Source organism: Rhodococcus sp. 06-235-1A (genome assembly GCF_002258785.1).
Taxonomy (GTDB): domain Bacteria; phylum Actinomycetota; class Actinomycetes; order Mycobacteriales; family Mycobacteriaceae; genus Rhodococcoides.
In genome coordinates this window covers 1-115,343 of sequence record NZ_NOYI01000024.1, presented here as the reverse complement: position 1 = coordinate 115,343, position 115,343 = coordinate 1, and the positions used below count along the sequence as shown (strand labels likewise).

Annotated in this window: 96 protein-coding genes and 1 pseudogene (1 of these 97 running past the window's edge); 68 read left to right on the top strand and 29 right to left on the bottom strand. The window is 64.3% G+C overall.

The features are described 5' to 3' along the window. On the bottom strand, positions 1-638 hold the 5' portion of the coding sequence (locus CH275_RS22730) for a GntR family transcriptional regulator (RefSeq protein ID WP_094680487.1). Its footprint begins 79 nt before the window's first position; 638 of the gene's 717 nt are visible here — the first part of the coding sequence; the start codon lies at positions 636-638; the stop codon falls past the left edge of the window. Between the two features lie 70 nt (positions 639-708). Here CH275_RS22730 and mftE point away from each other — a divergent pair, with 70 nt between their 5' ends. The 13 genes from mftE to CH275_RS22665 all read left to right on the top strand — a co-directional run bounded on the left by mftE (position 709) and on the right by CH275_RS22665 (position 16,777). Beyond that, positions 709-1,395 carry a mycofactocin biosynthesis peptidyl-dipeptidase MftE gene (gene mftE / locus CH275_RS22725; protein WP_094680486.1) on the top strand — a complete coding sequence of 229 codons (687 nt, stop codon included), beginning with the start codon at positions 709-711 and terminating at the stop codon, positions 1,393-1,395. Positions 1,396-1,520: 125 nt separating this feature from the next. Then, a complete protein-coding gene (mftF, locus tag CH275_RS22720) occupies positions 1,521-2,918 on the top strand; it encodes a mycofactocin biosynthesis glycosyltransferase MftF (RefSeq protein WP_094680485.1) in 1,398 nt (465 codons plus the stop codon). A 33-nt stretch (positions 2,919-2,951) separates the two neighbouring features. Beyond that, positions 2,952-4,445: a mycofactocin dehydrogenase MftG gene (mftG, locus tag CH275_RS22715; protein WP_094680484.1), complete on the top strand. Its 1,494-nt coding sequence runs from the start codon at positions 2,952-2,954 to the stop codon at positions 4,443-4,445. 50 nt (positions 4,446-4,495) lie between these two features. Further along, a complete protein-coding gene (locus tag CH275_RS29630; RefSeq protein ID WP_167326762.1) occupies positions 4,496-4,633 on the top strand; it encodes a hypothetical protein in 138 nt (45 codons plus the stop codon). A 108-nt stretch (positions 4,634-4,741) separates the two neighbouring features. Then, positions 4,742-6,037 (top strand): transcriptional regulator, encoded by a 1,296-nt coding sequence (locus CH275_RS22710; protein WP_094680483.1) that lies wholly within the window; start codon positions 4,742-4,744, stop codon positions 6,035-6,037. Between the two features lie 122 nt (positions 6,038-6,159). After that, complete coding sequence (gene exaC, locus CH275_RS22705) at positions 6,160-7,683, top strand: acetaldehyde dehydrogenase ExaC (protein WP_094680482.1); 1,524 nt, start codon at positions 6,160-6,162, stop codon at positions 7,681-7,683. Further along, on the top strand, positions 7,683-8,222 hold the full coding sequence (locus CH275_RS22700; RefSeq protein ID WP_179276294.1) for a DUF779 domain-containing protein: 540 nt from the start codon (positions 7,683-7,685) through the stop codon (positions 8,220-8,222). The genes exaC and CH275_RS22700 overlap by 1 nt, the downstream gene beginning before the upstream one ends. A gap of 26 nt (positions 8,223-8,248) precedes the next feature. After that, a complete protein-coding gene (locus tag CH275_RS22695) occupies positions 8,249-9,232 on the top strand; it encodes a cation diffusion facilitator family transporter (RefSeq protein WP_094680481.1) in 984 nt (327 codons plus the stop codon). Between the two features lie 135 nt (positions 9,233-9,367). Further along, a complete protein-coding gene (eat, locus tag CH275_RS22690) occupies positions 9,368-10,822 on the top strand; it encodes an ethanolamine permease (protein WP_094680480.1) in 1,455 nt (484 codons plus the stop codon). Further along, positions 10,819-12,231: an ethanolamine ammonia-lyase subunit EutB gene (locus tag CH275_RS22685; protein WP_094680479.1), complete on the top strand. Its 1,413-nt coding sequence runs from the start codon at positions 10,819-10,821 to the stop codon at positions 12,229-12,231. Before eat ends, CH275_RS22685 begins: the two co-directional genes overlap by 4 nt. 122 nt (positions 12,232-12,353) lie before the next feature. After that, entirely contained in the window at positions 12,354-13,127 is a 774-nt protein-coding gene (gene eutC / locus CH275_RS22675; protein ID WP_094680478.1) for an ethanolamine ammonia-lyase subunit EutC, read from the top strand. A 55-nt stretch (positions 13,128-13,182) separates the two neighbouring features. Then, entirely contained in the window at positions 13,183-14,817 is a 1,635-nt protein-coding gene (locus CH275_RS22670; RefSeq protein ID WP_094680582.1) for an AMP-binding protein, read from the top strand. Positions 14,818-14,830: 13 nt separating this feature from the next. Then, positions 14,831-16,777 carry an acetoacetate--CoA ligase gene (locus CH275_RS22665; RefSeq protein WP_094680477.1) on the top strand — a complete coding sequence of 649 codons (1,947 nt, stop codon included), beginning with the start codon at positions 14,831-14,833 and terminating at the stop codon, positions 16,775-16,777. Here CH275_RS22665 and CH275_RS22660 read toward each other — a convergent pair. Further along, complete coding sequence (locus CH275_RS22660) at positions 16,753-17,187, bottom strand: acyl-CoA thioesterase (RefSeq protein ID WP_094680476.1); 435 nt, start codon at positions 17,185-17,187, stop codon at positions 16,753-16,755. The two genes, CH275_RS22665 and CH275_RS22660, sit on opposite strands and share 25 nt — an antisense overlap. Positions 17,188-17,260: 73 nt before the next feature. On the opposite strand from CH275_RS22660, the gene CH275_RS22655 reads away from it, so the two are divergent. The 4 genes from CH275_RS22655 (at position 17,261) to CH275_RS22640 (ending at position 46,665) form a co-directional block, all read left to right on the top strand. After that, positions 17,261-18,718, top strand: coding sequence for an amidohydrolase (locus CH275_RS22655; protein ID WP_094680475.1), 1,458 nt, complete (start codon positions 17,261-17,263; stop codon positions 18,716-18,718). Between the two features lie 98 nt (positions 18,719-18,816). Further along, entirely contained in the window at positions 18,817-19,242 is a 426-nt protein-coding gene (locus tag CH275_RS22650; RefSeq protein ID WP_094680474.1) for a PPOX class F420-dependent oxidoreductase, read from the top strand. A 268-nt stretch (positions 19,243-19,510) separates the two neighbouring features. Next, positions 19,511-34,018 carry an amino acid adenylation domain-containing protein gene (locus tag CH275_RS22645; protein WP_218828817.1) on the top strand — a complete coding sequence of 4,836 codons (14,508 nt, stop codon included), beginning with the start codon at positions 19,511-19,513 and terminating at the stop codon, positions 34,016-34,018. 170 nt (positions 34,019-34,188) lie between these two features. Beyond that, positions 34,189-46,665 (top strand): non-ribosomal peptide synthetase, encoded by a 12,477-nt coding sequence (locus CH275_RS22640; protein ID WP_256991176.1) that lies wholly within the window; start codon positions 34,189-34,191, stop codon positions 46,663-46,665. A gap of 85 nt (positions 46,666-46,750) precedes the next feature. Here CH275_RS22640 and CH275_RS22635 read toward each other — a convergent pair whose 3' ends face one another. The 9 genes from CH275_RS22635 to CH275_RS22595 all read right to left on the bottom strand — a co-directional run bounded on the left by CH275_RS22635 (position 46,751) and on the right by CH275_RS22595 (position 55,166). Then, complete coding sequence (locus CH275_RS22635) at positions 46,751-47,680, bottom strand: esterase/lipase family protein (protein ID WP_094680472.1); 930 nt, start codon at positions 47,678-47,680, stop codon at positions 46,751-46,753. 172 nt (positions 47,681-47,852) lie between these two features. Next, positions 47,853-48,770 (bottom strand): glycosyltransferase family 2 protein, encoded by a 918-nt coding sequence (locus CH275_RS22630; RefSeq protein ID WP_094680471.1) that lies wholly within the window; start codon positions 48,768-48,770, stop codon positions 47,853-47,855. Between the two features lie 218 nt (positions 48,771-48,988). After that, positions 48,989-49,870: a glycosyltransferase gene (locus tag CH275_RS22625; RefSeq protein WP_179276293.1), complete on the bottom strand. Its 882-nt coding sequence runs from the start codon at positions 49,868-49,870 to the stop codon at positions 48,989-48,991. A gap of 87 nt (positions 49,871-49,957) precedes the next feature. Further along, on the bottom strand, positions 49,958-50,812 hold the full coding sequence (locus CH275_RS22620; protein WP_094680469.1) for an ABC transporter permease: 855 nt from the start codon (positions 50,810-50,812) through the stop codon (positions 49,958-49,960). A 10-nt stretch (positions 50,813-50,822) separates the two neighbouring features. Further along, a complete protein-coding gene (locus CH275_RS22615; RefSeq protein ID WP_094680468.1) occupies positions 50,823-51,680 on the bottom strand; it encodes an ABC transporter permease in 858 nt (285 codons plus the stop codon). Continuing rightward, positions 51,677-52,648: an ATP-binding cassette domain-containing protein gene (locus CH275_RS22610; RefSeq protein WP_094680467.1), complete on the bottom strand. Its 972-nt coding sequence runs from the start codon at positions 52,646-52,648 to the stop codon at positions 51,677-51,679. The genes CH275_RS22615 and CH275_RS22610 overlap by 4 nt, the downstream gene beginning before the upstream one ends. A 119-nt stretch (positions 52,649-52,767) precedes the next feature. After that, complete coding sequence (locus tag CH275_RS22605) at positions 52,768-53,721, bottom strand: AurF N-oxygenase family protein (protein WP_094680580.1); 954 nt, start codon at positions 53,719-53,721, stop codon at positions 52,768-52,770. A gap of 32 nt (positions 53,722-53,753) precedes the next feature. Then, on the bottom strand, positions 53,754-54,659 hold the full coding sequence (locus CH275_RS22600) for a prephenate dehydrogenase dimerization domain-containing protein (RefSeq protein WP_094680466.1): 906 nt from the start codon (positions 54,657-54,659) through the stop codon (positions 53,754-53,756). Positions 54,660-54,671: 12 nt separating this feature from the next. Beyond that, on the bottom strand, positions 54,672-55,166 hold the full coding sequence (locus CH275_RS22595; RefSeq protein ID WP_094680465.1) for a hotdog fold domain-containing protein: 495 nt from the start codon (positions 55,164-55,166) through the stop codon (positions 54,672-54,674). A 490-nt stretch (positions 55,167-55,656) separates the two neighbouring features. On the opposite strand from CH275_RS22595, the gene rpsJ reads away from it, so the two are divergent. From rpsJ to rpsQ, 11 genes are read left to right on the top strand one after another with little or no spacing between them, the layout of a single operon-like run. Then, positions 55,657-55,962: a 30S ribosomal protein S10 gene (gene rpsJ, locus CH275_RS22590; protein ID WP_003938093.1), complete on the top strand. Its 306-nt coding sequence runs from the start codon at positions 55,657-55,659 to the stop codon at positions 55,960-55,962. 14 nt (positions 55,963-55,976) lie between these two features. After that, complete coding sequence (rplC, locus tag CH275_RS22585) at positions 55,977-56,642, top strand: 50S ribosomal protein L3 (RefSeq protein ID WP_027496309.1); 666 nt, start codon at positions 55,977-55,979, stop codon at positions 56,640-56,642. After that, a complete protein-coding gene (rplD, locus tag CH275_RS22580; protein WP_094680464.1) occupies positions 56,639-57,316 on the top strand; it encodes a 50S ribosomal protein L4 in 678 nt (225 codons plus the stop codon). Before rplC ends, rplD begins: the two co-directional genes overlap by 4 nt. Further along, complete coding sequence (rplW, locus tag CH275_RS22575) at positions 57,313-57,618, top strand: 50S ribosomal protein L23 (RefSeq protein WP_027496310.1); 306 nt, start codon at positions 57,313-57,315, stop codon at positions 57,616-57,618. Before rplD ends, rplW begins: the two co-directional genes overlap by 4 nt. Before the next feature lie 39 nt (positions 57,619-57,657). Then, on the top strand, positions 57,658-58,494 hold the full coding sequence (gene rplB / locus CH275_RS22570) for a 50S ribosomal protein L2 (RefSeq protein ID WP_008718311.1): 837 nt from the start codon (positions 57,658-57,660) through the stop codon (positions 58,492-58,494). A gap of 13 nt (positions 58,495-58,507) precedes the next feature. Next, a complete protein-coding gene (gene rpsS, locus CH275_RS22565; RefSeq protein ID WP_008718309.1) occupies positions 58,508-58,789 on the top strand; it encodes a 30S ribosomal protein S19 in 282 nt (93 codons plus the stop codon). Next, positions 58,786-59,208 carry a 50S ribosomal protein L22 gene (gene rplV / locus CH275_RS22560; protein WP_037188319.1) on the top strand — a complete coding sequence of 141 codons (423 nt, stop codon included), beginning with the start codon at positions 58,786-58,788 and terminating at the stop codon, positions 59,206-59,208. The genes rpsS and rplV overlap by 4 nt, the downstream gene beginning before the upstream one ends. Beyond that, positions 59,208-60,017: a 30S ribosomal protein S3 gene (gene rpsC / locus CH275_RS22555; RefSeq protein ID WP_027496312.1), complete on the top strand. Its 810-nt coding sequence runs from the start codon at positions 59,208-59,210 to the stop codon at positions 60,015-60,017. The genes rplV and rpsC overlap by 1 nt, the downstream gene beginning before the upstream one ends. 3 nt (positions 60,018-60,020) lie before the next feature. Beyond that, positions 60,021-60,437 (top strand): 50S ribosomal protein L16, encoded by a 417-nt coding sequence (rplP, locus tag CH275_RS22550; protein WP_027496313.1) that lies wholly within the window; start codon positions 60,021-60,023, stop codon positions 60,435-60,437. Continuing rightward, complete coding sequence (gene rpmC, locus CH275_RS22545; RefSeq protein WP_094680463.1) at positions 60,437-60,682, top strand: 50S ribosomal protein L29; 246 nt, start codon at positions 60,437-60,439, stop codon at positions 60,680-60,682. Before rplP ends, rpmC begins: the two co-directional genes overlap by 1 nt. Beyond that, a complete protein-coding gene (gene rpsQ / locus CH275_RS22540; RefSeq protein ID WP_032376635.1) occupies positions 60,679-60,957 on the top strand; it encodes a 30S ribosomal protein S17 in 279 nt (92 codons plus the stop codon). The genes rpmC and rpsQ overlap by 4 nt, the downstream gene beginning before the upstream one ends. Positions 60,958-61,032: 75 nt before the next feature. Here rpsQ and CH275_RS22535 read toward each other — a convergent pair whose 3' ends face one another. From CH275_RS22535 to CH275_RS22520, 4 genes are read right to left on the bottom strand one after another with little or no spacing between them, the layout of a single operon-like run. Then, complete coding sequence (locus CH275_RS22535) at positions 61,033-62,358, bottom strand: AIM24 family protein (protein WP_094680462.1); 1,326 nt, start codon at positions 62,356-62,358, stop codon at positions 61,033-61,035. Between the two features lie 33 nt (positions 62,359-62,391). Continuing rightward, positions 62,392-65,514: an ATP-binding protein gene (locus CH275_RS22530; RefSeq protein WP_094680579.1), complete on the bottom strand. Its 3,123-nt coding sequence runs from the start codon at positions 65,512-65,514 to the stop codon at positions 62,392-62,394. 17 nt (positions 65,515-65,531) lie between these two features. Then, positions 65,532-66,188 carry a hypothetical protein gene (locus CH275_RS22525; protein ID WP_094680461.1) on the bottom strand — a complete coding sequence of 219 codons (657 nt, stop codon included), beginning with the start codon at positions 66,186-66,188 and terminating at the stop codon, positions 65,532-65,534. After that, on the bottom strand, positions 66,185-67,222 hold the full coding sequence (locus CH275_RS22520; RefSeq protein WP_094680460.1) for an endonuclease domain-containing protein: 1,038 nt from the start codon (positions 67,220-67,222) through the stop codon (positions 66,185-66,187). Before CH275_RS22520 ends, CH275_RS22525 begins: the two co-directional genes overlap by 4 nt. A gap of 239 nt (positions 67,223-67,461) precedes the next feature. On the opposite strand from CH275_RS22520, the gene rplN reads away from it, so the two are divergent. From rplN to CH275_RS22490, 6 genes are all read left to right on the top strand, one after another. Then, the gene (gene rplN / locus CH275_RS22510) at positions 67,462-67,830 is read left to right on the top strand and encodes a 50S ribosomal protein L14 (protein ID WP_008718280.1); all 369 of its coding nucleotides are present in this window, start codon (positions 67,462-67,464) and stop codon (positions 67,828-67,830) included. Next, positions 67,831-68,148, top strand: coding sequence for a 50S ribosomal protein L24 (rplX, locus tag CH275_RS22505; RefSeq protein WP_008718278.1), 318 nt, complete (start codon positions 67,831-67,833; stop codon positions 68,146-68,148). It abuts the gene before it with no gap. A 1-nt stretch (position 68,149) separates the two neighbouring features. Then, on the top strand, positions 68,150-68,722 hold the full coding sequence (gene rplE / locus CH275_RS22500) for a 50S ribosomal protein L5 (RefSeq protein ID WP_008718275.1): 573 nt from the start codon (positions 68,150-68,152) through the stop codon (positions 68,720-68,722). A 4-nt stretch (positions 68,723-68,726) separates the two neighbouring features. Beyond that, entirely contained in the window at positions 68,727-68,912 is a 186-nt protein-coding gene (locus CH275_RS22495; protein ID WP_008718273.1) for a type Z 30S ribosomal protein S14, read from the top strand. A gap of 253 nt (positions 68,913-69,165) precedes the next feature. Further along, positions 69,166-70,167, top strand: coding sequence for a DUF6414 family protein (locus CH275_RS29270; protein WP_143546859.1), 1,002 nt, complete (start codon positions 69,166-69,168; stop codon positions 70,165-70,167). 53 nt (positions 70,168-70,220) lie between these two features. Further along, positions 70,221-71,009, top strand: coding sequence for a hypothetical protein (locus CH275_RS22490; RefSeq protein ID WP_094680458.1), 789 nt, complete (start codon positions 70,221-70,223; stop codon positions 71,007-71,009). Positions 71,010-71,055: 46 nt separating this feature from the next. Here CH275_RS22490 and CH275_RS22485 read toward each other — a convergent pair whose 3' ends face one another. From CH275_RS22485 to CH275_RS22470, 4 genes are read right to left on the bottom strand one after another with little or no spacing between them, the layout of a single operon-like run. Continuing rightward, positions 71,056-71,301 (bottom strand): DUF7683 domain-containing protein, encoded by a 246-nt coding sequence (locus CH275_RS22485; protein ID WP_094680457.1) that lies wholly within the window; start codon positions 71,299-71,301, stop codon positions 71,056-71,058. After that, positions 71,302-72,501 (bottom strand): colicin E3/pyocin S6 family cytotoxin, encoded by a 1,200-nt coding sequence (locus CH275_RS22480; protein WP_218828816.1) that lies wholly within the window; start codon positions 72,499-72,501, stop codon positions 71,302-71,304. Next, on the bottom strand, positions 72,501-72,791 hold the full coding sequence (locus CH275_RS22475; RefSeq protein WP_094680456.1) for a WXG100 family type VII secretion target: 291 nt from the start codon (positions 72,789-72,791) through the stop codon (positions 72,501-72,503). The genes CH275_RS22480 and CH275_RS22475 overlap by 1 nt, the downstream gene beginning before the upstream one ends. After that, positions 72,788-73,093: a WXG100 family type VII secretion target gene (locus tag CH275_RS22470; protein WP_094680455.1), complete on the bottom strand. Its 306-nt coding sequence runs from the start codon at positions 73,091-73,093 to the stop codon at positions 72,788-72,790. The genes CH275_RS22475 and CH275_RS22470 overlap by 4 nt, the downstream gene beginning before the upstream one ends. 508 nt (positions 73,094-73,601) lie before the next feature. On the opposite strand from CH275_RS22470, the gene rpsH reads away from it, so the two are divergent. From rpsH to CH275_RS22380, 18 genes are all read left to right on the top strand, one after another. Beyond that, on the top strand, positions 73,602-74,000 hold the full coding sequence (gene rpsH / locus CH275_RS22465) for a 30S ribosomal protein S8 (protein ID WP_008718266.1): 399 nt from the start codon (positions 73,602-73,604) through the stop codon (positions 73,998-74,000). A gap of 14 nt (positions 74,001-74,014) precedes the next feature. Then, the gene (gene rplF / locus CH275_RS22460) at positions 74,015-74,554 is read left to right on the top strand and encodes a 50S ribosomal protein L6 (protein WP_032376650.1); all 540 of its coding nucleotides are present in this window, start codon (positions 74,015-74,017) and stop codon (positions 74,552-74,554) included. A 1-nt stretch (position 74,555) separates the two neighbouring features. Next, entirely contained in the window at positions 74,556-74,972 is a 417-nt protein-coding gene (gene rplR / locus CH275_RS22455; protein ID WP_032365631.1) for a 50S ribosomal protein L18, read from the top strand. A 34-nt stretch (positions 74,973-75,006) separates the two neighbouring features. Further along, a complete protein-coding gene (gene rpsE, locus CH275_RS22450; protein WP_032365630.1) occupies positions 75,007-75,681 on the top strand; it encodes a 30S ribosomal protein S5 in 675 nt (224 codons plus the stop codon). After that, positions 75,681-75,860 (top strand): 50S ribosomal protein L30, encoded by a 180-nt coding sequence (gene rpmD / locus CH275_RS22445; RefSeq protein ID WP_008718256.1) that lies wholly within the window; start codon positions 75,681-75,683, stop codon positions 75,858-75,860. The genes rpsE and rpmD overlap by 1 nt, the downstream gene beginning before the upstream one ends. 2 nt (positions 75,861-75,862) lie before the next feature. Beyond that, positions 75,863-76,306, top strand: a complete 444-nt coding sequence (gene rplO, locus CH275_RS22440; protein ID WP_027496326.1) for a 50S ribosomal protein L15 — start codon at positions 75,863-75,865, stop codon at positions 76,304-76,306. Between the two features lie 314 nt (positions 76,307-76,620). Continuing rightward, positions 76,621-77,943 carry a preprotein translocase subunit SecY gene (gene secY / locus CH275_RS22435; protein WP_094680577.1) on the top strand — a complete coding sequence of 441 codons (1,323 nt, stop codon included), beginning with the start codon at positions 76,621-76,623 and terminating at the stop codon, positions 77,941-77,943. Then, positions 77,940-78,494 (top strand): adenylate kinase, encoded by a 555-nt coding sequence (locus tag CH275_RS22430; RefSeq protein WP_094680454.1) that lies wholly within the window; start codon positions 77,940-77,942, stop codon positions 78,492-78,494. The genes secY and CH275_RS22430 overlap by 4 nt, the downstream gene beginning before the upstream one ends. Continuing rightward, the gene (gene map / locus CH275_RS22425) at positions 78,494-79,288 is read left to right on the top strand and encodes a type I methionyl aminopeptidase (protein WP_094680453.1); all 795 of its coding nucleotides are present in this window, start codon (positions 78,494-78,496) and stop codon (positions 79,286-79,288) included. Before CH275_RS22430 ends, map begins: the two co-directional genes overlap by 1 nt. 264 nt (positions 79,289-79,552) lie before the next feature. Next, entirely contained in the window at positions 79,553-79,774 is a 222-nt protein-coding gene (infA, locus tag CH275_RS22420; RefSeq protein WP_005140011.1) for a translation initiation factor IF-1, read from the top strand. A gap of 88 nt (positions 79,775-79,862) precedes the next feature. Continuing rightward, positions 79,863-79,976 carry a 50S ribosomal protein L36 gene (rpmJ, locus tag CH275_RS22415; protein WP_025347279.1) on the top strand — a complete coding sequence of 38 codons (114 nt, stop codon included), beginning with the start codon at positions 79,863-79,865 and terminating at the stop codon, positions 79,974-79,976. A gap of 204 nt (positions 79,977-80,180) precedes the next feature. After that, entirely contained in the window at positions 80,181-80,555 is a 375-nt protein-coding gene (rpsM, locus tag CH275_RS22410) for a 30S ribosomal protein S13 (protein WP_008718227.1), read from the top strand. Next, complete coding sequence (gene rpsK / locus CH275_RS22405) at positions 80,555-80,968, top strand: 30S ribosomal protein S11 (RefSeq protein ID WP_027496331.1); 414 nt, start codon at positions 80,555-80,557, stop codon at positions 80,966-80,968. Before rpsM ends, rpsK begins: the two co-directional genes overlap by 1 nt. A gap of 21 nt (positions 80,969-80,989) precedes the next feature. Next, entirely contained in the window at positions 80,990-81,595 is a 606-nt protein-coding gene (rpsD, locus tag CH275_RS22400; RefSeq protein WP_008718223.1) for a 30S ribosomal protein S4, read from the top strand. 99 nt (positions 81,596-81,694) lie between these two features. Further along, on the top strand, positions 81,695-82,759 hold the full coding sequence (locus CH275_RS22395) for a DNA-directed RNA polymerase subunit alpha (protein ID WP_008718222.1): 1,065 nt from the start codon (positions 81,695-81,697) through the stop codon (positions 82,757-82,759). A gap of 34 nt (positions 82,760-82,793) precedes the next feature. Continuing rightward, positions 82,794-83,381: a 50S ribosomal protein L17 gene (gene rplQ, locus CH275_RS22390; protein WP_094680452.1), complete on the top strand. Its 588-nt coding sequence runs from the start codon at positions 82,794-82,796 to the stop codon at positions 83,379-83,381. A gap of 5 nt (positions 83,382-83,386) precedes the next feature. After that, entirely contained in the window at positions 83,387-84,283 is an 897-nt protein-coding gene (gene truA / locus CH275_RS22385; RefSeq protein WP_094680451.1) for a tRNA pseudouridine(38-40) synthase TruA, read from the top strand. A 30-nt stretch (positions 84,284-84,313) separates the two neighbouring features. Further along, complete coding sequence (locus CH275_RS22380; protein WP_094680450.1) at positions 84,314-84,871, top strand: NADPH-dependent FMN reductase; 558 nt, start codon at positions 84,314-84,316, stop codon at positions 84,869-84,871. Positions 84,872-84,877: 6 nt separating this feature from the next. On the opposite strand, the gene eccE is transcribed toward CH275_RS22380, so the two are convergent. After that, positions 84,878-86,518 carry a type VII secretion protein EccE gene (gene eccE, locus CH275_RS22375; protein ID WP_256991175.1) on the bottom strand — a complete coding sequence of 547 codons (1,641 nt, stop codon included), beginning with the start codon at positions 86,516-86,518 and terminating at the stop codon, positions 84,878-84,880. Between the two features lie 217 nt (positions 86,519-86,735). On the opposite strand from eccE, the gene eccB reads away from it, so the two are divergent. After that, positions 86,736-88,190 carry a type VII secretion protein EccB gene (gene eccB, locus CH275_RS22370; protein ID WP_094680448.1) on the top strand — a complete coding sequence of 485 codons (1,455 nt, stop codon included), beginning with the start codon at positions 86,736-86,738 and terminating at the stop codon, positions 88,188-88,190. Between the two features lie 6 nt (positions 88,191-88,196). Here eccB and mycP read toward each other — a convergent pair whose 3' ends face one another. The 3 genes from mycP to CH275_RS22355 all read right to left on the bottom strand — a co-directional run bounded on the left by mycP (position 88,197) and on the right by CH275_RS22355 (position 92,254). After that, a complete protein-coding gene (gene mycP, locus CH275_RS22365; protein WP_256991174.1) occupies positions 88,197-89,588 on the bottom strand; it encodes a type VII secretion-associated serine protease mycosin in 1,392 nt (463 codons plus the stop codon). Beyond that, positions 89,585-91,138: a type VII secretion integral membrane protein EccD gene (gene eccD, locus CH275_RS22360; RefSeq protein ID WP_094680575.1), complete on the bottom strand. Its 1,554-nt coding sequence runs from the start codon at positions 91,136-91,138 to the stop codon at positions 89,585-89,587. Before eccD ends, mycP begins: the two co-directional genes overlap by 4 nt. Before the next feature lie 126 nt (positions 91,139-91,264). After that, positions 91,265-92,254, bottom strand: a complete 990-nt coding sequence (locus CH275_RS22355) for an LLM class flavin-dependent oxidoreductase (protein WP_094680574.1) — start codon at positions 92,252-92,254, stop codon at positions 91,265-91,267. Positions 92,255-92,486: 232 nt separating this feature from the next. On the opposite strand from CH275_RS22355, the gene eccCa reads away from it, so the two are divergent. The 8 genes from eccCa (at position 92,487) to glmM (ending at position 101,876) form a co-directional block, all read left to right on the top strand. Then, positions 92,487-96,485 (top strand): type VII secretion protein EccCa, encoded by a 3,999-nt coding sequence (gene eccCa, locus CH275_RS22350; protein ID WP_094680447.1) that lies wholly within the window; start codon positions 92,487-92,489, stop codon positions 96,483-96,485. Further along, positions 96,482-97,963, top strand: a complete 1,482-nt coding sequence (locus CH275_RS22345) for a type VII secretion-associated protein (protein WP_094680446.1) — start codon at positions 96,482-96,484, stop codon at positions 97,961-97,963. Before eccCa ends, CH275_RS22345 begins: the two co-directional genes overlap by 4 nt. Positions 97,964-98,123: 160 nt before the next feature. Beyond that, entirely contained in the window at positions 98,124-98,489 is a 366-nt protein-coding gene (locus CH275_RS22340; RefSeq protein ID WP_179276292.1) for a WXG100 family type VII secretion target, read from the top strand. A gap of 66 nt (positions 98,490-98,555) precedes the next feature. Further along, positions 98,556-98,837, top strand: coding sequence for a WXG100 family type VII secretion target (locus tag CH275_RS22335; protein WP_094680444.1), 282 nt, complete (start codon positions 98,556-98,558; stop codon positions 98,835-98,837). Positions 98,838-98,938: 101 nt separating this feature from the next. Next, on the top strand, positions 98,939-99,277 hold the full coding sequence (locus CH275_RS22330) for a TraR/DksA C4-type zinc finger protein (RefSeq protein WP_094680443.1): 339 nt from the start codon (positions 98,939-98,941) through the stop codon (positions 99,275-99,277). 168 nt (positions 99,278-99,445) lie between these two features. Next, entirely contained in the window at positions 99,446-99,889 is a 444-nt protein-coding gene (rplM, locus tag CH275_RS22325) for a 50S ribosomal protein L13 (protein WP_027496344.1), read from the top strand. Next, positions 99,886-100,413 carry a 30S ribosomal protein S9 gene (gene rpsI, locus CH275_RS22320; protein ID WP_094680442.1) on the top strand — a complete coding sequence of 176 codons (528 nt, stop codon included), beginning with the start codon at positions 99,886-99,888 and terminating at the stop codon, positions 100,411-100,413. The genes rplM and rpsI overlap by 4 nt, the downstream gene beginning before the upstream one ends. A 107-nt stretch (positions 100,414-100,520) precedes the next feature. Next, complete coding sequence (gene glmM, locus CH275_RS22315; RefSeq protein WP_094680441.1) at positions 100,521-101,876, top strand: phosphoglucosamine mutase; 1,356 nt, start codon at positions 100,521-100,523, stop codon at positions 101,874-101,876. A gap of 4 nt (positions 101,877-101,880) precedes the next feature. Here glmM and CH275_RS22310 read toward each other — a convergent pair whose 3' ends face one another. Beyond that, complete coding sequence (locus CH275_RS22310; protein ID WP_094680440.1) at positions 101,881-102,921, bottom strand: LLM class F420-dependent oxidoreductase; 1,041 nt, start codon at positions 102,919-102,921, stop codon at positions 101,881-101,883. A 152-nt stretch (positions 102,922-103,073) separates the two neighbouring features. On the opposite strand from CH275_RS22310, the gene CH275_RS22305 reads away from it, so the two are divergent. Both CH275_RS22305 and CH275_RS22300 read left to right on the top strand, forming a co-directional pair. After that, positions 103,074-103,379 (top strand): type VII secretion target, encoded by a 306-nt coding sequence (locus CH275_RS22305; protein ID WP_094680439.1) that lies wholly within the window; start codon positions 103,074-103,076, stop codon positions 103,377-103,379. After that, positions 103,376-105,244: a WXG100 family type VII secretion target gene (locus CH275_RS22300; RefSeq protein WP_094680438.1), complete on the top strand. Its 1,869-nt coding sequence runs from the start codon at positions 103,376-103,378 to the stop codon at positions 105,242-105,244. Before CH275_RS22305 ends, CH275_RS22300 begins: the two co-directional genes overlap by 4 nt. A gap of 360 nt (positions 105,245-105,604) precedes the next feature. On the opposite strand, the gene CH275_RS22295 is transcribed toward CH275_RS22300, so the two are convergent. After that, positions 105,605-106,465: a dienelactone hydrolase family protein gene (locus tag CH275_RS22295; RefSeq protein WP_094680573.1), complete on the bottom strand. Its 861-nt coding sequence runs from the start codon at positions 106,463-106,465 to the stop codon at positions 105,605-105,607. A 100-nt stretch (positions 106,466-106,565) separates the two neighbouring features. Between CH275_RS22295 and glmS the strand changes: the two genes are divergently transcribed. From glmS to tsaE, 5 genes are all read left to right on the top strand, one after another. Further along, entirely contained in the window at positions 106,566-108,428 is a 1,863-nt protein-coding gene (gene glmS / locus CH275_RS22290) for a glutamine--fructose-6-phosphate transaminase (isomerizing) (protein WP_094680437.1), read from the top strand. A gap of 8 nt (positions 108,429-108,436) precedes the next feature. Continuing rightward, positions 108,437-109,870, top strand: coding sequence for an NAD(P)H-hydrate dehydratase (locus CH275_RS22285; protein ID WP_094680436.1), 1,434 nt, complete (start codon positions 108,437-108,439; stop codon positions 109,868-109,870). An 80-nt stretch (positions 109,871-109,950) separates the two neighbouring features. Then, a complete protein-coding gene (gene alr / locus CH275_RS22280; RefSeq protein ID WP_179276291.1) occupies positions 109,951-111,153 on the top strand; it encodes an alanine racemase in 1,203 nt (400 codons plus the stop codon). A gap of 3 nt (positions 111,154-111,156) precedes the next feature. After that, on the top strand, positions 111,157-112,176 hold the full coding sequence (locus CH275_RS22275) for an alpha/beta fold hydrolase (protein ID WP_094680435.1): 1,020 nt from the start codon (positions 111,157-111,159) through the stop codon (positions 112,174-112,176). Next, positions 112,169-112,678 carry a tRNA (adenosine(37)-N6)-threonylcarbamoyltransferase complex ATPase subunit type 1 TsaE gene (gene tsaE / locus CH275_RS22270; protein ID WP_094680572.1) on the top strand — a complete coding sequence of 170 codons (510 nt, stop codon included), beginning with the start codon at positions 112,169-112,171 and terminating at the stop codon, positions 112,676-112,678. Before CH275_RS22275 ends, tsaE begins: the two co-directional genes overlap by 8 nt. Here the strand turns inward: tsaE and CH275_RS22265 are convergent. From CH275_RS22265 to CH275_RS30155, 4 genes and pseudogenes are all read right to left on the bottom strand, one after another. Further along, positions 112,659-113,186 carry an RNA polymerase sigma factor gene (locus CH275_RS22265; RefSeq protein WP_094680434.1) on the bottom strand — a complete coding sequence of 176 codons (528 nt, stop codon included), beginning with the start codon at positions 113,184-113,186 and terminating at the stop codon, positions 112,659-112,661. The genes tsaE and CH275_RS22265 overlap by 20 nt on opposite strands. 110 nt (positions 113,187-113,296) lie before the next feature. Next, positions 113,297-113,698, bottom strand: a complete 402-nt coding sequence (locus CH275_RS22260) for a hypothetical protein (protein WP_094680433.1) — start codon at positions 113,696-113,698, stop codon at positions 113,297-113,299. A gap of 47 nt (positions 113,699-113,745) precedes the next feature. Next, positions 113,746-114,750 carry a C39 family peptidase gene (locus tag CH275_RS22255; RefSeq protein ID WP_256991172.1) on the bottom strand — a complete coding sequence of 335 codons (1,005 nt, stop codon included), beginning with the start codon at positions 114,748-114,750 and terminating at the stop codon, positions 113,746-113,748. A 40-nt stretch (positions 114,751-114,790) separates the two neighbouring features. Beyond that, a pseudogene (locus CH275_RS30155) lies at positions 114,791-115,343 on the bottom strand (hypothetical protein); the annotation flags it as partial.

Sequence of the window (115,343 nt, the reverse complement as noted above, 5' to 3'; positions counted from 1 at the left end):
TGTTGTGCTGCGGCGAGCAGTCCGGCGGAATCGCCGTCCAGGAATGCTGCGAGCATATCGGCATGGTCGCTGTGCAGTGACGCTCTGTCGGACCCGGCGACATGCACCATCGGTTGTACGGGTTCAGTTATGTTCCAAGCCGATTCGAGCATGTGAAGTAGTCGATGCATCCGAGAGGGGCGAGTCAGGGACAGATGGAATTCCCGCGAGAGGCGGTGATATTCCCGCGAGTCGTCCTGGGCGAGCGAGGCCTCGAGCTGGCGATTGATCTCGATGAGGTGTGCGCGGTCGGTGCCGGTGGCGAGATCGACCGCGACCGGTAGGGCGGCCGTCTCCAGAACCTCTCGTACGATGTACATTTCGCGGAGTTCGGCGGCGGTCAGCTGCGCGACCGTGTAGCCCAGGTTCGGTCGATGATCGACCAGCCCCTCGCCGATGAGGGTCTTGAGGGATTCACGCACCGGGATTCTGCTCACTCCGAACAGCTCCGCCACTTCGTTGAGCGGAATAGGGGTATTCGGTGGAGCGTCGCCGGCGAGAATTACTCGTCGCAACTCTCGTAGAATTGTCGGCTGTGGGCCACCGGGTGCCGATATCGACAATTGCGAGAGCAATATCGACCGACGGCGGGGTGGCACGAATCGAAGATTAGCGGCGCTGTGTTTCGGCGGCGTGACAACTCTGTTCCATCCGATAGCATCTGCACCCATGGTCACGGACCCCCTCGGTACGCAGTACTGGCCGGACGTCGACGGGTCGCGGACCCTCGTGGTGCCGGTCGGCTCGATCGAGCAGCACGGTCCGCACCTCCCGCTCGATACCGACACTCGCATCGCAACCGCTGTGGCGCACACCATCACGGACGCGCTCGTTGCTCCCGCGATCGCGTACGGCGCGAGTGGCGAGCACGAGGGCTTTCCTGGCACCGTCTCGATAGGAGCCGCGGCGCTCGAAGCGGTTCTGGTGGAGTACGGACGCTCCGCGTGCCGTTGGGCCGAGCGGGTGGTGTTCGTCAACGGGCACGGAGGCAACGGGCCAACCGTGCGTTCGGCAGTGCTGTTGCTGCGCTACGAGGGCCGCGACGTCGTCTGGTTCCCGTGTGCGGTGCCCGGAGCAGATGCTCACGCCGGTCGGACCGAAACGTCGTTGCTACTGCACCTTTCGCCCGAGGTGGTGGATATGAGCAAGTCGGAGGTGGGGAACGTGACCGACATCGCGGCCCTGCTGCCCGCGCTCCGCGTCGACGGCATGGCCCCGATCACTCCGAACGGGGTGCTCGGCGATCCCACCGGAGCCGATCCCGAGGAGGGGCGCCGGATGTTCGAGCAACTCCGGACCCGCGCGGGCGACGCAGTGCAGAGATGGAGTCCCTCCGAACATGGGGTGATCGCGTGACCGACCTCGGCGGAACGCCTGGTGAGGGGCTATCCGATGATCCCGTAAAAACGGGGAACAGGTATGTTCCGTCCGATTTCACGGGTGGCCGACACTTCGGCGTCCTGTCCGCTTACGATCTCCTGATGGGTGAAGGTCGGTTGCCTGACGGCTTCGGGGTGCGGGTCGATCCACGCGTACGCACATTCTCCGAAGGGCGCGTCCTGATCGGTGGTTCACCGACCCGGATGCTCAAGCTTGCGCCGACGGCTGCCGCGATGATCGGCGACGGTTTCATCCAGGTGACCGACTCGCAGTCCGCACTCGTGGCACGCAAATTGCTCGACTCGGGCGTCGGCAACCCCCGCCCGATGTCGATACCGTCACCGTCCGACGTCACCGTCGTCGTGCCGCTCAAGAACAACGAGGTTGGTCTGGAGCGACTGATCGCGGCGCTGCACGGTCTACACGTCATCATTGTCGACGACGGGTCCGACATCCCCGTCGCAGTTCCGCGAATTCACTGCAGTGTGGGAAGTGTGACGGTGCTCCGGCACGAGCGCTCACGCGGACCGGCTGCGGCACGCAATACGGGCTTGCGTTGTGCCACAACAGACTTTGTTGCCTTCCTGGACTCCGATGTCGTTCCGCGCAAGGGATGGCTGGAGGTGATGCTCGGTCACTTCTCGGATCCGGCCGTTGCCCTGGTGGCACCCCGAATCGTTGCGCTCGAGCCCGAGGGCAGCGCCTTGGCCCGGTACGAACACGCACGTTCGTCACTCGATCTCGGTCGCAGAGAAGCAGCAGTGCGCGCGGGCAGCTCGGTCTCCTATGTACCCAGCGCCGCCATGTTGCTCCGCCGGTCGGTGGCGATGGACTGCGAGGGGTTCGACGAGTCGATGCACGTGGCCGAAGACGTGGATCTGTGCTGGCGGCTGCAGGAGGCCGGTTGGCGTCTGCGCTACGAGCCCGTCGCACACGTCGCACACGAGCACCGCGTCACCTTCGTCGAATGGTTCGCACGCAAACTGTTCTACGGGACCGGTGCAACACCGTTGTCCGCGCGCCACCCGGGAATGGTGCCGCCGATCGCCATGTCTCCATGGACGCTCGTTGCCTGCCTGCTCGCCGCGAGCCTGACGCGGATCGGACTCATCGGTGCGGTCGCAACCCTCGGCGTGACGATAGTTCGGCTGCGCAAGATGTTCGTCGGTTTGGATCAGCCCACTCGAATCGCGGCCATTCTCGCCGCGGAGGGTTTCGTGGCGGGGTTGTGGCAACTGGCGTCGGCGTTGTGCCGACACTATTGGCCGATCACCCTACTTGCCGTGCTGTTGTCCAGCCGAATTCGTAAGATCGCGCTGGGACTGGCTGTGGCAGAGGCGTTCTCGGATTGGTACAAGCATCGTGAACTCGGTGGACTCGATCCGGTGCGCTACGCCTTCTTCAAGCGAGCCGACGACATCGCTTACGGCGCGGGGTTGTGGAGCGGAGCCATGTCCGCCCGAAGTATCGACGCGCTCAAGCCCCGCCTGGACGGCTGACGCGGTGCGAGCCCGTACCGCTGCGCTGACGGTGTGAACCGGATCGAGTACGCGGACGTCGTCGTCGTGGGCGGCGGCTCGTGTGGTTGTGTCATGGCCTCGCGGCTGAGCGAGAATCCCGACCGATCGGTGTTGTTGCTCGAGGCCGGACCTTCCTTCTCCAGCGTCACCGATGTCCCGGCTGCACTGCGCGATGCGTCGATGCTTCCGATCGGCCCCGGCAGCGAGTGGACAGGCACGTACTCGGCCGAACTCACCTCGGGTGTCGGTCGAACGATCGCCCGGGGCCGAGTCCTGGGTGGCTCCGGCGCAGTGAACGGCGGCTACTTCGTCCGTGCCACCCCCAGCGACTTCGATGCCTGGCCGCAGTCGGTGTGGTCTTTCGATCAGGTACTTCCGTTCTACATCGGATCCGAAACCGATCTCGACAGCGGCGTGGCGAGGAGGTGGCACGGGTCGTACGGTCCGATGCCAGTCGCGCGAACTCCCGAGCGCGCTCGTCATCTCCTGACGACAGAATTCATGAAAGCCGCAGTGAATGCGGGCTTTCCGATGCAGGACGACCTGAACTCTCCCGACGCGTCCGCTGGGGGAGTCGGAGCCGTGCCGCTGAACATCCACAACGGAATCCGCGTAAGTGCAGCTCTTGCATACCTTCTGCCGATTCTGAATCGGCAGAACCTACGGGTGCAAGGAGATTCGACGGTCACGTCGTTGATGTTCCACGGCAGCAAAGTCATCGGCGTCGAGTCGATCGTCGACGGCGTCCGCAACGTGGTGCGGTCCGACACCGTGATTCTGTCGGCAGGAGCGGTGCACACACCTGCGCTGCTGCTTCGATCCGGTATCGGACCTGCCGATGATCTTGTTGCGCTCGGTATTTCGGTCGAGGTCGACAGTCCGGGTGTCGGTCGAGGCTTCAGCGACCATCCCGAGGTCGCCGTTCCGATCACCCCGATGAACGAGACTCCGACGGCATCACCTGCGCTGGAAGCGGTTCTGCATTCCGGAGATGTGGAGATCAGGCCGTACACCAGGAGATTCGACCGCTTGATCGCCGGTCTCGCGCACGGGCCGCATGTGGTGGGCGTCGGACTCATGCGCTCGACGAGCCGCGGGAGCATTGGGCTGCGCAACACCGACCCGTTCGAAGCTCCGGACGTCGTATATCACTATCTGGAATCGGACGTCGACCGGCGCGCGATGCGAGACGGTGTCGCACTCGCGCGCGATCTGCTGGCGTCGCCGAGCATGTCGTCGAAGGTCGAGGTGCCATCGATCGACGATCCACTCGCGGCGCTCGGAACATCACTGCACCTGTCCGGCAGCGCCAGGATGGGCCCGGAATCCGATTCGACATCGGTGCTCGACGATCACTGCCGGGTGCGCGGCGTCGACGGACTGTTCGTCGTCGATACCTCGGCGTTCCCGGTAGTGCCCAGCCGCGGACCGCATGCGACGGCGATCATGTTCGCAGAACGCGTCGCCGATTTGATTGCAGACCACGATCGGCGCGCGGAGGCGTAGCGTTCGTGGTCTGGGGACCGTTCAGGTTCCCCAATAGATGGGTTACTGCTATGTCGGACAAATCGCCCCGCAACACGATGACCAAGAAATCCGGCAAATCACTCAAGGACAAGCGTGCCGACAAGCGGGCCAAGTCGAGCGGCGACACCAGCAACGACATCATCACGTCGGCAGTGAAGAAGAAGTAGGCGCTCACGGTCGGCGGGACCGGCCACCGCCGTTCCGTCGGCCCCGGCTGTATCCTTGGTTGTGAGCTGGGTTACAGCGATGTGGACAGGTCACGGAGGAAGCGTCGAATGGCAAGCCGATCGGACAGTGGCGGCAACCCCTGGGTCGCAGTGCGCCCCGGCGAGGACGTCGCTGTGCTCGCACGCCAGATGTCCAGTGCCCATCAATCTTTCGTCGACGATATCCGCACTCATGGTTCGACGGTGAGGTCCGTCGTACTCGATTCGTGGATGCGCAGTCGCACCAAGGGCGTCGATCCCGATGGCGGTAACGAGACTCCGACCCTGACCGGGCCTGATCTCGAGCGCTACCGCAACGGTCATCCGATGGCCATCATCCGCCCGGTCATTCGCAAGCTACTGGTCGAGGACGCGTCCGATACCGGACTGCTCGTCGCCATTTCCGACGCGGAGGGACGCCTGCTGTGGGTCGAGGGTGATTCTGCGGCGAAGGACCGCGCGCTCGCGATGGAGTTCGCCGAAGGGGTCGACTGGAGCGAGGAGAGCAAGGGCACCAATGCTCCGGGTACCGCATTGGCGGTCGATCACAGTGTGCAGATCTTCGCCTCCGAACACTTCTCGCGGTCGGTGCACGAGTGGAGTTGTTCCGCGGCCCCGGTGCACCACCCCACCAGCGGACACATCCTGGGAGCCATCGACATCACCGGCGGGCCGCGAGTTGCGGTGCCCGAGGTGCTCTCGCTCGTGCGTGCGACCGTCGCCGCGGCCGAGTCCGAGCTGCGCCTGCACCTGATGAACTCACCGAAATCGTTGGGCGACACGGCTCCCCGTCTCGAAGTTCTCGGATCCGGCCGACCGGGAGTGGTTCGCGCATCCGGCCGGGTGCCGCTTTCTCAGCGACACGCCGAGATCCTGCTGCTGTTGGGTGAGCATCCGGAAGGGCTCAGCTCGGACCACCTCGCGGTGCTCCTGGACGAGCAGGAACTCGACTCGGTCACCATCCGCGCCGAGATGTCCAGACTGCGCAAGACCTTCGGCACCGCGGGCCTGGCTTCGCGGCCCTACCGTCTGGTCGGCGAGTTGACCTCCGACGTCGGCGATATTCGACGCGCCTTGGACCGCGGCGACGTCGACGCTGCTCTACGGATCTACTCCGGCCCGGTGCTCCCGGGGTCGTCCGCGCCCGGCATCGAGAGCATCCGGGAGGAACTGCGGTCTCGTATGCAGGCCGCGCTGCTCCGGCTCGGAGATCCGGTGCTGCTGGCGCAGTGGACCTCGTCCATCCACGGTCGCGCGGACGTCATCGCGTGGGAGGCCTACCGGGCCACTCTGAGCAGGGATTCCGCGCTTTACGGTCAGGTCAGCGCGCGCATCGATCTACTCGATCGCGAACTCGGAATCTGACGCATCCCTCGCGCCCCGCCGGCCCGAAATACCGGCAACGTACTTGCAACGTTGCGCGGCCTAGTGTCCTGAATCACACACCGCATCAACTGTGAAGCACGTGTCGATCAGGAGGATTTTCAATGTCCGTCTACGCCCGTCCAGGTACCGCAGATTCCGTCATGTCGTTCCAGTCGCGCTACGACAACTGGATCGGCGGCGAGTGGGTACCGCCGGTCAAGGGCCAGTACTTCGAGAACCCGACTCCCGTCACCGGTGAGAACTTCTGCGAGGTCGCCCGCTCCACGTCCGAGGACATCGAGCTCGCGCTCGACGCAGCACACGCCGCAGCTCCCGCGTGGGGCAAGACGTCCGCTGCCGAGCGCGCGGTGATCCTCAACAAGATCGCCGACCGCATCGCCGAGAACCTCGAGTCCATTGCGCTCGCGGAGTCCTGGGACAACGGCAAGCCGATTCGCGAGACTCTCAACGCCGACATTCCGTTGGCGGTCGACCACTTCCGCTACTTCGCCGGCTGCATCCGTGCACAGGAAGGATCGCTGTCCGAGATCGACAGCGACACAGTGGCGTACCACTTCCACGAGCCGCTCGGAGTGGTTGGGCAGATCATCCCGTGGAACTTCCCGATCCTCATGGCCGTGTGGAAGCTCGCCCCCGCCCTCGCCGCCGGTAATGCCGTGGTGCTCAAGCCCGCCGAGCAGACCCCCGCGTCGATCCTGCATCTGATCTCGATCATCGGGGACCTTCTCCCTCCCGGCGTCGTCAACATCGTCAACGGGTTCGGAGTCGAGGCAGGCAAGCCGCTCGCGTCGAGCCCCCGCATCGCGAAGATCGCCTTCACCGGTGAGACCACCACCGGCCGACTGATCATGCAGTACGCCTCGCAGAACCTCATTCCGGTGACGCTGGAACTCGGTGGCAAGAGCCCCAACGTCTTCTTCTCCGACGTGCTCCAGGCCAACGACGACTACCAGGACAAAGCGCTCGAGGGCTTCACGATGTTCGCCCTCAACCAGGGTGAAGTGTGCACCTGCCCGTCGCGCTCGCTGATCCAGGCGGACATCTTCGACGAGTTCCTCGCCCTTGCTGCCATCCGCACCAAGGCTGTGCGACAGGGCGATCCGCTCGACACCGAGACGATGATCGGCGCTCAGGCATCGAACGATCAGCTCGAGAAGATCCTGTCGTACATCGAGATCGGCAAGGGCGAAGGCGCACAGGTCGTCACCGGCGGCGAGCGCGCACAGCTCGGCGGCGACCTCAACGGCGGCTACTACGTACAGCCGACGATCTTCACCGGCAAGAACAACATGCGCATCTTCCAGGAAGAGATCTTCGGACCGGTCGTGTCGGTGACATCGTTCAAGGACTACGACGATGCGATCGACATCGCCAACGACACCCTCTACGGACTTGGCGCCGGCGTCTGGTCGCGCGACGGCGGAGTTGCCTACCGCGCCGGACGCGACATCAAGGCCGGTCGCGTGTGGACCAACACGTACCACCAGTACCCGGCGCACGCTGCGTTCGGTGGCTACAAGCAGTCCGGTATCGGTCGCGAGAACCACAAGATGATGCTCGACCACTACCAGCAGACCAAGAACCTGTTGGTGAGCTACGCCCAGAAGGCACAGGGCTTCTTCTGATGGAGAATGCTCGGCCGCCTGCGCGGCTGAAGACCACCGTCGAGGCGATGGACCTGCTCCGTCGCCTCGGCGGTATCCACGGGGAACTGATGATGCATCAGTCCGGGGGATGCTGTGACGGGTCGTCGCCGATGTGTTATCCCGCAGGAGAATTCATCGTAGGAGACCGTGACGTCCTTCTGGGGTACATCGACCTCCGACTCGGGGTGGGCGAGGTTCCGCAGGACCTCCCCGCGGGTATCGACGGTGTGCCGGTGTGGATTTCGGGTTCTCAGTTCCAGGCCTGGAAGCACACGCAACTCGTGCTCGACGTGGTTCCCGGCCGCGGCGGCGGGTTTTCGCTCGAATCACCCGAGGGGGTCCGTTTCCTCAGCCGAGGGCGCGCGTACACCCCGGAGGAGAACGAGCTTCTCGCCGCGCATCCACCGCTCGTCGGCGTCGACTGGGAGGAAGGCAGACGACCCGAGGTTCCCGACGATCCACTGGTGGTTGCCGAGGCCGTCGACGCCTGTCCCGTCCCGGGGATGCTTCAGGGCTGAGTGCGGCAGCGCATACAGTGCGAACGATGAAGAGCTCATCGAAGTCCGACGCGGCCGAGGGCGGCGAGAGCCTGCGCACCGTGGTCATTGCGTTCGTCGCCAATCTCGGCGTCGCGATAGCCAAGACGTTCGCAGCGGTGTTCACCGGATCGGCGTCGATGGTCGCCGAAGCCGCGCATTCGTGGGCCGACACCGGTAACGAGATCTTTCTGCTCGTCGCCAATCGTCGGGGCTCACGTGGACCGGACGATCGTCGGCCGCTCGGCTACGGACGCGAGACCTACTTCTGGTCGACACTCGCAGCCATCGGGCTCTTCGTCGCCGGTGCTGCGGTATCGGTGTGGCACGGCATCACCTCGTTGCTCGCCGGTGAATCGAGCAGCGAGAACTACCTCGTCGCGTACGTGGTGCTCGCCATCGCATTTCTGCTCGAGGGAGTCTCGTTCCTGCAGTCGGTTCGGCAGATTCGCGGTGAAGCGGCCGAATACGACAAGGACTTCCTCGATTACGCACTCGAGACCTCGGATCCGACGCTGCGGGCGGTGTTCGCGGAGGACAGTGCGGCTCTGATCGGCATCGTGATCGCCGGTGCCGGAATCGGCTTGCACCAACTGACCGGTAACGCCGCCTTCGACGCCATCGGGTCCATTCTGGTGGGAGTATTGCTCGGAATCGTGGCGTTCGTACTGATCGATCGAAACCGTCGATTCCTCACCGGTGAACCGGGATCGAGAGCATTATGGAACGCGGTGGTGCAGCGAATCGAGCAACTGCCCGAGGTGGCATCGGTCCGATTCGTGCGCATCGAGTTCGTCGGTCCCAAACAGATCTACGTGGTGGCGAGTGTCGATCTCGTCGGTGATTTCGCAGAATCACGCATCGCACATACGCTCCGCCGGCTGGAGCGTGAGTTGGAAACCAACAGAGCTGTGGTGGACGCGGTACTGACAGTCGCCGAACCGGACGAGGGCGACATCGGTGACATCAACGCCGTGGGGCACCAGTCGTAATTCGCCCGTCATTCATCGATGACGCGACGCTTACACGACGGGCCTATCGTGAACCGATTCGCGCGCCACACGTGTTGTGAATCGTCCCCTCGGGCGTGAACCCGCTCCGAGCGCAACAGCTACGAGAGGCTTGCAATGTCCGTAGTAGACCCCCAGTCGTCTCATCCGAAAACTGGCTCGCACGAGAGCACACAGTCGCACGTCGAGGGCGGTGACTACCTGGCCAAACGCACCCTGAAGAAGGGTACAGCGGGCTGGGTACTGCTGGCCGGCCTCGGAGTCAGCTACGTCATCTCCGGCGACTACTCGGGGTGGAACCTCGGTCTTGCCGAGGGCGGATTCGGTGGCCTCCTGATCGCAGCGATCATCATCGCGGGTATGTACCTCGCCATGGTCCTCGGCATGGCCGAGATGTCCTCGGCGCTGCCCGCGGCAGGCGGCGGCTACACCTTCGCCCGCAGGGCCATGGGACCGTGGGGCGGATTCGCCACCGGTACAGCAATTCTCATCGAGTACGCCATCGCTCCGGCAGCGATCGCGACGTTCATCGGTGCGTACGTCGAATCGCTCGGACTGTTCGGGATCACCGACGGGTGGTGGGTATACCTGGTGGTCTACGCGGTGTTCATCGGAATCCACCTCTCCGGCGCGGGTGAAGCCCTCAAGATCATGTTCGTCATCACCGGCATCGCCTTGGTCGGTCTCGTCGTGTTCGCCATCGCAGCCATCGGCCAGTTCGATGCGAGCAACCTGACCGACATCGCACCCACCGACGCTGCCGGAGCCTCGGGGTTCCTGCCGTTCGGCTACCTCGGAATCTGGGCCGCGGTCCCGTTCGCCATCTGGTTCTTCCTCGCCATCGAGGGCGTGCCGTTGGCCGCGGAGGAGGCAAAGGATCCGACCAAGAACGTCCCGCGCGGCATCATCGCCGCCATGGGTGTTCTGCTCGTCACCGGTGCCGTCGTCCTGTTCCTGGTGACCGGAGCAGGCGGGGCCGACGGCGTCAAGGAGTCGGGAAACCCGTTGGTGGAAGCCCTCGGTGACGGAACGGCGAGCAAGATCGTCAACTACATCGGCCTGGCCGGATTGGTCGCGTCCTTCTTCTCGATCATGTACGCGTACTCGCGCCAGCTCTTTGCGCTCTCTCGCGCGGGATACCTGCCGAAGACACTGTCCATCACCAACTCTCGCAAGGCCCCGACGCTCGCTCTGATCGTGCCCGGAATCATCGGCTTCCTGCTCTCCCTGACCGGTCAGGGCGGAATGTTGCTCAACATGGCCGTCTTCGGCGCGGCACTGAGTTACGTTCTGATGATGGTCAGCCACATCGTGCTTCGCCGCAACGAGCCGAACATGGAACGGCCGTACCGAACCCCCGGGGGTGTCGTGACCACCGGATTCGCGTTGATCATCGCGGCACTCGCCGTTGTCGCCACCTTCGTCGTCGATTCCACTGCGGCACTGTGGTGCCTGGCCGTGTTCGTGGCGTTCATGGCCTACTTCGGCATCTACAGCAGGCATCACCTCGTCGCGAATTCGCCGGACGAGGAGTTCGCCGCACTGGCTCAGGCCGAGGCCGAACTGGAATGACGATCTACACCCAGCAGGTCTCGGGTACCACCTACACGTTCGACGGTCTGGTGGACCTGATGGCCAAGGCGACCCCGCTGCGGTCGGGTGACGAGTTGGCCGGTTGCGCAGCCGAATCCGATGCCGAACGGGCTGCGGCGCAGTGGGCATTGTCGGAGGTTTCGCTCGATGTCTTCCTGCACGATCTGCTCGTTCCGTACGAGAGCGACGAGGTCACTCGGCTCATCATCGATTCCCACGACCGCATCGCATTCGGGGCCGTCTCGCACCTGACCGTAGGAGGTCTACGGGATTGGCTGCTGCAGGTGACCGCAGGGCCCGACGCCGCCGCGACACTGCGATCGGTCGCGGCAGGATTGACGCCCGAGATGGTCGCTGCCGTCAGCAAGATCATGCGAAATCAGGATCTGATCGCAGTGTCTCGGGCGGTGCAGGTGACGTCGGCGTTCCGGACGACGATCGGGCTACCCGGAACCCTCACCACGCGTTTGCAACCCAATCACCCGACGGACGATCCGCGTGGAATCGCGGCAGCCACGCTCGACGGATTGCTCCTCGGATCGGGCGATGCGGTCATCGGGATCAATCCTGCAACCGACTCGCCTCAGGCCACAGCCGACCTGCTGCATCTGCTCGACGAGATTCGACAGCGCTTCGAGATTCCCACGCAATCGTGCGTGCTCTCGCACGTGACGACGACGATGGAACTGATCGACAAGGGAGTTCCCGTCGACCTGGTGTTCCAGTCCATCGCAGGCACCGAAGGAGCCAATTCGAGCTTCGGCGTGAACATTCCGCTTCTTCGGCAGGCCAACGAGGCCGGCCGATCGTTGCACCGCGGAACCGTCGGGAACAACGTCATGTACCTCGAAACCGGCCAGGGCTCGGCGTTGTCTGCGGGCGCCCACATCGGCACCGGCGATCGACCGGTAGATCAACAGACTTTGGAAACGCGCGCGTACGCGGTGGCCCGCGATCTCGAGCCATTACTGATCAACACCGTTGTCGGATTCATCGGGCCGGAGTACCTGTACGACGGCAAGCAGATCATCAGGGCAGGGCTCGAAGATCACTTCTGCGGCAAGCTGCTGGGACTGCCGATGGGCGTCGACGTCTGCTACACCAACCACGCCGAGGCCGATCAGGACGACATGGACACGTTGCTGACGTTGCTCGGCGCGGCCGGAGTCGCGTTCGTCATCGCGGTACCGGGAGCCGACGACGTCATGCTCGGATACCAGTCGCTGAGCTTTCACGACGTGCTCTACGTTCGGCAGGTTCTCGGTCTGCGAGCCGCACCGGAATTCGAGTCGTGGCTCTCCCGACTGGGCATGGTGGACGCCGACGGCCGGGTCCTCGACGTCGATGCCGCGGGATCACCGTTGCGAGCGTTGATGAGTGCGCGATGACCGGTGAATCGGAGGTGGCAGGAGTGGAGCCCGCGGAACGACCAGGGAGTGCAGGAGTGGAGCCCGCGGAACGACCAGGGAGTGCAGGAGTGGAGCCCGCGGAACGACCAGGGAGTGCAGGAGTGGAGCCCGCGGAACGACCGGAAACACAGTTCTGGGGCGAGATGCGAGCGATGACGCAGGCCCGGATCGGGTTGGGACGCATCGGTGATTCGCTGCCGACCACCCGGGTGCTGGAGTTTCGTTCGGCGCACGCTGCTGCGCGGGATGCCGTACACATGCCACTCGACGTCGAGGGGTTCGTGGGCCGGGTGGAGCAGGTGGGGCTCGGTGCGCCTGCAGTGGTGACGTCGTTGGCGACCAGTCGTGCGGAGTATCTACGACGGCCAGATCTCGGTCGGCAACCGAAGGACCTGTCGACGATCACCCTGTCCGAGGACGAGATCGGCATCGTGTTGAGTGATGGGCTGTCTCCGCGTGCGCTCGCCGACCACGGTGTGCCGATGCTCGAGGCATTGAAAGCCGAACTGGCCGATCGCTATTCGATAGCAGCACCGGTGATCGCAACCGAGGCACGGGTGGCGCTGGGCGATCACATCGCCGCGGCGATGGGTGTGCGGACGGTGTTGGTGCTGATCGGGGAGCGCCCAGGATTGTCGGTCGCGGACAGTCTCGGCATCTATCTGACGCATCTACCGAAGCCCGGCTGTACGGACGCCGATCGCAATTGCATCTCGAACATCCATCCGCCCGAAGGGCAGGGGTACGCACAGTCGGCGCGAATAGTGGGGGGTCTGCTGGCCGGGGCGAGGAAGCTCGGACGGTCAGGTGTGGCGTTGAAGGACACGTCGCGAGCCGATGTGCTCGAGGCAGCCGAGGCCCTCACCCTCGAATGATGATCCCCCTATTCGGGGGTGGCCGTGCGTGATCGGCGTCACTACCGTGGGGTTCATGGACAGTTATTCTTCCGGTGCGTCGGACACCGCAGTTCTGGACGACACGATCGGCGCGAATCTGGATCGCACGGCGGCGCACCACTCGGATCGTGATGCGTTGATCGATGTGGCGTCCGGACGTCGGTGGACGTACTCGGAGTTCGTCGCCGACGTCGATCTGTTGGCAGCAGGCTTGCTGGTCGCCGGTGTCGAGGTGGGGGACCGCGTCGGGATGTGGGCTCCGAACTGTCCGGAATGGGTTCTGGCGCAGTATGCGACGGCCAAGATCGGTGCAGTACTGGTCAACATCAATCCGGCGTATCGCTCGCACGAGCTGCAGTTCGTGCTGAAGCAGGCCGGGGTGTCGGTGTTGTTGTCGGCCACGGAGTTCAAGGGGTCGGACTACGCGGTGATGATCGACGACGTGCGCCCCGAGGTGCCGTCGCTGCGGGAGGTCCTGTTCATCGGCAGCATCCAGTGGGAAGCGATGACCGATCGCGGTCACAGAGCATTGGCCAAGACTCCACGGATGATCACCGATGTGTCCGAGCGGCTCGGTGCCGACGATGCGATCAACATCCAGTACACCTCGGGAACAACGGGTTTCCCGAAGGGCGCGACGCTGAGTCACCGAAATATCCTCAACAACGGCTTCTTCGTCGGCGAGCTCTGCCATTACACCGCCGAGGACCGCGTGTGCATTCCGGTGCCGTTCTACCACTGCTTCGGCATGGTGATGGGAAATCTCGCATGCACCTCGCACGGCGCAGCGATGGTGATTCCCGGTCCCTCGTTCGATCCGGTGGCGACACTGACAGCGGTCGCGGCGGAGAAGTGCACGTCGCTGTACGGAGTCCCGACGATGTTCATCGCCGAACTGGCACTGGAGAACTTCGACGACTTCGACCTCGGCAGTCTGCGTACCGGCATCATGGCCGGATCGCCGTGTCCCACCGAGGTGATGAAGCAGGTCATCGACCGAATGGGGATGACGGAGGTAGCGATCTGCTACGGCATGACCGAGACCTCGCCGGTGTCCCTGCAGACTCGCAGCGACGACTCCATCGAACAGCGGGTGTCCACCGTGGGACGTGTCGGCCCTCATCTGGAGGTGAAGGTCGTCGACCCGGTTCTCGGTGAGACGCTGCCACGTGGCCAGGCAGGTGAACTGTGCACTCGTGGTTACTCGGTGATGCTCGGTTACTGGGAGCAGCCCGACAAGACAGCGGAGGCGATCGACGGCGAAGGGTGGATGCACACCGGCGACATCGGGGTCATGGACGAGAACGGCTACGTGGCCATCACCGGACGGATCAAGGACATGGTGATCCGCGGCGGTGAGAACGTCTATCCCCGCGAAGTGGAGGAGTTCCTCTACACCCATCCCGACATCCTCGACGCCCAGGTGATCGGTGTGCCCGATCCGAAGTACGGCGAGGAGCTCATGGTGTGGATCAGGATGAGAGACGGTGCCGCTCCGCTCGATTCGGCTGCGGTGCGCGCCTTCTGCGACGGGCGGCTCGCGCATTACAAGATTCCGCGATACGTGCACGTCGTCGACGAGTTTCCGATGACGGTGACCGGCAAGGTGCGCAAGGTGGAGATGCGCGAACGCTCGCTCGGATTGATCCGAATATCGCCGTTCGGCTGACATACTCGCGTACATGATCAGTGCGTTGTGGACACCGACGGATGCCGACGTCGCCGAGGCCAGAGTCACCGAGTTCGCGCGATTCGTGGAGCAACGTCACGACGTCGAGCTGCCGGACTACGAGGCGCTGTGGCGGTGGTCGACGATCGAACTCGAATCGTTCTGGCGTGCCGTGTGGGATTTCTTCGAGATTCGCGCTGTCTCCGATCCGACGACGGTCCTCGAGAGTCGCACCATGCCTGGTGCGCAGTGGTTTCCGGGAACCGAGCTGAACTATGTGGACCAGGTGATCGGGCACGCTCGCCCTGATCGCGCCGCCATTGTCCATGCCCGCGAAGACGGTTCGACGCGGATCGTGACGTGGGACGACATGATCGATCAGGCCGGGGCTTTGGCAGGGACGCTCGCCGACAACGGAGTCCGGCGCGGCGATCGCGTCGTCGGGTATCTGCCGAACATCCCGGAGGCGGTGATCGCGTTCCTGGCGACCGCGAGCCTGGGTGCTGTGTGGTCCGCATGTGGGCAGGACTATTCGGCCTCGGCCGCGCGTGATCGACTGGGACAACTCGAACCCACAGCATTGATCACTGCCTCCGGATACCAGTACGGAGGGCAGTTCAGGGACAAGTCCGGTGATGTCGCTGCGCTGGTCGACGCATTGCCGACCGTGCGCGTCGTCGTGACGATCGGCGAACCGACGGGAAGCGCACGGAGTTGGTCCGATGCCACCGCCGAGAGTCGTGAACTGACGCCGGCGGCAGTACCTTTCGATCATCCCCTGTGGGTCGTGTTCTCCTCGGGTACCACGGGGCTACCCAAGGGGATCGTGCACGGTCACGGCGGTGTGGTGCTCGAACACCTCAAATCCGTTGCACTGCAGTCTGATCTAGGTCCCGAGGACGTGTTCTTCTGGTACACCAGCCCCAGCTGGATGATGTGGAACTTCCAGATCGCCGGCCTGCTGACCGGTGCCACGATCGTGTGCGCCGATGGCAATCCGGCATTCCCGATGCCGGATGCGCTGTGGGACATCGCTGGTCGGCTGGGTGTGACCTACCTCGGAACCAGTCCGGGTTATGTGCTCGCGTGCATCAAGGCAGGCACGCACCCCGGTGCCGACCACGATCTGTCGGCGCTGCGGGCCGTCGGCATCACCGGGTCCGCAATGCCTGCGTCGTCGTCGATCTGGTTGTCGGAGAACATCGGAGCCCACGTGCCGGTCTTCTCCATCTCGGGCGGCACCGATGTGGTGTCGGCGTTCGCCGGGGGAGTGCGGACCGCTCCGGTCTGGGCCGGAGAGCTGTCGGTGCCCTTTCTCGGCGTCGCGCTCGACGCCTACGACGAGGACGGCGAGCCAGTCCGAGGCACCGTCGGTGAACTGGTCGTCACCGAGCCGATGCCGTCGATGCCGCTGTACTTCTGGAACGACGCGGACGGATCTCGTTATCGGGCTGCCTACTTCGATACGTACCCGGGAATCTGGCGTCACGGCGACTGGATCACCCTGACCGATCGCGGCAGCGTGGTCGTGCACGGACGATCCGATTCGACCCTCAACCGAAACGGAATTCGGATGGGGAGCGCCGACATCTACCAGGCCGTCGAATCACTCGACGAGGTCACCGAGGCGCTCGTCCTGGGCATCGAGCTACCCGACGGGCAATATTGGATGCCGCTGTTCGTCGTGGTCCCGGATGGTCTCACCGACGAACTGCACGCACGCATCGAATCCGTCATCAGGACACAGGCGTCGCCGCGCCACGTTCCCGACGACATCGTCGCCACGCCCGCGATACCCCACACGCGCACCGGGAAGAAGCTCGAGATACCGCTCAAACGACTCTTCCAAGGTGCTGCTGCCGCAGGCACTCTCGATGCCAGTGCGGTCGACGATCCAGCCGCGCTGGCATGGTTCGTCGATCGGGCGACGGAGTTTCAGCGCGTCCAGCGCGCCAGGTAGGCCTTCTCCTCCGGCGCGATGCGGCGCAGAGTCTCGGCACCGACGTCGACCATCGCCATCCGAGTCGTCGCCACCACGGCGGGCGGCGAATCGGGTGCCGCGCCCGCGGCCCGCACCTCGTATCCGATGGTGAAATCGACAGCGCGTACCTTCTCGAACCACAGAGTGACGTCCAGCGGACCGTCCGAGTGTCGAAGCGGCTTCTTGTACGCGATGGTGACGTTGGCGATCAACGCACTCTTGATCAGAGACTCGTTGGCCTCGCCCTCGCTCAGCAGCCACTCGATTCGCGCTTCTTCGAGCAAGGTGACCATCCGGGCATGGTTGATGTGCGCGAAGGCGTCCATGTCGGACCAGCGCACCGTCACCCTCGCGTGATATCCGACGGGACCGGTCGGCTCTGTCTGCATCGCAACAGGCTCTGTTTTCATTGCTAGAGGATGGCATGCGCGACTGCGAAGACGACGCTCTAGAGTCCCAGGGGTGATTATCGCCAATGTCGCACTGGATGCCTCCGGCGTGCTCTCCGACATCGAACTCGCAGGCTCGGTCATCGCGTCGATCACCCCCGCGGGCACTCGACGCGCACCGGGCGACGAGGTGCTCGACGGTGGGGGCGGGGTGGCGCTGCCCGGTTTCGTGGACTCGCACGTGCACCTGACGCAGTGGGCTGCGGCGCGTCGGCGAATCGATGTCGGGCCGGCGATGTCGGCGGCCGATGCCGTCGCACTGGTCTACCCCTACGCTCGAACAGCAGGTGAATCGGTGGTGCGTGCCAACGGCTTCCGTGACGCGCACTGGCCCGAGGAGCCGCACAAGGATCTGCTCGAGAATGCGCTGCCCGGTGCACGCGTGGCGATGACGAGTATGGATCTGCACACGTTGTGGCTGAGCCCGGCGTTGCTCGACGATCTGGGTATCGATCACCCCACCGGAGTGCTGCGCGACGTCGACGGTCTCGAAGCGGTCATGGCACTCGAGGAGCAGGACGACCCGGCCGAGCTCGATCGGGCCGTGCTCGACGCCACCGCGGCACTGGCGGTCCGCGGAGTCACCGGCGTCGTCGATTTCGAGTTCGCGGACAACAGGACGGTCTGGGATCGACGCCTGTCGGCCGGTTCTCCTGCGGTGCGAGTCGACACGACCGTGTGGCCGCAATGGCTCGACCAAGCCCTCGAGCGCGGCGAGCGCACCGGCGACGTCTCGGCTCTGTCGGAACTGATCCGGCGCGGACCGCTCAAGGTGATGCTCGACGGTTCGCTCAACACCCGAACCGCGTGCTGCCACGATCGATATCCGGGTATCGACGGGGACGACGCGTACGGGCTGTTGCTCGAGACCCAGGACAGTCTGTTCGAGCTCGTCGCACGAGCGTCGCGCGGTGGCATCGTGCCGGCGATTCACGCGATCGGTGATCGTGCCAACAGCGTCGCGCTCGATGCGTTCGAGCGCGCCGGCTGCGGTGGTCGAATCGAGCATGCCCAGCAGATCCTGCCCGAGGACATCGCGCGTTTCGCCGAGTTGGGTGTCGCGGCATCGGTGCAGCCGCAGCATGCGATGTCGGATCGCGACATCGCCGAGGATCTGTGGGCAGGACGGCGCTCGGTGGCCTATGGCTACGGAACGTTGCACCGCAGCGGTGCGAGGCTGCTTTTCGGTTCCGACGCCCCGGTCAGTCCGCCCGAACCGTTGGCGGGAGTTGCGGCTGCAGTGTTTCGGACCGACGACGACCGACCTCCGTGGCATCCCGAGGAAGCCGTCCCTCTCGGTGTAGCGCTGCGGGCCGCCTGTGGTGGCCGCGGGGAGCTCCGAGTGGGGGATGCAGCGGACATCGTCGTTCTCGTCGAGCATCCCGAGAATCGCTCGGTGCACGATCTCGCAGAAACGGAGATCAGGGCGACCATCTGTGCAGGCGCGCTCACCCACGCAGCCGCGGTGTAGGCGCACTCGACCCTCGTGCGCGTTTTGCGTAGGCAGAGGTACGCAAAACGCGCACGAGGTGATCGATGTCGTCGGTACGGCCGCGTAGCGTAACTGCGATGACGTCGATCACCGATCCGCGCGTACGCGAGTTTCTGTCCGCTGGTACTCGTACCGGCAAGCTCGGATATCTCGCCTCGGATGGCAGACCGCTCGTGGCACCCATCTGGTTCGTCGTCGAGGGCGACGCGATCGTGTTCAACACCGGTGCCGACACTGCCAAGGGCAAGTCCATCCGGCGTGATCCGCGAGTCGTGCTGACCGTCGACCTGGAAGAGCCGCCTTACGGGTTCGTCCAGGTTCAGGGCACTGCATCGGTGGACGAGGACCCGACCGAACTGGTTCGCACCGCGACCGCAATCGGAGGTCGTTACATGGGCCGCGAGCGTGCCGAGGAGTTCGGCATCCGCAACGGCGTACCGGGCGAATTGATCGTTCGGATCACGCCCACCAGGGTCATCGCCGCTTTCGACATGACGGGATGACGACGGACGAGATCCGCGCTGTCGGGCCTGTAGATTGACCGGGTGCCGAATCGAGTCGAAGTGTGTCGGGTGAACCCGCAACGGGTACCGACTTGTAACGGTCCTGTACATACGTACGGATATGTACTGAAAGGTAACTTCGAGTTGTCGCCGGTGAGAAAATAGAGAACGAAGTAGTCAACTTGCTCGATGTGTTCGGTGCCCACGGTGCGTCGTCGGTTCGGCGGTCGGTGGGGGCGCGTGTGATTGTGGGAAAGAGAGGCTTCGATTGGACCCGCTAGGTGTGGAAGGTGCTGGACACGACGACGGAGTCGGTAGTCCTGAGCATTCGTCGTTCCCCCTGTCACCGGCCCAATTGGGAATGTGGTTCGCGCAGCATGTGGACCCCTCGGTACCCGCGAACATCGCCCAGTACATCGAGCTGCACGGCGAGCTCGACGTCGAGTTGCTCCGCCGGGCATCCTCGCAGGCTGCACTCGAGCTGCAGTCCGGATTCGTCCGCATCGTCGAGGTCGAGGCCGAGCCCCGTCAGATCGTCGACCCCACTCTCGACGACTCTCTGAACTACCTGGATCTGCGCGCCGAGGCCGACCCGCGTTCCGCGGCCCTGGCGTGGATGCACGGTGACTACAGCGCGCCGATCGACATCCTTCGAGACCGGCTGATCGCCGCGACGGTCCTGCGCCTCGCGGACGACGTGTGGTTCTGGTACGAGCGAGTCCATCACGTGGTCCTCGACGGATTCGGTGCCGTCACGTTCATGAACCGTGCCGCGGAGCTGTACACCGCTGCGGTCGAGGGCACCGAACCGAGCAAGAACCTGGCATCGGACCTGACCAAGGTCTACGACTTGGACGTGGCCTATCGGGACTCGACCCGTTTCGAGGCCGACCGCGAGTACTGGGCGTCGCGCATCGACGGCATCGACGGTGTCACCACCCTCGCCGGGCACACGGCTGCGCCCGCGGCGAAGAGCCAGATCGACAGCACAGCTCTGTCCCCGGAGACGATGGAGCGGCTGGAGGCTCTTCGGGTCGAGACCGACACGACGATGGCCACGATCGTCATCGCCGGCTTCGCCGCCTACCTCGCCCAGATGACCGGACGCGAGGACGTCGTGCTGTCGCTTCCGGTCACCGCGCGCACCACTGCAGTACTTCGCCGTTCCGGCGGCATGGTCTCCAACGTCGTGCCTCTGCGGCTCGATGTGTCGGGAGAGACCACCGTCGAGACGCTGCTCGCGCGCGTCAACGCCGAGGTCTCGGGCGCTCTGCGTCATCAGCGATACCGGCACGAGGACATCCGGCGCGATGCCGGCTCGGCCAGCGGTCAGGCTTCGTTCTTCGGCCCGTGGGTCAACATCATGCTGTTCTTCGGCGAGGTGCGCCTCGGTTCGATGGTCGGCGGCATCAACATCCTCTCGACCGGCCTCATCGAGGATTTCGGGCTCAACCTGTACACCAGCGTTGCCGGGTCCGTCACCCACATCGACTTCGAGTCGAACCCCAACCTGTACGGACCGGAGCAGTCCGGACGTAACCACGAGCGCTTCGTCGATTTCTTCGCACGCTTCGTGGCGTCGGGTCCGAAGGATGCGGTGTGGGATCTGGCACTGACGGACGGCGTCGAACGCGAACAGGTCGTGGCCGAGTGGAACGCCACCGAGCACGAGACCGAACCGCGCACGCTGCTCTCCGCTTTCGAGGCGGCTGCCGCCACACACCCGGACGCGACAGCCCTGGTGTACGAGGGCGAGGCGCTCACCTACGGCGAACTCTCGGCACGAGTGAACGTGCTCGCCCGCCACCTGATCGACATGGGCGTAGGTCCCGAGACGCTCGTCGGACTGTCGATTCGTCGTTCGTTCGACCTCGTCGTCGGCATGTACGCGATCGTGGCGGCAGGCGGTGCCTGGGTGCCGATCGACCCCGACCACCCGGCCGAGCGCACGGCGTACATCCTGGACTCCGCACAGCCGCGGTGCGTGCTGATCTCCTCGAACGACGACGTTGCGCTGCCCGAGGGAACCGAGACGGTAACGGTCGATGTCCTCGATTACGGCTCGCGGTCCTCGGCGCCGATCCGGGACGCCGAACGCACTGCGCCCCTGCGGCTTTCGAACACCGCCTACGTGATCTACACGTCCGGCTCGACCGGACGGCCGAAGGGTGTCGCCGTCGAGCACTCGGCAATCCACAATCAGATGGAGTGGATGCTCGCGGAGTATCCGATGGACGCGTCCGACGTCTATCTGCAGAAGACGGCCACCACCTTCGACGTCTCGCTCTGGGGATTCTTCCTTCCGCTGCGGGTCGGCGCGACGATGGTCCTCGCCACTCCCGACGGTCATCGCGATTCGGTCTACGTGGCGAACAAGATCGCCGAACATCGGGTCACGGTCACCGATTTCGTGCCGTCGATGCTGACGGTGTTCGTGGCCAACGCCCCGGTGAACACCTGCAGTTCGCTGCGCCACGTGTTCGTGATCGGAGAGGCGCTGCCGGTCGAGACCGCGGCGTCGTTCCGCGCGATGTGCCGAGCCGGGCTGCACAATCTCTACGGCCCCACCGAGGCTGCCGTCTCGGTGACCTATCACCCCAGTAGCGCGCAGGACACCCGCACCGTACCCATCGGCGTGCCCGAATGGAACACGAAGGCGTTCGTCCTCGACAGTCGACTGCGCCCCACCCCGATCGGCGAATCCGGCGAGCTGTATCTGGCCGGAGTTCAGCTCGCACGCGGCTATGTGGGTCGACCGGATCTGAGCTCGGACCGCTTCGTGGCCAACCCGTTCGGTGTGGGCGGGGAGCGGATGTACCGTACCGGCGACCTCGTGCGCTGGCGCAGCGACGGAGTACTGGACTACATCGGCCGGACCGATTTCCAGGTCAAGTTCCGCGGACAACGCATCGAGCTCGGCGAGATCGAGACGGTCCTGCTCTCCCACGAATCCATCTCGCAGGCAGTGGTATTGGTGGCGGCGACGGTCACCGGTGATCAACTGGTGGCGTACGTCGTCGCGGCTCCAGGACGGTCCGTCGAATCCTCCGCGGCGATCGAATTCGCCGGCCACGCTCTGCCGTCGTACATGGTGCCTGCAGCGGTCGTCGTCCTCGACGCCTTGCCGCTGAACACCAGCGGCAAGCTCGATCGAAAAGCGTTGCCGGAACCGGTGTTCAGCAGCGCGAAGAAGTATCGAGCCCCACAGAGTCGAGCGGACTACGTGGTCGCCGGGATCTACGAGGATCTGCTCGGGGCGTCCAAGGTCGGTCTGGACGAGGACTTCTTCGAGCTCGGCGGGAACTCTCTGATCGCCACGCAACTGGTGACCCGAGTCGGTAGCGCTCTCGGCGTTCGGCTCGGTGTCCGCGAACTGTTCGAGGCGCCAACCGTCGGCGCACTGGCGGCCAGGGCCGAGTCGGCGGCCCGGCTCGGATCCGACACCCCGATACTGGAATCGCGGGAACGGCCCGCGCGCATTCCGCTCTCGCCTGCGCAACAGCGCATGTGGTTCCTCAACCGCTTCGACCCCACCACCGCGGTATACAACTTGCCGTTCTCCGTCCGTCTGACCGGGCCTCTCGATGTGGTCGCCCTGTCGGCCGCATTCGCAGACGTCGTCGACCGACACGAGACGCTGCGCACGGTGTACCCGGAGGTGGACGGCTCACCCGAACAGGTGGTGCTCACAGCGGCGCGCACCCCGGCCACGATTCTGCCGATCCGCATCGACCGACACGAACTCGGCGGACGCCTGCACGAACTGGTTGCGAAGGGATTCGACGTGACGGTCGATACCCCCTTCCGAATCGCACTCTTCGAGATCTCGCCGACCGAGCACGAATTGGCCATGGTGCTGCACCACATCGCCGCCGACGGGGCGTCGTTCGGTCCATTGGCGCGTGACGTGCTCGTGGCCTACTCGAGCCGAATCAACGGTCGTGCACCCGAGTGGACGCCACTCGAGGTCCAGTACGCCGACTACGCGCTGTGGCAGCGTGCGGTGCTCGGACCCGAGACCGATCCGCTGTCGTTGGCGGCACGGGAGATCGCCTACTGGAGCGCGACTCTCGAAGATCTGCCGGACCAATTGGCGCTGCCGTCGAGCAGGCCACGCCCCGCCGTGTCCTCGAACGCAGGCAGCAAGCTGCGCGTCGACGTTCCGGCGTATCTGCACGCCTCGCTGGCGAACCTGGCCCGTGCGAACAACGCCTCGTTGTTCATGGTCATGCAGTCGGCGTACGCGCTGCTGCTCGCCCGCCTCAGCGGCACCACCGACATCGCGATCGGTGCGCCGGTGGCGGGTCGTGGCGAGCCCGCGCTCGACGACCTGGTCGGCATGTTCGTCAACACGTTGGTGCTGCGTACCGAGGTCGATCCGGCGTTGACGTTCGAGGGTCTCCTGGCGCGGGTTCGCGACACCGACCTGTCGGCGTTCGCACACGCAGATGTACCGTTCGAGCGCCTCGTCGAGGTACTGAACCCGGTGCGATCGACGTCCCGGCACCCGCTCTTCCAGGTCGCGATCTCGTTGGAATCGGCGATGTCTCGTGAACTCACCGTCGGTGGTCTGCGGGCAGTTGCAGCCGAATTCGACGTACCCATCGCAAAATTCGACATCCAGCTCTGGCTGACCGAGCATCTCGACGACGGGGTTCCCGCGGGTATCGACGCGGTGTTCGAGTACGCCACAGAACTGTTCGACGCAGATCTCGTCGAGAGTTTCGCCGGTCGGTTCCTGGCGATTCTGGACGCGATCACCACGGACGCGACCGTGCCGGTCGGCGACGTCACGATCGTGGACGCCGCAGAGCACCGGTCCGTGGTGTCGGAGTGGAACGTCTCGGGGGACGACGTCTCTCGGGACCTGACGTTGGTGGATCTGCTCGACGCTGCTGCTGCGCGTCATCCGGATGCCGTCGCCGTGCGCTTCGATGGTTCGTCGATGACGTATGCAGAGTTCGATGCACAGGCCAATCGTCTTGCCCGCGTTCTCATCTCCCACGGCGTCGGCCCCGAAAGCCTGGTGGCCGTCGCGCTGCCGAGGTCGGCCGAGCTCGTTGTCGCCCTCGTCGCGGTGATCAAAGCCGGCGGCGGATACCTCCCGGTCGACCCGAGCTACCCACTCGACCGAGTCGAGTACATGCTCGACGACGCGCGGCCGACGACCGTGCTGTTCTCCGGCGCGGAGCGGGTGGAACTGCCGTCGGACGCCGAATCCCGCACCGGGGCAGCCTTGCTCGACATGGACACCGTCGATCTGTCGTCGGTGTCGGGCGATCCCGTCACCGACGACGATCGGACGCATTCGCTGCGGCCCGACAACGTCGCCTACGTCATCTACACCTCGGGTTCGACCGGTCGTCCCAAGGGCGTGATGGTTCCACATCGCAACGTCGTTCGACTGCTCGACAACACCGATTCGGTCTACGGTTTCGGTGCCGACGACGTGTGGACGATGTTCCACTCCTACGCTTTCGACTTCTCGGTGTGGGAGCTGTGGGGCCCGTTGCTGTACGGCGGCACGTTGGTCGTCGTCGACTACTTCACCTCGCGCTCGCCGGAGGCCTTCCACCGACTTCTCGTCGACGAGCAGGTCACGGTGCTCAACCAGACGCCGTCTGCGTTCTATCAGCTGTCCGAGGCAGATCGCACCACGCCGACCGACCACGGTGAGTTGTGTCTTCGGTACGTGATCTTCGGCGGCGAAGCCCTCGAACAACGGCGGCTCACCGGGTGGCTCGAGCGCCACGGGCACCGAACGCCGCAGCTGGTGAACATGTACGGCATCACCGAGACCACCGTGCACGTGTCCTATCGTGCGCTCGATGCCGCGTCCGTCGAGACGAGCGCGTCGGTGGTCGGCAAGCCGATCGCCGGACTGCGGGTGTTCGTACTGGACACCCGACTGCACCCGGTTCCGGTCGGTGTGCCCGGCGAGATGTACGTTGCCGGTGGACAACTCGCTCGCGGTTACCTGGGGCGCCGAGAGCTGACGTCGGTTCGCTTCGTGGCGAACCCCTTCACGTCCGAAGCAGGCGAGGGATCGCTGCTGTACCGAACGGGTGACCTCGCGCAGTGGAATGCCGCAGGCGAGCTCGAGTACCTCGGTCGTTCGGACGATCAGGTCAAGGTTCGTGGATTCCGCATCGAGCTGGGCGAGGTGGAGGCGGCGGTGACGTCGCACCCGAGCGTCACCCAGGCGGCCGTCGTGGTCCGGGAGGACTCGCCCGGTGCTGCTCGTCTGGTTGCCTACGTGGTGGCGGACCGACCGATCGACGACGTCGAGGACGTCCGTGCCACGGTCTCCGGACAGGTTCCCGACTACATGGTGCCGTCGGCATTCGTTCTGCTCGACGCCATCCCTCTGACAGTGAACGGCAAGTTGGATCGGCGGGCATTACCTGCGCCGGTCCTGGAGGTCAAGGAGTTTCGAGCACCCACGACGCCGATCGAAGAGATCGTCGCCGACGTGTTCTCCGATGTGCTCGGTGTCGAACGTGTCGGTCTCGACGACGACTTCTTCGATCTGGGTGGCAACTCGCTGATAGCCACCCAGGTGGTGTCGCGACTCGGCGTCGCTCTCGACACGACCGTGCCCGTTCGCATGCTGTTCGAGGCGTCGACGGTGGCATCGTTGGCAGTGCGGGTGGAACAGCACTCCGGTAGTGGAAGTCGTCGTGCTCTGGTCGCGGGCGAACGTCCGATCCGGATACCGCTCTCCTTGGCGCAGCAGAGGATGTGGTTCCTCAACCGCTTCGAGCCCGACTCCGCGACCTACAACCTTCCCTTCGCTCTCCGGTTGTCCGGACAACTCGACGTCGCGGCGATGCAGGTGTCTATCATGGATGTCATCGATCGACACGAGTCGCTGCGAACGCTGTACCCGGACTCCATCGACGGTCCCCATCAGGTGGTGCTCGACGCTGCCCAGATCGTGCCGAGCCTACTGCCGATCAAGGTGGACGCGAACAACATTCAGCACGAAGTCGTCGCGCTGACATCGCGAGGTTTCGACGTCACGGCCGACGTCCCGATCCGTGCCACCCTGTTCGAGGTCGATTCGACCGAGCACGTTCTCGCCATTGTCGTGCACCACATTTCGGCAGACGGTTGGTCGATGGGGCCGGTGGCACGCGACATCATGACCGCGTACGCGGCGCGCACGGCCTGGGAACACCCGAACTGGATACCGCTGCCCGTGCAGTACGCCGACTACACACTGTGGCAGCGGGACGTGCTGGGCTCGGAGGACGACCCGGCTTCGCTGATCTCCTCACAGATCGAATACTGGAAGAGCAAGCTCGACGGGCTGCCGGATCAGCTGGAGCTACCGCTCGATCACCCGCGTCCCGCGCAACAGACGTTCCGCGGAGCCCGCACGAGGTTCTCGATCCCTGCCCGCACCCATCGCGCGCTGTTCGAAATCGCACGTGCGAACAATGCGACGTTGTTCATGGTGGTGCACTCGGCATTGACCGTTTTGCTGGGGCGTCTGTCAGGAACCGAGGACATCGCGATCGGAACACCGGTCGCCGGTCGCGGTGAAGTGGCGGTCGACGACCTGGTGGGGATGTTCGTCAACACCTTGGTCCTGCGAACACCGGTCGATCCGGCCCGCTCGTTCACCGAGCAGCTCGCGATTGCGCGAGACTCGGCGCTGGGTGCCTTCGCGCATGCGGACGTACCGTTCGAGCGGCTGGTCGAGGTACTGAATCCGGTCCGCTCCACGGCCAGGCACCCACTGTTCCAGGTCGTGTTGTCGTTCGAGAATCTGCGCACCACGCACGTCGACCTGCCCGGGCTCGGAATCGACACCATCGAGCTCGATGCCGCGGTGGCCAAGTTCGATCTGCAGTTGACTCTGTCCGAGTCGGTCGGAGCCGACGGCCGCGGACAGGGCATGGCTGCTGAATTCACTTACGCGACAGACCTTTTCGACGAGCATACAGTGGCCGCATTCGCGAACAGGTTGTTGCGGATCCTCGACGCCGTGGTTGCCGATCCTTCCATCACCGTCGGGGACATAGAAATACTCGACAACTTCGAGCGCGAGTTCGTGGTGTCACGCTGGAACGCGTCGGGCGACGGAGTTCCCGACAGCCCGTCGACGCTGGTGGACATCTTCGATGATCAGGTAGCGAAATTCCCGGACGCGCCTGCTGTGACGTTCGAGGATCGGACGCTGTCCTACGCAGAGTTCGACCGCCGCGTCAACCGTCTCGCGAGACACTTGATATCGGTGGGGGTCGGCCCGGAAACGCTGGTGGCCGTGGCTCTTCCACGGTCGATCGATCTCATCGTCGCACTCCTCGCCGTGGTCAAGGCCGGAGGTGGTTACTTGCCGGTCGACCCGAACTATCCACCCGAGCGCATCGACTTCATGATGGCCGATGCCGGACCGGTCTGTGTGCTCTCGACCGGAGATCTCGTCGCTCGTCCCGAGGGCGTACCTCTGGTGGATATCGTCGGCTTGGATCTGACCGATCTCGACGATTCACCGATCCGTGACGACGAGCGCACCACGACACTTCGGCCCGCGAACGTCGCGTACGTCATCTACACGTCCGGCTCCACCGGCCGGCCCAAAGGGGTCCTGGTACCGCACCGAAACGTGCTGCGCCTGTTCGCCAACACGGCGTCCTCGTACGGGTTCGACTCCTCCGACGTGTGGTCGATGTTCCACTCGTACGCCTTCGACTTCTCCGTCTGGGAACTGTGGGGGCCGCTCTTGCACGGCGGCTCGCTCGTGGTCGTCGACTTCTACACCTCACGCTCGCCCGAGGCCTTCCACGAACTCCTGGTGTCGAAGCGCATCACCGTCCTCAATCAAACTCCGTCGGCGTTCCATCAACTTGCCGAAACCGACAGGGCCAAGGGGAACACCGATTCCGAGCTGGCTCTGCGGTACGTGATCTTCGGCGGTGAAGCACTCGAGCTACGACGCCTCTCCGGTTGGTTCGATCGGCACGGTGACCGATCGCCGCGGTTGGTGAACATGTACGGCATCACCGAGACGACAGTGCACGTGTCGTATCGCGAACTCACGGCGGAACTGGCGGCATCTGCTTCGGCATCGGTGGTGGGATCGCCCATCGCGGGTCTGCGGGTCTACGTTCTCGACGGAAGACTGAACCCGGTTCCGGTCGGCGTGCCAGGTGAGATGTACGTTGCCGGAAAGCAGTTGGCGCGCGGGTACCTGGGTCGAGCAGATCTGACCGTGAGTCGATTCGTCGCGGATCCGTTCGGTGAAGCGGGGTCGATGCTGTACCGCACAGGCGATGTGGCTCGGTGGGGCGTCGGCGGCGATCTCGAATACCTGGGGCGCAGCGACGATCAGGTCAAGGTCCGCGGATTCCGGATCGAGCTGGGCGAGATCGAGGTTGCCGTCGCCGCTCAGCCGACAGTCGCACAAGCCGCCGTGATCGTCCGCGAGGACACGCCCGGGTCGGCACGGCTGGTGGCGTACTTGGTGGGACCGGGCCCGATCGACATCGACCGGGTGCGTTCGGGAGTGACCGAGATGCTGCCCGAGTACATGGTGCCCTCGGCATTCGTGGAGATCGACGCCATCCCGCTGACGGTCAACGGCAAGCTCGATCGGCGTGCCCTGCCGGAACCGGCTCCCGAGGTACGGGAATTCCGTTCTCCGACAACTCCGGTCGAGGAAATCGTTGCCGGTGCTTTCGCCGACGTCCTCGGTGTCGACCGAGTCGGTCTGGATGACGACTTCTTTGCACTCGGGGGAAATTCGCTCGTCGCGACGCAGGTGGTCTCGAGGATCGGAGTCGCACTGGACGCCCAGGTCCCGGTGCGCGCCCTGTTCGAGGCGTCGACCGTCGCCGCCCTTGCCCTGCGGGTGGAACGGCACTCCGGGTCGGGTGGCCGTACGCCGTTGACGGCCGATCGGCGGCCCGAACGCATTCCGCTGTCGCTTGCCCAGCAGCGAATGTGGTTCCTCAATCGATTCGACCCCGAGTCGACGGCGTACAACATTCCGTTCGCGCTGCGTTTGAGTGGGCCGCTCGATGTCGAGGCGTTGCGTGGTGCACTTGCGGACCTCGTCGAGCGACACGAATCGTTGCGCACCGTGTACCCCGATTCCCCGGACGGCCCCCAGCAGATAGTACTACCGGCGTCGAAGGCGGAGCGGGACTTCGAGGTTGTCGATGTCGAGGGCGACGAGGTAGTCGGTGCGGTTCACCGATTCGTCTCGCGGACTTTCGACGTCACGAGGGAAATCCCTCTCGAGATCAGGCTCTTTCGAGTCGCGCAGCACGAGTTCGTCCTGGCGATGGTTGCCCATCACATCGCAGCCGACGGTTCCTCGATGGTTCCGATGACCCGAGACCTGATGGCTGCGTACGCTGCTCGGTCCGACGGTAGCGACCCGATGTGGCCGCAGCTGCCGGTGCAGTACGCCGATTACGCGTTGTGGCAACGGCGTACTCTCGGATCCGAGGACGATCCGGAATCGCAGGCTGCGCAGCAGATTTCGTACTGGCGCGCAGCACTGAACGATCTGCCCGATCAGCTGAATCTGCCGACGGACCATGCTCGACCGAAGAATCAGTCCTTCCGCGGCGGACGGATCGAGTTCGACATCGACGGGCAGACCCATCGTTCGCTGCAGCAGTTGGCGCGTACGCACAACGCGACGGTGTTCATGGCCGTGCACACCGCCTTCGCGGTTCTGCTCGCGCGACTGACCGGAACCTCGGACATCGCCGTCGGCACTCCGATCGCCGGACGCACCGAGCAAGCGGTCGAAGATCTGATCGGCATGTTCGTCAATACGCTGGTCCTGCGCCTCGACGTCGACCACGGTGCATCGTTCGAAGACCTCCTCGCACAGGCCAGAGAGGTCGATCTGCACGCGTTCGCCCACGCCGACGTCCCGTTCGAGCGGCTCGTGGAAGTACTCAACCCCAACCGTTCCACGGCCAGGCACCCGCTGTTCCAGGTGGGATTCTCGTTCCAGAACTTCGCTCAGCGCACGCTCGAGCTCAGTGGGTTGACCGTCTCCACCCTGGAGACGGAATCCGTCAACTCCCAGTTCGACCTGCACCTGATCGTGTTCGACTCGGGCGACGACGCCGGCGGCAGCGGATTGTCCGCGATGATGACCTACGCAACGGACTTGTTCGAGGAATCGACGGCCCGGAGCTTCGTGCAGCGTTTCGAGTTGCTGCTCGCCGATATCTCGTCCGACCCGACACGTCCGGTGGCGGACCTGGACATACTTCGGTCGGACGAGCGAACGCAGGTCCTCACGGCATGGAACGACACGGCTCGCGCGACCGACACCCAGGCCACGCTGGTCGATCTGTTTCACCGCACCGCGGCCGAGAACCCGAAGCGGACCGCACTCCAATTCGGATCGGACGCACTGACATACGCGGAATTCGCTGCCCGAGTCAGTCGGCTCGCGAGGCATCTGGTGCGTCACGGCGTCGGTCCCGAGGCTCTGGTGGGTCTCGCCCTTCGCCGATCCATCGACCTCGTCGTGGCGATGTACGCAATCGTCGAGGCCGGCGGAGCCTACGTTCCGATCGACCCCGATCAACCCGCCGAGCGCAACATTCACATCCTGGACACAGCGGACCCGATCTGCATCGTCACCACGTCCGAGCACACCTCCGCGATGTCGACCACGGCGACGGTGATCGAGCTCGATGTCTGCGACCTCTCCGACTGCTCGGCAGAACCCTTGACCGACGGTGATCGACTCGCGCCTCTGCGTGCCTCGAACACCGCGTACGTGATCTTCACGTCCGGCTCCACGGGGCGCCCGAAGGGTGTCTCGGTTCCGCACCGCGCCATCGTCAATCAATTGCTGTGGAAGCGCGAGGAATTCGGTCTCGGCGTCGACGACGCCGTGCTGCTCAAGACCGTGGCGACATTCGATCTGTCGGTGTGGGAGTTCTGGTCTGCCCCCACGTCGGGTGCACGTTTGGTCGTGGCCGAACCGGACGGGCACAAGGATCCGGACTATCTGATCGAGTTGCTGCGCGAACGTGCAGTGACCACGCTGCACGTCGTTCCGTCCATGCTGTCGATGTTGATGTCCGTGGGTAACGGAACGTTGCCGCATACCCTTTCGCGAGTGTTGGCGATCGGCGAGGCACTTCCGGCCGCGCTCGCGCAGCAGTTCACCGCGCGTAACACCGCACAGCTGTTCAATCTCTACGGGCCGACGGAGGCAGCGGTGTCGGTGACCGCGCACCGCGTGACGGACTCGGATGTGGACGTCGTGCCGATCGGCGCACCGGAGTGGAACACCCAGGTGTTGGTACTGGACTCGCGTCTGCACCCCGCCCCCGTCGGCGTAGTAGGGGAGCTCTACCTCTCGGGCGTTCAGTTGGCCCGCGGCTACCACACACGCGCAGACCTCTCGGCGGAACGGTTCACCGCGAATCCGTACGGCGGTCCAGGAAGTCGGATGTACCGCACCGGCGATCTGGTGCGCTGGTCCGCGCGTTCGCACCCCGCCGGCGGGATGCTCGAGTACGTCGAGCGTGCGGACTTCCAGGTCAAGCTACGTGGATTCCGCATCGAACTCGGCGAGATCGAAGCAGTCCTTCGGCAACTCGACAGTGTCGGCGACGCCGCCGTGATCGTTCGAGAACACCACGTGGTCGGTGACCGAATCGTGGCGTACGTCGTTCCCGACGCCGATGCCACGGTCGAGGCGGACGAACTCCGAGCCGAGCTCGGTCAGGCGCTGCCGTCGTACATGGTGCCGTCGGACTTCGTCGTGCTGGACGTGTTGCCTCGCAACGTCAACGGCAAACTCGATCGTAAGGCGCTGCCCGCACCGGTTCTCGACTCCACCGAGTTCCGTGCGCCGAAGACACCGATCGAAGAGATCGTGGCGAGCGTGTACGCCGAGGTTCTCGACGTGGACCGGGTCGGGCTCGACGACGACTTCTTCGCGCTCGGCGGAAATTCGCTCGTCGCAACCCAGGTGGTCGCCCGGCTCGGTGTTGCGCTCGACGCCCAGGTTCCTGTCCGCCTCGTGTTCGAGGCATCGACCGTCGCTGCTCTGGCGGCTCGGGTTGCGCCCTTGTCGGGCGAGGGCGCGCGAGCCCCGTTGACTCGCCGCCCGCGCCCCGACGCGATTCCGCTGTCTCTCGCGCAGCAGCGCATGTGGACGATCAACAGGGTCGATCCGGATTCGGCCGCGTACAACATCCCGGTCGCCCTTCGTATCCGCGGCGCTCTCGACGTGGATTCGGTACGACTGTCGGTCGGCGATGTGGTCCGGCGACACGAGGTTCTGCGAACCGTGTACCCGGAGACTCCGCATGGGCCTGTCCAGCAGATCCTCGACGCCGACGCCGCCGAACTGCCGTTCGACGCGAGCACGCTCCATGCGACCGGAATCGAAGGTGCACTGGTCGCGTTCTTCGGCCAGGGCTTCGATGTCACCTCCGACGTTCCGATTCGTGTGGCTCTGTTCGAGGTCTCCGCCGACGATCACGTGCTGGCGATGGTGGCGCATCACATCAGTGCCGACGGCTTCTCGATGCGGCCCATGGTCCGGGACGTCATGACCGCCTACTCCGCGCGGGTGCACGGGGAAGCACCGGCCTGGCCACCGCTGGAGATCCAGTACGCGGACTTCGGTCTGTGGCAACGCGACGTTCTCGGCAGTCCGGACGATCCGTCCAGCGTCATATCCACTCAGATCAGCTACTGGATGGAGCAACTGGCGGGCGTGCCCGAACAGTTGTCCTTGCCCTTCGACTCGAGTCGTCCGAGGACACCGTCGACGGAAGGTGCGCGCGTCGAGTTCACCGTCGGGTCCACTGTTGCTCGGCAGGTGGCAGAGACAGCCAAGTCGACCAGCGCGACGGTGTTCATGGTGGTGCACAGTGCGCTCGCCGTCCTGCTTGCGAGGCTGAGCGGTTCCTCGGACATCGTGATCGGAACACCCGTTGCCGGGCGCGGAGAACGACAACTCGACGATGTCATCGGGATGTTCGTGAACACTCTGGTCCTGCGGACCCAGGTGCGTGAGAACGAAACGTTCGCCGATCTCGTCGCCCAGGCGAAGGAAACCGACCTCGCTGCCTTCGGCCATGCCGACGTCCCGTTCGAGATGCTCGTCGATGCGTTCGGCCGACCGCGGACCGGGTCCGTCAGCCCGCTGTTCCAGGTTCTACTGACGTTCGCGGACCGTGCGCCTGGTGCAGTGGAACTCCCCGGTGTGACAGTCGAACCGGTCGACATCGACACCGATCAGGCGAAGTTCGATCTTCAGCTCACGGTGTTCGAGGACGTGAACACCGATGGGGAGCTGGTGGGCCTGCGCGGAGTGTTCACCTACGCCACCGCACTGTTCCAACGCTCCACCATCGAGACCATGGCGGAACGATTCGCCACGGTCCTCGATACGGTCACCAGCGAAGCTTCCGTCGTGCTGCGCGAGATCGACATCTCGACGGAGCGAGAGAAGAAGATGTTCGCTCCGAAGAAGAAGGCGGCATCGGTCGCAGACCTACCGCGTTTGGTGGCCGAGGCGGCAGTGGAACAGCCGGATCTGACCGCCGTCGAGCACGACGGGAAGGCCGTCACGTTCGGGCAACTGCGCGACAAGTTCGACAGTGTGTCCACGACGATGGGTTCTGCGCTGAAGCCGGACGCACTTGTCACGGTCGCATTGTCGGGGTTGATTCCGGGCATCCTGCCTGCTCTCGGAGCCCAGGGATACGCTGCGAAAGTGGCGGCCCTGATCGAGCTTTCGCAGTCGGTGATCGGATCCGACGTTTGAGTGAACGACCGATCGGTATCGGTGGGTTCGAAGCGATTCGATTCGGGTACACCAGGTGTGCGAACGTAGAGAGAAGTGTGCGTTTCGCGCGTGTTCGCGCGTGCGTTTCGAGATGTGCGTCGAGAAATTCGATCACAGCGTCTCGGTTGTCGAGCGGGAGGAACAGATAGATGTCGGTCGGAGATTCGAACCGCAGTCAATACACGATCGACGATCTTCCCCGATTGATCTCTTCCGTACGAGCCGTCGATGGAGATCGAGTTGCTCTGACCGCCGCAGACGTGTCGGTGAGTTATGCGCGACTGGACGACGAAATCACCAGCCTGGATGCAGCCATGGGCGGCGTCCTCGGCGTCGATGCTCTGATCCCGGTCGTTCTCTCCTCGGTTGCACCGGGGCTCCTCGAGGCAACCCAGGGCGGTCTGGAGGCCGTGGTCGACGCGTTGATCGCAGATGCGATCTCCGTCGTCGGTGACTCCGCCCCGGCCCGAGCCATCAGTGCCGATTCCACCGACACGCTGTCGAGTCGATTCGCCGCACAGGTTCGGCGCACTCCCCATGCCGTTGCGTTGGAATTCGAAGGCTCCGAACTCACCTACGCCCAGTTCGGCGCGCGAGTCGATCGCTTGGCCCGCCATCTGATCGATCTCGGTGTCGGCCCGGACGATCGAGTGGGCTTGGCGATCAGGCGCTCGTTGGATCTGATGGTCGCGATGTACGCGATCATCGAGGCCGGCGGTGCCTATGTGCCGCTCGACCCCGATCACCCCGCCGACCGGCTGTCGTACGTCGTCGATCTGGCTGCCCCCCGAGTCGTCCTCACCGTGAGTGCGGACGATGTAGATCTTCCGGCCGGAATCGACACCGTCGACGTCGACACCGTCGACCTCTCGTCGTACTCCGACGCACCCATCGAGCGATCCGATCGACGCGGTGCCCTGACGGCCGAGAACCTGGCCTACGTGATCTTCACGTCCGGTTCGACAGGCAGGCCGAAGGGCGTCGCCGTCTCGCACGGTGCCATCGTTGCCAACCTCGATTGGCGTCAGTCCGAATACCCGATGGACAGCGCCGACACAGTGCTGCAGAAGACACCGTTCACTTTCGACGTCTCGGTGTGGGAGTTGTTCTGGCCGTTGCAGATCGGCGCCCGGTTGGTCGTCGCTCGCCCCGACGGACACCGAGACCCGGCCTATCTGGCCGCGATCATGGCCGACCGGCGAGTCACGGTCGCACACTTCGTTCCGTCGATGTTGGCGGTCTACGTCGCGGAGCCGAGTGCTGCGACGGTGACGTCTCTGCGTAACGTCTTCGCGTCCGGCGAGGCGCTTCCCGCCGCGATCTCCAACGCCTTCCACCGCGTTTCCTCTGCCGCATTGCACAACCTGTACGGGCCGACCGAGGCGGCAGTCGACGTCACCTACTTCGAGACGGAGTCGGACACAGCCGGTCCCGTGCCCATCGGCTCTGCGGTGCCCGAGACCGGCCTCTACGTGCTCGACGGTGGACTCCGCCGAGCTCCCCTCGGTACCGAGGGTGAGCTCTATCTGTCCGGGGTCCAGCTCGCCCGCGGTTACCTGGGACGCTCCGACCTCACTGCCGATCGGTTCGTGGCCGATCCGTTCGGTGCGCCGGGAGACCGGATGTACCGTACGGGCGACCTCGTCAAGTGGCGAGGTGACGACACCCTCGAGTACGTCGGTCGAACAGACTTCCAGGTGAAGCTGCGGGGACTGCGGATCGAGCTCGGTGAGATCGAAGCAGCCTTGAGCACCCACGAGTCGGTGGAGCAGGCCGCAGTGGTGGTGCACACCGACGCCGGTGAGACCGCGCTCGGCGACCATCTCGTGGCGTACGTCGTCACTCGAGCCGACATCGATTCCGACGAGTTGGCCGCGGCTGTCCGAAATCGGCTGCCCGAGTACATGGTCCCGTCCCTCTACGTTCCGTTGGCCGAGTTCCCGCTCGGATCGAGCGGAAAGCTGGACCGGAAAGCGCTACCCGAGCCGGATTTCACGTCGCTCGTCAAGGAGTATCGCGCACCGAGAACACCGACGGAGAAGGTCCTCGTCGACGCGTTCACCGATGTCCTCGGAATCGACACCATCGGAATAGACGACGACTTCTTCACCCTCGGTGGCAACTCGCTGAACGCGACTCGCGTCGTTGCGAGAATCAACGCGGCTCTCGGAACTCGCATCGAGGTCCGCGTGTTCTTCGACGCGTCGACGGTGGCCGAGCTGGCCGAGATCGCCGACGAGGCCGTCTCCGTCGGAGTCCGCGCGCGTCCGGCGTTGATCGCGGGGGAGCGGCCGGAGGAGATCCCGCTGTCGATGGCGCAGCAGCGGATGTGGTTCCTCAACAGGTTCGACCCCGAATCCGGTGTGAACAACATCCCTGTCGCGTTGCGTCTGACCGGCGAGCTGGACGTCGACGCTCTCAATCTGGCGTTGCGCGACGTCGTCGAACGCCACGAGTCTCTGCGTACCGTCTACCCGGGGATCGATGGACGCGGCCGCCAGGTTGTGCTTCCCGCACAGGAGTCGGTGACCGATCTCGTGCCGGTGGATGTGGACGAGAGCGGTATCGCTGCCGCGATCTTCGCCACGGTCTCCACCGGATTCGACGTGACGACCTCGGCTCCGCTTCGCGTGGAACTGATGCGTGTCACCGGCACCGAGCACATTCTCGTATTCGTAGTGCACCACATTGCATCCGACGGATTTTCGATGGGACCTCTCACCCGTGACGTCGTCACGGCGTACTCGGCACGGGTGCGGGGCGAAGAGCCCGGTTGGGCACCGCTGCCGATCCAGTACGCCGATTTCACTCTCTGGCAACGAGAGGTGCTGGGATCGGAAACGGACCCCAGCTCGATCATCTCCGAGCAGGAACGGTACTGGGTCGATGCTCTGGCGGACCTGCCGGACCAGATCGAACTGCCCGCCGATCGGCAACGGCCGGTCGAGGCGTCGAACAGCGGTGCGACACTGAGGTTCACGCTCGACAACAACATCCGCATGGGAATCGAGGAGCTGGCGCGCACGCACGGTGCCACCCCTTTCATGGTGATGCATGCGGCGCTGTCCGTTCTGCTGGCGCGGCTGTCGTCCAGTACCGACATCGTCATCGGCACGCCCGTGGCAGGTCGAGGTGAGCAGGAACTCGACGACGTCATCGGAATGTTCGTCAACACCCTGGTACTCCGCGCCGAGGTCGATCCCTCGATGTCGTTCGCCGACTTGGTGTCTCGGGTTCGTGGAACCGATCTGGCGGCGTTCGGACATGCAGACGTTCCCTTCGAGCGCCTCGTCGAGGTACTCGACCCGGTGCGTTCCACCAGCAGGCATCCACTGTTTCAGGTCATGCTGGCATTCCAGAACCTCGAGCACCGATCTGTGTCGTTGGACGGACTCGACGTCGGTGCAGTGGACTTCGACGCGGCCCTGGCCAAGTTCGACCTGCAGTTGACGATCTCCGACGAGGTCGACGCCGATCCCAATTCGGCAGGGTGGACAGTCGACCTGACGTACGCCACCGACATTTTCGATCGTGTCACGGTGGCCGGATTCCGGGACCGATTCCTGCGCGTACTCGAGGCCGTCACCACGGCTCCCGGTGTACCGACCGGCCGGATCGAACTGCTCGAGTCGCAGGAGTACTCGGAGCTGGCGCGGTGGAACGACACCCGGCGTGATGTCGACGGACAGCACACTCTGTTGTCCGCGTTCCGCGCTCAGGTGACACGTACCCCCGACGCCGTCGCAATCGTGTTCGAGGGTGAGCAGCTCACCTACTCCGAGCTCAGTGACAGGGCCAATGCGCTTGCCCGAGAATTGATCTCGGTCGGCGTCGGCCCCGATCGACTGGTCGGTCTTGCCATGCGTCGGTCTTTCGAGCTGATGATCGGCATGTACGCCGTGTTGGAAGCAGGCGGGGCATACCTGCCGATCGATCCGGATCAGCCCGCGGACCGAAACGACTACGTGCTCGCCACCGCGCAACCGGTGTGCATCCTCACCGCCTCGCGCGATCAGTTCGCCACCGATTCCGGTGTCCCTGTCATCTCGGTGACCGCCGACGCGCCCTCGGCGGAAGCCGGTCGAGCACTTCTCGATTCGGAACGCAGTGCGACGCCTCAGCCGAGCGACATCGCGTACGTCATCTTCACCTCGGGCTCGACGGGCAAGCCGAAGGGCGTGGCCGTGTCGCAAGAGGCCATCGTCAACCGGCTCGAGTGGATGCAGGACGAGTACGGACTGAACGTCGACGACGTCGTCATGCAGAAGACTCCGGCAACGTTCGACGTGTCGGTATGGGAGTTCTTCTGGGCGTTGCGGGTGGGTGCCCGTGTGGTCCTCGCCCGTCCCGACGGCCACCGCGACCCGTCCTACCTCGCCGACCTGGCCGCCGAACAGCGCGTGAGCACCATGCACTTCGTACCGTCGATGCTGTCGGTGTTCGCTGCGGACCTTCTGTCCGGCAACGTATCCGATCCAGCCGTCTCCGAGCGGGGAGGCGTCCGAGCTGTGTCGCTTCCGTCTCTTCGGTTGTTGTTCGCCTCCGGTGAGGCACTACCTGCGTCCACTGCGGCACGAACGCGAGACGCGTTGCCCGGGGCGGCGTTGCACAACCTGTACGGCCCGACCGAGGCCGCGGTCGACGTCACTCACCACGAGGTGGGACCGACCGACACGGCAGACGTGCCGATCGGTGCACCGGTGTGGAACACCCGCCTGCACGTTCTCGACGCCCAGTTGCGACCGGTGCCGGTGGGCGTGACGGGCGAGTTGTATCTCGCGGGTGTCCAGCTTGCGCGCGGATACGTGGCACGGCCCGACCTGACGGCCGACAGATTCGTCGCCGAACCGGGCGGTAGCGACGGTTCCCGGATGTACCGGACCGGTGACCTCGTCCGCCGTAGGCAGGATGGGTCTCTGACCTACGTCGGTCGCAGTGATTTCCAGGTCAAGCTCCGCGGCCTTCGTATCGAGCTCGGGGAAATCGAAGCCGTTCTGACGCAACAGGTGTCGGTGGACCAGGCAGTCGTCCTGGTTCGTAACGATCAGTTGATCGGCTACGTGGTGGGTCGAGCCGGTGCCGCAGTCGACACGGCCGATCTGCAGGCCGCCTCCTCTGCGGTGCTGCCGAGCTACATGGTTCCCACGGCGCTGATCGTTCTCGATTCCCTACCGGTGACCGCGAACGGCAAGCTGGATCGTCGCGCCCTCCCGGATCCGACAGTCGATGCGGGACCGTACCTCCCGCCCGCGACACCGGTGGAAGAGATCATCGCGGGGATCTTCTCGGACATCGTCGGCGTCGAACGAGTCGGCCGCAACGACGATTTCTTTGCCATCGGCGGCAATTCGCTGACCGCGACCAGAGTGGTGGCACGGGTCGGTGCGGCATTGGATACGTCGGTATCGGTACGTACCTTGTTCGAGGCACCCACTGTGCACGCGCTCGCCGACCGGGTCGAATCTGCCGTCGGATCCGGCGGTAGGACGGCGCTCGTCGCGCAGCACCGACCGGAAACCGTCCCACTGTCCCTGGCGCAGAACAGAATGTGGTTCCTGAACCGCTTCGAGCCCGACACTGCAGTCAACAACATTCCGGTCGCGTTGAGATTGACGGGCCTACTCGATGTCGAGGCGCTACGAGCAGCGGTCGTCGACGTGGTCGATCGACACGAGTCGTTGAGGACGTACTACCCGTCCGTCGACGGGACCGGTATTCAGGTGGTGGTTCCGGCTACCGCTGCGATCGGTGAGCTCGAGCCACAGGACGTCGGCGAATCCGACGTCGTTGAACGAGTGACATCGCTGATCTCCCGAGGGTTCGACGTCACGGCGTCGGTTCCGTTGCGCATCGAGCTGATGACCGTCTCGGACTCGGAGCACGTGCTGGTGTTCGTCGTGCATCACATTGCCGCGGACGGGTTCTCGATGGGGCCCCTCACCAGGGACGTCATGCAGGCATACCTGGCACGCCTGCGCGGCGAGATTCCCGCCTGGAAGCCGCTGGCCGTCCAGTACATCGACTACACCCTGTGGCAGCGTCAGGTCCTCGGCTCCGAAGGAGATCCGGACTCGTTGATCTCCGCACAGGAGGCGTATTGGGTCGCCGAACTGTCCGGACTGCCCGATCAACTGGAGTTGCCCACCGATCGCCCGCGGCCGCGAGTGCCGTCCTATCGCGGTGCCACCCATCGGTTCGTGATCGATCACGCAATGCGATCCTCGGTCGAATCGTTTGCGCGAGAACACAACTCGACGTCGTTCATGGTGGTTCATGCCGTGCTGGCGCTTCTGCTGTCGCGCCTGTCGGGCTCGAGTGACCTTGCGATCGGTACTCCGATCGCCGGTCGTGGCGAAGCCGCGTTGGACGATGTGATCGGAATGTTCGTCAACACCCTGGTCCTTCGGACCGAAATCGACAACGACGCGTCCTTCGAGGCGATGCTCGATTCGGTTCGTGAGCGAGACCTTTCGGCCTTCGGTCAAGCGGACGTCCCGTTCGAGCGTCTCGTCGAGGTCATCAACCCCACTCGGTCGGCCAGTCGCCACCCGTTGTTCCAGGTTCTGCTGACGTTCCAGAACCTCGCGCCGTCGTCGTTCGACTTGTCGGGGCTCACGGTCGCCGAAGTGGACATCGAGGCCGAGCTGGCTCGATTCGATTTGCAGGTGACGGTCTCCGACACCTACAAGACCCCGGACGACCTCGGCTGGCTGGTCGAGTTCACGTACGCCACAGATCTGTTCGATTCCGCGACGGCAGTCGCGTTCGGCGAACGTTTTGTCCGCTTGCTGTCCGGGGTGATCGCGGAGCCGTCCGTTGTGGTCGGCGACTTGGACATGTCGATCGGCGACGAACGCGAATTGGTGGTCTCCGAATGGAACCGGACATCACACCCGGTACCCGACGCGACCCTGGTCTCGTTGTTCGAGGAGCAAGTTGCTCGGACACCGGACGCTCGTGCCGTGGTCTTCGGCTCGGAGACGCTGTCCTATCGGGAGTTCGAATCCCGAGTGAACCGACTGGCGCGACGATTGATCGCCGAGGGCGTGGGTCCGGAATCGTTGGTGGGCCTCGCACTTCGACGTTCGACCGAGTTGTTGGTCGGAATGTATGCGGTGCTCGAGGCGGGCGGTGGATATCTACCGCTCGATCCGGAGCAACCGCTCGATCGCATCGACTACATCGTCTCCACTGCGCGACCGGCAGTGGTCTTGTCCACCACACGTGACGGCTTCGAGGCGACGGGCGACTTCGTTCGGATCGATCTCGACGATGTCGACGTGTCGGAGTTGTCCGCGGATCCGATTGCCGATCACGAGCGTCGTGGGCCTCTGGACGGGGCCAACACCGCGTACGTGATCTTCACCTCGGGTTCTACTGGCCGACCCAAGGGCGTGGCGATAACCCACTCGGCGATCGTCAACCGTCTCCAGTGGATGCAACACGAATACGCTCTGAGCCCCGAGGACGTGGTACTGCAGAAGACGCCGGCAACGTTCGACGTCTCGGTGTGGGAGTTCTTCTGGCCGTTGCAGATCGGTGCCACGCTGGTAGTGGCCCGGCCCGATGGACATCGTGATCCGGCGTACCTGGTCGATGTCGTCGTGACCGAGCGCGTCTCGGTTCTTCACTTCGTTCCCTCGATGCTGTCGGTTTTTCTGGCAGACCCGTCCGCAGCACAGTGCACGTCTCTGTCGCTGGTATTTGCCTCCGGTGAGGCGCTGCCCCCGCAGGTGGGAGCACACGCACTCCAGGTTCTACCGTCCGCGAGGCTGCACAACCTGTACGGGCCGACCGAAGCGGCCGTCGACGTGACCCACCACGAGGTGACCGAGTCGGACATCGACTCGGTGCCGATCGGCCGCCCGGTGTGGAATACGCGTGTGCTGGTGTTGGATTCGCGGTTGCGTCCGGTGCCGGTGGGCGTTGCAGGAGAGTTGTATCTCTCGGGTGTTCAGTTGGCCCGTGGATACCAGGGACGTGCCGATCTCACCGCGGATCGTTTTGTGGCCGACCCGCTGTCGCCGTCGGGTGGTGATCGGATGTACCGGACCGGTGACATCGTTCGGTGGGTGCACTCGGATTCGGGCACAGGCGAATTGGTGTACGTCGGTCGCTCCGATTTCCAGGTCAAGCTGCGCGGCCTGCGGATCGAGCTGGGCGAGGTGGAAGCCGCAGTCGTGGCTCACCAGTCGGTGTCGCAGGCTGTTGTGCTCGTTCGTGACGATCAGCTGGTGGCGTACGTCGTCGCTCCTGCGGGCACCGTCGATGTCGACGCGATCAAGGGTGCTGCCGCGGAGGTGCTGCCGTCGTACATGGTGCCCGATGTCGTGATGGTGCTCGAGGCTCTGCCGTTGACGTCGAACGGCAAGTTGGATCGGCGCGCTCTGCCGGATCCGGTGTTCGAGGCGCGGGAGTATCGTGCGCCGTCGACGCCGGTGGAGGAGATGGTGGCGGGGGTGTTCGCCGAGGTGTTGGGTGTGCCTCGGGTGGGGTTGGACGACGACTTCTTCGAGTTGGGCGGCAATTCGTTGGTCGCGACTCAGGTGGTGTCGCGTTTGGGTGTGGCGCTGGACGCGTCCGTATCGGTGCGGGCATTGTTCGAGTCGTCGTCGGTGGGTGCGTTGGCGGCTGTGTTGGAGTCGCAGGTCGGCAGTGGGGGACGGGTTGCGTTGGTTGCAGGACCGCGACCCGAGCGGATTCCGCTCTCGCTCGCGCAGCAGCGTTTTTGGTTCTTGAATCAGTTCGACACGTCGTCCGCGGTGGACAACATCCCGTTGGCTGTGCGGTTGTCGGGTGAGCTGGATATCGAGGCGTTGCGTCGTGCGATCGCCGATGTGGTCGAGCGTCACGAAGCTCTGCGCACGATGTACCCGGCGTACGAGGGTGTGCCCTATCAGAAGATCGTTGCGCCCGATCGAGCCGTGCCTCGAATCGAGGTGATAGACGTCGACTCGGAATCGTTGCAGGAGAACGTCGTTCGCTTCATGATGCGTGGTTTCGATGTTGCGGCCGAGATCCCGTTGGCGGGGCGGGTGTTCAGGCTCGGTGAGCAGGACTTCGTGTTGGCGTTCGTGGTGCATCATATTTCGGCGGACGGTGCGTCGATGGGTCCGTTGGCGCGAGATGTGATGGTGGCGTACGAGTCTCGATCGCAGGATCGGGTGCCGCAGTGGCGTCCGCTGGAGGTGCAGTACGCGGATTTCGCGGTCTGGCAGCGGGCGGTGCTCGGTTCGGAGGACGATTCGGGTTCGGTTGCGTCGGAGCAGGTTGCGTTCTGGCGCGATGCTCTTGCCGGGCTCCCGGATCAGTTGGATCTGCCTTCGGATCGGCCACGCCCTGCGCAGCAGAGTTTTCGGGGTCGGGCTGTTCGTTTCGAGATCGATGCGGATCTCCACAGTGGCCTGATGGCGCTGTCGCGGGCGAATCATGCGACGTTGTTCATGACGATGCATGCGGCGCTGGCGGTGCTGTTGGCTCGGTTGTCCGGTACCGGGGATATTGCGGTGGGTACTCCGATCGCGGGTCGCGGTGAGCGTGAGCTCGACGATTTGGTCGGGATGTTCGTCAATACGTTGGTGCTGCGTTCAGAGGTGAATCCGGGGGCGTCGTTCGAGGAGTTGTTGGCGGCGACTCGGATGGGGGATCTGGGTGCGTTCGCGCATTCGGATGTTCCGTTCGAGCGGTTGGTGGAGGTTCTCAATCCGGCGCGTTCGATGGGCCGAAACCCGCTGTTCCAGGTGGGGTTGACGTTCCAGAACCTTGCACAGTCGGATTTCGAGTTGGCTGGTCTACAAGTGGGTTCTCTCGACGTCGAGGTGTCCTTGGCGAAGACGGATCTGCAGTTGACGCTGCAGGATCGGTACGGGACCGCTGGGGTCGGGGCCGGCATTTCGGCCGAGTTCAGTTACGCGACCGATCTTTTCGATGAGTCATCTGTGGTGGGTTTCGCGGAGCGGTTCGTGGCGGTGCTGAAAGCTGTGGTTGCGGATTCGGGTGTTGCGGTGGGTGATATTCCTGTCGTTACCGAGTCGGAGCTGCACGAGTTGGTGGTGGGGCGTAATGCGACGGCGGTGGTCGTCGACGAGGTGTTGTTGTTGGATGGTTTCGATGCGCGGGTGGCGGCGGATCGGGATGCGGTGGCGATCTCGTTCGAGGGTGTGTCGTTGACGTACGGCGAGTTCGATGTGCGGGTCAATCGGTTGGCGCGGTATCTGGTGGGGATCGGTGTGGGGCCGGAGTCGTTGGTGGGGTTGGCGATGCGGCGGTCGTTGGATCTGGTGGTGGGGATGTATGCGATCGTGCGTGCTGGTGGTGCGTATGTTCCGTTGGATCCTGATCATCCGGTGGAGCGGATCGCGCATATCGTCGAGACGGCTGATCCGGTCGCTGTGTTGACCAGGGCGGTCGATGGGGTCGATGTCGGTGCTGGTGTTCGGGTGGTGGATGTGTCCGGGTTGGACTTGTCGGGGGTGTCGGGTTCGGCTGTGTCGGTGTCGGAGCTCGGTGGTGTGGTCAGGCCGCAGTCGCCTGCGTATGTGATTTTCACGTCGGGTTCGACGGGTCGTCCGAAGGGTGTGGCGGTCTCGCACGAGGCGATCGTGAATCAGTTGGTGTGGATGGCGGAGTTCTATGGGTTGACGGCCGAGGATGTGTATTTGCAGAAGACGGCGACGACGTTCGATGTGTCGTTGTGGGGTTATTTTCTGCCGTTGCGGTCTGGTGGTCGGTTGGTGGTGGCGACTGCTGATGGTCATCGGGATCCGGTGTATGTGGCGGAGATGATTGCTGCGGAGTCGGTGACGGTGACCGATTTCGTTCCGTCGATGTTGACGGTGTTCGCGGCGTATGCGCCGCCGGCGTCGGTGGAATCGCTTCGCCACGTGTTCGTGATCGGTGAGGCGTTGCCGGCCGAAACGGTGAGCGATTTCCAGCGAATCAGCACAGCGAGCGTGCACAACCTCTACGGACCCACGGAAGCCGCCGTGTCTGCCACATATTGGCAAGCATCGACGTCGAACACCGCACCCGTGTCGGCGGTGCCGATCGGGGTGCCGGAGGCCAACGTGCAGGTCTACGTGTTGGACAGCCGGTTGCATCCGGTGCCCACCGGAGTGCCCGGTGAGTTGTATCTGGCGGGTCCGCAGTTGGCGCGGGGGTATGTGTCACGTCCGGATTTGACGGTGGATCGTTTTGTGGCGGATCCGTTTGCGTCCTCGGTGGGGGAGCGGATGTATCGGACGGGTGATCTGGTGTTCTGGAACCAGGACGGCCTGCTGGGCTACATCGGCCGCACCGACTTCCAGGTGAAGTTTCGTGGCCAGCGCATCGAACTCGGAGAGATCGACAGCGCGTTGTTGAGCCAGCAATCGGTGTCGCAGGCCGCAACGGCGGTCGTGGCCACGGCCACCGGCGATCAGCTGGCGGCATACGTGGTTCCCACCCCCGGTGTGGTCGTCGACGGCAACGAACTGACCGACGGGATCGCTGCGATCCTGCCGTCGTACATGGTGCCCTCTGCTGTGGTGGTTCTCGATGCGTTTCCGTTGAATACCTCGGGCAAGCTCGACCGTAAGGCGTTGCCGGTGCCTACCTTCGAGGTGCGGGAGTTCCGTGCGCCGGTCACTCGCGCGGAGGAGGTTGTGGCGGGGGTGTTCGCGGAGGTGTTGGGGGTGGAGCGGGTCGGTCTCGATGACGATTTCTTCGCTCTGGGCGGCAACTCACTGATCGCCACCCAGCTGGTCACGAAGCTTGCCGAGGCCAGCGGTGTCGACGTGCGACTTCCGTGGCTCTTCACCACACCGGGTGTCGAGGCACTCGCCGACCGTCTCGAGGCGGGCAACGAGACGCACGGTGAGTCTGCGTTGCGGACCGTTCTACCGCTGCGCAGCGACGGCGATGCGTCACCGTTGTTCTGCATCCATCCGATGGACGGGTTGGCGTTCTGCTATGCGGGGCTGGTCAACTTCGTTGCGACGAACCACCCGGTCTACGGTGTCCAGTCGCCGGCTCTCACCGAGAACTCGGGTCCGCAGTCCATCGACGAGTACGCCGACCGGTACGTGCGCGAAATCCTCGCGACCCAGCCGGAGGGTCCGTATTCGTTCCTGGGATGGTCTCTGGGCGGCGTGATCGCTCATGCTGTGGCGGTGAAACTGCAGGCGGACGGACATCGGGTGGACAACCTGGTGATCGTGGACAGTGTGCTCGAGACCGACATGGACCTGTTCCGATCCGAAATCAAGCAGGGGCTCGCTGATCTGGGCGTCGATTCCCCTGTGGGCGACGAGTTCGACGACATCACGCTCGAACAGGCCGACGTCCTTCTGCGGGCGTTCCGCGCCGACCTGGTCTCGATCACGGCGGAGCAGATGGTCACCGTTGCGCAGAGTGCAGTACGTAGCCCCAGGCTGATCACCGAGTACCGGCCCGGTGTGTTCAGCGGAGACGCTCTCTACTTCAGTGCTCAGCTCGAGCATCCGAACAAATCCGATGGTGCTCAGGTGTGGGAGCCGTACGTGACCGGTCGCGTCGAAAATTATGTGGTGCCCGGTTCCCATACCGAGATGATGTCGACATCGGGACTGTCCGTGATAGGCCCGATCGTTGGCGATCGGCTGAAGTGAGACCGGTCGGGTACCGACCGATACAAGCAGAAAGACCCCGGCAACTTCTAGCCGGGGTCTTTCTGCGGAGGGCTACGCTTGCTCGTCAGCAGGGAGCAGGATTCGATTCACCGTAGGTGGGGTCCAGCGCGACCTTCACCATGTACAGAGGCGCGGGATCACGGATCAATCCGTCGTGCGTCGTCGTGGCCGCAGGGCACACATCTTGCACCCACCTGTTCTGGACGAGGGCGGTCCCGTTGTCGTTCAGGAACGCGCCCTCTGGAGGGGTGGACACCTCATCCGCGTGCGTTGCGATCGCTGTGTATTCGACACCGGGCTCGACCTCGCTGCCTGAGTTGAGGCTTGCCAGGATAGGAGAGCCGATCAATTGCTGTGCGCCCGCGGGGCCGAACCAGAACGGCGTGACGAGTCGACCGGGCAGTCCGAATGCTTCGAGGTCGACAGTCATGGCTTGCAGCCCGCCGAACGACGTGCCGTGATTGGTCGCACCGAGAGAGATCAAGGAGTGCACGACATTGCGCGCCGGATCCTCCGGGTCGCTCCCACCGTCGAACTTCATGTACTGCCTGGCCAGCATTCCTCCCTGCGAATGTCCGACCAGATCGACCTGCGGCGCTCCCGTGGCGTCCCGAACCGACTGGACGAACGTCGCGAGCTCCTTCGACGATTGAGTGATGTCACCTGCGCCCCACACCACCGTGTTGGGGTCCAACAGACGCGGGACTGCACCATAGTTGATGGCAAATACGCAGTAGCCAAGATCTTGAAGTTCGGGTGCCAGAACTGTCCACGCGGTGCTGTTCATTCCGGTTCCGTGAACCAGGACGACAGGACGAGGGTGCTCTGCTGACGGCTTGCAGTTCCAGTCGTTCGCGCCGGCCACCTGCGGCTGTACAAGATTCGCAGGCAACTGCACCTCGACGGGCTGAGCTGAGGCGGCGAACTGTGACGCCGCAGAAACGACCAATACAGCCGTGACGGTCGCGGCAGCGCGGGCGAACGTGCGAATCATGAAGCTTCAGTACTCCTGGCGTCAAGCGATCCGGCGTTACCGGAAGGAAACCCGAGCGTCATCCTCGAGAGATGTCGCCGGGCGAACGCCAATACAGTACCCGTTCGTTGTGTGTTCCTATTTGTGCCTTGTCAGATCAACTGCTGTTCTGCCGTCATCGTTGGGCGATCGACTAACTCGCTGCGGCGGAGTGTGCAGTGGATCTGCCGGCCGTCCGCGTCGCCGTGTGAGTTCGGATGGGCAAGACCCGCCGAGTGGCGGGAACCAGTAGTCGCCGAACGGAGTAGCGCCCGCGTTGCGGGTCGTATGGCAGGTGCAGCAACCACAGGAGGGCATGGAACCACCACCGAAGCTTCAGTGATTTCTGCAGGGCCTCAGTGTTGCGGCCGTGCAGTTCGTACGTGACGGAAATCGCATCCAAGTAAGAAGTGAATTCGGAGGGCGGCGTCAGAGCACGGCGCGGCGATATGTCGACCATCAGGTTGGTCAGTTGCATGATTCTGCCACCTGCTGCGTCGACACACAGAGCCAAATCCAAATCTTCGTGGATATCGTCTCTGCAGCTCACGGAATGCTCGACCGCATTCCATGCATCGCGGCGAAGAGCCATGTTCGCGCCGTGCAAATTGGGGAATTGCTGTATTCCTCCGAAATGTCCTTTTTCGACCTGCTTTCGAACCCAACGCCCTTTGAGGGTTCGGAAAGGGGAATCGTAGGAATTGTTGAGACCGGTAACTGCCGCTACGTCCGATTCCGGGTTTTCGGCGAAATACTGGACAATTTGCCGGGCCCAATCCGGTCGCACGCGAGTATCTGCATCAACCCTGCCGAGCACGTCGCCGGTGGCGACGCGAAACCCCGCGTCACGTGCGTAGACGACGCCGGGCTCGGATTCGGAGATCAGCCGAACCATGGGGTTTTCATGCTGAAAGGATTGGACGATATCTGCGGTTGCGTCGGATGAATTATTATCGACGACGATCAACTCGTGAATGTATTCGGATTGCTCGAGCAGCGCGGAGAGGCACGGTCCTATGTAATCTTCTTCGTCGAAAGCTGGAATGATCACCGATAGCGTTGGCGCTGTCATTTACCCAACGATATCCACCGAATGCATATGCGTCAAAGATTTTTTTCTGATATTTAACGGGTTCATCGACGTCTCGAGATGGGTCGAACCGGTGAATTACCTGGTTCGGTCCAGTCGAGCCGGTTCTCCGGTGGATGAGTGCCGAGTGATTCGACAACTCGCAATGGTCGCGCGTGCAGCATGCTGCATGTGTGGTGATGGCCCCTGCGCCCCGCCGGTCACCAGGTGAAGGCTCGGTGGCCGAAGCCACCGCGCAATTCTCCGGCCCGGGGCCATACCGCGCGAAGCCACAGGCCCCGCGGCAGCCTGGTGATCGCCACCGGCAACAACGGGTTGCGCACTGCGAGTTCGAGCCAGGCGAGCACGACCTTGGACAGCGGGACCGGTGGACACCCCCTGGGTCGGTACACCCCGCGCAGCATTGTGGACCCGTAACCCAGGCGGAACGATTGCGTCATGAGTGGACGCAGACGGCTGCGGAGCCGATAGTCGACTTGGGCTTCCTGGTCGAACCCGAGGGTGTACCCCTCCAACTGTGCACGCCAACTGAACTCCACGTCCTGGCTTGCCCTGAACGTGTTGTCCATTCCGTCGAGCGCCTCGTAGACCGTTTTCCAGCAACCCAAGCTGGCACCGATTGCGAACGGTAGAAACGCCGACTTTCCTTGTTCGGTCGGTGCCGGAGTCGGAGTCCAATTCAAAGCTTTCTCACAATTGATCCTCGATGCGTCGAGTGCAGTGCCCACCACATCTGCGTTCTGCGCCAGCTGAATCAGGCTCGAGATCCAACCGGGCCGGACCACGTCGTCGGCATCGCAGAATGCCAGGAAGTCGTGGGCGGCCACCCGTGCGCCCTCGTTACGGGCGTGAGCGGCACCGGAGAGTCTTGCGGAGTCGACATAACGGACCGGCGGTCCGACGGTGGCGGACATGCGCTGCACATGTTCGGCCAGCCGAGGATCACCGCGGTTGTCGGAGACGATCACCTCGACGGGGCCGGGGTAGTCCTGCACTGTCAGCGCGGCGAGTTGCTCGGCCAGATATCGGTCGAAGCCGCCTACTGGAATGATCACCGAGACGGACGGTGTGGGACGTGTCACATGGGAAGCGTACGAGTCCATCACTCCAAAAGCGAACGCGCACAGTCTTGGCCCTTGTTTGGACACCGGCCACCGGAGCTCGGCAGGTCACCCCGTAGCGGAGGCTTTCTTGTAACCGCGGATTGCGGGGATCAGAAAAACAACTGCCATTCCGAGTGACCACGCGAGAGTGTGCAACACCGGCGTCAGGACCGGACCTCCCATTGCCAGGTTTCGCATTGCATTGACCGCCACCGACATCGGCTGTGCCGCGACGACCGGTTGAAGCCATGGCGGGTAGGCGAGCACGGGGACGAACCCGGCGTTGAAGAACATCAACAGCGTGCAGAAGATCGACACCACCTCCACGAGCGGTGCATCGCCGGCGACGGTGGCCAGGAACGTGATCATGACTGCGAAACCGATACCGAACACGACCGGAATCAGGAGCAACAAGATGCCGGTTTGAAGTCCTTGCGTGAATCTGAACCCCAAGGCCACACCGGCAGTGATAATGACTGTGGTGGTCACGAGCACCCGAACTGCCTCGGCGATCATTCTGCCCAGCAGGCCGGCTGCCCGGTGAGTGGGGGTTGTCCAGAACCGCGACAACAAACCCGACTTTCGTTCGCCCTTGAGGCCGACGGCGCTGACTATGGACCCGAACATCGCGCCGACCAGAGCGATCATCGGCACCTGCCCGTAGATCGCCGGCGATCCGGTGGCCGCGGAAATCGAGTTCCCGAGCACGACACGGAACATGACCAGCATCAATGCGGGGTACAGCAGCGCTTGAATCATCGTCGACGGATCGCGCATCCATCGCATCAGAAGACGCTTGGCCTGGATCAGGCTATGGGTCCCGAGTGCACGGATGGAGCCTTCCGGCAGGGCCCTGTTGGGTTCGGGAAAGGTCAAGTTGGATACGCGCGTGGTATTCACCGACGCTTCGGACATCGTCATCTCGGACTCGTCATTCTGGTCTCGAGCTCGCCCAGATGGCGAGCGGGACGAAGAACAGGATCAGGCCGGCCACCCAGGCGAGGGATGGCCACAACACCTGGAAACTGACTCCGCCTTCGGCCATGTCCCGCATCGCGAAGGAGAACTGAGAAATCGGTTGATTGCGAACGAACGGTCGGATGAGTTCCGGGAAACCGCTCTCCGGAACGAACCCGCACGAGGCCATACCGAGGATGAGCTGGGGAAGGGTCAATACCTGGCTGGTCGCTTCCGGGCTCTTCGACAGCGTCCCGATCGCATCGGCACCGATCGACAACGTGGTGCTGATCAGCATGGCGAGTGCGCAGAACAACAGGGCCTGACCAAATCCTGCAGTGAAGCGAAAACCGATGACGTAACCGAACCCGAGGGCCGATACGAGCGAGACCACCGAGCGGACGACGCCACTCGAGATACGCGCGACCAACGGGACACCACGCACGACGGGCATCGTCTTCAGGCGAGAATTGAGTCCACTCATCGCCTCCATGGATGCCCTCTGTGCGGCGGAAATGGCGGTGAACGCCATTGCCTGCAACACGATGATCGGCATCAGGAACTGCGCGTAGTTGATGCCCTGTAGGCCCATTACGAACTTCAACGGCAGATAGAAGCCGATGGTGAAGATCAGCGGCGCGATGACCGCGATCAGCAACTCACCCTGGGTCAGCATGGTCCAGAGCGCTCGACCGGTGAGAGCTTGCCACTGCACGAAGCCGGACGGCCTGGTCCTCGAACGCCGTTTCGGCTGCTGTGTCGTCGATCCGGCTGCGGTTCGCGGTGCCGTGACCGAGTGCGTCTTCGCCAAACCTCGCGTCGTGGCCGTCATGGGGTCGTACTCGTCTGAGAGTGGCCGGTCAGGGTGAGAAACACGTCGTCGAGCGAGGGTCGCCGCAGTGCGATGTCGGCCAGCACGATGCCCTCCGCGTCGACGCGGCGCAGGATCTCGGACAGCGTTGCCGCGCCGTCGGGCGCAGGCACGGATAGCCGGTCGGAGGTAGCGGTGATCTCGGCATGTACGGCGGCAGGAACCATGTCACCCAGTGCGGCGGCGGCGGCTCGAAGCTGACCGGGATCGAGCGGAACGACCTCGCAGTAGCTACCACCGGTCATGGCCTTGAGCTGATCCGACGTGCCCTCGGCGATGACCGTGCCCTTGTCGATGACGATGATGTTGTCGCTGAGCACGTCCGCTTCTTCGAGGTACTGCGTGGTCAACAGCACGGTGATGCCCTGCGCCTTGAGTGCTTCGACGAGCGACCAGACACCTTGCCGGCTACGTGGGTCGAGTCCGGTGGTCGGCTCGTCGAGGAACACGACCTCCGGGCGCACGACCAAGCCACACGCGATGTCGATTCGGCGACGCATGCCGCCCGAGTACCCACGTACGGGCCGCTTGCCGGTGTCCGAGAGGTCGAACTCGTCGAGCAGGGCCTTGGCACGGGTCTTCGCGGCCTTCTTGTCCAGACCCATGAGACGGCCGAAGAGTTCGATGTTCTCGCGGCCCGACAGGGTGTCGTCGAGGGCTGCGTACTGCCCGGTCATCATGATCGAGCGTCGTACCGCCGGGGCATCGGCAGCCACGTCGTGGCCTGCGACGAAGGCTCTGCCGCTGTCCGGTGCGATGAGGGTCGAGAGCACCTTCACAGTAGTGGTCTTGCCGGCACCGTTGGGGCCGAGAATGCCCAGTACGGTTCCTCGCTCGGCGGAGAAGCTGATGCCGCGCAGCGCATGCACATCGCCGAAGGACTTGTGCACGTCCTCCACGTGTACGGCTGCGTGTTGAGCTGACGACATCGAATCTCCGAGCTGTTGGGACGAATGGTCGGACCGGACTCATGGGTCGAGGGCCACTACTTGATACCGGAATTCCCCGGAAATGTTACCTGCGGGTCAAGGCCGGGTGAGCTCGGCTGTCAACTCCAGTCGATTTCGATGCTGTCCTCGACGTCGAGCTTCCGACACAGAGATCGCAGCCCGCTGTAATCCTGAACGAGAGGACGGCGGCTCCTGTCCTGTTCGACGTCGGCGAGCATCTTCTCGGCACCGCGGACGCCTTCGAGTTCGAGGATGCGTCCCCAGGTGGAGAAGTCGCTGCTCGAGAACGCGTCCATGCCGTCGACGAGACCGTCCAGGAACTTTCGGCGATCGTTGGGCGCGAGTCGGTCGAACACGATCGCGGCCATGTCGTCGGCAATCGATGCATGGCAGTACTCGTCGCGGTTGTGCAGCTTGACGGTTGCTCGGTTGATGGGCTGAATCACATCGTCGTCCTCGATCAGGTCCAGATAGGACGTGATGGAGATCTCTGCGACAGTCATGAAGGCAAGCGAGCTGATCGCTGCCGACCAGGGGTCATCACTGGTTGCCTGCGCCGTACGTTGCCGGCGAACGGTGGAGCTGAAGGGCAAGGACCGCTCCGACAGAGCCCATCCGCGCCCGCGGCGAGTGGCTGCGCTCGCGTTGAGGTGCATCAGCGTGTGGTACTGCTCGTCCACCATCGCCTGGGTCACCGCGACGGCCAGGGTGTCGCCCATGCCGGTCTCGAAGACGTCCTGAGCCAGAAGAGCGAAACCGGGGTGTACGACGTGCTGCTCGACGTCCATCACATTCTTGTTGAACGCGATCCAACCCCACGCACGCAGTCGATCCTGCTGCTCGGGGGTCGCGCCGGTGAAGGTGTCGTGTTCGCCGAAGGGGATGAGGGCGTCGGGGAAGTCCTGCTTGGTCGTGTCGAACAGATCGTCCAGCTCGGGTTCCGGCTTCTTCACAGTGGCCCGCTGCGCCCAGTTCTTCGCCAACCGGGCGACGACCGCACTCTCGACGACATCGTCGGAATCGAACTCCGGCAACGACGGCTGTTCCAACATCGCGTGCCTCGCCTCCGCGCTCGTACTCGTGGTCATCGGTTACCACTGCTACCTCGAACGATACCGAACATCTCCGCGCACACCGCCCGATACCGATCCCCGCTCCCGCCCAGAGCGGCCTCTGCCTGGCTCAGCAGCCGAGCGAACTCGGCCTCGGAACCGGAGTCCACCGTCTCGCTCACCTGCCGAGCCGCCCGACGTAGGGCCGCCCTGGCCTCGGCGGCGTGGGGATTGCCGGCCTGAACATCCCAGTAGACCTCGGGTTCGCCGCCGGTGATGCGCGCAAGGACTGCGAGCATCGTCGTGTGTGGGGGAGGCGCAACGGCGTCGATCTCGACGAACGGAAGATCCAGCTCGGCCAGGGCCAGCCCGAACGCCAGAACACTCGCATGCGTCAGGGCCTGCGTCGCGGCGGCGAGGCGATCGTGGCGCGCGGCGTCGAGAACGACCACGCGACCACCCCACCGCGCGATGCTCTCCAGGAAGGCGTCCACCGGTGGTCCCCGGCGATGTACGACGGCGGCGACCGGGCGTCCGGACATTCCCAGCGACGGCGCGAACATCGGATTGATGCCCACTGCCGCACCGAGATGATCGGCGTCGTTCAGGTGGCGGGCGAACCCGGACTTCACCGACAGGGTTTCCACCAGAAGGGCGTCGGAGCGCACGGCCGACAGATCCGCTGCCAGCGCCACCGATTCGGGTACCGCCAGAATCACCGTCGCCGCACGGGCCAGTACCGAAACGAGCAGGTCGTCGGGATCGGTGATGTTTCCGACGGTGATGGGAGTGGCCGCGTCGGGACGGGCGTGCACATCGACGATCGTCACGGCGATGCCGTCCCCGCGGAGCAGCTCGACCATCAGGCTGCCGACGGCCCCCGACCCGCCGACCACCACGACCGAGTCATCACTCCTCGAATGCCTCACCGAGTTCATCGGTCGAGTATGTCAACGCGAGGCGGCAGAGACCCAGATGGTGATGTCCGCGTGCACCACCTCGACGCCCGCGGTGTCGCGGATCGAGACCGGCACGACGATGTCGAGTCCGTCGGTGACGGCTGCGAAGTCGGGGAGACCGTCGAGTTCGGCGACAGCTCGCAGCGACGTGGTGGCCTTCGTCAGATACTCGACGTTCATGGACTTGGGAATCCAGCGGTGCGACGTCGGAACCGTTGCCTCGGCGAGCATGCCCATCGCGACCTCGGCGAGATTGCATGCGGCGATGGCATGGAAGGTGCCCAGATGGTTCCGGACACCGAACCATTTGGGTGCGGTCACCTCGCAGCGACCCGGTTCGAGGGCCACCACCCGCGGCAGCACGGACGCGAAGTAGGGGACCCGAAGACACATGCCGACGGAGAACACGGCGGACCCGATAGAGTTGCTGGGAAGCTTCGACCAGGCGCGATAGGTCGCGCCCGTGGTGCTCTCGACTGTGGTCATGGCGCTACCTTACTGCTCGGTAAGGTAGCGCGGCGGACATCGACGAACCCCGAGTTGATCTGTCGCCCGGACTGCGGCATACTGGTCGGGTTGCCTGGACACGGGACGCGCATGTGTGCGGCCTGAAACAGGTGAGTCGGCCCCAGGGCCGGCTGAGCAAGACATGAGACCAGCGCTCCACGTGAGCGCGTCCGGACCACCAGCTCGATCGGTGCGGGTTTCGTTCGATTCGGATGGTTGAAGCGAAAGTTTCAGCGCAGAAGAATGAGCGGAATCACGACACGCCCGACCGCGTGGACCGGAGAACCATGACAGATGAAGAGCGGCAACGGATACAGGCCACGCCTGGTCGTCAACGTTTTTCACTGTCGTGTGTGCACGAAGGCAGTTCGAGTCGGAGGGATTCCGCCGGCTCGGGGACTGTGCAGACGAGGTGGAGCAGGCCGAACGGCCCGTTCTACGACCAAGCGGCAAGAAAAGGACACTAAGCGTGGCGGGACAAAAGATCCGCATCAGGCTCAAGGCCTACGACCATGAGGCGATCGACGCGTCAGCGCGCAAGATCGTCGAAACGGTCACCCGTACGGGTGCCCGCGTCGTCGGACCGGTGCCGTTGCCGACAGAGAAGAACGTGTACTGCGTCATCCGTTCGCCGCACAAGTACAAGGACTCGCGCGAACACTTCGAGATGCGTACTCACAAGCGGCTCATTGACATCCTCGACCCGACACCGAAGACGGTGGACGCGCTCATGCGCATCGACCTCCCGGCCAGTGTCGACGTCAACATCCAGTGAGCGCGGAGACAACGATGACTGATAACAAGAACCGGCCTGCGACAGGAATTCTGGGCACCAAGCTCGGAATGACCCAGGTCTTCGACGAGAACAACCGCGTCGTTCCGGTGACCGTGATCAAGGCAGGCCCCAATGTGGTCACCCAGATCCGCACCCAGGAACGTGACGGCTACAGCGCCGTCCAGGTCGCATTCGGTGCGATCGATCCGCGCAAGGTGAACAAGCCCACCACCGGCCAGTTCGAGAAGGCAGGTGTCACGCCGCGTCGCCACATCGTGGAGATCCGCGTTGCCGACGCCTCGCAGTTCGAGGTCGGCCAGGAGCTCACCGCTGCAGTGTTCGAGGACGGCGCATACGTCGACGTCACCGGAACCAGCAAGGGCAAGGGCTTCGCCGGAACCATGAAGCGTCACGGCTTCAAGGGTCAGGGCGCGAGCCACGGTGCACAGGCTGTCCACCGTCGCCCCGGATCCATCGGTGGCTGCGCAACGCCGGGCCGCGTATTCAAGGGAATGCGCATGTCCGGACGTATGGGCGGCGATCGCGTAACCACGCAGAACCTCTCGGTCCACAAGGTGGACAGCGAGAACGGTCTGCTGCTGATCAAGGGAGCGATCCCGGGCCGTCGCGGCAACGTCGTGATCGTCAAGTCTGCATTGAAGGGTGGTGCACGGGCATGACCAGCCTCGACAAGAAGACCGAAACCAATTTGACGCTGGACGTCAAGGAGGCCGGTGGCAAGACCAACGGAACCGTCGATCTGCCTTCGGCAATCTTCGACGCTCCCGCGAACATCGCGCTCCTCCACCAGGTCGTCATTGCGCAGCTCGCAGCGGCACGCCAGGGAACGCACTCCACGAAGACTCGTGGCGAGGTTCGCGGCGGTGGCAAGAAGCCGTACCGCCAGAAGGGAACCGGCCGCGCCCGTCAGGGCTCGACCCGCGCACCTCAGTTCGTCGGCGGTGGCACGGTCCACGGACCGCAGCCGCGTGACTACAGCCAGCGCACCCCCAAGAAGATGAAGGCTGCCGCGTTGCGCGGTGCCCTCTCCGACCGGGCACGCAGCGAGCGTATCCACGTGATCACCGAACTGGTCGCCGGACAGATTCCATCCACCAAGGGTGCGAAGTCGTTCCTCGCCGAGCTCTCGGACCGCAAGAAGGTCCTGCTCGTCGTCGGACGCGAGGACACCGCGGCCTGGAAGAGCGTCCAGAACCTGGACGGCGTGCATCCCATCGCACCCGACCAGCTCAACACGTACGACGTGCTCAACGCCGATGACGTCATCTTCAGCGTGGAAGCGCTGAACACCTTCATCGCTGGGCCTGCAAAGAACGAGGAGGCAAGCAAGTGACCACGATCGCCGATCCCCGCGACATCTTGCTGGCACCGGTCATCTCCGAGAAGTCCTACGGACTGATCGAAGAAGGCACGTACACGTTCCTGGTGCACCCGGACTCGAACAAGACGCAGATCAAGATTGCCGTCGAGAAGATCTTCGACGTCACCGTGACCAGCGTCAACACGATGAACCGTCAGGGCAAGCGTAAGCGGACCCGGTTCGGTTACGGCAAGCGCAAGGACACCAAGCGCGCGCTCGTAACGCTCTCCGCCGACAGCAAGCCCATCGAGATCTTCGGAGGTCCGGTCGCGTAAGCGACTGGGACTCTTCGGATATAGAGGACGAGAAGACTCATGGCAATCCGTAAATACAAGCCGACAACCCCGGGCCGTCGTGGCTCCAGCGTTTCCGATTTCGCTGAGATCACGCGTTCGACCCCCGAGAAGTCGCTGATCCGCCCGCTGCACGGTCGCGGTGGACGTAACGCACACGGTCGTATCACCACCCGGCACAAGGGTGGCGGTCACAAGCGTGCGTACCGTCTCATCGATTTCCGTCGCAACGACAAGGACGGCGTGCCGGCCAAGGTCGCTCACATCGAGTACGACCCCAACCGCACCGCGAACATCGCACTGCTGCACTTCGCAGACGGCGAGAAGCGCTACATCGTCGCACCCAAGGGCATCGCCCAGGGATCGCCGATCGAGCAGGGTGCCAACGCCGACATCAAGCCCGGCAACAACCTGCCCCTGCGCAACATCCCGACGGGTACGACCATTCACGCGGTCGAACTCCGTCCGGGCGGTGGCGCGAAGATGGCCCGCTCCGCTGGAGCGAGCATTCAGCTCCTCGGCAAGGAAGGCCCCTACGCCACGCTGCGTATGCCGTCCGGTGAGATCCGTCGCGTCGACGTGCGCTGCCGCGCAACCGTCGGCGAGGTCGGCAACGCCGAGCAGTCGAACATCAACTGGGGCAAGGCCGGCCGCATGCGCTGGAAGGGCAAGCGCCCGACCGTTCGTGGTGTCGTGATGAACCCGGTCGACCACCCGCACGGTGGCGGCGAGGGCAAGACCTCCGGTGGACGCCACCCGGTCAGCCCCTGGGGACAGCCGGAAGGCCGTACCCGCAAGAACAAGGCGAGCGACAAGCTGATTGTCCGTCGTCGTCGTACCGGCAAGAACAAGCGCTAGGAGGGAGTTCAGAATGCCACGCAGCCTGAAGAAAGGCCCGTTCGTAGACGATCACCTCCTCGCGAAGGTTGACGTCCAGAACGACAAGGGAACCAAGCAGGTCATCAAGACCTGGTCCCGTCGATCGACAATCCTGCCCGACTTCATCGGTCACACTTTCGCCGTCCACGACGGTCGTAAGCACGTACCGGTGTTCGTGTCCGACTCCATGGTCGGCCACAAGCTCGGGGAGTTCGCACCGACCCGCACGTTCAAGGGTCACATCAAGGACGACCGGAAGGCGAAGAGGCGATGACCAACTTCACCCCCACCGCCAATCCGACTGCCAAGGCCGTAGCGAAGCACGTTCGCGTCACGCCGATGAAGGCACGTCGCGTCGTGGATCTGGTTCGTGGGCGCTCCGTCGAGGACGCGCTCAACATCCTCAAGTTCGCGCCGCAGGCAGCGAGCGAGCCGGTCGCCAAGGTGATCGCCTCCGCAGCGGCCAACGCCGAGAACAACCTGGATCTCGATCCCAGCACGCTGATCGTCGCCACTGCTTTCGTCGACGAGGGTGCAACCCTCAAGCGATTCCAGCCGCGCGCTCAGGGCCGGGCATTCCGGATTCGTAAGCGCACCAGCCACATCACGGTGATCGTCGAAAGCCTGCCCAAGACCGGCGGAACGTCTCGTAACCGTCGTAAGGGCCAGGCGTCCAAGGAAGGGGCTCAGTAGTGGGTCAGAAAATCAACCCGCACGGCTTCCGCTTGGGTATCACCACTGACTGGAAGTCGCGCTGGTACGCAGACAAGCAGTACTCGGAGTACGTCAAGGAAGACGTCGAGATCCGCAAGCTTCTTGCCACCGGCATGGAGCGCGCAGGCATCGCGAAGGTCGAGATCGAGCGCACCCGTGATCGTGTTCGGGTGGACATCCACACGGCACGTCCCGGCATCGTCATCGGTCGTCGTGGCGCCGAGGCCGACCGCATCCGCGGAGCTCTCGAGAAGCTGACCGGCAAGCAGGTTCAGCTCAACATCCTCGAGGTCAAGAACGCCGAGTCCGAGGCTCAGCTCGTGGCTCAGGGTGTTGCCGAGCAGCTCAGCAACCGCGTCGCATTCCGTCGCGCAATGCGTAAGGCCATTCAGTCGGCCATGCGTCAGCCGAACGTCAAGGGCATTCGTGTTCAGTGCTCCGGCCGTCTCGGTGGCGCTGAAATGTCTCGCTCGGAGTTCTACCGCGAGGGACGCGTTCCCCTGCACACACTCCGTGCCGACATCGACTACGGGCTGTACGAGGCCAAGACCACCTTCGGCCGCATCGGCGTGAAGGTCTGGATCTACAAGGGCGACATCGTCGGCGGACGGCGTGAACTCGCTGCCGCTGCGGCTCCGGCCGCCGGTGCAGACCGTCCCCGTCGTGAGCGTCCCACTCGTCCGCGTCGCAGCGGTGCCTCGGGCACCACGGCGACCAGCACCGAGGCCGGCCGCGCGGCATCCGCAACCGAGGCTCCGGCCTCGACCGAGCCCACTCAGGAGGGCTGACGCATGTTGATCCCCCGCCGGGTCAAGCACCGCAAGCAGCACCACCCGAAGCGTTCGGGTGCCGCCAAGGGCGGAACTCAGGTGACATTCGGTGACTACGGCATCCAGGCTCTCGAGCCCGCCTACATCACCAACCGTCAGATCGAGTCCGCTCGTATCGCGATCACTCGCCACATCAAGCGTGGCGGCAAGGTCTGGATCAACATCTTCCCGGACCGCCCGCTCACCAAGAAGCCTGCCGAGACCCGCATGGGTTCCGGTAAGGGTTCGCCCGAGTGGTGGATCGCGAACGTCAAGCCGGGTCGCGTGCTCTTCGAGCTGTCGTACCCCGACGAGACCATCGCGCGTGAGGCATTGACTCGCGCCATCCACAAGCTGCCCATCAAGGCACGCATCATCACCAGGGAGGAGCAGTTCTGATGGCTACCGGAACCCCAGCCGCAGAGCTCCGCGAGCTCACCGGTGAAGAGCTGGTCACCAAGCTGCGTGAGTCGAAGGAAGAGCTGTTCAACCTTCGTTTCCAGATGGCTACCGGCCAGTTGGACAACAACCGTCGACTGCGCGTGGTGCGCCACGAGATCGCGCGTATCTACACGGTGCTCCGCGAACGTGAGCTCGGCTTGGCCTCTGGTCCTTCCGAGGGCACAGCAGGTGACGCAGCATGAGCGAGGAAAACACTGTGACTGAAGAGCGCAACAACCGTAAGGTCCGGATCGGCTACGTCGTATCCGACAAGATGGAAAAGACGATCGTGGTCGAGCTCGAGGACAGGGTCAAGCACCCCCTCTACAGCAAGATCATCCGTCGTACCACCAAGGTCAAGGCACATGACGAGAAGGGCGACGCCGGCGTAGGCGATCGCGTTCAGCTCATGGAGACCCGTCCGCTGTCCGCCACCAAGCACTGGCGACTGGTCGAGGTCCTCGAGAAGGCCAAGTAAGCACCCTGTGCTCGAAAAACCCACCCTCGGTTCCGGGGGTGGGTTTTTTCGTACCCGGTTCGTCGGTGCCTGTCCTTACCTGCCGAGCAGGCCGCCGAGTGCTCCGCCGACTCCGGCCTGCTCCCCGCTTCCGCTGCCGCCGATCAGTCCGCCCGGCGGTTGCTCCGACGGCTGGACCACGACGAAGCCCTGACCGGCGAATTCCAGGGTGAATCGTTCGCCGGTGCTGCGTCCGATGAGTGTGCCGAGGCCGAACGAATCGTTCTTCTTGACTCTCGTCTGCAGAGAAGACGACCAGGCCACCGCAGCTTGTGGGTCGGCGAACGTCGGCTGATCGACGTTCAGCACCACCGGTACGCCGTCGGTCGTGATGGCGATCCGCCCACGCCCGGTGAACACGCAATTGAAGAAGCCCGCGTTTCCACCTGCCGCCGCACCCTGGACTCGCTTGATGTCGTAACTCAGCGAGGACTCGAAGGCAAGGACGTTGGCACCGTTGATGGTCAGCCCATCCGTGCCGTCCAGGTCGATCAGGTGGACGTCCTGTGCGGCATTGGCGAGAAACAGATCGCCCTGGCCCGTGACCTTCATCAGTGGCACACCCTCGCCGGACAGTGCCTGCTTCAACGCCCGGCCGATACCCCCTGAGCCCTTGGCCTCGAACTGCAGGTTCCCCTGGTACGCCACCATCGAGCCCGCGCGGGCCATCAGCTCGCCGTTCATGCCGACGCGGCACATCTTGCTGCCCTGCTTCTGAATGCCCGACCCGGGAACCTCGGCGTGGGCAGGCGCGAACAGTTCGCTTCTCATGGCCAGAACTCCTCGGTGGACAGATGAATCAACGGGCGGTTCGATTTCTTGTGAGGCGGTTGCCGTCGGTACCTCGGGCGGCGGCTGCTCGTCGTAGTCGATACTGATACCGAAAGCGGTGGCCAGACCGGCCAACCCGTCCGCGTATCCCTGGCCGACAGCGCGGATCTTCCACTGCTCACCGCGCCGGTAGAACTCCAGGCACACCAGCGCGCTCTCGTTCCCGAGAGCTTCGGCCGCAAACCCGACCTGGGCCGTGCCCGACGCATCGGAGACCGTCACCGAAGTAGGGCCCGCGGCGGCAAATGTTGCGGGACCACTTCCGTCCAGCGAGGCTGCGATCGCAACGGTCTCTATGTCGGGTGGAATCGCAGACGGATCCACCCGGACCAGATGGCCGGACGGCGCGCGGCGGTAGTCCACGCCTGCGCCCGCGGGCTGGTTGTAGAACACCAGATCCGCGTCCGAACGCACACGTCCGTCCGGCCCCAACAGCAGCGCGGATACATCGACCGAGGTCGATGTATCCAATGTCACCGTCAGTGGTCCGGTCGGAGCGGGGCAGTTCTCCCCGCGAGCGAGGTTTTTCATCGAATCCAGTGTGCCAGTGTCGGTCGCTCGCCGTCAGGAACGCGCGAGTTCGATGACTTCTTCCTCGGTCGGCGGACTCTTCGGGTGGTACGACAGGCACAGAGGAGTGGCCGTGCGCCGGAACTCGGAGCCTTCCACGGCTGCGTAGAACTGACCGGCAGGCAAGCGCCCGACGTCGGGAACCGATCCGCCCTTGACTCGCGCCATCTCCTTCGCCGCATCGACCTGCGACGGGCTGTTCAACAGACCGTAGAACTGAGTCGAAGCGTTGCCTGCAATGCGGTTGTGCAGGCCCTTCGGAGCCTGGGTCGCGAACACCAGGCCGAGCCCGTACTTGCGTGCCTGCGACGCCAGAGCGAGGGTGCTGTGCGTCGCGGCGGTCGTCCTGTCCGAGGGCGCAAAGTTCTGCGCCTCGTCCATGACGAACAGTCCACCCAGCGGCCGGTCGCCTGCCGGATTCTTCTTGATCCAGGCGAACAATCCCATCTGCAGCTGATTGACGAAGCTCTGCTTCTGCTCGTCGGTGGTCAGACCGGCCAGGTTGATCACCGACACCCTGGCCTTCTTGCCCACGGCCGGCGTCAACAGAACAGCAGGATCGACAGGTGTGCCTGCCCCGGCGAACATCGGATCGTTCGCGGCGGCGGCTTTGAGATTCTCGGCCAAGCCGGCAGCAATGCGCACTGCGTCGCGCATCTCGCTGGCATCCTCGGGGAATTCCTCGAGCAGGTCGATGAAGTCGGTGAGATTGCCACCGTGCGGCCGTCGACCGAACAGATCGAGTGCCGACTTCAGCACGGCCCGACCGTGCTTGGCCTTCTGCGAGGTGCCGAGAACGCCCGCAGCCGGTTCGAGTGAAGCCAGTGCGGACTCTACGGAGGCATCGAACTCGTCAGCGTCGCCGAGGACGCTCACGAAGTCGGGAAGTGGTTGGAAGCTGAGCGGGCGACCCGCAGATTTACGCGGCGTCCAGACCACGACATCGGTGTCTCGCAAGTACGCAGTCGCCTTGGCTTCGTCACCCGGCGGCCAGGTTCGCTCGTCCTCCGGCCATGCAGTGCCGAGCCGAGCAAGGTCGTTGTTGACGTCGAGTACGATCGCCGAAACACCCTGCAGCGCACACTCTTCCACCAAGCGTCGGATCAGCACCGTCTTGCCCGAGCCGGAGCCGGCAAAGATCGCAGTGTGCTTGCGCAGCGCTTCGAGGGGAACAGCGACATCGGCACCGGTGCTCAATTCGGCACCCACCACGATGGACGGCCGACGCGATGCGGGAGGTGCTTCCGCGGTGATCGGGGTCTCGGGTTCGATGAGCGCCGTATCGTCGTCGACGACACTCACGGCAGGCAGGACCGCCCCGAACAGTTCGACATCGTGTGCCGGCTTGCGCGCGAGCAGCCAGGAGGTGAGCGCGGGGGAGTTCTCGCTCAGCAGGATCGACAGTGCTGCCAATGCCCGACGGTCCTCGTCGCTCAAGGGCACCACCACGCCTCCGGCGCGACGCAGGGCTGCAATAGTCTGCTCGGTCTTCGCTCCGTTGGGCCACGGGTCGTTCCTGACCAGAATCAGCCGCCGTTTGGGCATGTCGACGCGCAGGCCCGCTGTGGTCACCGCGCGCTCCACTCGGGCCAAGGCGGCCCGTGCGTTGCCGGACGTCACCGCACGGAAGCACCAATGCTCCTCGTCGTCCGTGTCGGTGTCGACGGTGTGGCGCAGCCGGGCGTGCAGGGCAGGTTTTCCGCTCGGGGGTGGGTCCTGGGCCAGGCTGTCGTCGGACGACTGGTGCTCGTGAATCCACGCCGTGAGACCCGCTGACAGCAGGGCGGGAACGATCGAGTCCTCGCTGTCGGGTCGCAGCGGAACGGAGACGTCCACCTGGTCGCGAAGTTGCCGGTAGCGATCGTCGAGGATGTCGAGTTCGTCGACCCGTGCTTTGGGAAGGTCCGGCGCATCTGTCGGGCCGGACCGGTCGGTGAAGCTCGTCAGCTCCGACGCGACGCCGGTGTCGAGGCAGTGCCGGATGTGGCGATCGACGGCGATGAGCAGCTGGCGCGGTGTGAAGTCGGGGGCTTGCTCGAACGCGTCGGGGGCCACCGGCCACGTCGGGTGCGGGGGAGTGAAGCCGGCGTCGAGGAAGCACGCTGCCAGGCGTCGTCCGAGCAGCAGACGACCGACGTCCGAGGATGGAATCGGCTTGAGCGACTGAGTGACTCGGAAACGGTCCCGCATGGGAGCCACTCCGCGGGCGGCGATCAGTTCCCATGCACTCGACAGAGCCGACAGCACCGAGGCGGTGCGGGGGAGCGTCTCGCGCAGCGACATCAGTCCGTGCGCGAGCTGCTCGACGACCTTGTCTTCCTGTGCGTCCGCGAACTCCTGATCGGATCCGGTGCGCGACTGCGCGACCAGAGTGTCGATCTGGTCGATGGCCAGGATGGTCGGGCCGGTGATCGCAAGCAGGCGGGAGATGTTCTCGGCGATGCCCTGGTGGCCCAGCTCTGCCCGGCGGATGCCCCACGCCGAGAACTCCTCGGGATCCACGTCGTCGATCGACTGCAGGTATGCGTCACCGAGGTCCTGCACGGCCGAGTCCGGGGCAATGGACAGCACCAGCGCGCGCAATGTGTGCTGCGACGTACGGCGATGGCGGGGGTGAACCTTGTAGACCGCAGTGACGAAGGCATCGAGGGTCTCGGCATCGATCATGTGCTCGCCCATGATCTTTGCGCGCTGCTCGTCGGAGATGTCGCCGATCTCGCAGAGGCGTCGAAGCAGCAAACCGAGCTGACTGTCGGATCCTCGCCCGGACGGGCGCATCAGGTCGTCGAGCATCCCCATCAGCGTCGACCGCCAGAAGCCGGCGGCGTCGAGGAGTCTGATCAGGAAGAAATACCCGCCCTTGAGCTGCACTTCCTCGCGGACCTGGCCGAGCAGGTGCGTCTTGCCCGAGCCGGCAGGACCGCGCACCACGACACCGAGCGGACTGGCGTCGTCGGACGCGTCGGCGTCGTCGTAGGCGTTCATCACTTCGAGGAACACCCGCTCGTGCATTCCCGGTACGTGCACGTTCGACTGGGAACGCCACACGTCGTCGGGTGTCGGTGCCCAACTCAGCCGCACCGATTCGAGAGCTCGGATCTGCTCGTTGTCCGTCATCGTCGACTCAACGCCCATCATGATTCGATCGAGAGAAGGTGGTTCTGCTGATTGCCGACGACGACGGCTGCAGCACGTTCCTCGTCCGTGAGCGTCTTCTGATTTTCCTCGGGAATCAGCGAAACGTCCGAGGCTCGCCGCAGCCGTGCGAGAGCATCGTCGAGATCGGCTCGGGGTATGTCTCGTAACTCGTTCCGAAGACGCGAGAGTCGGACAGTGCTGCCGGGTTCTCGGGCGAGCCGCGCGTAGGCCCCGCGAATCGAGGCTTCGATGTCGGTGGCCTCGGTGTTTTCTGCGGGTGCAGGGTCGGCGGGTGCGGGCTCGTCCTCGCGGGGCGAGAACACATCCGCCGGACGGCTGTCGGTGCGATCGAGCCATCGCCGCAACCCGGACAATACGGTGAACATCGCCTTGCCTGCTCCGGTCGATCGAGCCGGGGGTTCACCGCCGATGAGTTCGCCGCAGGTGCGCCATCCCTTGTCGGTCAGTTCGAGCGTCATCGGTCGCACCGAGGAGTTCACTTCGATCAGACCTGCGTTCTTCAGCTTGTCGCGAGAAGGCTTCGCCAATTCGGGACCCATCGTTTTGAGCTCGGAATTCTTGACCGGACTCGCTTCGGCCATCAGGACCAGTAGCACTGCTGCTTCGGTCCCGTTCAGGTCTTCGGTACTCATCGAGGATCCCCCTTCGATCGTCTTCTCGATACTGCCTCGCGGATGGTAGCTACAGCATGTTGCGGGTCAGCGATCACCTGAGCGTTGGTGAACCGCAACACCATGTAGCCGTGTGTCTGCAGTTGGTTGTCGCGCACGCGGTCCTCGGCGAAACGCTCGGGTGCGCGGTGCTCGCTGCCATCGATTTCCACGACAATCTTCTCGGTGCGCCACAGTACGTCGACTGTGAACGGTCGGCTGAGCTCGCCGAGCCGAATGGAACGATTGTGCTCCCGTCCGGTGGCCCACTCGTGCACGTCCAGCGCTCGGTACAAGCGCTTCTCCGGATCACTGGCCGGGTGCGGATGGCCGGCGATCGGGGGATAGCTCAGTGGGCGAAAGCGATCTAGGACCGTGCTGACGCCGGTGGGCACTGCGGGTGCACGAACCGACACCGACGGGAACCGATCCATGCCCGACGCTCCGTCTCCGATGACCCACACCGCCATCTCGGAGTGCGTGCACAGCCATTCCGCCGCAGTGGCGGTGACACCGGCATCGACGCCCGTGGGTACGACCAACACCAGCGCGGCTTCGGTGCGCCGTTGAGCGACGGCGAGTATGCGCGCCGAACCCGCTGCCCGGGTTTCGACGGTGAACGCTGCTCGACGCGGTGACCTCCCGGCGACGGCGGCGTCGGCGAGAGCGCCGACGTACGGGCCGAAGTGCACGGTGTCGGCGGCCAGCCGTACAGCTGTCGTGCGCGCCGCGCGCCGATCCAACGTGGACGTACCTGCCTGGTGGTCGAATTCCGGAAGCCAGAGCTCAGCCGAGTCCGCCGCCGCGTTCTCCAGTTCGTCGACCACGGCATCCACGAGGTCGACAGTCCGTTTCGCGGACGTAGGCTCCAGTGCGAAGAAGACGATCGCGGGCGCAGCTGTGGGCAGTGGGTTCACCGAATCGGCGAGCTCGCGGTCGGTGGCACCGTGTACTCGAACGACTCGATCCCTGGGCAGGCCGGACCACCAGCCCGCGGCAACCCCGTTCGACGTCATCGCCCCGCCTCGCCGATCCGAAGATGTTCCATCTCCGAAACCGTACCGAGAATCCCGAGTCCGCTGGCTACGGCTCGGTGAGCGGTCGATCGCGATTTGGATCCAGGGGACCCGTTCCCCTACACTTGATCGGTTGCCTGTGGCAGCGGTGTGCCTTCGTGCGCCCGTACCCGGCAGCCGACCGCGCGTGTCGGGACGGAAATCCGGCACGTACGTACATCCAGGTCAAGGAGAAGTGAGTGATTCAGCAGGAGTCGCGAGTACGCGTCGCTGATAACACGGGCGCGAAGGAAATCCTTTGCATCCGCGTTCTCGGTGGCTCGTCACGTCGCTACGCCGGAATCGGCGACATCATCGTAGCTACGGTGAAAGACGCCATCCCCGGTGGAAACATCAAGAAGGGTGAGGTCGTCAAGGCCGTCATCGTCCGCACCGTCAAGGAGCGCCGTCGTCCGGATGGCTCGTACATCCGCTTCGACGAGAACGCTGCTGTGCTGATCAAGCCGGACAACGATCCCCGTGGAACCCGTATCTTCGGCCCGGTCGGCCGCGAGCTGCGTGAGAAGAAGTTCATGAAGATCGTCTCGCTCGCCCCGGAGGTGCTGTAAATGAAGGTGCACAAGGGCGACACCGTTCTCGTGATCGCAGGCAAGGACAAGGGTGCCAAGGGCAAGGTCATTCAGGCCTACCCCGCTGACTCCAAGGTTCTGGTCGAGGGTGTGAACCGAATCAAGAAGCACACCGCGGTCTCCGCCAACCAGCGCGGCGCATCTTCGGGTGGCATCGTCACTCAGGAAGCCCCGATCCACGTATCGAACGTCGCAGTGGTCGACTCGGACGGAAACCCCACTCGCGTGGGCTACCGGACCGATGAGGAATCCGGCAAGCGCGTTCGTGTTTCCCGCAAGAACGGGAAGGACATCTGAGATGACTACCACCGAAAACATCGCGGGCGAACAGCCCCGCCTCAAGGCGCGCTACCGCGCTGAGATCAAAGACGCCCTGAACACCGAATTTGCATACGAGAACGTTATGCAGATCCCCGGCATCGTCAAGGTCGTCGTCAACATGGGTGTCGGCGACGCCGCCCGTGACGCCAAGCTGATCAACGGTGCAGTTGCCGACCTCGCTGCCATCACCGGCCAGAAGCCGGAGATCCGTAAGGCTCGCAAGTCCATCGCACAGTTCAAGCTGCGCGAAGGAATGCCCATCGGCGCTCGCGTCACCCTCCGTGGCGACCGCATGTGGGAGTTCCTCGACCGTCTGGTCTCCATTGCCCTTCCCCGAATCAGGGACTTCCGCGGCCTCTCGGGCACGCAGTTCGACGGCAACGGAAACTACACGTTCGGCCTCAACGAGCAGTCGATGTTCCACGAGATCGACGTGGACAAGATCGATCGTCCGCGCGGCATGGACATCACCGTAGTAACCACCGCAACCAACAACGAAGAAGGCCGCGCGCTGCTCAAGCACCTCGGCTTCCCGTTCAAGGAGAACTGAGTCCATGGCGAAGAAGGCATTGGTCAACAAGGCCAACAAGAAGCCGAAGTTCGCGGTGCGTGCATACACTCGCTGCAACCGCTGCGGCCGTCCCCATTCCGTGTTCCGCAAGTTCGGCCTCTGCCGTATCTGCGTGCGCGAAATGGCACACGCCGGAGAGCTTCCCGGAGTTCGCAAGAGCTCCTGGTGATCTGAGGCCTTCGGGCTTCACCACATCACGCTGATGGGCGTGGGTTCCGAAAGGAACCCACGTCCATTTCGCGTTCGAACTTGATTCAGGTCGAGTCCGATGAACGTAACTGGTCGGACCCCGCCTATTGCATTGTGACAGCATGCGAATGCTGCCGGGATGACAGATTGGCATGATGGGATCCAATTGAAAGTCTAGGCTTGTTGTACTGGAGGTTGGCACAGTCTCTGGCTCAGAGTGGAGGGAGAAGCTCGTGGTATTTCTTCGTGAATACGTTTACGTGGACGTCGATAAGGTGCGAGGACTTGTAAGCCAGATCGATGAGGGTGTGCCAGAGAAGGTTGTAAGCACTGAGGCGAAAGAGCGACACGCGGAAATCCGAAACCGTCACCTCGGCGGAGCGGGCGGAAATCGAACTAAAGAAGACACGCTAGAGCGGAGTATGGCTGACTCGCTGTTCAAAATTCTTGAGGAGGATCTTGAAGCGCTCCAGTTGCTGACAGATCTATCTGAGCCACTTTCCTCGTTGTCCGAATGGAAATCTTTGGAATTCGACTTGGTCCCGGGAGCGATTGTTCGCGTTACCGCGCTCGGTTCGCTATTTCATCCGGCCCAACTTTCGCACGCATTGGTTGGTATTGCGACCGCTTCCAGTGGAATTGCTTCCTACCTGGACTCGCTCAATACCGATCCTTCAGAGGCGCTCCGGAAGAGGCCCAGCGGCAACCGTAAAGGCGGGTCTGGCGGTCCCGCAGCAGGTGTAAAGCCTCTGCCGCGACCCGGTTCCGATCTAAATCCCGAAGACCTACTGCCAAACGAGAAGACGCTGCCTGTGCTGGATATTCCGCGTGAGCAACTTGCGGGGATAATACAGTTTGTTCGCGGCATCTACGACGATGGTGTACACCTACACATGTGGCCAAGAGGCAAGTCGGGCCCTTCGGTGACCGCTCGATTAGAGAGTGGCCGCCGTTTTCTAGACTCGTCCCCCGAGGTCCTCTTTTCAAGGTATGGAATCGCAGAGCAAGAGTGGACGATTGTCGGTGTCATTGGCCAACTCGGTCGTGGCGAGCCAAGTGCCGACGCGCCTGAAAGCTCAGACAACTTCAGCCGCAGCACAATAATCGAGGTTGTTGAGTGGTTGCTCGCAGTGGCGGGCAAAGGTGGTTTGGTCGATAGTCCGGTCGCGCCGGGATTTACGGTTGTCCCTCTTGCGGTATACCGCTCGATTGGACGTAGCGCAACTTCGGGCTAGGGCGGCGTTCGGCCGATCCGGAACTCGAGACCGAGGACGGTTTCCGCTCGCGGATGCGCGTGCTGGCGCGGCAGGCCAGGGACATGGCAGGTAAGCGGTGGGACGCATGTGCGGCATCGAACGGCGGCCAAGTCGATGGTGGGAAGGCTGTCGAGTGGGCACTCGATGCTCATGCTCGATCGCTGTGCGATGTTCTCGAACAGTATGCCGCTCAAACGCTTCCATCGCGGGCAGTCCACGACGTCCGCCACCACGCACTGTACGAGGCGGCGAAGGCCCTGACTCCGGTTCCAGCGCACGTCGATGATCCGAGGACTGATAGATACTGGCAGTCACGTGCAGACGAGTCCCATACGCACACCGAGCAACTGGGTGTTCCGGCCGACTATTCTGGGTTCGACCCGATCGAGGACGTCGCAATCCCTCCCGCGGTCACATGGACGGCAGCGGACGAAGCAGCCGCCCTGGAGCGATTGATCGAACGCGACGGAATCGATCCCGGTCACTGGCTCGAACTCGAGTGGCCTCCGCGAGCTCATCTGTGGGACGCCGGGCATTTTTACGAAACCGAGTGGGAATGCTGCGATAAGCACGCCGATGTACAAGCAACCGAGGGGTGCATCGAGTGCGATGCGTTCGTCCGACAGATCGTCGAATCGCCCGCGCGTTGGAGGTTCACCGTTGAGGTGCGAACACGGAGACTGGGGTTCGACGAGTTGGGCAACGAAACCGAGGTGCATGTTGCGATGGAGCGAGACGTCGAGATCGGCGAATTGACCCAGGATCCTCAGCGGATTCTCGTCGGCGGACCGGACCGGGGCGCGGCGTCCGGTGGTAGTTGAGTGTGTCCGACTGTAAGTCGGTGCATGACATGTTGTTCGGCGATCGTCAGTCTGAGGAATAGCCAACTTCGTATTCGCAGTTCTCGTCGAGAATGAAGATTTCGTCCATGAAAGCTGCAAACTCTGATGCCTTGGACAGTGGAACATCGTGCTGACGAATCCCAATGGGAAGTTCGTGCTCGGCGTCTGTTGCGCCGAGAATTTTCTCGACTATGTCAGCTGACATGTTGTGGAGGAGGTAATCGCCCACAAGGAGGTGGGTAGTCTTGTCGAACTTCTCTAGGCGCCACATTTACTTTCCTGGCTTTCGGCTGGGTTCTGCAGGTTTGGTCTGGACTCCGGTGTTGGGATCGTATTCCCCCAAGTGTTTACCGCTCTTGCTGTACTTCTCGACGGCTCCGTGCTGGTAGTCCCACTCGTAGATATTTCCTTTGTCATCTACCCACCGCTTTCGCCCATTCATGGTCTTTTCGCGTATCGCTTTCGGAAAGCCAGCAAGATTTCGAGGTGGGGGGTTGTAGTGCCAATTTCCTCCACCAGTGTTTGCGTTGAATGTCGTCGGACTTGCTTCGAGGAGCGGTTGCACATCCACGGCGATTTCAATGGCCGCCGCCCCGGTTGCCACTGTGACACCGACGGCAATTGCCGACGCCGCTTCCACTCCGGTGAGGACGGCGATGACACTTCCGGCAATGACGCTGCCCGTTGCGCCCGTGACGGCGACCGTTCCCACACCGAGTGTGAAGAAGCCGGCAACCGCACCGGCAATCGTGCCGGCTACGATGGCCGTCCCCACGATATCGATGACGCTCTGGTGAGCCTCCTGAATGGTGGTGGCCCATTCGCCGCATTCGCTCGCGAGAGTGTCGAATTGGTCGGCGACGTTGTGCGCTGCGATGTAGACCCCGTCCATCTGGGCGAGGATCTGCGGCAATTCGTCGGAGGCAAGTTGCTCGATGTCGATCCATGCGGAGTTCGTGGCGTCGCTCGCTCGACGCAGCTCCTCGGCGGCGGTGCGCCACGCGCTTCCGAGACCCCGCAACTTGTCCGGATCGCCGTTGGGCCACATGTGGCCCTGTAGCCATCGCGTGATCAGGCCCCACCCCATCGGAGCGTCGGTGTCGCCGCCGTAGGAACCGTTGAAGCGCGGTGTATTCGTATGAGGAAGTTGTGGGGGAGCGGGTAGCGGTGGGTGCGGCGGAACGGTGTTCGCGTTCTCCGCGTTGGTGTGGTTGACGCCGGTTGCCGCCAGCAGATCATGAAGTTTGCCGAACGCATTCGTGATGTCGGTTGCGGTGGAAACTGCGTCGAATGCTGCGGAATCGTAACTGTCGGCCCAGGACTTCCCGGCGTTGTCGGTGCCTGCGCAGCCCCAGTTGCGGTCGAGTTCCGCAGCGAGCTTCGCTATCGCGCCGCTCGATATGGTTCTGGCGCTGTCGTATTGCGAGGCCGCATCGGCAAGGATGTCCGGGTCGACGCTGATCGGGGCCATCAGGGCCACATTCGCTTGTTGTGGTCCACGGCTGCGCGGTAGCGATCATGGGCACCTTGCGCCAGTGTGCCGAGTTTGGCGAGCGCGGTTCGCATATCTTTCAATTCCTGCCGAAGTAGCTCGTGCTTCGAGCGGTGCGCCTCAGCCGTTTCGCCCTCCCATTCGATGCCGAGATCGTTCACCTCGCGCTCCACATCGGCGATAGCCGATTCGATCGTGGCTCCAACTATGTGTGCGCGACCGACAAGAGCGAGAATCTGCTCGACGTCGGCGACGTAGCGCGCCGTCAACGGTCCAGCCGAAGGCCGGAATCCACCACGTGTTCATCGATCACGATGTCCGTTGCGGCATATTCGGTCGCAATGCCATCGAGCAGCCAGGCGTCCTCGGTGAGCGCGCCGCATATCTTCCGAGCCGAATCGACCCACTCCGCCCACAGAACTGCATGGGAATTGGCCGCAGCGCCTGTCCAGGAGGTCTCCATCAATTCCTCCACGGCCAGACGGACGAGATCGATGTCATCCCACAACACGTCGGCGAGGCCGGACATCCGAGCAGAGGCGCGGCGAATCCGATCGGGATCGGCTTTCACAGCGCCGTGCGGGGCGAACCCGGCAATGGTCGGACGTTAACCGTCCTGGCAAAAGAATCGGTTGTGCGCATCGAACCCCCCGGAGCGATGAAATGATGTGGGAAGACTACTTCACCGAACTGACGAACACGGCCGTGCCGCGCGAGCCCTACCCACGTTGTGCCGCTCGAGCATTACCACGATCGATTTTGAGAATGGCACCCGGTTCCCTACACTAGAGCGGTTGCCCGGGCTTCGTCGTGCCTGCACGCGAGTCCTTGCAATACAGAACGCAACCTCGAGTTCTTCGTACGTCGGCATCGAATGCGGAAGCTCGAAACACCTGGCAGTGCAGCGATGCATTGCTTGGAGCGCAACCCCTGACCGGCAACAGTCGGTCAGGACATGTTCACTTCGCTGTAGGCCCACGATGTGACGAGCCAGGCCCGCCGGGTTTTCGAGAATCCAGGGGCACCAGCTCGCGCGTGCTGCATGGGAACCGCTGCGAGAAAGGTGCACAGGTCACACCATGACGATGACCGATCCAATTGCAGACTTCTTGACCCGTCTGCGCAACGCCAACTCGGCGTACCACGACGAGGTGAAGCTTCCCCACTCGAAGCTCAAGGCGAACATCGCCGAGATCCTCAAGCGTGAGGGCTACATCTCCGATTACCGCACGGAAGACGCCGAGGTGGGCAAGACCCTCATCGTCGATCTGAAGTACGGCCCGAGCCGTGAGCGCAGCCTCGCCGGCGTGCGACGCGTCTCCAAGCCCGGTCTCCGGGTGTACGCAAAATCCACCAATCTGCCCAAGGTTCTCGGCGGCCTGGGCGTGGCGATCATCTCCACGTCCACCGGTCTGCTCACGGAGCGTCAGGCTGCCAAGCAGGGTGTGGGCGGAGAAGTCCTCGCCTACGTCTGGTAGGGGAGGCCACCACCATGTCACGTATTGGAAAATTGCCGGTCCCAGTCCCCGCTGGCGTCGATATCACCATCGACGGCCAGGACGTTGCGGTCAAGGGCCCCAAGGGTGCCCTGAGCCTGACAGTCGCCGAGCCCATCAAGATCGCTCGCGCCGACGACGGCACCATCGCCGTCACCCGGCCGGACGACGAGCGTAAGAGCCGCTCGCTGCATGGCCTCTCGCGCACACTCGTTGCGAACCTCATCACCGGTGTCACCAACGGTTACACCACCAAGATGGAGATTCACGGCGTCGGTTACCGCGTCGTACTCAAGGGCAAGGACCTCGAGTTCGCACTCGGTTACAGCCATCCTGTGCTGATCGAAGCACCCGAGGGCATCACGTTCACGGTCGAGTCGCCCACGCGATTCACCGTTGTCGGCATCGACAAGCAGAAGGTCGGTCAGATCTCTGCCAACATTCGTCGTCTGCGGCGTCCGGACCCGTACAAGGGCAAGGGCATCCGCTACGAGGGTGAAGTGATCCGCCGCAAGGTCGGAAAGACGGGTAAGTGATATGAGCCAGCAAACAGCAGACAAGGCGAACGTCGTCAAGCGCACACCGCGCGGCACCGACGTCTCGACGAAGCGTCGCCTGTCGAAGGCACGTCGTCACTTCCGCCTTCGCAAGAAGATCTCCGGAACGCCCGAGCGTCCGCGCTTGGTCGTCAACCGGTCCTCGCGACACATCCACGTGCAGTTGATCGACGACCTCGCGGGCCACACGCTGGCCAGCGCGTCGAGCATCGAAGCCGATGTGCGCGCGCTCGAGGGCGACAAGAAGGCCGTCAGCGCGAAGGTCGGCGAGCTCATCGCCAGCCGTGCGAAGGCAGCCGGCGTCGAGGCAGTCGTGTTCGACCGCGGCGGCAACAACTACAGCGGCCGCATCGCGGCACTCGCAGACGCAGCCCGCGAAGGCGGGTTGACGTTCTGATGATGACAATGACTGACAACGGAAGGACAGCCTGATGCCGGGACGTCAACGGCGTGACGGCGGAAGCGGCCCCGCCGGACAGAACAGTGGCCCCAACGCAGGTGGCGACAACAACCAGCGCGGCGACAACCGCGGTGGTGGCGGTCGTGACCGTCGTGACAACGGCCGTGGCGGTAACGCTGCGGACAAGTCGAACTTCATCGAGAAGGTCGTCACGATCAACCGTGTCTCCAAGGTGGTCAAGGGTGGTCGACGCTTCAGCTTCACCGCCCTCGTCATCGTCGGTGACGGCAACGGACTGGTCGGCGTCGGCTACGGCAAGGCCAAGGAAGTTCCCGCGGCCATCCAGAAGGGTGTCGAGGAGGCTCGCAAGAGCTTCTTCCGCGTCCCGATGATCGCCGGCACCATCACGCACCCCATCCAGGGCGAGGCCGCTGCCGGCGTCGTCATGTTGCGTCCGGCCAGCGCCGGTACCGGCGTCATCGCCGGTGGCGCTGTGCGCGCAGTGTTGGAGTGCGCCGGTGTCCACGACGTGCTGTCGAAGTCGCTCGGTAGCGACAACGCCATCAACGTCGTGCACGCGACCGTCGCAGCCCTCAAGGGTCTGCAGCGTCCCGAGGAAGTTGCGGCTCGCCGCGGCCTGACCCTCGAAGAGGTTGCACCCGCCGGAATGCTGCGCGCACGCGCACAGGCAGGAGCGGTGAAGTAATGGCTCAGCTGAAGGTCACTCAGATCAAGAGCACCATCGGCCAGAAGGCGAACCAGCGTGACAGCCTGCGTACTCTCGGGCTCAAGGGCATCCGCCAGACGGTCGTCCGCGAGGACAACCCGCAGAACCGCGGACTGGTCAACACGGTGCGCCACCTCGTAACTGTTGAGGAGGTCTAACCATGACCATCAAACTGCACCACCTGCGCCCCGCAGCCGGATCCAAGTCGACGAAGATTCGCGTCGGCCGTGGTGAAGGTGGCAAGCGCGGCAAGACCGCAGGTCGCGGTACCAAGGGAACCGGCGCACGCAAGAACGTGCCGGCACGCTTCGAGGGTGGCCAGATGCCCCTCCACATGCGGCTCCCGAAGCTCAAGGGCTTCACCAACCGCAACCGTGTCGTGTTCCAGGTCGTGAACCTGCGCGACATCGAGCGTCTGTTCCCCGAAGGCGGCCAGATCGGTATCCCCGAGCTGATCGCCAAGGGGGCCGTTCGCAAGAACGAGCTCGTCAAGGTTCTCGGAGACGGAAACCTCACCGTGAAGGTCGACATCTCGGCCAACAAGTTCACGGGCTCCGCCAAGGAAAAGATCGCCGCTGCCGGCGGTTCTGCAACCGAGGTATGAGCATTGCTTCGATGTGCTGAGTAGCAGCGCGTCGAGCAGCAGTTCGTGACGATGGCCGCAGCCACAGCTCTCGCAGCTGAGCTGCGGCCATCGTTGCCTCGGCACCATGTGCCGCGGTCGACCGAACGGACAGGGTCCAACACTGACCGTCGGGCCGTTCGATACGCACTGTTAGAGTTCTAGAGTTCACAGAAGTTCGTTTCGATGCGGGCGATGAATGTCGTTCGCAGTCCATGCTCGTGAGGCTCACGGGAGCAGCAGTCGGCTCTCCGGGAAGCACTCGCGGCGTCAACGCAGTCGTGCCAGGAGGATCTTTGCTTTCCGCCTTCGTGTCGGCCCTCAGGACTCCTGACCTGAGACGGAAGATCCTCTTCACGCTCGGTCTGGTGGCCCTGTATCGCTTCGGTGCCACATTGCCGTCGCCGGGTGTCGATTACGCCAATGTCCGAGCATGCATCGACCAGGTCTCCGGTGGAGATTCGGCGGGCATCTATTCGTTGATCAACCTGTTCTCCGGTGGAGCGCTCCTTCAGCTCTCGGTGTTCGCGATCGGCATCATGCCGTACATCACCGCCAGCATCATCGTGCAGCTGCTCACCGTCGTCATCCCGAAGTTCGAGGAACTCCGCAAGGAGGGACAGTCGGGACAGGCCAAGATGACGCAGTACACGCGTTACCTGTCGATCGCACTGGCCATCCTGCAGGCGACCGGCCTGGTGGCCCTCGCTTCTCGCGGCCAGCTGCTCCAGGGATGCCAACAGGACATCATCGCCGATCAGTCCATCTTCGGACTCGTCATCATCGTGCTCGTCATGACTGCAGGCGCAGCCGTCGTCATGTGGTTCGGCGAGGTCATCACCGAACGCGGTGTCGGCAACGGAATGTCGCTGCTGATCTTCGCGGGAATTGCCTCGCGTATCCCGTCCGAGGGCAGCTCCATCCTCGAGAGCCGCGGCGGTCTGGTGTTCGGATTCGTCTGCTTCGCAGCGTTCCTCATCATCACCGGTGTGGTCTTCGTCGAGCAGGGGCAGCGCCGAATTCCCGTCCAGTACGCCAAGCGCATGGTCGGTCGGAAGATGTACGGCGGTTCCTCCACGTACCTCCCGCTCAAGGTCAACCAGGCGGGTGTCATCCCGGTGATCTTCGCGTCCTCGCTGCTCTACCTGCCGAATCTGATCGCGCAGCTGACCTCGGCGAGTACCGCAACCGATCCCAGTTGGTGGCAGCGCATCATCAACGAGTACCTGGTGAACCCTGCCAATCCGGTGTACATCGCGATCTTCTTCGGTCTCATCGTCTTCTTCACGTACTTCTACGTGGCGATCACGTTCAATCCCGAAGAGCGTGCCGACGAAATGAAGAAGTTCGGTGGGTTCATCCCCGGTATCCGCCCGGGCAAGCCGACCGCCGATTACCTGAATTACGTCCTCAGCCGCATCACTTTGCCCGGATCGATCTACCTGGGCACCATTGCCGTTCTTCCGAACCTGTTCCTCGACATCGGCAGTTCGGGCGGAGGCCAGAACCTCCCGTTCGGTGGTACGGCCGTGCTGATCATGGTCAGCGTCGGGCTGGACACCGTGAAGCAGATCGAAAGCCAGCTGATGCAGCGTAACTACGAAGGGTTCCTCAAGTGAGACTTGTTCTGCTCGGTCCCCCCGGTGCCGGCAAGGGCACCCAAGCGGTCCTCCTGTCCGAGAAGCTGGGCGTGCCCCACATCTCCACGGGAGATCTGTTTCGCGCGAACATCGGCGAGAAGACCCCGCTCGGCCTGGAAGCGAAGAAGTACCTCGATGCAGGCGATCTGGTTCCCAGTGAACTGACCGTCGACATGGTCCGCAGTCGTCTTGCCGAGCCCGATGCTGTCGACGGCTTTCTGCTCGACGGTTTCCCGCGCTCGGTCGGTCAGGCCGAGGCTCTCGTGGGGATCCTGTCGGATCTGAACGCCAAGCTCGACGCGGTGCTCTCGTTCGTCGTCGATGAGGACGTCGTCGTCGAACGCATGCTGGCACGCGGACGCGAGGACGACAAAGAAGATGTCATCCGCAATCGCCTCAAGGTGTACCGGGACGAGACGGCTCCTCTTCTCGACTACTACGCGGGACAGATCGTCACCGTCGACGCCATCGGTGAGGTGGACGAGGTCAACGCGCGTGCGCTGAAGTCCATCGAGGACCACGGCAAGTAATGGCATTCGGCCGTAAACGCAAGGTCGTGCCGTTCCGCAGCGCAGGCGAGCTCGACGCCATGGCTGCGGCCGGTGCAGTCGTGGGTGCTGCTCTGGTGGCCGTACGCGCCGCAGCGGTACCCGGGGTCTCGACTCTCGAACTCGACCGTGTGGCCGAGGCCGTCATTCGCGATGCAGGTGCTGTTCCGTCGTTTCTCGGATACCACGGGTTCACCGGCAGCATCTGCTCGTCGGTGAACGACCGTGTCGTACACGGCATTCCGTCGGCCGACGAGATTCTTGCCGCCGGCGATCTGGTGTCCATCGACTGTGGGGCCGTGCTCGACGGATGGCACGGAGACTCCGCATGGACGTTCGGTGTCGGAGACATCATCGAGGCCGATTCGATGCTCAGCGAGGCCACGAGACTGTCGATGGAAGCGGGCATCGCTGCGATGCTTCCCGGCAACCGCCTCACCGACGTCTCGCATGCAATCGAAACCGGAACTCACGCGGCGGAGCAGGCGCACGGCCGTAAGTACGGAATCGTCGACGGATACGGCGGCCACGGCATCGGGCGCGAAATGCACATGGATCCGTTCCTGGCGAACGAGGGTGCACCGGGCAAGGGCCCGGAGTTGGTCGTCGGATCGACGCTCGCAATCGAACCGATGCTGACTCTCGGCACGTACGAAACCGACATTCTCGACGACGGGTGGACTGTCGTCACCACCGACGGATCCCGATCGGCGCACTGGGAACACACCGTGGCCGTCACCGAGGACGGACCTCGAATTCTCACGCTACGTCCGTAGGAACGTCGGTTCAGTCAATCGCGCGAACCAGCGTTTGCGCTGCGACGCTGGTCAACCTGTGTGGCCAACGCTCATTTGGCCCCCCGGGGCTTTGCCGGTAACATTGACCGACGGTGCGCCCTGCGTACCGGATGTTCGCGTGCCTCGAGGGCTGCGAATTGTTCCGGCGATACGCCGTCCTGTTCACTCGGGTCGGTCAGTGGGCATCACGGTAACGGAAACAGATGCAATCAACCAGGTGTGAGAGCCAGGATCGCGGAGGATATGGCCAAGAAAGACGGTGCTATCGAGGTAGAGGGCCGAGTTGTCGAACCGCTGCCCAATGCGATGTTTCGCATTGAGCTCGAAAACGGCCACAAGGTACTCGCTCACATCAGCGGAAAGATGCGTCAGCACTACATTCGCATCCTTCCCGAGGATCGCGTCGTGGTAGAGCTTTCGCCCTACGACCTCACGCGTGGACGCATCGTTTACCGCTACAAGTAAGAGCTTCCCCGGCCACGTCCGGTCGGGGAGAACCATGCTCGGGGCCACTGCGCGCAGCGGGCCGAGCTACACACAGGAGATCAACGACGTGAAGGTTCAGCCGAGCGTCAAGAAGATCTGCGAAAAGTGCAAGGTGATTCGTCGTAACGGGCGCGTCATGGTGATCTGCGACAACCTGCGGCACAAGCAGCGTCAGGGATAACCACCGAGCATTTCGCACGTCGGCTTGGCAACAGCTAGAAGATGACCTCCCAGCACCAACCGCGACACACGCGTTGCGGCATACCCCCGGCACGGAGGCCGGGGCCCCACTGAGTTTGTTGAAAGACGCTTCACACCCCAGCGGTGAGAAGGACACAGGGGACGGACTGGGAGCAGACCTCCGGACAAGAAAAGGAAATGCCACATGGCACGTCTCGCAGGTGTGGATCTGCCGCGCGAAAAGCGCATGGAGATCGCACTGACTTACATCTACGGCGTCGGCCGTACCCGCTCCAAGGAAATCCTCACAGCGACGGGCGTCAGCCCCGACCTGCGAAGCAAGGATCTCGGCGACGACGATCTGCGCAAGCTCAGCGATTACATCAACGAGTCCCTCAAGGTCGAGGGCGACCTGCGCCGCGAGGTTCAGGCCGACATCCGTCGCAAGATCGAAATCGGCTGCTACCAGGGTCTTCGCCACCGTCGTGGTCTGCCCGTCCGTGGACAGCGCACCAAGACCAATGCGCGTACCCGTAAGGGACCCAAGCGCACCATTGCCGGCAAGAAGAAGGCGAAGTAATGCCCCCCAAAGCACGCGGTACCGGTCCGAAGAAGGCGCAGAAGACGCGTCGCAGGGACAAGAAGAACGTCCCGCACGGATCTGCGCACATCAAGAGCACGTTCAACAACACGATCGTGTCGATCACCGACCCCGCCGGAAACGTCATCTCGTGGGCGTCCTCGGGACACGTGGGCTTCAAGGGCTCGCGCAAGTCGACTCCGTTCGCCGCACAGCTCGCAGCAGAGAACGCTGCGCGCAAGGCACAGGAGCACGGCGTCAAGAAGGTCGACGTCTTCGTCAAGGGTCCCGGCTCCGGCCGTGAGACCGCGATCCGCTCGCTTCAGGCCGCTGGCCTCGAGGTCGGCACCATCTCCGATGTCACCCCTCAGCCGCACAACGGCTGCCGTCCGCCCAAGCGGCGTCGGGTCTAGCGGGAAGGAAAGGTTTAGAAAATGGCACGTTATACCGGTCCTATCACCCGCAAGTCGCGTCGTCTGCGCGTCGACCTCGTCGGAGGCGACCAGGCGTTCGAGCGTCGTCCCTACCCGCCCGGCCAGCACGGCCGTGCGCGGATCAAGGAGAGCGAGTACCTGCTCCAGCTGCAGGAGAAGCAGAAGGCTCGCTTCACCTACGGCGTCATGGAGAAGCAGTTCCGTCTGTACTACAAGGAAGCCAACAGGGCCGCCGGCAAGACCGGTGAGAACCTGCTGACCATCCTCGAGACTCGTCTCGACAACGTCGTCTACCGTGCGGGTCTCGCACGTACGCGTCGTCAGGCACGCCAGCTGGTCACCCATGGCCACTTCCTCGTGAACAACAAGCGAGTGGACATCCCCAGCTACCGCGTCTCGCAGTACGACATCATCGATGTCCGCGAGAAGTCCGCACAGACTCTGCCGATCCAGATCGCCCGCGAGAGCTACGGCGATCGTCCGGTCGCACCGTGGCTGCAGGTCGTTCCCAACCGTCTTCGCATCCTGGTTCACCGGGTGCCGGAGCGCGCACAGATCGACGTGCCGCTCCAGGAGCAGCTCATCGTCGAGTACTACTCGAAGTAAGGCGCAGCACGCATGTGAGTCTCCTCGCGAGGCTCACATGCGTCTTCGCCTCCACACGTGGGCGTCAAATAGCGGACGCCCGTACAGGAGGAACACACAATGCTCATTTCACAGCGCCCGACGCTGACCGAAGAGGTCATCGCCGACAACCGCTCGAAATTCGTCATCGAGCCGCTCGAGCCCGGCTTCGGTTACACACTCGGCAACTCGCTCCGCCGCACCCTGCTGTCGTCGATCCCCGGCGCTGCTGTCACCAGCATCCGTATCGACGGCGTCCTCCACGAATTCACCACCGTTCCCGGAGTCAAGGAAGATGTCACCGACATCATTCTGAACCTCAAGGGCCTCGTGGTGAGCTCCGAAGAAGACGAACCGGTCACCATGTACGTCCGCAAGCAGGGCCCCGGCGCTGTCACCGCAGGCGACATCGTTCCCCCGGCCGGCGTCACGGTGAACAACCCGGATCTGCACATCGCGACCCTGAACGACAAGGGCAAGTTGGAGATCGAGCTCGTTGTCGAGCGCGGTCGCGGCTACGTCCCCGCCGTTCAGAACAAGGCTTCGGGTGCCGAGATCGGCCGTATTCCGGTCGACTCGATCTACTCGCCCGTGCTCAAGGTCACCTACAAGGTGGAGGCCACCCGCGTCGAACAGCGCACCGACTTCGATCGGCTCGTGCTCGACGTGGAGACCAAGAATTCCATCACCGCGCGGGACGCGCTCGCTTCGGCGGGCAAGACCCTGGTTGAGCTCTTCGGCCTCGCCCGTGAGCTGAACGTCGAAGCAGAAGGCATCGAGATCGGACCCTCGCCCGCCGAGGCCGATCACATCGCTTCCTTCGGACTCCCCATCGAGGATCTGGACCTCACCGTCCGTTCCTACAACTGCCTCAAGCGCGAGGGTGTTCACACCGTCGGCGAGCTGGTTGGCCGTACCGAGTCCGATCTGCTCGACATCCGTAACTTCGGGCAGAAGTCCATCGACGAGGTGAAGGTCAAGCTGCATTCGCTCGGCCTCTCCCTCAAGGACAGCCCCGCGTCGTTCGATCCGAGCACCGTGCCTGGCTACGACGCCACCACGGGCACGTGGAGTGACACCGACGCCGGCTCCTTCAGCGACACCGAAGGTGCCGAGCAGGACTACGCCGAGACAGAACAGCTGTAATCAGCTCGCTGGAGCTCTTACTAGGAGATTCATCATGCCCAAGCCCACCAAGGGCCGCCGTCTCGGCGGGTCGGCGTCGCACCAGAAGGCCATCCTGGCCAACCTGGCGACGTCACTCTTCGAGCACGGCCGCATCACCACCACCGAGTCGAAGGCCAAGCGCCTTCGTCCCCACGCCGAGAAGCTCGTCACCCATGCCAAAAAGGGTGATCTGGCCCATCGTCGTGAGGTTCTCAAGACGATCAACAACAAAGATGTCGTGCACAAGCTGTTCGCCGAGATCGGGCCTTTCTTCGCCGATCGCGACGGTGGCTACACGCGCATCATCAAGACCGTCCCCCGCAAGGGTGACAACTCGCCGATGGCCATCATCGAGCTCGTCAACGAGCAGACGGTGTCCAACGAGGCCGATCGCGCACGTCGCGTGAAGGCATCGAAGGCTGCTCCCGCCGCTACCGAGGCTCCGGCCGAGGACGCAACCGATGAGAACGTTGTCGAGGCTGTCGAAGCCGACGCGACCGACTCCGAGGTGGCCAACGCCGACGCAGTCATCGACGGCATCGAGGACAACGACGCACACGCGTCGGACGCCCCCGAGGCCGAGGAAGCAAAGAAGGACTAGTCCTTTTGAGCTCCGAGCACGATCGAAGCGGGCCCGCCATTCCCTCAGGGGAAGGCGGGCCCGCTTTTTCGGTACCCACCAGATTTCGGCTCGACATCTCCTACGACGGCACGAACTTCTCCGGATGGGCGCGCCAACCGGGTATCCGCACCGTCTGCGGAGTGCTCGAAGAAGCCTTCTCCACTGTGCTGCGGCAACCGATAGAGCTGACCGTTGCCGGGCGAACCGACGCCGGAGTCCACGCAACGGGACAGGTGGCTCACTTCGATGCCGTCGATGTTTCCGGCGATCACGACAGACTGGTCCGGCGAATGGCGCGCTTTCTACCCACCGACGTTCGAGTGCGGGCGATCACGTCTGTCTCTCGTGATTTCGACGCACGTTTCTCGGCATATCGACGGCACTACGAGTACCGATTCGGCACTGCGCTCTACGGGGTCGATCCCCTCGACGTAGCCGGCGTCGTGTCCTGGCCGAGGCCCATCGATCTGGACGCAGTACGTGAGGCATCGGCGGCACTGATAGGACTGCACGACTTCGCGGCGTTCTGCAAGAGGCGCGACGGCGCCACCACGGTGCGCGAATTGCAACGCTTCGACTGGGAACGCGACGGCGATCGCCTTACCGCATATGTCAGCGCCGACGCATTCTGTTGGTCGATGGTGCGCAGCCTCGTCGGTGCCATGCAAGCCGTCGGCGAGGGTCGGCGAACTCCGGCATGGGCGCAGTCGCTGCTGGCGCGGCGCGAGCGGTCCAGCGAGGTGACGGTTGCTCCGGCACACGGATTGTCGCTGGTGCGGGTCGACTATCCGACGGACGACATGCTCGCCGCTCGGAATGCGGCCACCCGAGAAGTCCGGTCGGCGATCACCGGTGACGGATGCTGTGGGGGAGAGGGCTGATGGACCGCCGCCGGGGCTAGTGTCGGAACGATGCAGCCGATAAAGCTCGCGATCGTTGTCGGTAGTGTCCGTGCGGGTCGTATAGGACCCACCGTGGCGGCCTGGGTACGCGGCATCGCCGCCGCCCGAGACACCATCGAGGTGGTCGACGTGGACGTGGCCGACTTCGAGTTGCCCAACACCCTGGTCCCGAACGACGACACCGAACGCTTCACCCGCACGATCGGCGCGTGCGACGCCTTCGTGTTCGTGACGCCCGAGTACAACCACGGAGTACCCGGATCGCTGAAGACTGCGCTCGACACGGTGAAATACGAGTGGCGAGCCAAGCCGGTGGGCTTCGTGTCGTACGGAGGTCTCGGCGGCGGAGTCCGCGCCACCGAACAACTGCGACAGATCACCGCCGAACTGCACATGGTGTCCGTTCGAGATGCAGTGTCGCTGCACCGCGTGCGTAAGCGGTTCGACAACGAGGGCGGAATCGACGACGCGGCCGCGGTCGATGCCTTGGGTCGACTGCTCGACCAGGTCGAGTGGTGGGCCGATGCGGTCGCCGGCGCGCGGGAGCGGATCGACTACCCGGGCTGAGCCCGCTCAGGCACGCACAGCCGGTCGCAGACTTCGCGGGCGACCGATGAACGCCGTTTCCTGAGCAATGGTGACCAGTGTCAGCTCGACGTCGAGCTGACCCGAGCGCACCCGAATGCGATCGCCCGATGCGCGAGGTTGGACGATCGACAGAGTCGGCTCCTGCCGTGGCAGGAGCGGTTCTCGTTCGATGCGGTTGTTCCGCGGCACATGCTCGGTCAGAGATATCACGGTCACACCCGAAAGATTCTGCTGCTCAGGGGGTTCCGACCCGTCGGCGAAATCGAGCAAAAGCACGTCGTGCGACGAGCGGGCGCGCGCGGTGTTGCCGTCGACCGACAATCGATCGGGTGCACCTATCGCATCGAGGAGTGATCGCCACGCGTGCGGTCGATCGGTCCGAACGAGCACCCTTGCTCCGGTGGCGATGGCACGAAACAGCACTTGCTGAGCGAGGTAGAGCTCCCCGGCAATCCGAACCCGCGCAATCCCCGGACCGAACAACCGCGCAGCCACACCGTTTCCGCCGGCGTCGGATCCCAGAAGCTGGCCGCAGCCGGTCACCGGAAGGGCGAGTTCGTTCAGTGCCGAGACATCGAGGATTCTGGTGGGCGAGAGCGACTTCAGTCCAGCTACCGCCAGGGGTAGCTGGGCGAAGATGCCGTCGCGTTGACTTCCGCTCAACGAGGTCAATCCGCGGACACGGGGTTTCGCAATCGGCGTTCGAGTGGCGAATCTGCATGATCCGCGGACGCGGAGACTGCCGCTGCCACGGGCCGGTTCCAGATGCAACGACATCGTCGTGCCCAGCGACGGCGTCGCCCACAGGGTAGCGATGTCTTCGGAATCCATTGCACCGTAATCGATTCCGAATCCTGTGCTCGACACTCCGGGTAGAGGTGCCGTCGACCACGTCTGTGTCAGGTCATCGGTACTCACCCCGCGACACAGGTGCAGCAGAGCAGATCGGAGTTCTGCTCCCGTCAACAGTCGTGAGGACAGTCCTTCGGCCTGCAGCGCGCGCTGGACCCTCGTCGTTGCGACGACGGCGGTGCGGGCTGCTCCCGGTCTGCCTCCGCCTCTGGCTTCGATCGCGCGCGCATTCGCACGCAGGTCGAGTGTGACCGCGACCCATTCCGTCCGCAGCGCCACTGCGGGAAGCGGACCGATGAGTGCCTCGTAGACATCGGTGGCGACCGAGCCCGGCGCGCTGCGGAATCCGAGTGCGACAACGTCGATCGACGAGACACCGATGTCGTGTTGCTGCAGACACGACGCGAGTGCGTCGACCGGGAGCGCGTACTGCGTGTCTGCGTTCGCCCTACCGAGCACGGTGGTTGCGTGCTTCGGCGGGACGATTTCGAGTGCGCAGGTGACGGTGTCGCGCTGCCAGTGGACGCCGACGGAGCGGCCTGTCGCACCGGTGTCATCGGTGGTGGTGTGATCGGTGGTGACGCCCACTGCGGGAGAGCGGTTCGCGGCGAACCGCCAGATGACTCGGAGCCAGGCGAGGACCGGTCGGCGAAGAACCGTCACGAACGGAACGAGCGCCACCGCCGCCGCTGCCGTCAGTGCCCACAGTGGACGCACCTGGGCTGCGAGCAACGTCAGACTCGTCACCGACGCCGCGATTTCGGCCGCGATCACTCGCCGAACCGTAGGTGCCGCGAGAGGCACCGCCGATCGTCCACGTCCCATCGAACTCGCACGTGTCGCCGAACTTCCACGTGTCATCGAACCCTCCCCCCGAAGGTCGCATCACTCACCGAACGCCGCCCACGCAGTCGCCGAGGTGTGCGGACGAACTGTACTGTGTCGCGTGACCCGAATGGGGATCGGGTCTGCACAATCCTGGGGAGGAACTGTGGCGTCGACGCCGACAACGAAGTGGCAGGTCGGAGGCTACCGCTTTCTCGTCCGCCGAATGGAACACGCGTTGATCAGGCGCGATGTCCGAATGCTGCACGATCCGATGAAGTCGCAGTCACGCGCCCTGCTGGTCGGTGTCGTGATCGCGTGCATCGGATTGGCGGGATGTGCTGCGCTGGCACTGTTTCGGCCTCAGGACAAGATCGGCGACGCCTCGATCGTGGTCGGTAAGGATTCGGCCGCGATGTTCGTGAAAGTGGACGACGCGTTCCATCCGGTGCTCAATCTCGCGTCGGCGCGACTCGTGGTGGGAAAGCCCGACCAACCGTTGACGGTCAAAGAATCCGAACTCGCGTCGCGGCCTCGTGGTGCCCTGGTGGGAATTCCGGGAGCTCCGTCGGCGCTGCCGCACGATGCCGACGGTCGCGCCGAAGCATGGACGGTGTGCGACACCGTCGATCCGATCGCGGGGGTGACCGGCACGACGGTTGTCGCCGGCGATCTCCGTTACGGCGCCAACGCCGCCGCACTCGCCGACTCCGAGGCATTCCTGTGGACCTCGAACGGAACGTCGTATCTGGTGCACGACGGCACCAAATCGCCGGTCGATCTGGCCGACAGGGCTGTCGTTCGGGCACTCGGACTCGAAGACGCGACCCCGTCGCCGGTCAGTGCAGGCCTGCTCAACTCCGTGCCGGAGTCGCCGCCCGTCGCGGCACCGTTCATTCCCCACGCTGGTGACATTCCCCAGTTCCCGTTCGACGGTCGACCGATCGGTTCGGTCGTCAAGGTCGCTGGTCGTGACGTTCAGTACTACGTGGTACTCGAGGACGGGATTCAGGCGATCAACGAGACCGCGGCACTGCTCGTCAAGTTCACCGATTCGCAGGGCAGTCCGGATATCGACGCGGTCAACCCCGACGTGCTCCGAGATGCACCGAAGACCTCGACGGGACTGTCGGTCTCGACGTTCCCGGCGACCACACCGGTCATCGTCGACACCGGTGAGCGCCCGGTCGGCTGCCTGACGTGGGAACCGTTGGAGGGCACCGACGGCGGACCGTCGGCTCGACTCGTGGCATCCGCCGGGCGCACGCTACCGATCGAATCCGGCGCACAACCGGTCGCGCTCGCTCAGGCCGACGGTGGAGGTGACGCCGTGGATCAGGTCTATCTGGCACCCGGCAGCGGCGGGTTCGTTCGCAGCACCGGAATCTCGACGTCGAGCACCCGCCAGGACAGCCTCTTCTTCGTGGCCGACACGGGGGTTCGCTATGGAGTCGAGGACGCCGAGGCCGCGTCGGCGCTGGGGTTCGGACCACCGGCATCCGCGCCGTGGCAGATCCTGCAGTTGCTCGGCAGTGGGCCGACCCTCGGGCGCGGTCAGGCTCTGACGATGCACGACGGGGTCGCCCCGGACCCGCAGGCCGCCGCACTTCCGACGAAGTGACGTAGCTCAGTTCGGCCTGGCGCGTCGACGCAGAGGGATGGACAGCGCGAGACCGAGCGCGAGGATCACCGCGACCAACACCGAACCGGTCACCGCAGCAGTTCGCGGGCGATGATCCGGTGCAGGCGGTGGTAGGGGCATGCTCATCGCGACGCTGTCCGCGGGCACTGCGCGGGGAGCAGGCGTCACCAGATCGGTGACCGCGGCGAGTGGATCGACGATGCCGTGACCGACGAGAGGGTTCCACCCCTCGGCCGGCGCATGCGCAGTTCGCTCGATCCGGTCCACCACCTCCAGCGCCGACAGTTCGGGGCGGTGCGAGCGCACCAACGCTGCGACCGCAGCGACCAGCGGTGCCGCGAAACTCGTTCCGGTCATGGGGAACACGCCGTCGTTGCCTCGGGTGCCGTTCGCCAGTCCGTTGCCCGAAGGGGACAGAGACGTCATGTTCGAGCCGGGCGCGGCGACGTCGACCCACGGGCCGGCCAGACTGAACGTGGACGGTGTGCCGTCCGACTCGACCGATCCGACGGTCAACACGTCGTCGAACCAGGCCGGGGTCGCGATCGTCGCGAATGCGGCCCACGGATCCGCATCGGGTGAAAGGGGGTCGGTCATCGGGTTCTGTGCCTGGCAAGCCGCGCTACCGAGGTTGCCCGCTGCGGCAACGACGACGACGTTCCGCTCGCGGACGGCGTAGTGCACCGCGGCACCCAGCGGACCATCGGCCACACCACCCCCGGCGGGCACACATGCGACCTCGGAGATGTTGATCACCGACGCCCCGGAGTCGACCGCGGTCCTGATGGCCATGGCCATCGTGCGCACGTTGCCGTAGCCCGCGGCGTTCTCCGGCTCGGCAGCCTTTTCTTCCTCCGGCCTGGTGTCGACAATCTGAAACACGTTGCTGGACTGTCGAATCGAGAGTATGCGTGCATCCGGTGCGCCGCCGGCGAATCCGCTGCCCGGTGCGGTCTGCGCAGCGATCAGTCCGGCGACCATCGTCCCGTGCGCATCGCAGTCGAACAGTCCGTCGCCCGCGCTGACGTAATCGCCGCCCGGAATCAGGCCCGGCAGGCGTGGGTGAGCACCGACCCCGGTATCGATGACGGCGACCACCTGACCGGCTCCGCGAGTGATGGGCCAGACCGACGCGAAGTCCAGTGCTTTCAGCGCGGTCGGCACCGCCTGTGCGTCTGCGGTCTCGGACGGAAGAGCGCAGGCGTTCTTCTGTTCCGTCGGTTCGAGAGGAGCGGGCGCGCTCGGTGGGGGCAGCTGCGCGGGATCGATCAGAGGACGTTCGGCATGTGCTGGAGACGAACCGATGACGGCGTCCAACGACAGAGCGAGCGCAGTGAGCGCCGCAACGACGGTCGTTCTCTGCCGGCGCGGGGTCACAGCCCGCGGACGACGCTGTACAGACCGCACACCCACACTGCGATCGGAATGACCAAGGCGATGACCGCGTACTCGAGCAGTTCCGCGGACCGACGCATGACCGGCGAGTACGTGCGTGTCGGCACGAATGCCCCGAAGATCGACGCGGCGACGGCACCGCCCACCGTCACACCGAACAGGGCGAGAGCGTACTCGGGCAGTGCGATGACGGCACCGACGAGAAGAGACACCAAGATAGTCGTACCGCCTGCGACGAGTGGAACAGCATGCGCCACAACCGCATACGTACGGCCGCGTAGCAGTAGAACGAGCGCACACAGCGCTGCGAGCGCGACCGCAGGCCACTGAACGCCGTCCCCGGTGTCTGCGGCCGCTGCACCGAGAACTCCCGTCACCACTGCGACGGTGAACGCCACCAGTAGACCGGTCAGGTAGCTCCGCGCCCTGGCCGCGGCACCCTGCAGATCGGCGAACGAGATTGCGTCGAGCTCGGCCTCCTCGACGGAGTCCAACGGTGCGCCTGCCGTCGGAACCGGCGGCAGCGGCAATCGCGCCTGCATCATCGACATGCGCGCAGCCAGTGCGATTCCGGTCAGACCGGTCAGCGCAGCGGCAGTGCCGATCGCAGGCCCCGGCACAGCGGTGAACAGCGCGCCCACCGCGGCAACGAACGTCAGTAGAGCCAACACGATCGCGGCAGTGAACACGGAGAAACCCGTCCCGCCGATACGCAGAGACAACACAGCCGACGCTCCGGCCATGGCCGAACCCAACATCAGCTGGGCCGCACCGAACTCTCCGGGTACCAGCAGCGCTCCGCCGGTGAACATCAGCGCGACCGCGCACCCACCGAAGAGCACTGCCACGACGTGCTGCCGATACACCCGCCCCAGAATCACCCCCGCGATGGCGAAGAGGATCGACACGGTGACCGCAGCGGACCCTTCGACGAGACTGCCGACATTCTCGGCTCCGGCGCGGATCGGCTCCCGCACCAGGATCCCGCACGCCAGCAACACCATCGCGCCGGTGACGACAGCACCCACCGTTCGGGCAGTACGGGAAGTCCAGTGCAGAACGTCGTCACTGCCCGCTCTCGCAACGGAATACATGAGATCGTCGAAGAGCGGAACCGGAGCGGGCCGCTCGGCGACACCCAACACCAGCAGCTCCCCGTCGCGCACGGACAGCTCGGCGAGGGTCGCCGTCGGCGACAGCGGCGGAAACCCTATCCGGGCGAGCGTCCACGCCACGGGCATCCCATCCGACGCAGGACCGCCGTCGGACTCGGAAACCTGGGTTCGCTCCGCAGGCTCCACGCCCGCCCGCCTGGGTCGTTCCGCAATCATGTCGACGATGCCTGGAACGAGCAGCGAGACCGGAACGTCCACCGGCAGCGCCATATCCACCTGGGTGGACCGTGCCAACACTGTCACGCGACACACGTCCTGCGCGAACACGGACTGCGCGCCCGCCCTGCGACGGCTCGCCTCTCCTGCGGTGGTCGACGGCTCTGGGCCGGCCGATGGACGGATGTCGGCGCGTGTCATGAAGATCCCCCCGGATGCGTGCTGTTCGCGTGCAGATGCCCGCCCCACCGAGCATCTGCGTGCACACCCTACGACATCACGGCGACGCACAACCGGCCGTCACACACACTTCGGCACCGTCAGCGCTCAGGCAGGAACGAGGTCACTCACCTGTGCCAGCAGCTCGAAGGAGCGGAGCCACGATGCGCGGTCGGACACCCCGGACGCGACGATCAGCTCGTCGGCACCCGTACGGTCGGCGAAACGATCGAGGTAGTCCTTCACCATGTCCGGCGTACCGACGGCCGAGTACTTGGTCATCTTGGCGATCTGCTGTCCGGCCGGTGCCTCGAGAACCATGTCGGCCTCCTCGTCCGTGAAGGTCCGGCCGCGGCCGAGCAGCAGGCTGACGCGGCTGCGCTTGGTGCGGAGGAACTGCGCTTGTGCTTCTGCCAACGAGTCCGCCGCGATCACGTTGACACCCACGATCAGATGCGGCTCCGACAGTTGCGCCGACGGCCGGAAGTCTCGGCGGTAGATCTCGACGGCCTGTTCGAGCGCATCGGGTGCGAAGTGCGAGGCGAAGGCAAAGGGCAGTCCCAGTGCAGCAGCGAGTTGAGCGCCGAAGAGCGACGACCCCAGAATGTAGAGCGGCACTTCGGTTCCGGCACCGGGCGTGGCACTCACCCCGGGAATCAACGATTCCGGCGACAGGTACCCCTGCAATTCCTGGACATCCTGGGGAAAGCGGTCCGCGGACGCGGGATCGCGGCGCATTGCCCGCATCGTGACCTGGTCGCTGCCGGGGGCGCGGCCCAGGCCGAGGTCGATTCGACCGGGGTACAGAGTCGCCAATGTTCCGAATTGCTCGGCGATGGTCAGAGGAGCGTGATTGGGAAGCATGATGCCGCCGGACCCGAGCCGGATCCGCTCGGTGTGGGCAGCGACGTGACCGATGAGAACCGAGGTAGCGGACGACGCGATCGTCTTCATGTTGTGATGCTCGGCGTACCAGATACGTCGATATCCCCACTGCTCGGCGTGTTGGGCGAGCGTGACGCTGGCATCGAAGCTGTCGCGGATCGATTCGCCTTCGCCCACATGTGCGAGGTCGAGGATGGACAGAGGTACAGACACGGTGAGGGCCAGCCTTTCGTTCGTCGAGCGCGCGGCGAGGGAAGCCACATCCATGTGCAACGGCGTCGGGTGGCGTTCTATTTCTCGGGTTCACTCGGCGTGCGTGTGCCCGTGGCAGCTCGAGGACAACTGTGGACCGTCCGGTCTTCGGTGCGCTAGCCTGTCGTCCACGTGGCCTCGGGGGAGGCCGCAGCGAGAGCAGTTGTGGGGGCGCAGCCGTGGGGGCGGATCTATGAGTACCGTGCGCTTCGTTCGCGGCGCGCGCCGCGAAGTGCCGCGATCGCCGGGCGGCGAGGTCGATCTGCAGCCACCACCGGAGATTCCACGGGCGGTTCCCGGCAATCTGCTGATGAAATTGATGCCGTTGGTGATGGTCGCAGCGATGGTCGGGATGGTTGCGCTGATGTTCACCTCGGGTGCTGCGGCCAACCCGATGATGTTGATGTTTCCGGCCATGATGTTGATGTCCATGGTCGGGATGCTGGCCGGCGGCGGGAAATCCGGTGGAGCTCGCACCGCCGAGGCGAACGAAGACCGCAAGGATTACCTGCGGTATCTCGATCAACTCCGCCGCGACGTAGCCGAGACCGAACGGGCGCAGCGCAGGGCTCTCGAATGGAGTCACCCGTCCCCCGAGACGCTGTGGTCGGTTGCCGGAACCGAGCGAATGTGGGAGCGGCGCCTTTCGGATCCCGACTTCGCTCATGTTCGGGTCGGCCTGGGCGATCAGCGGTTGGCCACTCGACTGGTACCGCCCGAGACCGGGCCGGTGGAGGAACTCGAACCGGTATCGGCAGTGTCGCTGCGACGGTTCGTGCGGGCACATTCGGTAGTGGCCGCACTGCCGACTGCGGTGTCGTTGAGGGGTTTCGCAGCGCTGTCGATCGCGGGTGATCGCGACGGTGCCCGAGGAATGGTTCGGGCAATGTTGGCGTCGCTGTGCAGCTTTCACGGCCCCGATCAGGTTGCGGTCGCGATCGTCTGCGGTCCGGACACAGTGGAGCAATGGGAGTGGACCAAGTGGCTTCCGCACACTCAGCACGACGTTCTGCGTGACGGGGCCGGGTCGGCGCGGATGATCTTCGGAAGCTTCCTCGAACTCGAAAGTGCGCTGGGTGACGTACTCGCGTTGCGAAATCGGTTTGCGCGCGGGGCAGTTCCGGTAGCAGGCGTCGTGCAGCTGGTGATCGTGGTCGACGGCGGACTTCTCGACAATCGGTCGACCGATGTCACCGACACGGGCCTCGATGCCGTCACGATCATCGACCTCTCGGGCCTGTGCCCCAGACTCGCTGCATCACGCGGTCTCCAACTGTTCGCCGAGAACGGATCGATCGGAGCGGTCAGCGGGACGACCGTCGAGGTGTTCGCCGTCGCGGATTCGATGAGTACCACGCAGGCGCACGCCGTTGCTCGACGCCTGTCGCCGTTTCGTGCTCGACCCTCGTCGACGACGGTCGATGTCATCGACGACGACGGGGTCCGAGCCTCGGGATGGAACAGTCTGGTCGGGATCGCCGATGTCGGTGCCCTCGACACCGACCGGGCCTGGACGATGCGTCGCGGACGCGACAGGCTGCGGGTGCCGATCGGTGTTGCGCCCGATGGCAGCGCGGTGGAGATCGACCTGAAGGAATCTGCCGAGAACGGTATGGGACCGCACGGATTGTGCATCGGTGCAACGGGTTCCGGAAAATCGGAGTTCCTGCGCACGCTGGTTCTCGGATTGGTCTCGACGCACTCGCCGGAACAGCTGAACTTGGTTCTCGTCGACTTCAAGGGCGGCGCGACGTTCGCGGGACTCGAATCCGCGCCGCATGTCGCGGCTGTGATCACCAACCTGTCGGAAGACTTGGCCTTGGTGGATCGAATGCGCGACGCGTTGGCCGGCGAGATGAACCGTCGTCAGGAGTTGCTGCGCGCGGCCGGGAATTTCGCCAACGTCTCCGATTACGAGAAGGCGCGTGCCGCAGGAGCGGATCTGGTTCCGATGCCCGCTCTGTTCGTGGTGGTCGACGAGTTCTCGGAGTTGCTCAGTCAGCAGCCGGAATTCGCCGAGTTGTTCGTCGCGATCGGTCGACTCGGGCGTTCGCTGCACATGCACCTGCTCTTGGCCAGTCAGCGCCTCGAGGAGGGCAAACTACGCGGGCTGGACAGTCACCTCTCCTATCGCATCGGCTTGAAGACGTTCTCTGCGAACGAATCTCGATCGGTGCTCGGTGTCCCCGACGCGTATCATCTTCCCGCGCAACCAGGTGCGGGATACCTCAAGTGCGACTCGGCCGAAATCGTCCGGTTTGCTGCGGCGTACGTCTCCGGTCCCTACGAGCCGCCGCGCTCGGGTACCGCCGCGCGGCCCGCGCTGGGTGTCGACATCAGGCCGAAACGTTTCACGGCCTATGCGGTACCACTCGATTCGATCGATATCGGCCGGATCGAAGCGGCAGGAGCTCCGGTGGAAGAACCGGATCCGGTCCGGTCCGACAGCACCGGTGCAACGGTGCTCGACGTCGTCGTCGCGCGAATCCGCGGTCGCGGGACGCCGGCCCACGAAGTGTGGTTGCCGCCGCTGGACGCAGCTCCCACGTTGACCCAGATTCTGCCCGGTTCGGTGCTGACCGGCCGTGTCGATACGCGGAGTGTTCTGCGTGCCCCGATCGGCCTTGTCGACCGGCCGTTCGATCAGCGCCGCGATCTGCTGACGGTCGACCTGTCCGGTGCCGCAGGCCACGTCGCCATCGTCGGAGCCCCGCAGTCGGGCAAGTCGACGGCACTTCGGTCGTTGATCCTGGCGCTGGCAATGACGCATTCACCGACGCAGGTCCAGTTCTACTGCCTGGATTTCGGCGGCGGAACGCTGGCCGGTCTGACGCATCTGCCGCACGTGGGTTCGGTGGCCAACCGGCTGGACGTGGATCGGGTTCGGCGGACGGTGGCCGAGGTCGCGGGAGTCGTTCGGCAACGAGAGAAGTCGTTCCGCGATCGCGGGATCGACTCGATGTCGGAGTTCCGACGTAGACGCGCGACGCAACCCGTCGATGCCCACGACCGATTCGGCGACGTGTTTCTCGTGATCGACGGGTGGCAGTCCATCAGGTCCGACTTCGAGAGCCTGGAACAGCAGATCGCCACGTTGGCCACGCAGGGGCTCGCCTTCGGCCTACACCTGATCATCACTGCGTCGCGGTGGGCCGAAATTCGGCCTGCAACCAAGGATCTGATCGGTACTCGGTTGGAATTGCGACTCGGGGATCCGTCCGATTCGGACATGGGCCGCGCCAAGGCGGCGAGCGTTCCGGAAGGCCGGCCGGGCCGGGGTATGACCAGAGACGGTCTGCACATGTTGACGGCACTCCCTCGGGTCGACGAGTTGGGTTCCGTCGACGATCTGTCCCTCGCAGTCGGAGAGTCGGTGGCAGCGATCGCAGCGGCATCTGTGGGACCGGCCGCGCCGCCCGTACGAATGCTGCCCGAGTTGCTCGACCGGTCCGAGGTTCTCGATCAGCTCGGTGACGCCTGGCCGCGAACCCGCGGCGCAACTGCTGAGCTCGGCGTTCCCATCGGGATCGACGAGGCCGAGTTGGCGCCGGTGATGGTGGACTTCGCGGAGAATCCGCACTTCGTGGTGTTCGGCGACAGTGAATGCGGCAAGACGTCTCTGCTGCGGGGAATCTGTCGTTCGCTCGCCCTGGCGAACTCCTCCGATCGGGTCAAGATCATCATCGCGGACTATCGGCGAACTCTGCTCGGCACGGTCGATTCCGAGCATCTTGCCGGGTATGCAGCCTCACAGGCGACGCTGACGGCGATGATCGTCGACCTCGCCGGACGGATGAGCGATCGTATGCCGGGCTCCGACGTGACTCAGCAACAGCTTCGTGAGCGGTCCTGGTGGGACGGCCCCGAGGTGTTCGTCATCGTCGACGACTACGACCTGGTGGCCACGTCGTCGGGAAACCCGTTGGCACCGTTGGTGGAACATCTTCCCCATGCACGAGACATCGGGCTGCACCTGATCGTGGCGCGTCGCTCGGGTGGCGCAGGCCGGGCGCTGTTCGACCCGGTCATCGGACGGCTTCGGGACCTGGTGACGCCGGGATTGGTGATGAGCGGAAGCCGCGACGAGGGAACTCTGCTCGGCACGGTACGACCGAACGCCATGCCGCCAGGACGCGGCGTGTTCGTCAACCGTTCCGGGCAGGCACTCGTTCAGCTCGGACACTCGACTTGACTCACTCCTGGCGTTATGCCGCAGTGCATCTGGGCTACTCGGAAATCTCCGTTGTGGCCACGGGCGGTCCGCTCGAGGGTCCGAGAGAGAGCGTCGGGTCGGCATACGCCGCAGTCGAGGGTGGCCGTCTCGTCTTCGGGCGGCCCGACGTCGGGGCCGAGATCTCGCCTCTGTTGTGTATCGACGATCCGTCGATTGCCGTCGGTACGTCGGTGTGGGACCGCGAGGAAGTGCTGCTCGGGATCGTGTGGTCCGCCCTCCGCAGCGCCGGGGTACACGACCGACTCGACGTACTCGAGATCGCGTATCCGTCGACATGGGGTCAGGAGCGGGCGGGTGTCGTTCGCTCCACCTTCTCGGCCTCGGCGAACGAGGTCGTGCTCGTGGAGACCGCCGAGGCCGCCCTCGCGTCGCCGGGTGAACGTGCGCCGTCCGCCGCGGTCGTCGTCGAGGTAGGTGACCTCGACACATCCGTGTTCGTCCTGGACGCGTCGGGGGAGCACGGCGGCGACACCGGTGCCGTCGTTCCCTTCGGCCACGGTGAGGACGACGAATGGCGACAAGCGGTCGGTGAGTACGTCCGTTCGTCGGTCTCGCGCTGTCCGGACGAGATATTCGTGGTGGCACCGTCTCTCGGTGGACCCGACCCGATAGCGGATCGCAGCACGTCGTGGCTGACCGGTCTGGACATCGCCGGATCGCTGTACCGGCGAGCCGGTGCGGATCTGGACCCGGCACCGTCCGTTCGTGCCGCGACGACGCGATCGGCCGCGTGGCTGGACAATGCCACCGCTCCACCGCCCCGACCGAACCGCCGTGCGTCTCGGTCGGCGATCGCGGCCGGCGCGACGGTCTCCATCGTATCGGTCTGTGCAGCAGTGTATTTCGTGTCCGGAACATCGACGAGTGTCGAACCGGCGGCAGCGCAGCCGTTTTCGCCGACTGCCGCCCCGGCCGGCACGTCGTGGCCTGTTGTCGATCCACCGCCACCGCCACCGCCCCCGCCATCGCCATCGCCATCGCCGTCGACAGACGATCGAGCACCCACGGAGACGGTGACCTTCGTATCCGGGCGGGCCTCGATGCGACTGCCTGCGACCTGGACGAGGCTCGACGATCCGGATCGCATGGTCGTGATTCCGCCGTCATCGCCCGAGCGCCGAATCGTCGTCACCGTCGCAGATCTCATGCAGGGCTCGACGCAGGAACAGGTGGCCGCCGAGCTCCGGTCGGTCATCGATGCCCGCGGCCCGGATTCCACTGTCGGATCTTTCGAACCCGTCCGGGATTTCGGTGGTCGTGTGGGGATCGCGTACACGGAGACACCGGTCGACGACTCGACCGTGCTCTGGCGCGTCTTCGTCGAGTCCGATCTGCAGGTCAGCATCGGTTGCCAGTTCGAGGGGGACGACTCGACCGTGATCGACGCCGAATGCGATCAAGCCACGCAGACGCTCGAGATCGTTCCGGTGTCGTGAGATCGACCCACGGTTTCTCGACGGCAGCCGGAACCGAACCGAGGGGTTGCTGCGTCCAAGGAGATGTAGGGGAGTGAGCGGGCCGACTACAGGCCTCTCGGTTGCGCAGCACGTGTGCCGCGGGTGCACGTGAATCGAAAAACGAAGACAAGGAGTCGAAGTGGGATATCCAGGGGGACCGGAATCTACGGGTTCGTCGAACGGCGTCACGGTCACACCGCAGGAGCTCGTCGCTGCCGGAGGCACGATCGAAGGCCTGAGCGTGTCGATCAACGCCTCCAATTCGGCCGTTCGCTCCATCGTCGAGCAGACCGCCGAGGCCTGGGTCGGCAAGGCGGGCAAATCGTTTCAGGACGTCATGGCTCAGTGGGACACCAGTGCGCAGAAGATGCGCAGTGCGCTGGAGCAGATCTCCGCAGACATCAAGACCAACGGCCACGGCTACTCGGACGCCGACGACGACAACGTGTCTGCCGTCCATCAGGTGGCCGGATCCCTGAACTCGGGACTGTCCTCCTTCAAGTAGACCGTCGCATCCGGTGACCACACGACAGACCACACGACCGAGCTCGATCTAGGAGACTGATCCGACATGAAATACGACTTCGCGCAGATCGCGGCGTTGACCGAGGCGATGAACAAGCAGGCAAACGTGACCAAGGACCTTCTCGCGGACGTGGACAGCACCGCGAAGCGGCTCTACCAATCGTGGGAGGGCGACGCGATGACGTCCTACTACGAACTCCAGCGTCAGTGGAACTCCGCATCCGACGAGCTCAATCTCATTCTGTCGAGCCTCGTCGCGGCCGCCCGCACCGGTGGCGAGACGATGCACGGTGTAGAGATGGCCAACAAAGCACGGATGGCTCGCTGACGCCGGTGAACCACATGCATCTGCCCCGACCGAGAACCTCGGTCGGGGCAGATGCCGTTTCACCACATCCGGGTCCGTCGCGGTGATTGACTGGTGTGGTGATGGATTTCGGAGCAGCCCTCGGGGCGGAGCGGTCTCGTTCCGAGCATCGACTCGAGTCGCTTCGAGGCGAACTGGCGTCGGTGATCGAGGGATCGCGGTGGACCACCGACGACGACGAGCACGATCCGGAAGGGTCGACGATCGCGTTCGAGCGAGCGAAGATCGCAGCACTGATCGACGACGCCGAGTCCGAGATTCGCGAGTTCGACGCAGCGGATGCGCGGCTCGCCGCCGGAACGTACGGTTCGTGCGAGCGGTGCGGTAACGAGATCCCGGCGATCAGGCTCGAGGCGCTGCCTGCCGCTCGCCGGTGTGTGACGTGCGTTCGTCTCCGCTGAGACGGTTTTGACCTGGGCGTCGACTCCCGGTATCGTCTCCCGTTGGCGTGTATGGGCTCGTCTCGCATTTTGCGTGCGTATAGAGCTCTTGTCCTCGGGTCTCAACTGGCCGCCGAGGGCATCCACTCGTCTTGGCCAGCAGCGACATCATGAAGACAGGAATTTTCTGTGTCTACTTACGCCCCGAAGGCCGGGGACACCACCCGGACGTGGCATGTGATCGACGCCACGGACGTCGTGCTCGGACGCCTCGCCGTCCAGGCCGCGACTCTGCTCCGCGGTAAGCACAAGCCCACCTACGCACCCAACGTCGATGGCGGCGACTTCGTCGTCATCATCAACGCCGAGAAGGTTGCCATCAGTGGCAACAAGCTCGACGGCAAGTTCCACCACCACCACTCCGGCCACCCGGGCGGTCTGAAGTCGCGCTCGACCCGTCAGGTGCTCGAGAACAACCCCGATCGTCTCGTGGAGAAGGCCGTCGTCGGCATGATCCCCAAGAACAAGCTCGGTAATGCCATCGCGAGCAAGCTGAAGGTCTACGCGGGCCCGAACCACCCGCATGCAGCTCAGCAGCCCGTTCCGTTCGAGATCAAGCAGGTGTCCCAGTGACGGCGCCGGAGGGAAATGACGTGACGTCGCAGGAGAACATCGAAGAGATCGCCGCCGACGAGTTCGTGGCAGTCGAAGATCCCGAGGTCACCTCGGAGATCGAGGCTGCTGCCGCCGCTCCGGCCCCGATCGTGTTCGATCGCCCGATCCAGACCGTCGGTCGCCGTAAGGAAGCCGTCGCTCGTGTTCGGTTGTCTTCTGGCACCGGCGGATTCAAGCTCAACGGCCGCACCCTCGAGGATTACTTCCCCAACAAGGTGCACCAGCAGCTGATCAAGGCTCCTCTCGTGCTCGTCGACCGCGCGGAGTCGTTCGACATCGTCGCGCTGCTGCACGGTGGCGGACCGTCGGGACAGGCAGGCGCGTTGCGTCTGGCCATCTCGCGTGCGCTGATCGAGCTCACTCCCGATGACCGTCCGGCCCTCAAGGCTGCCGGTTACCTCACGCGTGACGCTCGTGCAGTCGAGCGTAAGAAGTACGGCCTGAAGAAGGCCCGTAAGGCGTCGCAGTACTCCAAGCGCTGACGCGTCTCACCCGTTTCATCCTCGAGGGCAGGCATCCAGCAGTATCGGACGCCTGCCCTCGAGGCGTTTCTCACGACATTCTCTCCGCTCGAAGGAGTTCTTGATTCATGGCGCGACTGTTCGGCACCGACGGGGTTCGAGGACTGGCAGGCGGGGTTCTGACCGCAGAGCTGGCGTTGAAGATCGCGCGCGCCGCGGCCGCCGTGCTGGCACCGAACGTCGACGGCCACAGGTGCGTGGCAGTGGTCGGTCGTGATCCGCGCATCAGTGGCGCGATGCTGAGCGCAGCCGTGTCGGCCGGACTGACGGCATCGGGTGTCGACGTGATCGATGTCGGAGTGCTCCCCACGCCTGCAGTCGCCTACCTCACCGCAGAATACGGCGCAGCGCTCGGTGTGATGATCTCTGCTTCCCACAATGCGATGCCCGACAACGGAATCAAGATCTTTGCTGCGGGCGGACACAAGCTCGACGACGACGCGGAGGACCGCATCGAAGCCGCCCTCGATCCCGACGCGCGCTCCGAGAGCGACGGACGTCCGTTGGACGCAACCGGTGCCGCGATCGGCCGTATCGACGTCGCGCAGGACGCGGCAGCCCGCTACACGGAGCATCTCGCTGCATCGGTATCGCACCGACTCGACGGCGTCACGGTCGTGGTCGATTGCTCGCACGGTGCCGCCTCGGTCGTCGGACCGGACATCTACCGACGGGCAGGCGCGACGGTCGTGGCGATCAACGCCGAACCCGATGGCATCAACATCAACGACGGGTGCGGCTCGACGCACATGGAGGGGTTGCGCCGGGCCGTCGTGGAGCACGGTGCCGACCTCGGTATCGCACACGACGGAGATGCCGACCGTTGCCTTGCCGTCGATTCGTCGGGCTCCGTGGTGGACGGTGACGCGATCATGACCGTGTTGGCGATCGCGATGCGCGACGCAGGTCAGTTGACCGACAACACGTTGGTGGCCACGGTCATGAGCAATCTGGGTCTGCACATTGCCATGCGCGAGGCCGGAATCACGTTGCGCACCACGGCAGTCGGAGATCGTTACGTACTGGAGGAGTTGCGCCGCGGGGGATTCGCGCTCGGCGGCGAGCAGAGCGGACACGTAGTACTTCCCGCGGTCGGAACGACGGGCGACGGGATCGCCACGGCACTGCGACTGATGGAGCGGATGGCGCAGACCGGACGCTCCCTTGCGGATCTGGCATCGCCGATGCGGACGTTGCCTCAGGTTCTGATCAACGTGCAGGTTTCGGACAAAGCGGCGGTGGCGTCGGCACCGTCGGTATCGGATGCGGTTGCCGTGGCCGAGCGCGAACTCGGTGCTTCGGGCCGAGTTCTGTTGCGGCCCAGTGGTACCGAGCAGTTGGTGCGGGTAATGGTCGAAGCGTCCGAACTCGACGTAGCGACCCGGCTCGCCGAAGAGCTGGCGGGCCGGGTCGCGTCGGTCTGATCTTTCAGGCGGTGAGTTCGCGCAATGCGGTCAACTGCGCGACGCGGCCCGCGGTGTTCTCGGCCAGCGGCGCGACGTTGAGCGTGGTGACACCCGCTTCGGCGAAGGCCGCGACCCGCTCCTTGACGAAGCTCTCCGGCCCGATGAGGTTGACCGAGCGAGCGAGCTCGTCGGGCACCGCCGCCGCAGCTTCTTCCTTCTTGCCGGCCAGGTACAGGTCTTGAATCTTCTCGGCCTCGGCCTCGTACCCGTAACGCTGCGCCAGGGAGTTGTAGAAGTTCTTGCCCTTGGCTCCCATACCGCCGATGTAGAGCGCCAGGTGCGGCTTGACCCAGGGCAGGTACTTGTCTGCATCCTCGCCGATAGCGAGGGTGGGACTGGCGAACACCTCCAGTTCGCCGAGCGACGGATCACGCTTGGCCTTGCCCGCCGCGAGGGACTCGCCCCACACGTCGGCTGCTTTCTCGGGGAAGTAGAAGATGGGCTGCCAGCCCTCGGCGATCTCCGCGGTGAGCTCGACGTTCTTGGGGCCGAGCGCGGCGATGACGACCGGAATGCGATCCCGCACAGGGTGATTGATCAATTTGAGCGGCTTGCCCAGGCCGGTGCCCTTGTCGGCAGGGAGGGGGATTTGATAGTGCTTGCCCTGATACTGCACCTTTTCGCGGCGCCAGACCTGGCGGCAGATCTCGATCACCTCGCGGGTTCTGGCGATGGGTGCGTCGTATTTGACGCCGTGGAAGCCTTCGACGACCTGCGGTCCGGATGCGCCGAGCCCGAGTACGAAGCGGCCATCCGAGACGTAGTCGAGACCGGCCGCGGTCATGGCGGTCAGTGACGGTGTCCTGGTGTAGATCTGGAAGATGCCGGACGCGATCTTGATCGTGCTCGTCTTGGCTGCGAGGAATCCGAGTTGGCTGACGGCGTCGAACGAGTAGGCCTCGGGCACGAAGATGATGTCGAGACCGGCCTTCTCGAGCTCGGCGACCTCGGCAACGGTCTCGTTGAAACCACCGCTGTAGTTCAGCATCGTTCCGATGTGCATGGGACTCCTCGTTCGGTGAGCAGCTGGTGTAGCTACTTCAGGTACCTGTTACTGACATTTCACATCGGGACGTTACCGCTCCCAGGGGAACCGATGTGAGTCGGCGCACGTCATAGTGAGAAAGGGGCACATCGAGGGGGAGACGGAAGCGCATGAGCGAGGGATTGTCGGTGGACGTGAACCGCGTTCGCGCAGTTGCAGATGCGTTCACCGCGTCGGCCGATGCCCTCGGCGCAGCTGCCGACACCGTAGCCGACGCGGGCTTCGGCGCAGCTGGGTCCGGAAGAAACTACGGGGACCTCGGTGCCGCGTACGTACAGGCTCACCTGGGACTCAGCCGTGGCACCCGGGCGTGGAAATCCTCGGTCGACGACGTCGCCGACGCTCTGACCACTGCGATGAACGAATACGAACGTCAGGACGACACCGCGGCACACTCCATCGAGTCGCCTCGATGACGCCTCCTCTCGCCTCGCTCGGCCAGAGCCCGTCGATCGACGAGATTCTGGACGAGCATGCTGCCGGGCTGTTGCACTTCGAGCGCTTTCTGCCACTCGTGGCTCGGGTGCCGGGAAGTGAGGGCTTCGTGCAGTACGAGCAGGTGTGTGCGAGGTACGACGAGCAGCGAGGCTTGAATCTCGGCGCGCTCGGCAACGATGCCGACGCAGTCGAAGCGATGGCTGCGGTGCTTCGCGATCAACTCGAAGAACAAAAGCAGTTGCGTCGAGTTCTGCAGATGCGATGGCACGGCGAGGCAGGCGATGCCGTGCAGACCTATCTCTCGGTCGAGCAACAGACCGCGGACGAGTTTCTGCAGTCGATCGAAGATGCCCACCAGACGATGTCCGCTACCGTCGACGTTCTTCGCGACGTGGTCACCGACAAGGCGGAACTGTTCGGTGGTCTCGACGTCGATGCCGTGGACGGAAAGAACGTCGACCAGATCGATGCCATCCTGGTGGCGTCGGGAATCGAGTGCGTTCCAGTCGATCGAGGGTCGGTGTTCCCTCGGGTGGCGTCGGCCTTCGAGGAACTGGCCGAGCGGGCACGTAGCGCAGACGTATCGGACGAGTTCGCGGCCGAGGTGGCAGAGCTCTGTCGGAGCTGGATCCACGACCAGTTCGTTCCGCGGATGAAGGCGACCTGCGAGGCCGTCATCGACGTCTGCACCTCGACGGACACCGCAGTGCGAGAGTGCCTGGCGTTGCTGGGCACGGTTCTGGGCGCGGCATACGACCCGGACTTCGGCGACCTCGACGAGCGGAGTTGGGCGATCGCGCCCCCCGCAGAAGACGCTGCGTCACGACCCGAGTTCGACGGTCCGTCGGTGCCCCCGGCGGCAGCGGCTGTACACGCGGCTCCGGTGACCGTCGGACCGACGGCGATCTCGCCGCCGAACGCAGGCGGATCCAGCGGTGCAGTAGGAACCGGGTCGTCGGATCCATCGACCACAGGCGCGGGATTCGGGGACGAGCCGAGTGATCCACTGGATGGACTCGTGGATCGGGTGGTCGCCGAGATCGTCGGTCGCGTCGACGAGGCTCTGGACGGTGCGGCCCCAGATGACCGTGGTGACGATGGCGGAACGGCTTCGCGCTCTTCGGAGTCGGCGGGCGGATCAGTGGAGCCGGAGAACACGGCCGGAGAACGGCCGGAGTCGGACCAGTCTCCACCCGCAGGGCAGTCTCCGGCGGTCGGGCAGGTGTCGCCTCCCGGGCAGTCGTTGGAGGCGGCCACCGACGAGCGAGGCCATCTCGAGGCCGAGCTCGAAGGGCATCGCGCCCGCATCGCACTCGAGCACGACGGTGCAGTGTCGATCGAACTCGAAACCCCGGGGCTCGGTCTTCGCTCGTTCGAGTTGAGAATCGGCCCGTTCGGCTTGCCCGAGATCGTCGAGGTTCCCGGTGTTGTCGACGACGTGAATGCGCAGCAGACACCGATACCTGCGTTGCCGCCCGAGCCCCAGCAGCTTCCCGAGCCCCAGCAACCGCCCGAGACCCAGCAACCGCCCGAGCCCCAGCAACCGCCCGAGACCCAGCAACCGCCCGAGCCCCAGCAACCTCCCGTACCTCCATCGATCGAGCCTCAGCAACCGACCGAGCCATCACCGGCGGAGTCGGCCTCGGACGACGTGTCCGGGCAATGCCTGCCCGAATCGTCCGAGGGCGAACAGCCCGTCGGGATATCGGACGAGCAACCGGCCGTGGAGGAACCGCCTGCCGGTCAGCATCCCGCATTGGCGGATCACCCGATCCCGTCCGTACAGCCGCACGAACAGGCCGCCGGTACCGGTGCCGGCCTCAGCGAGGCGGGAACACTGTGAGCGAGCGAGGCGGGAACACTGTGAGCGAGCGAGCCGGGAACACTGTGAGCGAGCGAGGCGGGAAGGCTGTGAGCGCGGACGGCGGGTGGCGTCGCGAACTGCATCGAATTCGCGACGAGCACAGAGCGGCGATGACGCGAGCAGCAGAGGCTCTCGGGCCGGACCGAACTCCCACAGTTGTTCGTGGTTCACGTAATTCGGGCGTGGAAAGCTCGTCGGAACCCGAGATCGGGCCTGTTTCCGGACCGGTGCTACAACCGGCTCACCTGGACCGACGAGGGCCCCTACCGCATGTCGAGACCGAACCCGGCCCTAGGCCGCATTCCTGGCTGGTGTGATGCCGAGAGGCACCGAGCATGGTCAGCCTCGGCCGAGCAGAGCCTTGATCGACGCGGATGCCTTGGGCTTGGGCTGTGCGTCGAGCGGCGCATGCGGATCGACAGCTCGGGTGCCGTCGATCTCGCCGGTCGATCCGGCCAATTCCTCGTAGTCGGAGTCGCCGGTCAGGTGAAACAGCAGAAACGCGGTGAGAACCGCCCGGGTGCGCTGCTGGGTCTTGCGGTCGGAGCTGTTGATTCCCAGTGAGCGGAGCATTCGCCGGCCTTCGACGAATCCGTCTGCCGTCGAGCCGTCGATTCGGCGGAGGATCGATGGTCCGTACCAGGCCTGGGCGAGAGCCAGTGAATTGTCGTTGAGCGAATCGGCGTTCGAGTTGTCACCGACGACGAGCCCGGGCACGGTCAGACCGGCAGCGGCAGCCTCGGAGGACGGTGCGGTCGGTGCCGGAAACAGCGCTGCGACGGCTTTGACGTCCGATCGGCGGGACGCAGCGAGAACAGCAGTTCCTGCTCCCATGGCGTGACCGGCAGTGGCGAGCTTCTCCGGATGCACACTGATGTTGCCCGGCCCGAGTCGGACACCGGTCATGATGTCGAGCACACTGCCCAGGTCGGTGGCGAGTCCGCGGTGCGAGGGGACGAGGCCACGCTCGGTGTCCGGTGCCGCGACGACGAAGCCCCAGGACGCCAGGTGCTTCAGGGTGTCGGCGTAGTTGCCCGGTCGCAGCATCCAACCGTGTGCAAAGGCCACACCGGGCAGGCCGAAGCCCTCGGCCGGGGTGTAGACGACGCCGGGTTGGCCAGCGAGAGCCAGGTTGCCTCGCAGGACCTTGTGCGGGCCACGCTTGGAGAGAGCAGATGCCAGCTTCTTCGGTTTCGCCACGAGAGATGACGCTACCGAACGCGCGCGCGTGAGGGGGACACCGGACACGTCGCCTCGAGCGAATGGGTCGTGCGCGCCCCGCCGAGTACCCTGATTCACCATGTGCGGAATCGTGGGTTACGTCGGCCACCGCCCAGCTCTGGGTGTGGTGGTCGAAGCGCTTCGGCGTATGGAATATCGGGGCTACGACTCCGCAGGCATCGCAATTCTGAACGGCGCGGGAGCGACAGCCGTCGAGCGCAAGGCAGGTCGACTGGCGAATCTCGAAGCCGAATTGGACGACATCGGCACCGATACGTTCGTCGGCACCACCGGAATGGGACACACCCGTTGGGCGACGCACGGTCGTCCCACCGATCGCAACGCGCACCCGCATCGGGACGCGTCCGGCACCGTCGCTGTGGTGCACAACGGCATCATCGAGAACTTCGGTCCGCTGCGTGCGGAACTGGAAGCAGTCGGAATCGAGTTTCTGTCCGACACCGACACCGAGGTCGCGGTACACCTGGTCTCGCGGGCCTACGCCGACGGCCCGACGGCCGGCGATTTCGTGGCCAGCGCGAAAGCAGTTCTGCGCCGGCTGGAGGGTGCGTTCACCCTGGTGTTCACCCATTCCGATCATGCGGACACGATCGTGGCGGCGCGCCGCTCCACTCCACTGGTGCTCGGCGTGGGCGCCGGTGAGATGTTTCTCGGGTCCGACGTCGCGGCGTTCATCGAGCACACGCGCGACGCCGTCGAGCTCGGCCAGGATCAAGTGGTCGTCATCACCGCCGACGGATACGACATCAGTGACTTCGAGGGCAACGAGGCGCAGGGGCGTCCGTTCCGCATCGACTGGGATCTGGCAGCCGCCGAGAAGGGCGGCCACGACTACTTCATGCTCAAGGAGATCCAGGAACAGCCCGCCGCGGTGGCGGACACGTTGCTCGGTCACTTCGACAACGGTCGAATCGTGCTCGACGAGCAGAGACTGTCCGACCAGGAGCTGCGCGACGTCGACAAGGTGTTCGTCGTGGCCTGCGGTAGCGCGTACCACTCGGGTCTGCTCGCCAAGTACGCCATCGAGCACTGGACCCGGCTGCCGGTCGAGGTGGAACTGGCCAGCGAATTCCGGTATCGCGACCCGGTTCTCGATCGATCGACTCTGGTCGTCGCGATCTCGCAGTCCGGTGAGACCGCCGACACGCTCGAAGCCGTGCGGCACGCCAAGGATCAGAAGGCGCGTGTTCTCGCGGTGTGCAACACCAACGGCTCGCAGATTCCTCGCGAAGCCGACGCCGTGCTCTACACCCGGGCAGGTCCGGAGATCGGCGTCGCGTCGACCAAGGCGTTTCTCGCGCAGGTGACCGCGAATTACCTGGTCGGCCTCGCGCTCGCACAGGCGCGCGGTACCAAGTATCCCGACGAGGTAGCCCGCGAGTTCGCCGAGCTGGAAGCCATGCCCGAGCTGGTGCAGCGGGTTCTTGAAACGGTCGAGCCGGTCCGAGCGCTCGCACGAGAGCTGTCGACTGCAACGACGATTCTCTTCCTCGGTCGACACGTCGGGTACCCGGTCGCTCTCGAAGGCGCGCTCAAGCTCAAGGAACTCGCGTACATGCACGCGGAGGGTTTCGCGGCGGGCGAGCTCAAGCACGGTCCGATCGCACTCATCGAGGACGGTGTCCCGGTGATCATCGTGATGCCGTCGCCGAAGGGTCGCGCAGTGTTGCACTCCAAGATGCTCAGCAACATTCGCGAGATCCAGGCGCGTGGTGCGCGAACGGTGGTCATCGCCGAGGAAGGTGACGAGGCTGTGCGGCCGTTCGCCGACAATCTGATCGAGATCCCGGCGGCCTCGACGCTGTTGCAACCGTTGCTGTCGACGATCCCGCTGCAGGTGTTCGCCGCCGAGGTCGCGCAGGCGCGGGGTTACGACGTGGACAAGCCTCGGAATCTGGCCAAGTCCGTCACCGTCGAGTAGCGCTCGGTATGCGCGGCTACTACACACCGGAACAGATCCGCAACGCGGAAGCGCCGTTGCTGAACTCGTTGCCGAACGGCGTTCTCATGCGCCGCGCCGCGTACGGATTGGCCACCGTCGTGGCGGCCGAGCTGGCTGCGCGTACGGGCGGCGTCGCGGGGCGTCGCGTGACGATCCTGGTGGGCACGGGCGACAACGGCGGCGACGGTCTGTGGGCGGGGGCGTATCTGCGTCGACGGGGTGTCTCGGTGTCGGCCCTCCTGCTCGACCCGGCGCGGGCGCACGCCGAAGGGCTCGAGGCCCTGCGGTCGTCGGGTGGACGAGTGGTGACGCAGTGCGGGCAGGCGGACATCGTCGTCGACGCCATAGTCGGGATTTCCGGCAAGGGCCCGCTGCGACCCGATGCCGCTGCGGTCGTCCAGCAGATCACCGCACCGATCGTGGCGGTGGACGTGCCGAGTGGGGTCGACGCGGAGACCGGTGCCGCACCCGGCCCGGCCGTGACCGCCGATGTGACGGTCACGTTCGGTGCTCGTAAGCCCGTTCACGTTCTTGCCGTACCTCGTTGTGGCCGAGTCGAACTGGTCGACATCGGGCTGACGCTTCCGGCTCCGGCGATGGCGTCGTTCCAGCCGGCCGACGTGGGCAGGGCGTGGCCGATTCCTACGGCGTCGGACGACAAGTACTCGCAGGGGGTCGTGGGTGTCCTCGCAGGCAGCGCGACGTACCCCGGGGCCGCACTGTTGTGCGTCGGAGCGGCGGTGGCGGCCACCTCCGGAATGGTTCGCTACGTGGGAAGCGCGGGCGCAGAGGTTGTCTCGCACTGTCCGGAGGTCGTCGTCGCCCCGGATCTCGACGCGGCAGGGAGAGTTCAGGCGTGGGTCGTCGGTCCCGGTTTCGGCACTTACGAGGACTCGGAAGACATCGTGCGGCGGGTTCTGGAGTCGGATCTGCCGGTGGTCGTCGACGCGGATGCACTGACGATCCTCGCCCGCAACGATCACTGGGTCACCGGGAGATCGGCACCGACGCTGTTGACCCCGCACGCCGGCGAATTCGCGCGCTTGACCGGATCCGACCCCGGCCCCGACCGGGTGAGTGCGGTGCGAGATCTCGCCGAGCGCTGGGGAGTGACCGTTCTGCTCAAGGGCCGCGCGACGATCATCGCCGACGCGGACGGCACCACATTCGTCAGCGACGCAGGGGGATCGGCCGCGTCGACCGCGGGATCCGGCGACGTACTGTCGGGCATTCTCGGGGCCTTGCTCGCGTCGGGAATGACACCGTCCACTGCGGCCGCGTGCGGTACGAAGGTGCATGCACTCGCCGCGGCGCGTGCGGCCCACGGGTCGGGCGGAGAGTTCGCGGCACCCATTTCTGCAAGCCCGCTATGTGCGTCCATTCCGGACGCCATACGAACTGTGCGCTCGCTCACGGTCTGATCGTCGTTGTTCGTGGCCCACGTTGGAGGCCAGGTGTGTCACGAGTTGTGCCACCCTGATCCGCCGTGACGGTCGCTCGGATGGCACTATCGAATGTTGTGAGTATCGGCTGCGACGACGAGAGGACCGATCCTCGGACGGATTCGGGGGCTGTGGCGTCCGTCGACCTCGACGCAGTGGCCCACAACGTTCGCGTGTTGCAGGAGTTCGCTGGGGATGCTGCGGTGATGGCGGTACTGAAGGCCGACGGCTACAACCACGGTGCCGTCGAGGTCGCACGCGCCGCAGTCGCAGCAGGGGCGCAGGAGCTCGGCGTCACCACCATCGGTGAGGCCCTCGAACTCCGAGCTGCCGGTGTGACGGTTCCGGTGTTGGCGTGGTTGCACCGAACGGATTCCGATTTCGCCGCAGCGATCGCCGAGCAGGTGGGGATCGGGGTGTCCACGGCGGCCCAGCTCGACGCGGTGGTCGACGCGGCACACCGAGTCGGTTCCGCCGCTGACCTTTCGCTCAAGATCGATACCGGACTGAACCGCAACGGGGTCGCGGAAGCAGACCTCGATGCGGTCCTCGACACGACGGCGGTTGCTGTCGCGGAGGGCAGTGTGCGGTTGACCGGAATGTTCTCGCACCTGGCCTGCTCCGACGAGCCGGGCCATCCCGCCAACGATGCCCAGGCCGAGCGGCTTCGCGATGCGGTGCGGCGCGCCACTCGGCGGGGAACTCCACCCGCGGTGGTGCACCTGTCCAACTCGGCAGCCACGCTGACCAGACCCGATCTCGGTTTCGACATGGTCCGACCGGGTATTGCTCTGTACGGCCTCTCGCCGGTACCCCACTTGGGAACCTTCGGTTTGCGGCCGGTCATGACCGTGTCGGCCCAGGTGGCGCACATCAAGAACGTGAGTGAAGGTGAATCGGTGTCCTACGGCTACACGTGGACCGCACCGGCCGACACCGTGGTCGCCCTCGTCGCCCTCGGATACGCCGACGGCGTCGTTCGGCGTCTCAGCGGACGCTTCGAGGTGACCATCGCAGGTCGGCGCTATCCCTCGGTGGGACGAGTGTGTATGGATCAGTTCGTCGTCGAACTCGGCGGCGACGGCTCGGGTGTCGCGGTCGGCGACGAAGCGCTACTGTTCGGGCCAGGGGACAGGGGAGAAGCGCACGCCCAGGATTGGGCAGATGCGCTCGAGACAATCAGCTACGAGGTCGTCACCGGCATTCGTGGACGTGTTCGACGACGGTTCGTCGGCGCGCACTCAGGGGAGGCGTCGATATAGATCATGCTCGGATTGCTGGAGAGTATTGCAATTGTGGTGCGCGAGACCGCGTTCCGGTCGAACAAGGATCCGCTGGCCACCGAGAATCTCGATCTCATGGACGCCGACCGCGGCAGTATCGTCACCGCGGACGACGGTGTTCCACTGGCGGTACGTGAAGTCGGTCCCTCGGACGCCGAACTGACCGTGATCTTCGTGCACGGCTACTGCCTGCGCATGTCGTCGTGGCATTTTCAACGTCGCACACTCGAACAGCAGTGGGGTTCGACGGTTCGGATGGTCTTCTACGATCAGCGCGGCCACGGACGCTCGGGTGTGCCGAGTCCGGAGAGCTGCACCATCGGCCAGCTCGGCCTCGATCTCGATGCGGTGATTCGCTCGGTGGTACCGAAGGGGCGCATCGTCCTGGTCGGGCACTCGATGGGTGGGATGTCGATTCTGTCGATGGCGCGGCAGCGATCGGACGTGCTGCGGCAGCGAGTGATCGGGGCGGTGCTGATCTCCACCACCGCGGCCGGTCTCGCACAATCCGGGGTCGGTCGTAGTCTGCAGAATCCGGCGGTCGACGCCTTCCGGCTCGCCGTTCGGACGTCGCCCGGCGTCGTGCAGCTCGGCCGTGGTGCGGTGCGCGCACTTATCTCGCCGATCCTGCGCGCCGCGTCCTACGGCACCAGAGTCTCCCCGCGGTTGGTCGCGTTCTCCCAGTCCATGATCGACGACACGTCTGTCGTCACCATCGTCAACTTCCTCGAGACGCTAGAGCTCCACGACGAATCCGAAGCGCTGATGGAGTTCGAGAACATTCCGGTGTCGGTGGTGTGCGGGGACGAGGATTGGATCATTCCGTTCGCCAGCTCGGAGGCTCTGGCCCAGGCCTTGCCGCGTTCGGAGACGGTGCGCGTCCGCCAGGGCGGACATCTGGTTCAACTCGAATTCCCCGAACAGGTCAACGGCGCGATCCAGCGGCTCGTGGCCCGGGCAACAGAGGCCGCGGGCAAGAAACGGCGGTGGGGTGTTGTCTGACGAGCCGCTGACCTTGCCGGTGGACGTCGAGTTGGTCACTGCCGCAGACACTGCCGAGTTCGGCGCACGGTTGGCGCGCGTTCTGGTGGCGGGCGATCTGGTGATTCTCGACGGTCCGTTGGGCGCAGGGAAGACCGCGATGACCAAAGGTATCGCCGCCGGTCTCGGCGTGCAGGGACGAGTGACGTCGCCCACCTTCGTCATTGCCCGTGAGCATCGCCCCGGGCCGCGGCCGCACGGGTTACCGCCGGTGGCGCTCGTGCACGTCGATGCCTATCGGCTCGGGATGACCGGACAATCGGCACTCGACGAACTCGATGCGCTCGATCTCGACACGGACCTCACCGACGCTGTTGTCGTGGTCGAATGGGGTGAGGGGTTGGTGGAGAACCTGACGGACGGGCACGTCTCGGTTCGGTTGGCGCGTGATCCGGAGTCGGATGTTCGACGCGTGAGTGCTCGCCGTGTCGGCGACGTGCCGGTCAGCCCGCTGCCGGCGTGAGCAGCGCCACCAACTGTGCTCGCCCTCTGCTGATCCGGCTCTTGACCGTCTGAATCCCGACCCGCTGGTGGGCGGCGATTTCCGAATACGACAGATCGGCGAACTCTCGAAGCACTATTGCCTCGCGGAAGTCCTCCGGGAGCTGGGCCAGGGCCGATCGAACTGCGTCGACGTCTGCCACCCGGTCGGCCGTGGGCGACGACAGGTCGGGGAGGTCGATTCCCTCCGGCGAGTAATCGAGGACTTCCTTGCGTCGACGGATCAACGAGAGCGACGCGTTGGCAGCGATGCGGTGCAGCCACGTGCTGAATTTGGCGTCACCGCGGAAGCGGTGCAGATTCTGCCAGGCAGAGGTGAGAGTGTCCTGTAGGGCGTCCTCGGCGTCGTGTCGATTTCCGGTGATCTGCAGACAGACTGCCCAGGCGTGAGTGCGATGTCGACCGACCAGTTCGCCGAATGCAGCGCTGTCGCCCTCCCGGCACAAGGCCAACAAAGCACCGTCGTTCATACATGCTCCCCCAACACAGGACTAGTCGGTCTGTTTCTGATCCTGAGCTAATGATATCGCTCAGCGGAAGCATCGTCTCGCCGCCCCCTGGGGCGCACGGACTCGTCCGACTACGGTCCGAAGTCGGATCCGTCGCCCAGGTCGATGTCGTCCGCATCCCAATGCCCGCCGTCATCGTGCTCGTGGCCGTGACCATCGTGCTCGTGGCTGTGATGATCATCGCCGTCCAGGTGCGACGATCCGTGGTCCAGCAGACCGTCGTGGGAGGGATCGTAGTGTCCGGCAGTGTCGGAATCGGTGTCGTCGTCAGGGTCGGGCAGCAGCACGTCCTGCGCATCGAAACCGACATCCGTGTCGTCCATGATCGGGACCACCACGTCGTCGACGGGGGGAGACTCGGGATCGAGCGCGTGGGCGAGCGCTGCCGACCAGACATCGGCAGGTGGTGCCGGTAGGACTACCGATCGGTCGAGGCCGAGAATGTCGAAGACGCTGTCGCCGTCGCTGCTCACTTCACAATCCTCTCGTCTCTCACGAGTATGCACTCATATTCAGACAATCAGGTCAGCGGGATGAGGGCCCAGAGCTTGGGGGCCAGGGCAGCGAGGCCGGGATCGACCGAGGTGGAGTCGGCGAGATCCGGATCGGTGTCGTCCGCCACCAGCATCTCGTGATCGGAGTCTGCCCAGGCGTTGTCGAACTCGTCGATGGATATCTCGAACTGGTTGCCGTCCGGATTGCCAGGATCGGACAGGATCACCACGCCGCGATTCTCGTCGATGCCGGCGACGACCAATGCGTGGTCCGGGGTGTCGTCCTCGTAGGTCTCGGTACCGGGGTACCAGATTTCACCCGAGTCGACCATGGCGATCACGCCGTACCCCTCGGAGAGCTTCGCCTCGAGATCCTGCATCGAACTGCTCTCCAGATGACACGGAACTCCTTGATCTTCCATCAGGATCTCCATGTCGGCGGACGTCATACCCATGGACGGATCGTTGTTGGGAAACAGGCCGAGTTCGAGGGCTCGGTCGACCAACTGCTGGGGATCGGTGATGTTCAGTCCGGTGTACTCGGACACCACCTGAGCGATGGACGACGGCCCGCAGTAGCCGTTCACCTCTTGGTAGAACCAATCTGCCGTCCATGCCGTCGGGGTGCCGTAGGAGCCGTCCTCGGGCACCGGAGCGCCGTCCGCGGGCGGCGGAACGTCCACGGGCTCGGGGGCAGGAGGCGGGACGTCGGCCGGCTCGGGTAGGAGTGCCGGCTCGGGAACCACTGCAGGCGAGGGTGATTCGGACGGTGGATCGCTCAGGTCCGGTACCGAAGGATCGGGCACGCCTGGCGCGGAAGCTGGGGTCATCGACGGCATCTCGGGCATGTCGGGCGCCGACACCGCGCTCGGCGAATCGACGTAGTCCATCGAGGGCATCGTGGGCATCGACGGTGCTGCCAGGGTGTCGCCGAGCGAATGGTCGACGCTGTCCGAGTAGTCATCGGTGTTCGTTCCCGATGCCGCGTCGTGGTCCGCGGAGGTGTCGGTGAAATCGAAGTGCTCGTTCATCTCGGTCTCTTTCGTCTGGGATCAGGAATGAACGCGGGAGTCAGGCCAGGTCGGGCGTGGGGTTGAAATCGCCGGACTGATCGGTGTCGATGTAGACCTCGTCTGCGTATCCGTCGCCGTCGGTGTCGACTCCGAGGTAATCGAGTGTGCCGTCGCCGTTGGTGTCGAGGAGGACGGTATCGATCACGCCGTCCCCGTCGGTATCGAGATCCACCTCGTCCGCCGTGCCGTCGCCGTCCAGATCGAAGATGGCCGTGTCTGCTTTGCCGTCGCCGTCGGTGTCCATGCGCGTCTCATCGGTGACACCGTCACCGTCGAGGTCGGTATCGACGATGTCGAAGCGACCGTCGCCTGCACTCGACGTCTCGACCACGTCGGCCACTCCGTCTCCGTCGTAGTCGTGCAGGATCTGATCGACGGTTCCGTTGCCGTCCAGGTCGATCTGCGTGGTGTCGACGATGCCGTCGCCGTCGAGATCGCGGTGCGAGACATACGAATTCGTGTCGGCTGGTTCTGGTGACGAGCTCGCGGGCACCGTACTCGTGGGTTCTGCGCTCGTGGGGTCGGGGGCAGTGGCCGGTGCCGCAGGAGGC

Bases quoted from the DNA above. Each gene is read 5' to 3' on its own strand.
- CH275_RS22615 (WP_094680468.1), bottom strand. From the start codon at position 51,680: ATGACGGCCACGACGCGAGGTTTGGCGAAGACGCACTCGGTCACGGCA.
- rplX (WP_008718278.1), top strand. From the start codon at position 67,831: ATGAAGGTGCACAAGGGCGACACCGTTCTCGTGATCGCAGGCAAGGAC.
- mftE (WP_094680486.1), top strand. From the start codon at position 709: ATGGTCACGGACCCCCTCGGTACGCAGTACTGGCCGGACGTCGACGGG.
- rplV (WP_037188319.1), top strand. From the start codon at position 58,786: ATGACCAACTTCACCCCCACCGCCAATCCGACTGCCAAGGCCGTAGCG.
- alr (WP_179276291.1), top strand. From the start codon at position 109,951: ATGGCACTATCGAATGTTGTGAGTATCGGCTGCGACGACGAGAGGACC.
- CH275_RS22610 (WP_094680467.1), bottom strand. From the start codon at position 52,648: ATGTCGTCAGCTCAACACGCAGCCGTACACGTGGAGGACGTGCACAAG.
- CH275_RS22660 (WP_094680476.1), bottom strand. From the start codon at position 17,187: ATGCAGACAGAGCCGACCGGTCCCGTCGGATATCACGCGAGGGTGACG.
- rpsH (WP_008718266.1), top strand. From the start codon at position 73,602: ATGACGATGACCGATCCAATTGCAGACTTCTTGACCCGTCTGCGCAAC.
- exaC (WP_094680482.1), top strand. From the start codon at position 6,160: ATGTCCGTCTACGCCCGTCCAGGTACCGCAGATTCCGTCATGTCGTTC.
- rpsQ (WP_032376635.1), top strand. From the start codon at position 60,679: ATGAGCGAGGAAAACACTGTGACTGAAGAGCGCAACAACCGTAAGGTC.
- CH275_RS22485 (WP_094680457.1), bottom strand. From the start codon at position 71,301: ATGTGGCGCCTAGAGAAGTTCGACAAGACTACCCACCTCCTTGTGGGC.
- CH275_RS22700 (WP_179276294.1), top strand. From the start codon at position 7,683: ATGGAGAATGCTCGGCCGCCTGCGCGGCTGAAGACCACCGTCGAGGCG.
- CH275_RS22380 (WP_094680450.1), top strand. From the start codon at position 84,314: ATGCAGCCGATAAAGCTCGCGATCGTTGTCGGTAGTGTCCGTGCGGGT.
- CH275_RS22265 (WP_094680434.1), bottom strand. From the start codon at position 113,186: ATGAACGACGGTGCTTTGTTGGCCTTGTGCCGGGAGGGCGACAGCGCT.
- CH275_RS22600 (WP_094680466.1), bottom strand. From the start codon at position 54,659: ATGAACTCGGTGAGGCATTCGAGGAGTGATGACTCGGTCGTGGTGGTC.
- rplE (WP_008718275.1), top strand. From the start codon at position 68,150: ATGACTACCACCGAAAACATCGCGGGCGAACAGCCCCGCCTCAAGGCG.
- rpsS (WP_008718309.1), top strand. From the start codon at position 58,508: ATGCCACGCAGCCTGAAGAAAGGCCCGTTCGTAGACGATCACCTCCTC.
- CH275_RS22530 (WP_094680579.1), bottom strand. From the start codon at position 65,514: ATGACGGACAACGAGCAGATCCGAGCTCTCGAATCGGTGCGGCTGAGT.
- CH275_RS22330 (WP_094680443.1), top strand. From the start codon at position 98,939: ATGGATTTCGGAGCAGCCCTCGGGGCGGAGCGGTCTCGTTCCGAGCAT.
- CH275_RS22620 (WP_094680469.1), bottom strand. From the start codon at position 50,812: ATGACGATGTCCGAAGCGTCGGTGAATACCACGCGCGTATCCAACTTG.
- CH275_RS22630 (WP_094680471.1), bottom strand. From the start codon at position 48,770: ATGACAGCGCCAACGCTATCGGTGATCATTCCAGCTTTCGACGAAGAA.
- rplR (WP_032365631.1), top strand. From the start codon at position 74,556: ATGAGCCAGCAAACAGCAGACAAGGCGAACGTCGTCAAGCGCACACCG.
- CH275_RS22335 (WP_094680444.1), top strand. From the start codon at position 98,556: ATGAAATACGACTTCGCGCAGATCGCGGCGTTGACCGAGGCGATGAAC.
- rpsM (WP_008718227.1), top strand. From the start codon at position 80,181: ATGGCACGTCTCGCAGGTGTGGATCTGCCGCGCGAAAAGCGCATGGAG.
- rpsE (WP_032365630.1), top strand. From the start codon at position 75,007: ATGCCGGGACGTCAACGGCGTGACGGCGGAAGCGGCCCCGCCGGACAG.
- map (WP_094680453.1), top strand. From the start codon at position 78,494: ATGGCATTCGGCCGTAAACGCAAGGTCGTGCCGTTCCGCAGCGCAGGC.
- CH275_RS22525 (WP_094680461.1), bottom strand. From the start codon at position 66,188: ATGAGTACCGAAGACCTGAACGGGACCGAAGCAGCAGTGCTACTGGTC.
- rplC (WP_027496309.1), top strand. From the start codon at position 55,977: ATGACTGATAACAAGAACCGGCCTGCGACAGGAATTCTGGGCACCAAG.
- rpsK (WP_027496331.1), top strand. From the start codon at position 80,555: ATGCCCCCCAAAGCACGCGGTACCGGTCCGAAGAAGGCGCAGAAGACG.
- rplP (WP_027496313.1), top strand. From the start codon at position 60,021: ATGTTGATCCCCCGCCGGGTCAAGCACCGCAAGCAGCACCACCCGAAG.
- CH275_RS22495 (WP_008718273.1), top strand. From the start codon at position 68,727: ATGGCGAAGAAGGCATTGGTCAACAAGGCCAACAAGAAGCCGAAGTTC.
- CH275_RS22665 (WP_094680477.1), top strand. From the start codon at position 14,831: ATGATCAGTGCGTTGTGGACACCGACGGATGCCGACGTCGCCGAGGCC.
- rpmD (WP_008718256.1), top strand. From the start codon at position 75,681: ATGGCTCAGCTGAAGGTCACTCAGATCAAGAGCACCATCGGCCAGAAG.
- CH275_RS22395 (WP_008718222.1), top strand. From the start codon at position 81,695: ATGCTCATTTCACAGCGCCCGACGCTGACCGAAGAGGTCATCGCCGAC.
- rplQ (WP_094680452.1), top strand. From the start codon at position 82,794: ATGCCCAAGCCCACCAAGGGCCGCCGTCTCGGCGGGTCGGCGTCGCAC.
- eccD (WP_094680575.1), bottom strand. From the start codon at position 91,138: ATGACACGCGCCGACATCCGTCCATCGGCCGGCCCAGAGCCGTCGACC.
- eccCa (WP_094680447.1), top strand. From the start codon at position 92,487: ATGAGTACCGTGCGCTTCGTTCGCGGCGCGCGCCGCGAAGTGCCGCGA.
- CH275_RS22305 (WP_094680439.1), top strand. From the start codon at position 103,074: ATGAGCGAGGGATTGTCGGTGGACGTGAACCGCGTTCGCGCAGTTGCA.
- infA (WP_005140011.1), top strand. From the start codon at position 79,553: ATGGCCAAGAAAGACGGTGCTATCGAGGTAGAGGGCCGAGTTGTCGAA.
- eat (WP_094680480.1), top strand. From the start codon at position 9,368: ATGTCCGTAGTAGACCCCCAGTCGTCTCATCCGAAAACTGGCTCGCAC.
- CH275_RS22670 (WP_094680582.1), top strand. From the start codon at position 13,183: ATGGACAGTTATTCTTCCGGTGCGTCGGACACCGCAGTTCTGGACGAC.
- CH275_RS22635 (WP_094680472.1), bottom strand. From the start codon at position 47,680: ATGATTCGCACGTTCGCCCGCGCTGCCGCGACCGTCACGGCTGTATTG.
- CH275_RS22710 (WP_094680483.1), top strand. From the start codon at position 4,742: ATGGCAAGCCGATCGGACAGTGGCGGCAACCCCTGGGTCGCAGTGCGC.
- CH275_RS29630 (WP_167326762.1), top strand. From the start codon at position 4,496: ATGTCGGACAAATCGCCCCGCAACACGATGACCAAGAAATCCGGCAAA.
- CH275_RS22535 (WP_094680462.1), bottom strand. From the start codon at position 62,358: ATGAAAAACCTCGCTCGCGGGGAGAACTGCCCCGCTCCGACCGGACCA.
- CH275_RS22605 (WP_094680580.1), bottom strand. From the start codon at position 53,721: ATGTTGGAACAGCCGTCGTTGCCGGAGTTCGATTCCGACGATGTCGTC.
- rplB (WP_008718311.1), top strand. From the start codon at position 57,658: ATGGCAATCCGTAAATACAAGCCGACAACCCCGGGCCGTCGTGGCTCC.
- CH275_RS22490 (WP_094680458.1), top strand. From the start codon at position 70,221: ATGCGCGTGCTGGCGCGGCAGGCCAGGGACATGGCAGGTAAGCGGTGG.
- CH275_RS22300 (WP_094680438.1), top strand. From the start codon at position 103,376: ATGACGCCTCCTCTCGCCTCGCTCGGCCAGAGCCCGTCGATCGACGAG.
- glmM (WP_094680441.1), top strand. From the start codon at position 100,521: ATGGCGCGACTGTTCGGCACCGACGGGGTTCGAGGACTGGCAGGCGGG.
- CH275_RS22695 (WP_094680481.1), top strand. From the start codon at position 8,249: ATGAAGAGCTCATCGAAGTCCGACGCGGCCGAGGGCGGCGAGAGCCTG.
- glmS (WP_094680437.1), top strand. From the start codon at position 106,566: ATGTGCGGAATCGTGGGTTACGTCGGCCACCGCCCAGCTCTGGGTGTG.
- CH275_RS22595 (WP_094680465.1), bottom strand. From the start codon at position 55,166: ATGACCACAGTCGAGAGCACCACGGGCGCGACCTATCGCGCCTGGTCG.
- CH275_RS22480 (WP_218828816.1), bottom strand. From the start codon at position 72,501: ATGGCCCCGATCAGCGTCGACCCGGACATCCTTGCCGATGCGGCCTCG.
- rpmC (WP_094680463.1), top strand. From the start codon at position 60,437: ATGGCTACCGGAACCCCAGCCGCAGAGCTCCGCGAGCTCACCGGTGAA.
- rplF (WP_032376650.1), top strand. From the start codon at position 74,015: ATGTCACGTATTGGAAAATTGCCGGTCCCAGTCCCCGCTGGCGTCGAT.
- rpsD (WP_008718223.1), top strand. From the start codon at position 80,990: ATGGCACGTTATACCGGTCCTATCACCCGCAAGTCGCGTCGTCTGCGC.
- CH275_RS22255 (WP_256991172.1), bottom strand. From the start codon at position 114,750: ATGAACGAGCACTTCGATTTCACCGACACCTCCGCGGACCACGACGCG.
- CH275_RS22650 (WP_094680474.1), top strand. From the start codon at position 18,817: ATGACGTCGATCACCGATCCGCGCGTACGCGAGTTTCTGTCCGCTGGT.
- rplD (WP_094680464.1), top strand. From the start codon at position 56,639: ATGACCAGCCTCGACAAGAAGACCGAAACCAATTTGACGCTGGACGTC.
- CH275_RS22275 (WP_094680435.1), top strand. From the start codon at position 111,157: ATGCTCGGATTGCTGGAGAGTATTGCAATTGTGGTGCGCGAGACCGCG.
- CH275_RS22520 (WP_094680460.1), bottom strand. From the start codon at position 67,222: ATGACGTCGAACGGGGTTGCCGCGGGCTGGTGGTCCGGCCTGCCCAGG.
- CH275_RS22285 (WP_094680436.1), top strand. From the start codon at position 108,437: ATGCGCGGCTACTACACACCGGAACAGATCCGCAACGCGGAAGCGCCG.
- rplO (WP_027496326.1), top strand. From the start codon at position 75,863: ATGACCATCAAACTGCACCACCTGCGCCCCGCAGCCGGATCCAAGTCG.
- CH275_RS22310 (WP_094680440.1), bottom strand. From the start codon at position 102,921: ATGCACATCGGAACGATGCTGAACTACAGCGGTGGTTTCAACGAGACC.
- CH275_RS22640 (WP_256991176.1), top strand. From the start codon at position 34,189: ATGTCGGTCGGAGATTCGAACCGCAGTCAATACACGATCGACGATCTT.
- mftF (WP_094680485.1), top strand. From the start codon at position 1,521: ATGGGTGAAGGTCGGTTGCCTGACGGCTTCGGGGTGCGGGTCGATCCA.
- CH275_RS22685 (WP_094680479.1), top strand. From the start codon at position 10,819: ATGACGATCTACACCCAGCAGGTCTCGGGTACCACCTACACGTTCGAC.